We start from the raw sequence: 113,410 nt of genomic DNA on the forward strand, positions 1-113,410 counted from the left end.
CGGAAGCTAAGCCTTTCAGCGCCGATGGTACTGCCCGGGGGACCGGGTGGGAGAGTAGGACGCCGCCGGACATAACTCCCAGAACGGGGTCACAGCTACGGCTGTGACCCCGTTCTGCATTTACGGACCAGTACGGGATCGACAGCATGCCGTCGCCGGGGACATGTCCCTGGGGCGGCTGGCGTCAGGCAGGCTCGCCGTCCCACGGGACTCGCGGGCGGTGTGCGGAGTCGCGCTGAATGGCCCCGATCTGGGTGTCGGCGCGACAGGCGGGCAGTTGCGTCACCTGCGGAAGTGGGCCAGACGGCCGGCGCGCGGGTGCGGCCGGCCGTCGGGCCCTACGGGGTGCCCCGCCGTCACGGGACAGCGCGGCGGAGCCCCAGGTAGGTGAGTGCGGCGAGCGCGATCGCGAGCACGGCCGGCAGGCCGAGGGTCGCCGTCTCCACCGACCAGCCGGTGAGCCAACTCCACAGATCCCCCCAGGCTCGCTGCCAGGTCATCAGGACGACGCCGGCGCCGATGACCACGAGCGTCGCGAGCACCAGCACGTAGATGCCCATGGCGCCCCAACGCTTGAACACGACACCGATGCCGATGCCCAGGAAGCACGCGGCGAGCATGGGCAGGGCGAAGACGGCGACCTGCAGGGCGGGGTTGCCCACATCGATCGCTCCGGGGGCCCAGAAGTCCAGACCGACCCCCCAACCGTTGGTGGCGTTCTCGACGGCGGTGAGCACCGTGAGGGCGAAGGCGAAGGCCAGCGACTGCAGCAGCGCCGCCACGGCAGTCCCCAGGTAGTAAGCGCGCCTGCTCAGGCTCAAGCCCATGGCGAAGGGGAAGACCTGCGTGACCAGTTGGGCGAAGACGACCAGGACGGTGATGTACAGCGAGGCGATCCCGCCGGTGTTCGAGGAGTTGCCGGGATGGGCGTCGAGGTCCGCCAGCCCCCAGATGGCCAGGTTGATCGCGAAGGAGATCCCGACGACCATCCACGGCACGCCGAGCGAGACGAGCGGGTGTGCCGCCTGGAGGCGCGCGGCGCTGACGATGCGGTTCATCGTGGAGCTCCCTGGAGGACGTTCCGGTCGGTGGGGACGTGGGTGTTCCGGCCGGCGGACAGGCTCATGCCGACGACGAGCTGTTGCAGCGAGCTGGACTCCACACTGAGCCCCAGGGCGATGGCCTCCTGGTGTCCCGTCGCCGTCCTGACGCGGACCAGTGCGCGGGACTGGCCGGCGAGTGACTCGGTGGTCAGCAGGTCGTGGGCCGACCCGAAGGTGGCGACCTGGCGAGCCGGACCGGTCACCGTCACGGCGGAGCCGCGGAGCGTCTCCGCATCGGCGTCGAGCAGGATCCGGCCGCGGTCGATGAGAAGCACGTGCTCGAGGAGGTCGCTGATCTCCTCGATCAGGTGCGTGGAGAGCACGATCGTGCGGGGATGCTCGGCGTAGTCGGCGAGCAGGCGGTCGTAGAAGAGCTGGCGCGCGACGGCGTCCAGTCCCAGGTACGGCTCGTCGAGCAGCGTGACCGGCGCTCGCGAGGCCAGGCCCAGGACGATGCCGACGGCCGAGTTCATCCCGCGGGACAGCTTCTTGATCGGCCGCTTCCGGGGCAGGTCGAAGTCGGCGAGCAACTGGTCGGCGAGCGGCTGGTCCCACTGCGGGTAGAGCCGTGCGGCTGCCGAGACGGCGTCGCAGACCCGGAAGTGGTCGGGGTACCGCTGGCCCTCCTTGATGAAGCAGAGCCGGCTCAGCACGGCGTCGTTCTCGTACGGTGCGGCACCGAGCACCTGGACCCGACCTGCCGTGGGCACCCGGTGGCCCGTGAGCAGCTGCATCAGGGTGGTCTTGCCGGCGCCGTTCCGGCCGAGCAGGCCGGTGATCGTGTCCGCCTCCACGGAGGTGGTGACATCGGTCAACGCCGTGTGACCACGGAAGCGCATCGTGACCCCTTCCAGCGTGGCGGCGGCGGTCACGACCGGCCTCCCCGCTCGCGCAGCATCTGGGCGATCTCGGCGATGCTGATGCCGACCTTGTCGGCCTCGGCCAGCAGGGGCGTGAGGTACTGCTCGGCGAACTCGCTGCGGCGCCGCTTGAGCAGCTGCTCGCGGGCGCCGGTGGCGACGAACATCCCGACTCCTCGTCTCTTGTAGAGGACCCCGTCGGCCACCAGCTGGTTCAGGCCCTTGGCTGCGGTGGCGGGGTTGATGCGGTGGAATGCGGCCAGCTCGTTGGACGAGGGGGCCTGGCTCTCCTCGGGGAGGGAGCCGTCGACGATCGCGTCCTCCAGCTGCGTCGCGATCTGCCGGAAGATCGGGCCGGCGTCCTCGTTCACCCGGGCCCACGCCCCGACGAGCTCGTGGGTTCACTACTCATGTAATGGACCATAGGACCGTCCGCACGAGCCGCACAAGTCCCCGCAACGTGGCCGACACACGGGCCGGTTAGGTTCCTGACTCCGCCGGCCCGCCGACGTCAGGAGGACGACGCCCGTGTTGCTGTCCCCGCACGAGCAGGAGCGGTTGATGCTCAGCTACGCCGCCGAGCTCGCCCGCCGCCGTCAGGCCCGGGGCCTGAAGCTCAACCTCCCTGAGGCGACCGCGATCGTCACCGACCACGTGCTCGAGGGCGCCCGGGACGGCGAGCTCGTCACCGACCTCATGCAGTCCGGGCGCACCGTGCTCACCCGGGACGACGTGATGGACGGCGTCCCCGAACTGCTGGAGGAGGTGCAGGTGGAGGCGACCTTCCCGGACGGGACGAAGCTGGTCACGGTCCACCACCCGATCTCGTGATCCCCGGCGAGGTCATCACCGCCGAGGGCGTCATCGAGACCCTGCCCGGCGTGCCGCGGGTCGAGCTGGCGGTGCACAACACCGGCGACCGGCCGGTCCAGGTCGGCTCGCACTTCCACTTCGCCCAGGCCAACCACGCGCTGGCGTTCGACCGCGAGGCGGCGCACGGTCACCGGCTGGACATCGCCGCCGGCACGGCCGTCCGGTTCGAGCCCGGCATCCAGCGCACCGTCGCCCTCGTCCCGCTGGCCGGCGCCCGCGTCGTCCCCGGGCTCACTGCGGAAGGTGGGCTGGCCTGATGGTGCAGCTGTCCCGGGAGCGCTACGCCCAGCTCTACGGCCCGACCGTCGGCGACCGGATCCGGCTGGCCGACACCGACCTGCTCATCGAGGTCACCGAGGACCGCTGCGGTGGCCCGGGGCTGGCCGGTGAGGAGGCGGTGTTCGGCGGCGGCAAGGTGATCCGCGAGTCGATGGGGCAGGGCCGGGCCACCCGCGCCGAGGGTGCCCCCGACCTGGTGATCACCGGCGCGGTCGTGCTGGACCACTGGGGGGTCGTCAAGGCCGACGTCGGCGTCCGCGACGGCCGGATCGTCGCGCTGGGCAAGGCCGGCAACCCGGACACGATGGACGGCGTCCACCCCGACCTGGTCATCGGTCCCGGCACGGAGGTGCTGGCCGGCAACGGCAAGATCCTCACCGCGGGCGGCATCGACTGCCACGTGCACTTCATCTGTCCCCAGATCGTGCCGACGGCGATCGGCTCGGGCATCACCACGATGATCGGCGGCGGCACCGGGCCGGCTGAGGGCTCCAAGGCCACCACCATCACCCCGGGCGACTGGTACCTGGCCCGGATGCTCGAGGCGATGGACGGGATGCCCGTCAACGTCGCCCTGCTCGGCAAGGGCAACACCGTCTCCGTCGACTCGCTGGAGGAACAGCTGCGGGCCGGGGCCAGCGGGTTCAAGCTGCACGAGGACTGGGGCTCCACGCCGGCCGCGATCGACGCCGCGCTCACCGTGGCCGGGCGCAACGGCGTCCCGGTCGCCCTGCACTCGGACACCCTGAACGAGGCCGGCTTCGTCGAGGACACCCTGGCCGCGATCGCCGGCCGGAGCATCCACGCGTACCACACCGAGGGCGCCGGGGGCGGGCACGCACCGGACATCATCACCGTCGCCGGGCACTCGAACGTGCTGCCCAGCAGCACGAACCCGACCCGGCCGCACACGGTGAACACCCTCGACGAGCACCTCGACATGCTCATGGTCTGCCACCACCTGGACAGCTCGGTGCCCGAGGACCTGGCCTTCGCCGAGAGCCGGATCCGACCCACGACGATCGCCGCCGAGGACCTGCTGCACGACCTGGGTGCGATCTCGATGATCGGTTCCGACGCCCAGGCGATGGGCCGGGTCGGTGAGGTCGTGATGCGGACCTGGCAGACCGCGCACGTGATGAAGCGCCGCCGCGGGTCGCTGGCCGGCGACGGGGCCGCGGACAACCTGCGGGCCCGCCGGTACGTCGCCAAGTACACGATCTGCCCTGCGGTCGCGCACGGCATCGACGGCGAGGTGGGGTCGGTGGAGCCGGGCAAGCTCGCCGACCTGGTGCTCTGGGACCCGGGGACCTTCGGCGTCCGGCCGCACGTCGTCCTCAAGGGCGGGATGATCGCCTGGGGTCAGATGGGCGACGCCAACGCCTCGATCCCGACCCCGCAGCCGGTGCTGCCGCGGCCGATGTTCGGGGCGTACGGCCGGGTGCCGGCGCAGACCTCGGTGCACTTCGTCGCCCCGGCCGCGATCGAGGGTGGGCTGGCCGACCGGCTGGCCGTCGACCGGCGGCTGGTCGCGGTCACCGACACCACCCTGCTGGGGAAGGCGGACATGCCGGAGAACACCGCGCTGCCGGAGATCCTCGTCGATCCGGACACCTTCACGGTCTCGGTCGACGGCGAGGTCTGGGAACCCGACCCGGTGCGGGAGCTCCCGATGGCCCAGCGGTACTTCCTCTTCTGATGGCCGGCTCCCGATGACCGCCGCGCTGCTCACCCTCGCCGACTCCCGGCTGCCCGCCGGAGGTCACATCCATTCCGGGGGCGTGGAGCAGGCCATCGCGGCCGGGGTGCTCACCGACCCGGGCTCGCTGGCGGTCTTCCTGCGCCGGCGGCTGGCCACCTCGGGCGCGGTCGCCGCCGGGCTGGCCGCGGCGGCCTGCCGGGCGGTGGACGCCACCGACCCGGTGGCGCCCCTGGCCGCGCTGGACGCCGAGGCCGACGCCCGCACCCCCTCCCCGGCGCTGCGGGCCGCCTCCCGGCAGCAGGGCCGGGGGCTGGTCCGGGTCGGCAGCCGCGCCTGGCCGCACCCGGCCTGGGCGGCGCTACCGGCGCAGCCGCACCACCCGCTGGCGCTCGGGGTCGCCGCGGCGACCGGCGGGCTGACCCCGCGGGACGCCGCGCACGCCGCCGCGTACCTGTCGATCAGCGGGCCGGCCACCGCCGCGCAGCGCTTGCTGGCGATGGACCCGATCACCGTGGCCGCGGTGACCGCCCGGCTGGCCCCCGAGGTGGACGAGGTCGCCGAGGCCTCCGTCGAGGACCTGCCGGCCGCCACCGACCCGCTCCTCGACCTGCTGGCCGAACTGCACGCCGCACGCACGGACCGCTTCTTCGCCTCATGACCGGGAGTGCACATGCCGCCTGACCACCGGATCGACGACTACGTCGACCCCTACGCACCCGAGCACCGGCACGGCGGGCCCCTGCGGGTCGGCCTCGGCGGCCCGGTCGGCTCGGGCAAGACCGCCCTGGCCGCCGCGCTCTGCCGCACGCTGGGCGCCGAGTACGACCTCGCCGTCGTCACCAACGACATCTACACGACCGAGGACGCCGACTTCCTCCGCCGCAACGCCGTGCTGCCCGACGACCGCATCGAGGCGGTGCAGACCGGGTGCTGCCCGCACACCGCGATCCGCGACGACATCACCGCCAATCTCGACGCCGTCGAGCTGCTGGAGTCCCGGCACCCGGGGCTGGAGCTGGTGTTCGTCGAGTCGGGCGGGGACAACCTGACCGCCTCGTTCAGCTACGGGCTGGTCGACGTCCAGGTGTTCGTGGTCGACGTCGCCGGCGGGGACAAGGTGCCGCGCAAGGGCGGTCCCGGGGTGACCGCCTCGGACCTGCTGGTGGTCAACAAGACCGACCTCGCGCCGCTGGTCGGCGCCGACCTCGGGGTGATGCGCCGCGACTCCGACGCGGTGCGGGGCGACAAGCCCACGCTGCTCATCTCGCTGCGCGAGGACCCGGCGGCGACCGAGGTGGCCGAGTGGGTGCGGGAGCAGGTGCGCGCGAAGGCGTTGCAGACGGCGTCGTGAGGACACTGGTCGAGGTGGTCGCCCGCTGCGATGCGCGCGGGCGCACGGTCCTGCCGGTCGTGCGCGCCAGCGGCCAGCTGGCCGTGCGGCGCACCGGGCCGGAGGCGGTGCACCTGGTCGCGACGGCGTTCGGCCCGCTGGGCGGGGACGACGTGGAGATCAGGCTCGTGGTGGAGGCCGGCGCCCGGCTCGCCGTGCACTCGGTCGCCGCGGCCGTCGTGCTGGCCGCCCGGGGGGAGTCCCCGCCGTCGCGGCAGGTCGTGCACGCCGAGGTCGCCGGCGTGCTGCACCTGGCGCCGGAGCCGACGGTGGTCACCGCGCGGGCCGACCACCGGGCCGAGCTGCACGTCCAGCTGTCCGACGACGCCGAGCTGACCGCCACCGAGCAGGTGCTGCTCGGCCGGGTGGGCGAGGAGCCGGGGCGCTGGACCGGCACCACCCGCGTCGAGCGGGACGGCCGCCCGCTGGTGCACACCACGATCGGGCTCGGCCCCGGCGCGCCCGCCTGGCTGCCGCCGGTCGCGCCGCGGGCCTACGTCTCCACGGTCTGGATCGGTGGCCCGCAGTCCGAGGTGGCGACCGGGGTCGACGCCGTCCGGCTCCCGCTGCCCGGCGGTTGGGTGGGGACGGCGTGGGGCGACGAGCTGCACGAGGCGGTGAGCCGGTTGGCGTCGGTGACGCCGCGGCCGGTCGACGAGCTGGTGGAGGTGGCGCGGTGAGCGGGGCGTTCGTCGTCCGGGCCCGGCGGATGGTGCTGCCCGACGGGGAGCGGCCGGCCGCGGTGCACGTGCAGGACGGCGTCGTCACCGCCGTCACCGGGTTCGACGAGGTCGGCGACCAGGTGGTCACCCTCGCCGACGACGAGGTGCTGCTGCCCGGGCTGGTCGACAGCCACGTGCACGTCAACGAGCCCGGCCGCACGGAGTGGGAGGGGTTCGCCTCGGCGACCCGGGCGGCGGCGGCCGGCGGGATCACCACGATCGTCGACATGCCGCTGAACTCGATCCCGCCCACGGTCGACGTCCCGGCGTTGCACGTGAAACGCGCGGTCGCCGAGGGCCAGGTCAGCGTGGACGTCGCCTTCTGGGGTGGTGCCGTGCCCGGCAACGCCGACCAGCTCCGGCAGCTGCTCGCCGCCGGTGCCGTCGGCGTGAAGTGCTTCCTGCTGGACTCCGGTGTCCCGGAGTTCCCCCCGCTGGACGACGCCGGCCTCCGGGCCGCGCTCACCGAGCTGGCCGCGGTCGACGGGCTGCTCATCGCGCACTGCGAGGACGACGACGTGATCACCGCCGCCCCGCAGCCCGGCGGGCGGAGCTACGCCGACTTCCTCGCCTCGCGGCCGGGTGCGGCGGAGGAGACCGCGATCGGCCGGCTCATCGCCGCCGCCCGGGACACCGGCGCCCGGGTGCACGTCGTCCACCTGGCCGACGCCGGGGCGCTGCCGATGCTGCGGGCCGCCCGGGCGGAGGGGGTGCAGATCACGGTCGAGACCTGCCCGCACTACCTGACGTTCAGCGCCGAGGAGGTGCCCGACGGCGACACGTCCTTCAAGTGCTGCCCGCCCATCCGGGAGGCCGGGCACCGGGAGGCGCTGTGGCAGGCGCTGGCCGACGGGGACGTCGACCTGGTGGTCAGCGACCACTCGCCGTGCACGCCGGAGCTCAAGCGGCTGGACGTCGGCGACTTCGCGCTCGCCTGGGGCGGGATCGCCGGGCTGCAGGTGACCCTGCCGGTGGTGTGGAGCGGCGCCCGGGCCCGCGGGTTCGGGCTGGCCGACGTCGTCCGGTGGATGTCGGCCGCGCCGGCACAGCTCACCGGGCTGACCGGCAAGGGCGCGATCGCCGTGGGCAAGGACGCCGACCTGGTGGCCTTCGCGCCGGACGAGCCGTGGCGGGTGGCGCAGCTGCACCACCGGAACCCGGTGACGCCCTACGCGGGGCGGGAGCTCACCGGGGTGGTCCGCCGCACGTGGCTGCGCGGGCAGCCGCTGGTCGACGGGGCAGCTCCCCTCGGCCGCCTGCTGAGCCGGACGCAGGCGTGAGGGGCCGGCGCCCCACCCGTGCCACAGTGACCTGCGTCCACCCCGATCCGTCTGGAGCCCGATGACCGGCCCTGCCCAGCCCGGCCCTGCCCAGCCCGGCCCTGCCTTCCTCGCCTTCCCCGACCTGGCGCGCCGTGACCTCGGTGGCGCCGTCGTCGCCGCGAACGACGAGTTCTTCGCCGCCCGGGAGAACCTCGTGCTGCCGCACCCGGCCGTGCCGCGTGCCGAGTTCGGGCACAAGGGCAAGGAGTACGACGGCTGGGAGACCCGGCGGCGCCGCAGCCCGGGGCACGACTGGGCGATCGTGCGGCTCGGGGCGCCGGGGATCGTGGCCGGGGTCGTCGTCGACACCGCGTTCTTCACCGGCAACTACCCGCCGCAGGCCTCGCTGGAGGGCGCTGCGGTCGAGGGGCACCCGTCGGTCGAGGAGCTGACCCGAGCCGACTGGCAGCCGCTGCTGCCGCTGTCGGACCTGGCCGGCGACACGACCAACGCCTTCGCCGTGGAGTCCGACCGGCGGTACACGCACGTGCGGCTGTCCATCCACCCCGACGGCGGGGTGGCCCGGCTGCGGGTGCACGGCACGGTCGTCGCGGACCCGCGGCTGGTGGACGCCGGGCCGTTCGACCTGGCCGCCCTGGAGAACGGCGGGCGGGTCACCGGCGTGAGCAACGCCCACTACGGCAGCCCGCACCAGCTGATCGGCCGGGGGACGGCCCGGTCGATGGGGGAGGGCTGGGAGAACGCCCGCCGTCGCGGCACGGGCAACGACTGGGTCGATCTCGACCTGGCCTGCGAGGGCGTGGTCACCCTCGCCGAGCTGGACACCTCGTGGTTCCTGGGCAACGCCCCCGGCACCGCGTCGCTCACCGGCCGCACCACCGACGGTGGGGAGGTCGAACTGCTGCCGCGCACCCGGCTCCAGCCGGACACCCGGCACCGGTTCGTCCTGGACGGCGCCACGGGCGTCAGCAGCGTCCGGCTCGACGTCTTCCCGGACGGCGGGATGGCCCGGCTGCGGCTGTGGGGTCGCCCCACCGCCGCCGGCCGTGCTGCGCTGGGGCGCCGCTGGTTCGACGCGCTGCCCGACGTCCAGGCCCTGGAGGTGCTGGGCTCCCTCGGCGTCGACCCGGCCGAGGCGGGCCGGCTGGTCGGCGGCCGCCCGCTGTCCGGCGACGTCCCACCCACCCTCCGCAGGCTGGTCGACGGTCCCGCCTGAGGCCGGCGGCTCCGGCCGCGCTCGGGCCTGACCGGTAGGCCCGCGAACGCGTGGACGGCCCGCCGGCGCAGCGGCTCCGGCGGGCCGTCCACGTGTCGCGGCGGCGGGTCAGCCGGGTCGCCCGGCGGAGCCCCGCACCTCCGAGACCGTCGGTCAGGACCGGTTGGTCGCCACGCGACGACTCGCCGCGGCGGCCGCCGCGAGCCCGGCCAGCGAGACCGCGATCAGCGGCAGCGGCAGCTCGTCGTCGGCCAGTCCGGCCTCGCCGCCCGGCACCCCGGTGGGCGCCGATGCGGTGTCCGTGCTGGTCTGGCTGGCGAACTGGTAGCCCGCGTCCTCGGAGCCGTAGGCGTAGACGGTCGTCACCGCCCCCTCGGCCAGGTCCAGGTCGACCGGGTCGACGGCGACCGTGTCGGTCCCGGCGAGCACCGCGTCCGCGCTGACCACGCCCGGGTCGACGACGAGGACCTCCTCGTCGGGGTTCTCCAGCCCGGTCACGATCGGCACCCCGTCGGCCCGGACGTCGACCGCCGGTGCCGCAGCGACGTGCCGCACCACCAGACGGGACTGCCCCGCGGGGACGACGGAGACGTCGTTGACGAACGGCATCAGCGTCGGGGTGCCGTCCTCGGCGAGGAACGCGGTCACGGTGGCGTCCAGCCCCGGGGTGAGCGCCACGTCGGCCAGCTCGGCCGTCGGCTCGTCCTCCAGCGGGTCGGCGTCCACCGGGAAGATCTCCAGGTCGTAGTCGCCGGCCGGCAGGAGGAGCGGGTCGGTCAGCGTCCCCGGCTCGAAGTCGGCGATCAGCTCCTCCCCGTTGGCGTAGACGTCCACCGGCACGTCCGGGATCGCGTGCAGGACGGTCACGGTGGCCACGTCGGTCGCGGGATCGGCCTCCGCAGCGAGAGCGGGGGCGGCGCCGGTGCCGAGGACCAGGGCGCCCGCCGTGCCGGTGACCAGGGTGAGCGATCGGGTCGTGCGCATGGTGGGTCCTTCCTCCGGGGACAGGTCTGCACTGGTTGCGGTGCCCAGCGATCCCGGTCGGACCCATCACGATTGTGTTGCGAGCCCGTGGGGCGCAGGACGGGGGTCGGTCCGGTCAGGTGCCCGTGATGTGCTCCGGCCGCACCGGCACCCGGGTCAGCGGGAGGCCGGTCGCGGCGCGGATGGCGGCGAGCACCGCGGGGCCGGAGGAGATGTTGGGCGCCTCGCCGACCCCGCGCAGGCCGTAGGGGGCGTGCGGATCGGCGTACTCGAGGACCTCGATGCGCATCGGCGGCATGTCCAGGATGGTCGGGATCAGGTAGTCGGTGAACGACGGGTTCCGCACCTTGCCGTCCTGGATCAGGATCTCCTCCATCACCGCCAGCCCCAGCCCCTGCGCGGTGCCGCCCTGGATCTGGCCGACCACCGCCTGCGGGTTGATCGCCTTGCCGACGTCCTGGGTGCAGGCCATCTCGACCACCTTGACCAGCCCGAGCTCGGTGTCGACGTCGACCACGGCCCGGTGTGCGGAGAAGGCGTACTGCACGTGCGCGAACCCCTGGCCGGTCTCCGGGTCGATCGCCTCGGTGGGGCGGTGCCGCCACTCGAGGGTCTCCTCCAGCACGTCGTCACCCAGCAGGTCGGCCAGCGGGACGGTGATGTCCTCGCTGTCGGACACCACGGCACCACCGGCCAGCCGGAGGTCGGGAACGGTCCGTCCCACCAGTCGTTCGGCCCGGGCGACCAGCTGCTCGCGCACCTTCTCGCACGCGGCCTTGACCGCCCCGCCGGTGACGTAGGTCTGCCGGGAGGCCGAGGTCGAGCCGGCCGATCCCACGCTGGTGTCCTTGGGGTGCACGACGACGCGCTCCACCCCGAGCTCGGTGCGGGCGATCTGCTGCTCGACGGTGACCAGCCCCTGGCCGACCTCCGCGGCCGCGGTGTGCACGGTCGCGGTCGGTTCGCCGCCGACGACCTCCAGGCGCACCCGGGCGGTGGAGTGGTCGTCGTACCCCTCGGAGAAGGCGACGTTCTTGTACGCCACGGCGTAGCCGACCCCGCGCCGGACGCCCTCCCCGTGGGTGGTGTTGGAGACCCCGCCGGGCATGTCGCGCAGGTCGACCTCGCCGTCGCCGGACCGAGCCGGCAGCGGCATGGCCTCCAGCCGGCGCAGCAGCTCCACCACCGGGGCCGGGCTGTCGATCACCTGGCCGGTGGGGGTGGCCGACCCCTCCTCCATCGCGTTGCGGCAGCGCAGCTCCACCGGGTCCATGTCCAGCTCGGCGGCGAGGGCGTCCATCTGCGACTCGTAGGCGAAGGCGGTCTGCACCGACCCGAACCCGCGCATGGCCCCGCACGGCGGGTTGTTCGTGTACGCGCCGTAGCAGTCGACGTGCACGTTGGGGACGACGTAGGGGCCGATCCCCATCGTCCCGCCGTTGCCCACCACGGCCGGGGTGCTGGAGGCGTAGGCGCCACCGTCGAAGTAGATCGCCGCCTTCACGTAGACCAGCTCGCCGTCCCGGGTGGCGCCGTGCTCGTAGCGCATGGTCGCCGGGTGCCGGTGCACGTGGCCGAAGAAGGACTCCTCCCGGTTGTAGGACATCTTCACCGGGCGCCCGGTGCGCAGGGCCAGCAGGCAGGCGTGCACGTGCATCGACAGGTCCTCGCGGCCGCCGAAGGCGCCGCCCACGCCGGCCAGCGTGAGCCGGACCTGCTCGGGCGGCAGGGCGAGGGCGGAGCAGATCTGCTTCTGGTCCACGTGCAGCCACTGGGTGGCGACGTGCAGCTCCACGCCGCCGTCCTCGGCCGGCACGGCGAGGCCGGCCTCCGGGCCGAGGAACGCCTGGTCCTGCATGCCCACCTCGTACTCGCCCACCACGACGACGTCCGCGGTCGGGGCCGGGTCACCGGTGCGGACCTTCAGGTGCCGCACCAGGTTCCCCTCCGGGTGCAGGTGGGCGCTCTCCCGGCTGAGCTCGGTGACCTCGGCGGTGGAGTCGTGCACCTGGTTCCAGGTCGGGTGCCCCAGCGCGGTGCGCGCGTCGGTGACCGGCTCCAGCACGTCGTAGTCGACGTGGATGCGGGCGGCGGCCAGCCGGGCGGTCTCCGGGTGGTCGGCGGCGACCAGCGCCACCGGTTCGCCCTGGTAGCGGACGACGTCGAGGGCCAGCACCGGCTGGTCGGCCAGCTCGAGCCCGTAGACCTTCTCGCCGGGCACGTCGTCGGAGGTCAGCACGGCGGAGACGCCGGGGGTGGCCAGCGCCGCGCTGGTGTCGACCGAGCGGATCCGGGCGTAGGGATGGGGGCTGCGCAGGGTGACCCCCCAGAGCATGTCCTCCATCCACAGGTCGCTGCCGTAGGCGAACTCGCCGCGGACCTTGAGGACGCCGTCGGGCCGCTGTGCGTCGTCGCCGACCCCGCCGCTGCCCGGCCCGGTCAGGTGCTCCGGTGCCCCGGTCGGCGTGCGGGTCGGCGTGCTCATCGGTCTCCCCCTGCCGCGGGCTCGGCCATCCGGTCCGCGGCGAGCCGGACGGCGTCCAGGATCTTCTCGTAGCCGGTGCACCGGCAGAGGTTGCCGGCCAGCGCCTCGCGGGTCTCGGCGTCACTGGGCCGCCCGTGCCGGGCGATCAGGTCGTGCGTGGCCACCAGCAGCCCGGGCGTGCAGAAGCCGCACTGGACGGCGCCGGCGTCGAGGAAGGCCTGCTGCACCGGGTGCAGCGCCTCGGGGCCGGCCAGCCCCTCGACGGTGCCGATCTGCCGGCCCTCGGCCTGGCCCGCGGCGACCAGACAGGCGCAGACCGGCAGGCCGTCGAGGTAGACGGTGCAGGAGCCGCACTCGCCCTGCTCGCAGGCGTTCTTCGACCCGGGGAGGCCCATCCGCTCCCGGAGGACGTAGAGCAGGCTCTCGCCCTCCCAGACGTCGTCCACGTGCTGCTCGGTGCCGTTCACGGTGCAGGTCAGACGCATGTCAGGCCTCCTGGTTCGCGGAGCGGTAGTCGGCCCAGGCCCAGCTCAGGGCGCGGCGGGCCATCACGGACAGCGCGTGCACGCGATAGGGGGCACTGCCGCGGACGTCGTCGATGGGGGCGGCCGCGGCGGCGACCAGCTCCCCGAAGCGGGCGATCGTCGCCTCCGGCAGCTCGGCACGGGACTCCCACAGGCCGCTGCTGTCGAGCTCGCCGGCCAGGAACTCCTCGGCGGCCGGCGCGCGGCGCGGAGTCGGCGCGGCCGAGCCGATGCCGGTGCCGACCGCACGGCGGTCGGGGTGCAGGGCCAGGCCGAACGCGGCCACGGCGATGACCATCGCGTTGCGGGTGCCGATCTTGCTGTACTGCTGCGGGCCGCTCGGCGGGGCGACGTGGACGGCGGCGATCAGCTCATCGTCGTCCATCGCGGTGCGCTTGACCCCGGTGTAGAAGTCGTCGATCGGGATCCGGCGGGTCCCCCGGGCCGACGCCACCTCGACCTCGGACCCGGCGGCCAGCAGCGCCGGGTGGGCGTCGCCGGCCGGTGAGGCGGTGGCGAGGTTGCCGGCGACCGTGCCGCGGTTGCGGATCTGCGGGGAGCCGATGGTGCGGGAGGCCATGGCCAGGCCGGGCAGCCGGTCACCGAGCTCGCTGATCACCCGGGCGTAGCTCACCCCCGCCCCCAGCCGGACCGCGCCGTCGGCGACCTGCCAGTCGCGCAGGTCGGCGATCCGGGTGAGGTCGAGGAGCAGCGCCGGGCGGAGGTGGCCGAAGTTGAGGCCCACCATCACGTCGGTGCCCCCGGCGATCGGCACGGCGTCGGGATGGGCGGCCTTCGCCTCCAGCGCCTCCGCCCAGGTGACCGGTTGCAGGAAGTCCATGGGGCTCCTCGTCGGTGGGGGGACGGCCACGGTAGCCCGGCCGTGTCACGGGGTGGTGACGAGCGATGCGACGTGGGTCACGTCCGGCGGTCCCGTGGTGGTGGGCTCGGACACGCGCCGGACACGTCCGGGCGGCAGGATGCGCGGGGTGCAGACCGCTGACCTGCTCGTGCACGATGCCGAGCTGATCGCCACCGTCGACGACGCCCGCCGCGAGCTCGCCGGGGGGTGGGTCGCGATCACCGACGGCGTGGTCAGCGGACTCGGCGGCCCGGGGGACCCGCAGCCGGCCGCCGTCCGGCGGGTCGACGCCCGCGGCTGCCTGGTCACACCGGGGCTGGTGAACACCCACCACCACCTGTACCAGAACCTGACCCGTGCCTACGCCCCTGCGCTCACCGGCGGGCTGTTCGAGTGGCTGGTCACGCTGTACCCGCTGTGGGCCCGGCTGGACGAGGAGGCGGCGCACGTCAGCGCGTTCGTCGGGCTCGCGGAGCTGGCGCTCTCCGGCGGCACGACGTCGACCGACCACCTGTACGTGCACCCGCGCGGCGCGGGCGACCTGATCTCCGCCGAGGTGGCCGCGGCCCGCGAGCTCGGCGTCCGGTTCTCGCCCACCCGCGGGTCGATGTCGCTCTCCGTCAAGGACGGCGGCTTGCCGCCGGACTCGGTGGTCCAGGACGACGACGAGGTCCTGGCCGACTCGCTGCGGCTGGTCCAGGCCCACCACGATCCCTCACCCACCGCCATGACCCAGATCGCGCTCGCGCCCTGCTCGCCGTTCAGCGTCTCCCCCGACCTGATGCGCCGCACCGCGGAGCTGGCCGAGTCCCTCGACGTCCGGCTGCACACCCACCTCGCCGAGACCCTGGACGAGGACGCCTTCTGCCTGGCGACCTTCGGCCGGCGTCCGGTCGACCACCTGGCCGACGTCGGCTGGATGACCGACCGGACGTGGCTCGCGCACGTGGTCTGGCCGGACGCCGCCGAGGTCGGCCGGCTCGGTGCGGCCCGGGTCGGGGCGGCGCACTGTCCCTCGTCGAACATGATCCTGGGCAGCGGTCTGGCGCCGGTGACCGAGCTGCGGGCGGCCGGCGCACCGGTCGGGCTGGGCGTCGACGGCTCGGCGTCGGCGGACTCCGCGTCACTGTGGCTGGAGGCCCGCACCGCGATGCTGCAGGGCAAGCTGCGGCACGGCGCCGCGGCGATGTCGGCCCGGGATGCGCTGGAGATCGCCACCCGCGGCGGCGCCGCCTGCCTGGGCCGGGCCGGGGAGATCGGCGAGCTGTCCATCGGCGCCTGCGGTGACCTCGCGATCTGGTCACTGGAGGGCGTGCAGTTCGCCGGCGCGCTGTCCGACCCGGTGGAGGCCTGGCTGCGCTGTGGCCCGGTGTCCGCGCGGCACACGGTCGTGGCAGGGCGGTTCGTGGTCTCCGACGGCGCCGTCGTGCACCCCGGGCTCGAGGAGCAGCTCGCCGTCCACCGGCGGGTGTCGCAGCGGATGCAGGCCCCGCTCGGCTGAGCGGGCGCCAGGGTCAGGTGGCGAGCTCGCCGCGGACCACCGAGACGCCGGAGTGCGTCGGGTCGCCGTCGAGCGGCTCGACCGAGACGTCGACCAGGGGGTAGGCGGCGAGGTCGATGCCGTCGGGCAGCCGCAGCACGGTCGCGCCCTGCTGGACGATGCCGACCGGCACCATCCGCTGGGCGTCGGCCTGCAGCAGCCACACCTCGTAGTAGGCGTCGTCCAGCGCCGGCACGTCGAGGTCTACCTGCAGCTCGCGGACTCCGCCACGTTCCCGGACCTCAGCCGTGCCCGACGCGACCTGCTCCGGCAGCGGGTCGAGCCCTGCCTGGGCCACCACGGCGCCGCCGGCACCGTCCTGGGTGACCGCGACCGCCCCGGCGCCGATGAGGCCACCCACGAGCACGGCAGCGGCCAGCGGCAGCCACCGGGCCGCCGGCCCTCGAGCCGACCGCGGGCGGAAGGGCAGGACGGTGGACCCGGCCGGTTCGGGAACGGCTGTTTCGACCTCAGTCGACCGGGGCATGGGGACCTCGCGTGACAGACCGGCCTCGATCTCGGCCGGACGAGGAGAGACCGCGACCCCGGTCGCAGCGGCGATGGCTGCCCACACCTGAGGGGGTGGGGCCACCGCCTGACGGGGCGTGGCCAGCGCGGGGACGGCGAGGACGGCGACGCTTCGCCGGAGGGAGGCGACCTCCCGCTCGCACTCGGCACAGTCGCCCAGGTGTGCGGCGCACTCGGGCGCGGGCTGCTCGCCGAGGGCGGCCAGCGCCAGCTCGTCAGGATCGCAGTGCTGCACCGTCCACCTCCAATCGGTCTCGCAGGCGCTCCAGGGTGCGTCTGATGTGGCTCTTCACGGTGCCCAGCGGGATGCCGGTGCGTGCCGCGATCTGTGCATGGGTCAGGTCCTCGAAGAACGCGAGCTCGATGATGCTTCGTTGTGGCTGGCCGATCCGGTTCAACTCGCCCAGCAGGAGCACGCGGTCGGCCACCTCGGTGGCCAGCTCGCTGCCGGGGCCGGCGGTCGGTGCTGAGCGGGCCTCGCTCGCGGCCGCCTCGGTGGACCGACGCTGCCGTTCCCGTTTGGCCCAGGTGTCGGCGATCTTGTGCCGGCACACCCCCACCAGCCAGGCCGGCAGTGCGCCCTGGTCGGGGCGGTACCGAGCTCGCCCGGTCCAGGCCGAGATGAACGTCTGCTGGGTGACGTCCTCGGCGTCGGGGCCGGGCCCGAAGGCCCGCACCGCCATGCCGTGCACCTGCGCCGCCCATCGCTCGTAGGCCCAGGCCAGAGCCTGCTCATCGCCGTCGACGAAGCGCCGGGCGACCTCGGTGTCGTCCGGCTCGGCGCTCTGCTGCACCGAGCCCTGGGTGGTGGGCACGTCAGCGACCGTACCCAGTGGTGGCCGACGGACGGCCAGGAGGCTCATGGGAGCGGTTCGGCAACGACGACCACGTTGTCGCGATAACTGCGGAGCTCGGGGATGAAGGGGCCACCGCAGGTGACCAGCACCAGCCGTGGCGGGCCGTCCCGGCCGAAGATCGTGTCCAGCGGCAGGACCTGCTTGGTGATCAGCTCGCGGGAGACCACCTGCCAGCGGGTCTCCGCGCCGTTCGCGCCGGTGACCACGACGACGTCACCGACCTCGGTGCTGCGCAGCGGGGCCAGGGCGCCCAGCCCCTGCTCCCGGTCGTCGACGTGCCCGGCGAGCACCGCCGAGCCGTCGTCCCCCGGCACCGGACCGAACCGGTACCAGCCGACCCGGTCCACGTCCTCCGGCAGTTCCATCTGACCGTCCGGGGAGACCCCCACCGGGTCCAGTGGGGCGTCCACGCCCCGGGCCGGCAGGCTCAGCCGGACCGGAGCCGCAACCGGTGCAGCCACGGTGGGCGCCGCGTCCCGGGTGGTCACCGGAGGGAGGTCGAGTGCAGGCGGCGACGGCGGTACCGCCCCGGAGGGGGACGGTGCCGCCGTCGGTGACGGTGCCGGGGCCATCGCCGAGGGCGAGGACGCGTCGATCGCCTGCTCCACCGTGGTGCCCGTCGCCTCGTCGGGCTGGGTCAGTGCCCAGGTGACCGGTGTCCCGATCCCCAGGGCGAGGCCCAGCACCAAGACGACGGCGGGGGTGCGCACGGTGGTGCTCCTGTCCTCGGTCGGGTCAGACCCGGCTGGTGGCGTACTTGCGGCCGGCGAACGCGGCAGCGGCGAGGCCGGCCACGGTCAGGCCGACCAGCGGAGCCGGCATGCCCTCGTCAGCGGCCAGACCGGCCGAGCCACCGGGGACGCCGGACGGGGCCGAGGCCCCGGCCTGGACCGTCTGGGTGGCGAGCTCGTAGCCGGCGTCAGCCGAACCCCACGCATAGACGATCGTGTTGGCGCCCTCGGCCACGGTCAGGTCGGCCGGGCCGATCGCCACGGTGTCGGTCCCGGCGACGACCACGTCGGCGCTCACGTCGCCGGCCGGGACGGTCACCGACTCCTCGTTCGGGTTGACCAGGCCGTCGATGATGACCTCGCCACCGGCCCGGACGTCGACGGCGGGCGCCGCGGCCACGTGGCGCACGGTGAGCCGGCCCTCGCCCGCGGGCACCGCGGAGGTGTCGTTCACGAACGGGGTGAGCTCCGGGGCGCCGGCCTCGGTGAGGTGGGCGACCACGGTGGCGTCGGCGCCGGCCGGGATCTCCACGTCGTCGAGGCTGATCGCGACCTCGGCGGACTCCGGGTCGGCGCCGGCCGGGTAGACCGTCAGGTCGTACTCGCCGCCGGGCAGGGTGAGCGGCCCGGCGAGGGTGCCGGGCATGAAGTCGGAGATGAGCTCTTCACCGTTGGCGTAGACGTCGACCGGGGTCTCCGGGATCGCGTGCAGGACCGAGACGGTCGCGGTGTGCGTGTCGGCCAGCGCGGGGGTGGCCGCGAAGAGCAGGGCGAACGCGCCGGTGGCGCCGGCGGTCAGGGCAATCGGGCGGGTCTTGTTCACGGTGACGTTCCTTCCGTTGGAATGCACTGTTGTCTCGTACTCCCTGCCCACCTCCGGTCGTCGATGCACCTGATCCGGATCTGGAATTCATCGGATCTGCGTGCCAGCGTCGTGACCGGACCGTGGTGCCCGCCGTCGCGTTGGGCTGGGTCAGTGCCCAGGTGACCGGTGTCCCGATCCCCGGGGCGAGGCCCAGCACCAACACGACGGCGGGGCTGCACACGGTGGTGCGGCAGTTCTCGGTCGGGTCAGACCCGGCTGGTGGCGTACTTGCGGCCGGCGAACGCGGCAGCGGCGAGGCCGGCCACGGTCAGGCCGACCAGCGGAGCCGGCATGCCCTCGTCAGCGGCCAGACCGGCCGAGCCACCGGGGACGCCGGACGGGGCCGAGGCCCCGGCCTGGACCGTCTGGGTGGCGAACGCGTAGCCGGCGTCAGCCGAACCCCACGCGTAGACGATGGTGTTGGCGCCCTCGGCCACGGTCAGGTCGGCCGGGCCGATCGCCACGGTGTCGGTCCCGGCGACGACCACGTCGGCGGACACGTCACCCGCCGGCACGGTGACCGACTCCTCGTTCGGGTTGACCAGGCCGTCGATGATGACCTCGCCACCGGCCCGCACGTCGACCGCGGGCGCGTAGGCCACGTGGCGCACGGTGAGCCGGCCCTCGCCCGCGGGCACGGCCGAGGTGTCGTTGACGTACGGCGTGAGGGCGGGCTCGCCGGCCTCGGTCAGGTGGGCGGCCACCGTGGCGTTGGCGCCCGCCGGGACGGCGACGTCCATCGCCTGCAGCAGCGGGTCGCCGGACGCGTCCTCGGCGTCGGCCGGGTAGAGCGCCAGGTCGTACTCGCCGCCGGGCAGCGTGAGCGGGCCGGCCAGGGTGCCGGGCTGGAAGTCGTCGATCAGCAGCTCGCCGTTGGCGTAGACGTCGACCGGGGTCTCCGGGATGGCGTGCAGGACCGACAGGGTCGCGGTGTGCGTGTCGGCCAGCGCGGGCGTGGCCGCGAAGAGCAGGGCGAACGCGCCGGTGGCGCCGGCGGTCAGGGCGATCGGGCGGGTCTTGTTCACGGTGACGTTCCTTCCGTTGGGGTGGACTGTCATCTCGTACTTCCCGCCCACCCCCGGTCCTGGATGCAGCCGGCCCGGATCAGCGGGCCAGGGCAGTGGCCAGCAGGTCCAGCTGCTCGACGGTGGCGTCCAGGTGGGGGGAGACCCGGAGCACCGGGCCGGTGAGCTCACGGGGGGCCCGTTCCCGGCCGGCCGCCGTCGTCAGCACGCCGTGCTCGGTGCGCAGCCGGGCGGCCACCTGCCGGACGTCGACGTCCGGCGGCGGACGCAGCGTGGTGATCGCGGTCGGCTCGTCCAGCGGCTCGGCCACCTGCCACCCACCCCGGCCGTCGAGCCGCTCCCGGGTGGCGCGGCCCAGCGCGGTCAGCCGCTCGCGGGCCCGGTGCGGGCCGGCGGCCAGGTGCTCGCCCAGGGCCACCACCAGACCGACCCGGCCGGCCACGTGCGCGTCGTGCGACTCGTACCAGCGGGCGTGGTCGACCCCGGTGCGGTCCTCGTCGTGCAGCTCCGGGCCCACGAGCGGGGAGAGCAGCGCGCTGACCGCCGGGCGCAGGACGAGGAAGCCGACGCCACGCGGCCCGGCGAGCCACTTGCGCGAGGTGCCGTAGGCCGCGTCGGCACCCAGGTCGCAGTCGACGTGGCCGAGGGCCTGCGCCACGTCCAGCACCAGGGGGACGCCGGCGGCCCGGCACAGTGCGGCGACCTCCCGCCCGGGCTGGACGACGCCGCGGTGGCTGGCCACCAGGGTGACGTGCACGAACGCCGGCGGGTCGTCGCGCAGCGCCCGTTCGACGCCGGCCAGGTCGGCCCGGCCCACGGCGTCGGCGGGCAGCACCACCGGCGTCAGCCCGGCGGCGGTGAACGCGGCGATGTTCTGCCAGTACTCCCCGGGCAGCACGCCGACCCGGGCGCCCGGCGCCAGCCGCCAGCGGGAGACCAGCGTGCGCACCGCCGCCGACGCGCTCTCGGTGAAGGCCACGTCGGCGGCGGCCATCCCGACCAGCCCGGCCAGCACCGAGCGGCCCTGCTGCAGCAACCCCTCGGCCGCCTGCTCGGCGACGTAGCCGCCGAGCTCGGCCTCGTGCCGGGCGTGCCGGGCGACGGCGTCGAGCACCGCGGTGCTCTGCCGGCTGCAGGCGGCGTGGTCCACGTGCACGGCAGCCGCCCGCGGGCGGGCGGCGCGCCAGGCCTCGCCGAGGTCGTCGTGCGGGAGCCGGCTCACCGTCGGGTCACGCCCGCACCGACAGGGACAGCGCGACGTCACCGGCGGCATCGGTCCACCAGTGGGTCATCCGCAGGCCGGCGGCGGCCAGCTCCTGCTCGACCCGGGCGCGGCGGAACTTGCTCGACACCTCGGTGCGCACCTCCTCCCCGGCGGCGAAGGGCACCGTCAGCCCGATCGCGGCCAGCTCCACGACCTGGTCCCGGGTCGACCGCAGCCGCATCTCGATCCGCTCCTCCTCGGGGTCCCACACCGCGACGTGCTCGAAGGCGGCCGGGTCGGCGTCGCCCTTCAGCTCCCGGTTCAGCACCGCGAGGACGTTCTTGTTGAACGCCGCGGTCACCCCGGCGGCGTCGTCGTAGGCGCGCACCAGCCGGGCGGGGTCCTTGACCAGGTCGGTGCCGAGCAGGAACGAGTCCCCGGGCCGCAGGGTCGCCGCGAGGGAGGACAGGAAGGCCGCCCGCGCGTCGGGCTCCAGGTTGCCGATCGTGGAGCCCAGGAAGGCGACCAGCCGGCGACCCTCCTGCGGCAGCTCGCCGAGGTGCACGGTGAAGTCGGCGACCACCGCGTCGACCGCCGTCCCCGGGTAGGCCGCGGTGATCTGGGCGCCGGCGGCCCGCAGCACCGTGGGGTCGACGTCGACGGGCACGAACCGGCGGAGCGTGCCCGCCTCGGTCAGTGCGGTGAGCAGCAGCCGGGTCTTCTCCGAGGTCCCGCTGCCCAGCTCCACCAGCGTGTCCGCACCGGTGGCCGCGGCGACGTCCGCGGCCCGTTCGGCCAGCAGGGCCCGCTCCGCGCGGGTCGGGTAGTACTCCGGCAGCCGGGTGATCTCGTCGAACAGCTCGCTGCCGCGCTCGTCGTAGAACCAGCGGGGCGGCAGGGTCTTCGTCGGTCCCGTCAGGCCGGCGCGCGCGTCGGCGGCGAGCGCGGCGCCGGGGTCGACCGTGCCGAGGTGGTCGGTGAGCGTGAACGTCATGCGGGCTCCGATGCATCGAGGGAGGTCTGGGTCAGGCCGTCGGGGGTGACCTCGACGAGCGTGCGGTCGGGGACGTCGGCCCAGCGCGGGTCGTCGTCCCACGGTTCGCTGGCCAGCGCCGTCCCCTCGTCGGTGACCAGCACCGAGAGGGTGTCCCCCCAGGTGGTGGCCAGCAGCCGGGTGCCGTCGGCGGCCAGCAGGTTCAGCCGTGCGGCCGGGTCGGCGGCGCCCACCTCCCGGACGGTGGCGCCGAGGCGCTCCAGCCCGCGGGAGAAGACCAGCGCGGCCAGCAGTGCGCTGTCGACCACCGACTCGGCGTCCCGGGCCGGGGGCAGCACCGCCCGGTCGACCCGGCCGTTGTGCGAGAGCAGCCAGCGGCCGTCGGTGAACGGGGCGGCTGCCGCCTCCTCGATGGGCATCCCCACGGTCGCCGAGCGGACGGCCGCGAGCACGCAGCGGGCCGAGACCGCGGGGGCGACCGAGGCGAAGGAGCCTGACCCCCACAGCGGCCGCTCCGACCGCCAGCGGGCCGGCTCCGGGCGGCCGTCGGCCCAGAAGCCCACCCCCCAGCCGTCGGCGTTCACCGTGCCGTAGCGCTGCCGGCGGGGCGCGTAGGACTGCACCAGCAGGGACGACGGCGGGTCGAGCACCAGGGCCGCCAACGTCCGCGGTTGGCCGAGCCAGGCGAGGTGCCGGCACATCAGACGGCCGCGGTCACGCGTCGAGGGCGAGTCGGATGCCGCTGAAGACCTGCCGGCGCACCGGGTGGTCCCAGTTGCGGAAGCTCGGCCGCAATACCGAGGCGCCCACCGCCCAGGAGCCGCCGCGCAGCACCTTGTAGTCACCGCCGAAGAAGGGGGCGGAGTAGTCGGCGTAGAGCATCGGGGTGAAGCCCGGCCACGGTCGGAGGTCCGAGGAGGTCCACTCCCACACGTCCCCCATCAGCTGCTCCACTCCGAGCGCGGACGCGCCGGCGGGGTAGGCGCCCACGGGGGCGGGCCGCAGCGCCGAGCCACCGAGGTTGGCCAGCTCCGGCGTCGGGTCGGCCTGACCCCACGGGAACCGCCGCCGGCCGCCGGTGTCCGGGTCCCAGGTCGCCGCCTTCTCCCACTCCTCCTCGGTCGGCAGCCGGCCACCGGCCCAGGCGGCGTACGCCTCGGCCTCGAAGAAGGTGACGTGCTGGACCGGTTCGTCACCCGGCAGCTCCTCGACCAGGCCGAACCGGGTCCGGGTGCCCTCCGGCCCCCAGAACTGTGGTGCGGTGAGGCCGGCGTCGCAGCGGTGCTGCCAGCCGCGCGCGGACCACCAGCGCGGGTCGGTGTAGCCGCCGTCGGCGACGAACGCGGCGTACTCGGCGTTGGTGACCGGCACCCGCCCGATCCGGAACGCCGGGACGTCGACGACGTGCGCCGGTCGCTCGTTGTCCAGCGAGAACGGCTCGTCGGTGCCGTCGACACCGAGCCGGAACGGGCCGCCGGGGACCAGCACCGTCGTGCCGGCCACCCCGGACCGGCCGAGCGGCAGCGGGGAACCGGTGCCCAGCAGCGGCGGGCCGGCCCGCAGCTGCAGGGTCTGCAGCATCGTCTCGTCGTGCTGCTGCTCGTGGCTGACCACCATGGCGACCTCGAACGGGTCGTCGTCCGGCCCGGACCGGTCGAGCCGGTCCAGCACCCGGCCCCGCACCTCGGCGCAGAACGCCCGGGCCTCCACCGGCGGCAGCAGCGGCAGCCGGACGCGCGCGGCCCGGGGGTGGGTGAAGGCGTCGTACAGCTGCTCGACGTCCGGTGGCAGCACGCCGGTGCACCGGGCGTCGCCGCCGCGCAGCAGCCACAGGTCCTCCTGTTGGCCGACGTGGGCCAGGTCCCAGACCAGCGGGCTCATCAGCGGCGAGTGCTGGCGCAGCAGCTCGGGCTCGTCGTGTTCGGTGAGCAGCAGGGTGCGGTCGCGGGCGTCGGCGAGATCCCGGGCGAGGGTCTCCCTCAGGTCGGTCATGTCCCCTCCTCGGTGTCGTGGGCGGCGGCCAGCAGCGCGGCTGCCGGGCCGTCGGTCCGGGCGGTGTGCAGCAGTGCGTCGCCGGGGCTTGCCCGGCGCCCGACCAGTTCGACCAGGGCCTCGACCTGCGCCCGCAGGCCCGCCGGCGCCCGGTCGGCAGCGACCTCCAGGCAGGTGACGGCCGCGGTGTGCAGCTCCCGGTCGGCGAGCCCGGCCCGGGCGGCCGGTTCCCAGCGGTCGGCGACCGGCTCGACCGCCGCGGCGGCGGTGTCGGCGGCCACCGGGTCGTCGAGCAGGGTGCCGGCCACGGCCGCGAGCGCCGGCCACCACGGTTCAGGGGCGGCGTCGAGGTAGCGCAGCTCCAGGTAGCCGCGCAGCCGGACCGGGGGGAAGAGCGTGGTCAGGTGGTAGTCGAGGTCGGCCACCGTCGGCCGCCGGTCGGTCGGTCCGGCCCCGCGGACCCACTCGTCGAACGACGTCCGACCGCGCACCGGGACGGCGTCGCCCGCCGGGCCGCGGACCAGCATCACCGGGGCTGCCATCGCGAAGGCGGCCCATTCGTCGGCCGGGTCGGCTCCACCGGGCAGGGGGCCGCAGCGACCGGGGTCGAGCTGGGCCCAGATCCGCTGCCGACCGGAGCGCCACCCGGTCTCCGCGCCGGCCAGGAGCGGGGAGCAGGCGGAGACCGCCACGAGCACCGGGCCCAGCGCGGTGGCCAGCCGGACCCGTGCCGCCCAGTCCGCAGGCGCCCCGGCCTCCAGGTTGACCTGCAGCGCGGCGGTGCAGGTCATCATCGCGACGCCGGCGGCCCGGTGGCCCGCCGCCCGGAAGTGCTCCTCCATGGCCACGTACCGGGGGCCGGGGTTCACCCGGTGCGCGGGCCGGCAGGGGTCCGTGCCGATCGGGGCCAGCCCCAGGCCCCCCGCGCCCAGTCGGCTCCGGACGGCCGCGAGGTCTGCTCGCAGGGCGGTGACCGCGGCGGTGACGTCGGCGGCCGGCGGGCCGGACAGCTCGACCTGGCCGCCGGGCTCCAGGGTGACCCGGCTGCCGCCGTCCAGCGGGGGCAGCGTCGCGACGGCCGCGGTGACCCGGTGCCACGGCACCCGGGTGCCGGGGGAAGCCAGGTCGACCAGGTGGGCCTCGAGCTCCAGCCCGATCGGCCCGGTCGTCGCCGGGCGCAGCGCACGGGCGGCGACGTGCTCCCGGGCGGCGTCCAGGTCGGGCAGGACGTCGTCGGTGGGATGGTCGGCGAGTGCTGTGGACGTGGTCATGTCGCCCCCTCCAGGTCCGGACCGGTCGAGTCGACCGCGGGTCGGTGCGGGGGCGGCGTGCCGTGCGGCGGCCGTCCTCGCTGACCATCTTCCACGGATGTGGCCGCGCGGCAACCCGCTCCTCCGGCGTCCTCGGCAGCTCCCGGCCGGCGGTACGCCTAGGTGGGCCGTGAGCGGGTAGGGACGCCCTGGACACGGCTGCCAGGACGGCGGCTCCGCGACGGGCAGGACGGGGATCAGCACGCATGGACGGGGCAGCCGGGTCCGGCAGACACCGGGCGCTGATCGGCGCCTCGGACGCCGAGTTGGTCGACGGCACCGTCGCCTTCGTCTGCGCCGGGCTGGACGCCGGGCAGCCCGTGGTGGTCGCCTGCAGCGACCGCACCGCCCAGGTCCTGCAGCACGCGCTCAGTGACCGGCCGCAGGTGACCTGGATCCCGTGGTCCGACGTGTACGGCAACGGCCCGGCCGCGGCGATCACCGCCGTCCGCCGTCTCGGGGAGCGCCACCGGGTGGCGGCCAGCCCGGTGGTCCGCGTCGTCCTCGAGCCCGTGCCCGGCTCCGACCACGACACCTGGCGGGAGTGGCAGCGGTACGACGCCGTCCTGGACCACCAGCTCGCCGAGGCGCAACGCACCGGTGACGACCCGCTGATGGTGCTCTGCCTGTGCGACACCCGGCGGATGCCGGGGCCCCTGGTCGACGCCGCCCGGGCCACCCACCCGGTGCTCCAGGTCGACGGACGGGAGCAGGTGAACCCCGACCACGTCGACCCCGGGGAGTACCTGGCCTCGCTGCCGGTCCCGCCCGAGCCGCTGGAGTCGACCGAGCCGCTGGTGCACGCGGACTCGGTGCGCGACCTGCGCGGGCTGCGCCGTGACCTCGCCACCCGGGCTGCCGACGCCCGGTTGCCGACCGGTTCCGAGCCCGCGCTGGAGGACTTCCTCCTCGCCGTCGACGAGATGACCACGAACGCGCTGCGCCACGGCCGGCCACCGGTCGACCTGCGGCTGTGGGCCGGCGAGGACCGGCTGGTCTGCACGGTGACCGACCACGGCGCCGGGCTGCAGGACCCGTTCATCGGCTACGGCCCGGCCCATGGCGATGACCTGTCGCTGGGCGGCATGGGGCTGTGGCTGGCCCGCCAGCTGTGCGACCACGTCGACATCACCGAGGCCGGTGACGGCGTGCAGGTCCGGCTCACCACCGTCCTGCGCTGACGTGCCCGGGGAGCCCCGCGACCGGGACGACGCCGGTCGGGCGCGCAGCGGCCGACCGCGCGACGCGCTGGGCCGGCCGCTGCCCCACGGGTCACCGGGCGAGCCGCGCGCGCCGGAGGGGCTGATCCGCACGCCCGGCCAGACGTTGGCGGAGGCGCAGCAGCTGCTGGACGCCGGCCGCCCGTTCCACGCCCACGAGGTGCTCGAGGACGCGTGGAAGACCGGTCCGGACGACGAGCGGGACCTGTGGCGGGGCCTGGCCCAGCTCGCCGTCGGCCTGACCCACGTGCTGCGCGGCAACCTGCCGGGTGCGGCCACCCTGCTGACCCGGGGCGCCCGCTCGCTGGGCACCGCCGGGCCGGCCGCCGCCCGGCACGGCGTGGACACCGCGGGGCTGGTCGCGTGGGGGGACCGGCTGGGCGAGGTCGCCGCGGCCGGTGCGCCCCCGGACCCGGCGCCGCCGCGGCTGACCCTTCCACCGAGGGGTGACGAAGAGCACACTCGGCCCCGATGAGGAGCTACGAGGCGGCCACCCGCATCGACGCCGGGGCCGAACAGGTGTGGGCGGTGCTGGTCGACGTCGGCAGCTGGCGCGACTGGAACTCGGGGATCGACCGGGTGGAGGGCGCCGTGCGGCTCGGTGCCCCGCTGCTGCTGGTCGCCACCGGCACCCGGCGCCGGCCGTTGCGGGCCACGGTGACCGAGATCCGGCCGGCGGAGTCGATGCGCTGGCACAGCGGCCTGCCGCTGGACCTGTTCGTCGCCGAGCGCACCTTCCGGCTCGACCCGCAGGGCGACGGCAGCACCGCGTTCACCGTGCGCGAGGAGTACCGCGGCCCGCTGGCGCCGTTGATGATCCGCACCGTGCCCGACCTCAACCCGGCCTTCCGCCAGTTCGCGGTCGGGCTCAAGGCCCGGGCTGAGCAGCGGGCCGCCGAACTCCCGTCCTGAGTTCCGCATGGTGGGATGGATCGCCCGACAGGTGGAAAAACGGGGTCCGTGGTGCCACGATGGTCGAGTGACGTCCCTCACTCCTGACTCGGCACCCGCTCCCGTCGTCCACCGCGGGCCGGTGACCTCGGCGTCCTACTCGATCACCGTCCGGCTCACCGCCGACGGTGACCCGGCCAGCGTCGGCCGGATCGCCACCGCGGTGGGCAACGCCGGCGGCGCGGTCACCGCGATCGACGTGGTCGAGTCCCGCCCCGACGGCCTCACCGTGGACGTCACCTGCTCGGCCGCCGACGCCGAGCACTCCGAGGAGGTCGTCGCCGCCCTCGACGCGGTGGAGAACGTGCACGTCCGCAAGGTCAGCGACCGCACCTTCCTGCTGCACCTGGGCGGCAAGCTGGAGGTCGCCTCCCGGGTGCCGCTGAAGACCCGCGACGACCTGTCGATGGCCTACACCCCCGGCGTCGCCCGGGTCTGCCTGGCGCTGGCCGAGCACCCCGAGGACGTCCGCCGGCTCACCATCAAGGGCAACACCGTCGCCGTCGTCACCGACGGCTCGGCGGTGCTGGGGCTGGGCGACATCGGGCCGGGCGCCTCCATGCCGGTCATGGAGGGCAAGGCGGCCCTGTTCAAGCGGTTCGGCGACATCGACGCCTGGCCGATCGCGCTGGACACCCAGGACGTCGACGAGATCGTGCGCACCGTCGAGCTCATCGCCCCCGGCTTCGGCGGCATCAACCTGGAGGACATCTCCGCCCCCCGCTGCTTCGAGATCGAGGCCCGGCTGCGGGAGAAGCTCGACATCCCGGTCTTCCACGACGACCAGCACGGCACCGCGATCTGCGTGCTCGCCGCGCTGCGCAACGCGCTGCGCGTCGTGGACAAGCAGCTCGAGGACGTCGCGGTCGTCGTCGCCGGCGGCGGCGCGGCCGGGACGGCGATCGTCACCCTGCTGCTGGAGGCCGGGGCCACGAACGTGCTGGTCTGGGACCGGGAGGGCGTCCTCGCCCCCGACGACGAGCGGCTCTCCCCGGCGAAGCTGGACCTGGCCCGGCGCACCAACCCCGGCTGCCGGCGGGGCGAGCTGGCCGACGCCCTGGTCGGCGCGGACGTGTTCATCGGGGTCAGCGCGGCCAACGTCATCCAGGCCGAGGTGCTCGCCGGGATGGCCGACCGGGCGGTGGTCTTCCCGATGGCCAACCCCACGCCGGACGTCGACCCGGTGCGGGCCCGGCAGTACGCCGCCGTCGTCGCCTCCGGCCGCTCGGACCTGCCCAACCAGATCAACAACGTGCTGGCGTTCCCCGGGGTCTTCCGCGGGCTGCTCGACGCCCGGGCCAAGGAGATCCGCCCCGGCATGCTGCTGGCTGCCGCCGACGCGCTGGCCGCGGTGGTGGGCGACGACCAGCTCAACGCCAACTACATCATCCCCAGCGTCTTCGACCCCGCCGTCGCCACCGCGGTGGCCAGCGCCGTGGAGGAGTCGGCCCGCGCCGAGCCCGGTGCCACCGTGGACCTGCCCGGCGACGCAGACTGACCCGGGTGGGCACCTCCTTCGACGCACTGACCGAGGACGCGCTGCGCTCGGCCGGCAGCCTCAAGTGGACGAGGTACGGCGACGCGCTGGGTGCCTTCGTCGCCGAGATGGACTTCGGGACGGCGCCGGTGGTGACCCGGGCGCTGCACGACGCGGTCGACGCCGGGGCGCTGGGCTACCTGCCCGGCCCGGTCGCCGATGCGATGGCGCAGGCGTGCGCCAGCTGGCAGCTGCGCCGGTACGGCTGGGAGCTGCCGGCCGAGTGGATCACCCCGCTGGGCGACGTCGTCGCCGGCCTGCAGGCGGCGATCGAGCACTTCACCCCCGCCGGCGCGCCGGTCGTGCTGCCCACCCCGGCGTACATGCCGTTCCTGAAGGTGCCCCGGCTGATGGGCCGCGAGCTGGTCGAGGTGCCGATGGTGCCGGGCGACGACGGCCGACTGACCCATGACCTCGCGGCGCTGGACCGGGCACTGAGCCCGGGGGCCCTGCTGGTGCACGTCAACCCGCACAACCCGGTGGGTCGGGTGTTCACCACGGCCGAGCAGGTCGCCCTGGCCGAGGTCGTGGACCGGAACGGCGCCCGGGTGTTCGCCGACGAGATCCACGCGCCGCTGGTGTACCCGGGGGCGGTGCACCGGCCCTACGCCGCGCTGTCGGAGGCCACGGCCCGGCACACGGTGACCGCGACGTCGGCGTCCAAGGCGTTCAACGTGCCCGGGCTCAAGGCCGCGCAGCTGCTGCTGTCCAACCCGGCCGACGCCGCGCACTGGGCCGAGGTCGGCGAGCTGGCCGGTCACGGCGCCTCCACCCCCGGGGTGCTGGCCAGCACGGCGGCGTACGAGCAGGGGGAGGAGTGGCTGGACGACGTCCTGGCGTACCTGGACGGCAACCGCCGGCTGCTGGCCGAGCTGCTCGCCGAGCACCTGCCGGCGGTGCGGTACACCCCGCCGGAGGGCACCTACCTGGCCTGGCTGGACGGCCGGGAGCTGGGGATCGAGGAGCCGCTGGGCGAGTTCTTCCTGCGCGAGGCCGGCGTGGCGCTGGTGGACGGGCCGGAGTGCGGCGCCCCCGGGGCCGGGCACGTCCGGCTGAACCTGGCCACCCCCCGCCCGGTGCTCCGCACGATCGTCGACCGCATGGCCACCGCCGTCACCCGCTGAGGGGCCGAAGTCGCGATTTTGGCCCCTGGGGAGGACGACGGGGGTGGTGTTCCACGTGGATCATGGGGCCGTGCCCGAGTTGCCCGAGGTGGAGGCGCTGGCGGCGTTCCTGCGGGAGAACGCGGTCGGCCGGATCGTGACGCGCGTCGACCTGGCCGCGGTGCAGGCGATCAAGACGTTCGACCCGCCGCTGTCCTCGTTGGCCGGGCTGGAGCTCACCGGCGCCTCCCGGCACGGCAAGTTCCTCGACCTGGACGTCTCCGGGCTGCACCTGGTCGTCCACCTGGCCCGGGCCGGCTGGCTGCACTGGCGGCAGAACCTGCCCACCGCACCGCCCAAGCCGGGCAAGGGCCCGCTGGCGCTGCGGGTGCACCTGGAGCCGCGCGAGGGAGAGCTGCCCGAGGGCTTCGACCTGACCGAGCAGGGCACCCGCAAGGGGCTGGCGGTGTACGTCGTCCGCTCGCCGGCGGAGGTGCCGGGCATCGCCCGGCTGGGCCCGGACGCGCTGGAGCTGGACGCCGAGACGCTCGGGGCGCTGCTGGCCGGCCGGCGCACCCAGCTCAAGGGCACCCTCACCGACCAGACCGTGCTGTCCGGGATCGGGAACGCCTACTCCGACGAGATCCTGCACGCCGCCCGGCTCTCCCCGTTCAAGATGGCCGACAAGGTCACCGACGACGAGCTGCTCCGGCTGCACATGGCTGTGCACGAGACGTTGACCGGGGCCCTGGACCGTCAGCTGGGGCAGCGGGCGGCGACGCTCAAGGGAGAGAAGCGGGCCGGCCTGCAGGTGCACGCCCGCACCGGGCTGCCCTGCCCGGTCTGCGGGGACACCGTGCGTGAGGTGTCCTTCGCCGACACCTCGCTGCAGTACTGCGCGACCTGCCAGACCGGCGGCAAGCCGCTGGCCGACCGGCGGATGTCCAAGCTGCTGCGCTGACGAAGGACCCCGTTGCCCCCCGCCACTCGCACGCTCGCGGCGGGACCCTGCAACGGGGCCATACTGGCGGCGTGCTGGTGACCTTCGACCTGTTCAGCGCGCTGATCGACTCCCGGACGGGCGGGTCGGCGGTGTTCGCCCGGCTGGCGACCGGCCACGGCTGGGACGTCGCCGGCACCGACCTCTACGACGACTGGGACGCCCGCAACAAGGCCTCGCAGAAGGACGTCGCCGACTGGGTGCCCTTCGCCGAGCACTGCCGGCGCGCCCTCACCGACACCTACGCGGCCCGGGGCCTGGACGCCGACGCCACCGCGGACACCCTCGCGCTGCTGGCGTCGTTGCCGGACTGGCCGCTGTGGCCCGACGTCGGCCGGGCGCTGCCGCTGGTGGCCGAGCAGCACCAGGTCGGGGTGCTGTCCAACGTGGACGACGACCTGTTCGCCCGCACCCGCGTCGCCGGCCTGGTGCACCCGGACGCCGTCCTGACCAGTGAGCGGCTGCACGCCTACAAGCCGCACCCGGAGATCTACCAGCGGGCGGCCGAGGCCGGGGCCGCGGTGCACGTCCCCGCGTCCGCGCGGGACACCCGGGGGGCGCTGGAGGCCGGGCTCACGGTCGTCCGGGTGCGCCGTCCGGGGCACCGCGTCGACCCGGACGGGCCGCAGCCGCAGCACGAGGTCACCGATCTCCTGGAGCTCCCCGGCGTGCTCGCTGCCCTGACCGGGTAGACCGCCCGCGGACGCGGCCGATCCCGGTGGCTCGACGGACCGGGGGAGAGCCGACGAGCAGGAGCGGACGAGGAGGTACCGATGAGGGACACCCCCCGCGTCGTCGCGGTGGTCGCTGCGGCGGTCGCCCAGATCGTCGGGAGCCCGCTGGGCTCCGCCATCGCCGGCCGCAGCGTCGGCGACGTCAGCGACGCCGACCGCTCGTTGGTCACCCCGGCCGGTTGGGCCTTCAGCATCTGGGGGCTGATCTTCGCCGGGTCGCTGGCCTGGGCGGTCTACCAGGCGCTGCCCGCCCAGCGCGAGCGCGAGGTGCACCGGCGCACCGGGTGGCCGCTGGCCGTCGCGTTCGCCGGGAACGCCGTCTGGGAGGTCGTCTTCCCACTGGACGGGGCCTGGCAGTACGTCGCCACGGTGCTGATCTTCGGGATCACCGCAGCGGCCGCCGTCGCCTACGTCCGGCTGCAGACCGTGCCGGCCGACGGGCTGGCCCGGTTCCTGCCGCGGGCCACCGCGGGGTTGCTGTTGGGCTGGCTCACCGTGGCGTCGGTGGCCGCGGTGGGCAGCACCGGGGTGGCGCTCGGGCTGTCCCCGGACACCCTCGCGGCCCAGGCCTGGGCGGTCGCCGCGCTGGTCACGGTCGCCGGGGTCGCCGCCGCGGTGCTCCTCGGCTCCTACGTCGCCGCCGGCCCGTTCGCGGCCGCGGTCATCTGGGGCCTGCTCGGCATCGCTGCCGCCGAGGGGCCGCAGCAGGTCGCCGTGGCCGCGATCAGCGCAGCCGCCGTCGTCCTGGTGGCGCTGGCCGGCCGGGCGTTGACCCGGACCGACCGCAGCGCCCTGCTGGTCGGCTGAGCGCGCCGCCCGGGCCGGAGGGCGCTGCCCTCAGCCCCGGCTGCCGGCCCGCCGGGAGGTCAGCCGCCGGACGCGGGCGGGGGCAGCCACCGGCCGGCCCGGGGGGACGTCGTCGGCCGAGCCGACCGCCGTCCACCAGTCGCGCACCGGGGGCGGGGCCAGCACGTCGACCCGCTCACCGGGCTGCGGGACGACGACCGTGACCCCGCGGGCCTCGGCGGCGGCGAGCAGCCGCTGCACCGGCTCGGCCCAGCGGTGGAAGGCCAGGTTGAACGTCGCCCAGTGGATCGGCACGAGCACCCGGCCGCCCAGGTCGCCGTGCGCGCGCACGGCCTCCTCCGGGTCCATGTGGATGGCGTGCCAGGCGTCGTTGTAGGCGCCGATCGGCTGCAGTGTCAGGTCGAAGGGCCCCAGGCGTGCACCGATCCCGGCGAAGGCCGGGGTGTAGCCGGTGTCGCCGCCGAAGAACACCCGGTGCCGGGGGCCGGCCACCACCCAGGACGACCAGAGCGTGGTGTCCCGGGCGAAGAACCGGCCGGAGAAGTGCCGGGCCTCGGTGCAGGTGAGGGTGAGCCCGGCGACGGTCGTGGCGCCGTCCCAGTCCAGCTCGACGATCCGGTCGTCCGGCACACCCCACCGGCGCAGGTGCGCGCCGATGCCGAGTGGGACGACGAACGGCGCCGACTGCTCGCGCACGAGGGCCCGGACGGTGGGCAGGTCCAGGTGGTCGTAGTGGTCGTGGCTGATCAGCACGGCGTCGACCGGCGGCAGGCTCTCGACCGGCGTCGGGGGCTCGTGCAGCCGGGTGGGGCCGAGCAGCGGGGAGGGGGACACCCGCTCGCCCCACACCGGGTCGACCAGCACCCGCCGGCCGTCGATCTCGAGCAGGGCGCTGGAGTGCCCGAACCAGGTGACCGCCAGCTCGGCGGCCTGCTCGGGCACCTCGGGGACGGTCAGCGGGATCGGCCCGCCGGGCAGCCCCTTGTGCCGGTCCTCGTGCCACTGGCGGAGCAGGCCGTCCCGGGCGTTGGCCGGGGCGAGCGCCGGGGTCGGGAGGTTGTTGTGGAACTTGCCCTCGGCGAACTGGGACGAGCCGGTGACGGTCGGGCGGAGCCGGCGCTGGCTGGCGCCGAGGGCGACGGGCAGGCCCCAGGCGGCGCGGGCGACCCAGCTCGCGCCGCCCAGCAGGGCGGTGGCAGCGGTGGCGGTGGCGACACGACGGAGGAACGGCACGTCCCCAGCATCCCCGACGCAGCTGGGCGATGCCCAGGAAGTGGTGCAGAAGACGCTTGTGCTCTGCTCACCGGGGGTGAGCAGAGCACAAGCGTCCGGAAGACTCACCGCCCCCGGGTCACGGGTGCGGAGCGGAGGCCCTCGTCAGCCGGCGATCGCCGCCACCGGCGGGGTCTTGGCGGCCCGCCGGGCCGGCAGCACCGAGGCCAGCAGCCCGGCCACCGTGGCGACCAGCACGATCGCGCCGATCTGCAGCCACGGGATGCTGATCACCACCTCGCCGATCTCGCCGAGCGCCGAGGCCGCTCCCACCAGGCCGTAGGCGCCGCCGACCAGCACGCCGAGCACCGCGGCCACGCCGGCGACCAGCACCGCCTCCCAGGCCAGCAGCGCGCGCAGCTGGCGCCGGGTCAGCCCCAGTGCCCGCAGCAGGCCGCTCTCCTGGCGCCGCTCGACCACCGACAGGGCCAGCGTGTTGCCGACCCCGATCAGGGCGATCAGCACGGCCACACCGAGCAGCCCGGTGACGACGAGGAGCAGCACGTCCACGATCTGGTCGATCGCGGCGCGCTCGCTGGCCACCCCGGTCACGAACGCGGTGGGCAGCGCCGTGCCGGCCAGTTCGGTGACCTCGTCGATCACCGCGGTCTGGTCGACCCCGTCGGCCATCCGCAGCCACATGGTCTCCACGGCTGCCTCGGGAACCAGCGCCTGCAGGTCGGTGGTGCTCAGCAGCGTCCGGTCGGTCTCGCCGGCCACCACGGTCAGCGTGCGCGAGCGGTCACCAGCGGTCAGCGTCAGCGAGTCGCCGGGCTGCGCGTCCCAGGAGTCGGCCTCCCAGTCGGCGAGGACGACCTGGCCGAGTTCGGGCAGCGTGACGTCGCTCGTCGAGCGCAGCACCGGGAGCGCCGAGGCCGCGTCGACGCCGCTGACCCAGCTCTCCGTGCCGTCCGGCCCGGTGACCGTCGCCGCGGTGAGCCCGGTGGCTCCCACCACGCCCTCCACCGACTCCAGCTGGCCCTGCAACGTGGCCGGGACGGGCTCGTCGTAGCTCTGGAGGATCACGTCGGTCGGGTAGTTGGCCGCCAGTCCCGCCTGGGCGGTGGCCCGGGTGGAGCTGGCCCCGACGACCATCGCCGTGGTCAGCGTGACGCCGATCAGCAGCGCGGTGGCGGTGGCCGCCGTCCGGCGGGGGTTGCGGGTCGCGTTGCCGCTGGCCAGGCGCGCCGGGAGCCCGCCGAACCGGCCGAGCAGCCGGCCGGCCGCCGCGACGACCGGCGGAACCGCCCGCTGGGCGAGCAGCAGGAGCCCCAGCGAACTGAGCACCCCGCCGCCCAGCGAGACCAGGATGTCCGCGCTCACCACGCCCAGGGTCATCAGCGCCACGCCGGGGACGGTGAGCAGCAGGCCGGTGACCAGCCGGGCGACGCCGCTGCGGGAACGCAGCGGGGCCGGGTCCGTCGGGCGCAGCGCGGCCAGCGGGGCGACCCGGGTGGCGGCGCGGGCCGGGGAGAGCGCGGCGATCAGCGTGGTGACCGTGCCGACGACGATGCCGACGCCGACGACGTACGGCGGCACCGCCACCCCGGACAGCGGGATGGGGGAGTCGATGCGAGACACCAGGGCCGAGACGCCGGCGGCCAGCCCGATCCCGGCGAGCACGCCGATCACGGAGGCGACCAGCCCGGTGAGCACGGCCTCGCCGAGCACGCTCCGGCGGATCTGCCGGGAGGTCGCGCCGATGCAGCGCAGCAGGGCCAGGTCGCGGGTCCGCTGGGCCAGCAGCACGGCGAAGGTGTTGGCGATGACCAGCCCGGCGACGAGCACCGCGATGGTGGCGAACACCAGCAGCGAGGTGGTGAGCCAGTCGGCGTCACCGGTCAGCATCGCGACGGACTCCTCGGCCTGCGCGGTGCCGGTGCGGACGGTGACGTCCTCGCCGGACAGCGTGGCGCGCACCTCATCGGCGAGGAGAGCGGGGTCGGTGCGGACGGGCCCGGCGACGCGCAGCTCGGTCGGCTCCGCCGCCCCCCACGCCTGGGCCTGGTCGGCGGTGACGTAGGCCTTGCCGTAGATCCCGGCGGTGGGGTCGCCGCCCAGGTCGACGACGCCGGTCACCATCGCGTCGATGGTGGTGGCCGTGCCCTCGTCGTCGTAGACGGTGACCGGCAGGACGTCGCCGACGGCGGCACCGACGCGCTCGCTGACCGCGATCTCGCCCGGGCGCACCGGCAGCGAGCCGTCGCTCAGCTGCTGCCAGCGCAGCGCCGGGTCACCGGCCACCGACTCGACCTGCAGGTACTGGGCGCCGGTGCGACCGGGGGCCACGGCCTGCACGGAGGTCTCCCAGGTCGGGTCGACGGCCTGCACGGCGGTCAGCGCGGTGAGGGTGTCGACGTGCTCGGCCAGCCCGGCGCCGCTGTCGGAGGTGACCACCACGTCGGCGTCGACGTATTGAGCGCCGGCCGCCGCCAGGACGGTGGCCTTCGTGGTCTCGTTGAGCACCAGGGTGGCGACCACGAACCCCACGGCGATGACGATCGCCAGGGTCGAGGCGACCAGCCGGCCGGCGTGCGCCCGGATGCTCGCTCGCGTCACTCGGGACATGGCGCCTGCACGCATGACGGTCAGCCCCCGAGCCCGCGGAGCGCGTTGATGATCGAGTCGGTGGTCGGCTGGTGGACCTCGCCGGCCAGCCGGCCGTCGGCGAGCAGCACGACCCGGTCGGCGTAGGCGGCGGCCACCGGGTCGTGGGTGACCATGACGACGGTCTGGCCGGTCTCCCGGACGCTGGAGCGCAGCAGGTCCAGCACCTCGGCGCCGGCGTGGCTGTCCAGGTTGCCGGTCGGCTCGTCGGCGAAGACGACGTCGGGGCGGGGGAGCAGGGCCCGGGCAACGGCGACCCGCTGCTGCTGGCCACCGGAGAGCTCGTGCGGGCGGTGCTGGAGCCGGTCGCGCAGGCCGAGGCGGCTGATCACGGAGTCCATCCAGGCGCGGTCGGGGCGCTGCCCGGCCAGCTGCATCGGCAGCAGCATGTTGTCCTGGGCGTTGAGCACCGGCAGCAGGTTGAAGGACTGGAAGACGAAGCCGATCCGCTGGCGTCGCAGCGTGGTCAGCTGCTCGTCGCGCAGGCTGGTCAGCTCGGTGTCGCCGAGCCAGACCTTGCCGCTGGTCGCAGCGTCCAGGCCGGCCAGGCAGTGCATCAGGGTGGACTTGCCGGAGCCCGAGGGGCCCATGATCGCGGTGAAGGCGCCCCGGTCGAACGCGACGTCGACCCCGGCGAGGGCGTGCACCGCGGTCTCACCCGAGCCGTAGGTCTTGCGCAGGTCGGTGGCGTGGACGGCGGCGGACAGGGTCGCGGCGGGCTCACCCGGGACGGTCATGACGGGGACGGACACTTCGGCCTCCTGAGGCGGTGGTCTTCGACGTGATCACGTTCTCCCGCCGTCGTGCCCGCCCGCGTCGCCGCAGGGGCTGGTCTCCACGGAGGCTGTGGTGCACCTGTGGGCTGACCCCGGGTCATCCCCCAGGTGCATGCCCCCGCCCCTGGTCGGCGCTGAGTGCGGTCCCGTCGACGCCTCGCCGGGCCGGCAGACGTCGGCAACTCCGCACTCGGCGGACCGGCCCCCTCCAGGGGCCCGCCGCGAGCCTGCGAGTGGTGGGGAGGAGGGGGTCCTTCAGCAGGCAGGGGCGTCGCGGAGGAGGTCGGCGGGGGCGACCAGGCCGGTGCGGTAGGCCAGGACGACGGCCTGCACCCGGTCCCGGGAGCCGGTCTTGAACAGCACCCGGCCGACGTGGGTCTTCACCGTCGCCTCGCTGACGAACAGCTGCGCGGCGATCTCGGTGTTGGACGCGCCGTAGGCCATCAGCACCAGCACCTCCCGCTCCCGCGGGGTGAGCTCGGCCAGCGCACTCGGGTCGACCTGGCTGGTCCCGCCCCCGTTGCCGGCCCCGCGGAGGATCGGCGCGACGTGCTGCAGCAGCCGGCGGGTGGAGCTGGCTGCGATCACCGAGTCGCCGGCGTGCACCGTGCGCACCGCGGCCAGCATCTCCTCCGGCGGGGCGTCCTTGAGCAGGAAGCCGCTGGCCCCGGCCCCGATCGCGGCCACCACGTACTCGTCGAGGTCGAAGGTGGTGAGGACGACGACCCGGGGCGGCTCGGGGAGCGCCGTCACCAGCTCGGTCGCGGCGATGCCGTCGGTGCCGGGCATCCGGACGTCCATCAGGACGACGTCGGCCGGTGTCCGGCGCAGCAGCTCGACCGCCGCGGCGCCGTCCCCGGCCTCCCCGACCACGGTGAGGTCGGGCTGGGAGTCGATCACCATCCGGAACCCGGCCCGGACCAGCTGCTGGTCGTCGACGAGGACGACGCGGATCTGTCCTGTGCTCATCGGGGAGGACCGTAGGGCAGGGCGGCGTGCACGCCGAACCCGCCGCCGGTCCGCGGTCCGGCGGCCAGCGTCCCGCCGTGCAGCGCCGCCCTCTCGCGCATGCCGAGCAGGCCCTGTCCCTGCCCGTCGGACTCCACGATCGCCGCCGACGCACCCCGGCCGTCGTCCAGCACGGCCAGCTCCAGGGCGTCCGGGCGCCAGTGCAGCCGCACCCACGCCCGGCCGGCCGGGCCGGCGTGCTTGAGCACGTTGGTCAGCGACTCCTGCACGATCCGGTAGGCGGCCAGCTGGGCGCCGGCCGGCATCGGCCGCGGGGTGCCTGCGACGACCAGGTCGACGTCCAGGCCGCTGGCCCGGACGTCGGCCACCAGCTGGTCGATCGCGGCGACGTCGGGCTGGGGGGCGTACTCCTGCCCGTCGCCCTCCCGCAGCACCCCGAGCAGCTTCCGCATGTCGGTCAGCGCCTGCCGGCCGGTGGCCGAGATCGCCTCCAGCGCCCCGGTCGCGGCCGCCGGGTCGGTCTGCCCCGCGTAGCGCCCGCCGTCGGCCTGGGCGATGACGACGGACAGCGAGTGGGCGACGACGTCGTGCATCTCCCGGGCGATCCGGGCCCGCTCGGTCGACGCCGCGAGCCGCATCTCCTGCTCCCGTTCCAGCTCCAGCAGCCGGGCGCGCTCCTCCAGGCCGGCGACCTGCTGCAGCCGGGCCCGGCGCAGGTCGCCCAGCGCCCAGCACGCCACCACCAGCACGCCGATGACACCGGAGGCGAAGACGAAGCCGTACCAGGTGCCCTGGGCGAAGTAGACGGCCGAGGCGAGCACGGCGCCGACCAGCCCGATGGCCAGCCCGGCCCGGCTGGCACGGCGCGGGGCGTAGGCGGCCAGCGCGTAGACCATCACCGGGGCGGCGATGTTCGCGGGCAGGAAGTACCCCGGCACGAGCGCGAGCTCGAGCAGGCTGGCGACGACGACGACCGCGGCCGCACGGACCGGGCTCCGCCGTCGCCAGGCCAACGGGACCACCAGGACCAGCGACAGCACCATCGCGACGCCGGCGGGTCCGTCGGTGTAGCCCGTCGAGGCGACGACCAGGAAGAACGCGACCACGGCGGTGAGGACGGCGTCGACACCGAAGGGGTGCTGGCGCAGCCACGTCGCCGCCCGCTCCAGCAGTGGCTGGCCCGCATCGGCGGGGACCCAGGCCGATGCCGCGTCCCGCACGCGGGTGCGGCGCAGCAGCCCCAGCACCCAGGCCGCGGCGACCAGCGCCCCGAGCAGGGCCGTCGTGGTGAGGACGAGGTCGGGCGACGACCCCGCGAAGAACGTGGCTGCGGCGAGCACCGCGCCCAGCAGCCCGGCGACCAGCCCGGCCCGGCCGGCCCAGCGGGGACCGTGGACCGTCAGCGCGTAGACCATCATCGGGACGGCGACGTCGGCGAGCAGCAGCTCACCGGGCAGCAGGAGCAGCTGGAGCAGGCAGACCAGCACCAGCACGGCAGCGGCGGCGACCGTGCGGCGGCGCCGCCAGGCCAGCGGTGCGCACAGCGCCAGACCCACCAGGACGGTCGCCGCCGGGCTGGATCCGCCGTACCCGGACAGCCCGGGCACCGGGACCGTGACCAGCGCGACCAGGCAGGCGAGGACGACGTCCGCGTCGAAGGGGTGGCGCCTGGCCCACGCCGCCACCCGTTCGAGCAGCGGCTGGTCCATGCTGCCGACCCTAGGCAGCCCGGTGCCGTCCGTCGTCGTCCCGCGGGGTGAACCGCGTGTCCGCCCCCGGGATGAGCCGCCGCCCTCGCCGGGTCGGCGCCCGGGTGTCGGAGGGCACTGGCAGGGTGCCGGTCGTGTCCTCGCCCCTCGGTCCGGCGTTCTGGCGGCTCTGGTCGTCCAGCGCGGCCTCCAACCTCGCCGACGGGGTGAACCGGGTCGCGCTGCCGTTGCTGGCGGCCACCCTGACCCGCGACCCGGTCGCGATCGCCGGGCTGACGGCGCTGGCCTTCCTGCCCTGGCTGCTGTTCGCCCTGCCGGCCGGCGCGTTCGTCGACCGGACCGACCGCAAGCGCGCGATGGCCGTCGCCAACGTCGTCCGGGCCGCCGCCCTGGCCGCGCTGGCCGCCACCGTGCTCACCGGGACGGTGTCGCTCGTCGTCCTCTACGCCGTGGCCTTCGCGGTGGGGGTCGCCGAGACCGTGTACGACAGCGCAGCCCGGGCGATGCTGCCGCAGGTGGTCCGCCGCGACCAGCTGGACCGCGGCAACGGGCTGCTCACCACCGCCGAGGAGGCCAGTCAGGGCTTCATCGGCGCACCACTGGGCTCGGTGCTCTTCGTCCTCGCCGCCGCCGCGCCGCTGCTCACCACCGCCGGCGGCTTCCTGCTCGCCGCCGTCCTCGTGGTCGGCATCGCCGGCAGCCACCGGCCGGCCCGCGGGGCGGGCCCGCGCACGACCATCCGGCGGGACGTCGCCGAGGGCGTGGGCTGGCTGTGGCGGCACCGCTTCCTCCGCGGCCTCACGCTCGTCTCGGCGAGCACCGCCCTCACCTCGGCGATGACCACCGGCGTCTTCGTGCTCTACGCCCTGGAGACGCTGGAGATCGGCGAAGCCGGGTACGGCCTGCTGCTGACCGCCTCCGCGGTGGGCGCGGTGGTGGGCGGGCTGACCGCCGCACCGCTGGCCCGCCGGATCGGTCGCACGGCCACGCTGGTCGCCGGGTGCGTGTTGGCGGCGCTGACCCTGGGCGGCATGGGCTTCACCGAGAACGGTGTCGTGGCCGGGGTGCTGTTCGCGGCCGGGACCGCGGGGGTGCTGTTCTGGAACGTGCTCACCATGTCGCTGCGGCAGGCGCTCATCCCGGAGGCGCTGTTCGGCCGCGTGCAGGGCGGCTACCGCACGCTGGTCTGGGGTGGCATCCCGCTGGGTGCCCTGGCCGGTGGGCTGCTGGCCGACGCCACGAGCGTGCCCACCGTCTTCGCCGTGTCCGGCGCCGTCCAGCTGGCGCTCGCCGGGGCGCTGTGGTGGCTGCTCGCCGCCCATCGGGAGCTGGTGGCGAACGCCTTCGCCGCGGACGAGGAGCCGGCGCCGGCCTGAGCGTCAGGCCGGGCCCGGGACGTCGACGTGCAGGACGTGCGGGCCGCCGCCGTCGGCGTCGTACCCGGTGTCCAGCTTGAGGTCGCCGGAGGGCAGGCCCTGGTCGGCGCACCAGTCGTGCAGCCGGCCGAAGCCCTCCGTGACCTGGGCCAGCGGCCCGTCGTGGACCACCCGGGCCCAGCGGCCCGCGGGCAGGACCACGGCACGCATCCCGGCCGGCACCGCCGTGTCCGCGCCGGTGAGCACCCCGACCGTCTCCCGGTAGCGACCGCCACCGAGGTGCTCGCTGGCCTCCACGTACCCCGTCGCCTCTGGGTCCGGCAGCTCGGTGGCCCGGCTCAGCAGCGCCTTCCAGGCCGTCGGCACCCGGTGTCGCAGCTCCTCGAACGGGGCCTCCAGCTGCACCCCCACCACGCGCAGCTCGGGCAGGTCGGTCAGCTCCGCAGAGATCGTCGTCACGGCGGCGAACCGTAGCGGCTCACGGGACCATCGCACCGGTCCCGCCCCGCGGCCGCTGGCGATGCCCCCCCAGGGTCAGGCGGAGGCTCGGCGCTGCAGCAGGTCGGCCTGGTCCACCGCGGGGCAGTCGGCGGTGAAGTCGGCCAGCACCCGGCGGAGGGCCACCCCCAGGAGGTCGGCCCGCACGTGCAGCTCGTCCCGGGGCAGCAGCGGCAGCCCGGTGCTGCCCACCCGGGCCAGCAGCGCCAGGTCCTCGTCGAGCACCGCGGCCGCGGCCGCCCGGGCCGCGGTGAGGGCCGCGGCGAGGGCGTCGGGGGACGCCGTGCCCCGGGTCTGCTGCACGAGCACGCAGGTGTGCACCCGGGTCGAGTCGGCGTCCTCGGGCTGCAGCAGCCGGACGACCGTGGTGACCAGCCCCGTCCGCAGGTCCTCCTCCCGCCGCACCAGCTGGAACGGGGCCCGGTGGACGGCGGTCACCCGACGACGGTCCGTCCGCTCCTCCTGCACGCCGGAGAAGCCGCCACGCTCGTAGGTCAGCACCGGGGCGGCCGGCTCCGGCACCTCCGGCGTCGGGCGCACCGGGCGGCGGGACGTGTCGAGGAAGGCGTCGGCGAGCGCGCCGGCCGACGCGGGGCTGCGCGCCGGGGGCAGCCAGCCGGACACGGCCCGCGGGTCGGCGGTCTCCGGGACGGCGAGCAGCTCGTCGCGCGGCTCGGCCGGGGCGATCCAGACGACGCCGAGGCGCTCGACGACGGCCCACGCGGGGGGATCGGCGTCCAGCGCGCCGCCGGCCCGGCGGTGCACCGTCCAGGTGCGGCCCAGCAGCCGGGTCTGCAGGTAGCCGCCCTCGCGGAGCTCGGTGGCCAGGGCGACCGGGTGCCAGGCGTGCTCGAGCACGGGGTGCAGGTTGTCCAGGACCGGTCCGTCCGGCGGCGGCAGGTCGGGCACCGGCTCCGGCGAGGGTGCCGTGCCGTTCGTCCGCGGTGGCCGGGTGGTCGGCGTGGGGTCGGGGGCCAGCCACACCCAGCCGTCCCGCTCCTCGACCGCCCAGGGGGCGGAGAGGTCCGCCCGCGGCGGTGGGGTGCCCACCGGCCCCAGCGACGGGATCTCCACGCAGCGGCCCTCCGCGTTGAACTGCCAGCCGTGGTAGCTGCACTGCACCCGCCCGTCGACGACGGTGGCGGTGGTCAGCGGCACCAGCCGGTGCGGGCAGCGCGCCGACAGCGCGGTCACCTCGGCCCCGGGCCGGGTGCGGAGGACGACGTAGGCCTGCCCGCCCGCGCCCACCTGGAGCGGTGTCGTCCCCACCTCACTGGAGCGGGCGACGGGGAACCAGCCGGTGGCGGCCGTGGCCGGCCCGCCGGCCCAGGGCGGACCGGTCCGGGAGTTCGGGGTCCGGGAGCTCGGGGTCCGGGAGGAGGCCATGCACCCATGGCACCAGTCGGCCGTTTCCCCGGCGTTGCCCCTGCGTGGACTTCAGGCGTCCTTCGAGACCGTCCCGATAACTATCGGGACACCTTGGCTGCCATTGTGAACGTCCACACCCTAGGGTGACCGCGATCACCCGACGGGCAACACACAGTGAGGTGCCATGTGACGCCACCGAACGAACGCAAGCTGCTGACCCCGGAGGAGTACCGCCTGGCGCAGGACTCCCCGGAGTTCACCGAGCTGCGTCGCCGGTTCCGCAGCTTCGCCGTCCCCATGACGGTCGCCTTCCTGGTCTGGTACGCGCTCTTCGTCCTGCTCTCCACGTACGCGACCGACTTCATGTCGACGGAGGTGTTCGGCAACGTCAACATCGGGATCCTCCTGGGTCTGGGGCAGTTCGTGAGCACCTTCCTGATCACCCAGCTCTACGTGCGGCACGCGAGCAAGAACACCGACCCCATCTCCGACGAGATGCGCACCCGCCTCGAGGCCCACGAGTTCGCCGCCCCCCGGAACGAGGAGACCCCCCGTGGCTGACGTGTTCGCCGCCGAGAGCGCGACCATCGGCGAGCCGGCGATCAACATCTCGATCTTCGGCGTCTTCGTGCTGATCACCCTGGTGATCACGTTCCGGGCCAGCCGCAACAACAAGAGCGCCGCCGACTACTACGCCGCCGGCCGCAACATCACCGGCACCCAGAACGGCCTGGCCATCGCCGGTGACTACCTCTCGGCGGCCTCGTTCCTGGGCATCGCCGGGGCGATCGCCATCTACGGCTACGACGGCTTCCTGTACTCGATCGGCTTCCTCGTCGCCTGGCTGGTGGCGCTGCTGCTGGTCGCGGAGCTGATGCGCAACACCGCCCGCTTCACCATGGCCGACGTGCTGGCCTTCCGGATGCGGCAGGGGCCGGTGCGCACCGCGGCGGCCATCTCCACGCTGTTCGTCTCGCTCTTCTACCTGCTCGCCCAGATGGCCGGGGCCGGCGGCCTGGTCGCCCTGCTGCTGGGCGTCAGCGGCGCCGCGGCCGAGGCGATCGTCGTGGTCGTCGTCGGCGCGCTGATGATCTTCTACGTGCTGGTCGGCGGCATGCGCGGTACCACCTACGTGCAGATGATCAAGGCGACGCTGCTCATCGCCGGCGCCCTGGTCATGACGATCTGGGTGCTCGCCGAGTACGGCTTCAACCTGTCCTCCCTGCTCGGCGGCGCGGTCGCGTCGGAGGGCCAGCAGGTCCTGGAGCCCGGCGCCCAGTACGGGGTCTCGAACGCCACCCGGCTGGACTTCATCAGCCTCGCGCTGGCCCTGGTGCTCGGCACCGCCGGGCTGCCGCACGTGCTGATGCGCTTCTACACCGTGCCGACCGCCAAGGACGCGCGGAAGTCCGTCGTCTGGGCCATCTGGCTCATCGGCGGCTTCTACCTGTTCAGCCTGGTCATCGGCTACGGCGCCGGTGCCCTGGTGGGCTCCGAGACGATCCTCGCCGCACCCGGTGGGGTCAACGCGGCGGCCCCGCTGCTGGCGTTCGAGCTCGGTGGCACGGTGCTGCTGGGCATCATCGCCGGCGTCGCCTTCGCCACGATCCTCGCGGTCGTGGCCGGCCTGACCATCACCGCGTCGGCGTCCTTCGCCCACGACGTCTACGCCTCGGTGCTCAAGAAGGGCGACGTCGACCCGAACGCGGAGGTCCGGGTCGCCCGGATCACCGCCGTCGTCATCGGTGCGGTCTCCATCGGCCTGGGCATCCTGGCGCTGCAGGCCGGGATCAACATCGCCTTCCTGGTGGCCCTGGCCTTCGCCGTGGCGGCCTCGGCCAACCTGCCGACGATCCTCTACACGCTCTTCTGGAAGAACTTCACCACCCAGGGCGCGCTGTGGTCGATCTACGGCGGGCTGATCGTCTGCATCGGCCTGATCATCTTCTCGCCGGTCGTGTCGGGCTCGGAGACGGCGATGTTCTCCAACTTCGACATCGCGTGGTTCCCGCTGCGGAACCCGGGCCTGGTCTCCATCCCGCTGTCGTTCTTCCTCGGCTGGCTGGGCACGAAGGTCTCCAAGGAGAAGCCGGACGTCGACAAGTACGCCGAGCTCGAGGTCCGGTCGCTGACCGGCATCGGTGCCGAGAAGGCAGTCGCTCACTGAGAAAGGACCCTCCTGCCCCCCCACCGCTCGCACGCTCGCGGCGGGGCCCTGCAGGAGGGCCGTTCCAGCACGTTGCGGTAGCGCGAGGCGCGTCCCCGGTGGGGGCGCGCCTCGCGTCGTCCCCGGGTGTCTCAGGCGGCAGCCGGGGCGGTGGCCGGCTCCTCCCGCGCTGCGGCGGGCAGGGCGGCGGGCTCGGGCAGGACGGCGTCGACGGCGACCGTCGCGGCGCTGACCGCACCGGCGGCGGAGCGGCGCCGACGGACGACGGAGCGGCTGACCAGCCCGGCCAGCACCACGCAACCGGCGAGCACGTGCTGACCGGGGGCGAGGAGGGCGACGACGATCGCCGCGGCGTAGACCAGCGAGAGCAGCACCGTGGCGACGGGGAGCCGGCCGGCCAGGTGCAGGGCCGGCAGGCGGGGCAGGGACAGCCGGGGCAGGGAGAGGTGGGGGGCGGGGACGGGCAGGTGCACGGCGGACCTCCAGCGGGTGCTCGGGCGCCCGCCGGGCCGGCGTCCCGGGTCCGCTGGGGAGCGGAGCCGGGACGCCGGCACGGCGACGGCGCAGCGGGCGTGCCCCCTGTGGCTGATCACAGGAGGCGACGCGTCACTTGAGGGCGTCCTTGGCCTTCTGGAGGATCCCCTGCATCGGCACCGGCGGGGTGCCGTACAGGCGCGGGTCGCCCGGCGGCAGGATCGGGGCGTCGGCGTTCGCCGCGATCGGCCGGGCGGTCAGCTGGTTGTCGGTGCCGTCCAGCGCCGGCCCGTTGGCCCAGCGGCCGTTGGCCGCATCGGGACCGTCGGAGGCGTCGAGGAACGCGTAGGCGAACTCCGGCGGCTCCTCGTCCAGCGGGAAGGCCGCCGGCACCGGGATGTTGTCCAGCCCGTCCGCCTTGAGCTCCTCGGCCGCGGCCAGCCACTGCATCTGGTGGTAGTGGTCCCGCGCGATCAGGAAGCGGAGGGTGTCCTTGACGCCCTTGTCGTCGGTCATGTTGTAGAGCCGGCTCACCTGCAGCCGGCCCATCATCTCGGCGGTGGCGTTGTAGTGGAAGTCGGCCATCAGGTTGCCGCTGGCGGTCACGTACCCGCCGCTCCACGGGAGGCCCATGCTGTCGCGGAAGTAGGCGCCGCCGCCGTTGACGATGGCGTGCTGCGGGTTGGCCTGCCCGTAGGCGGCAGCGCTCTCCTTCGAGTGGTCGGCCGAGTCGGGCTTGAGCGGCTGGTGGTCCAGCAGCCGGTCGATCAGCGTCACCAGGATCTCGACGTGCGCCAGCTCCTCGGTGCCGATGGCCAGCAGCATGTCCTTGTACTTGCCGGGCAGGCGGCAGTTCCAGCCCTGCAGGAGGTACTGGGTCGCGACGGTCATCTCGCCCCACTGACCACCGAGCACCTCCTGGAGGCGGCGGGCGTAGTTGGCGTCGGGGCCGTCGGGCTTGGCCTCGTACTGCAGGGCGTGGGTGTGCGTGAACACGGGCGTTCTCCCTCTGCGTCGGTCGCTGTCGCCGCCCTCGCGGTGACAACAGACAGATGCCCCCTCCCGGTGTCACCCCCGTGCCGTCCGCTGGCCCGCAGGGGCCGACCTGTCCGGCCCTCCGGCAGGAGGGCGTCCCTCACCGGTCCGGCAGGCGCACCACCAGCGTGAACGCGCCGTCGGCGCCCCGGGACCAGGCCAGCCGCCCGCCGAGCTCCCGGGTCTGCCGCTGCACCGACCACAGGCCCAGGCCGCTGAGGTCCACCGGTGGGGTCGTCCGGTTCAGGTGCCCCAGCACCTGGTCGGCCGGCACGCCCTGCTGGGTCACCGCGAGGTCGACCCACCCCTGCCGCCGGTCGACCCGCAGCCGGACCGGCTGGCCGCGGCCGTGCCGGTGGGCGTTCTCCAGCAGGTTGGTCAGGATCCGCTGGACCCGGGCGTCGGCCACGGTGACCGCGGCGGCGTCCGCGTCCAGCTCCACCTCCAGCTGGTGGTCGGGCAGCCCCGAGGCGCCCACCGAGGCGCGGACCACGTCGACCAGCTGCCGGACCCCGCGCCGTTCGGACGCACCCCCGGTCGCGTCCGCCGTGCGGAGCATGGAGGCGAGGTGCTGCGCCTGGCTGCGGGCCAGGTCGAGCAGCTCCGGCCGGCGTTCGTCGTCCTCCAGCCGGGCCAGCGCCGTCTCCAGGGCGGCCAGCGGGCTGCGCATGTCGTGGCACAGCGCCCGCACCAGCGCATCGCCGGTGCTCACCGGCTCAGCGGCGGGCCGGGGGAGGTGGCTGCGCACCACGCGCAGCAGGTCGGTGAGCAGTCCGGGCAGTGTCGCAGGGTGTGTGTCGGCAGCGAGGGTCACGGGCACCTCCGGGAGTGCGGTCGGTCAGCCACGCCGGGCGCAGCCGATCTCTGGGAGTGACGTGGGAGGACTCGACGTCGGTGCCGCTGCTGAGCACCGTCCCCCCGTGGACGTGGTGGTGGTCGACGACCACCCGTTGTTCAGCCGAGGCCTGGAACTGCTGCTGCCGCCGGAGAGCGGCGGCCGGGTGCGGGTCGTGGGGACGACGGACGACGCCTCGGCCGGCGCGGCGCTGGTGCTCCGGCACAACGCCGACGTGGCCGTCGTGGACCTGCACATGCCGCCCCCCGGGGGCACCCGGGCGATCGCGGCGATCCGCCGGGCACGGCCGATGACCCGGATCGTGGCGCTCTCCGGGCTGGCCGAGGCCGATGCGGCCCTGGAGGCGCTGCGGGCCGGGGCCAGCGGGTTCCTGCCGAAGACCGCCAGCCCCGAGGCGCTGGTCCGCCCGCTGCTCGCCGTCCTCGACGGCTGGTCGGTGATCCCCGAGTCGCTCCTGCGCCAACTGCTGGACGACGCGGCGCCCACCGCCGACCAGGGCATCGCCGCCCAGCTGACCGCCGACGACCGCCGGCTCTGGCGGCTGGTGGCCGCCGGCACCAGCACCGTCGACATCGCCACGACGCTGCACGTCTCCGAGCGCACCGTGAAGCGGCTGGTGGCCAACCTGCTCCGCCAGTTGCGGGTCTCCACCCGGGTGGAGGCGGCCGCGCTCGCCGGGCGGGTCGGGCTCGAGGCGACCGGATCCGGCACGGGACGCTGAGTGGTGCATCGGGAGGTGCATCACGCCCCGGCTACCCGGAGCGGCGCGGCGCACCCGCGGACCGTTCAGTTCCGGTTTACCGCGGCGCGTCGTGGCTAGGGTCCGCCCATGCCTGCACGGATCGTCCTGCTCGGTGCCACCGGCCACACCGGCGGCCGGACGGCGGCCGCCCTGGCCGCCCGCGGCGCGCGCCCGGTGCTCGCCGGCCGTGATCCCGCCCGGCTCGCCGCCCTCGCCGACCGGCTCGGCGGCGCGGCCGGGCCGCTGGAGACCGCGGCCGCCGACGTCACCGACCAGGGATCGGTGCGCGCGCTGCTCGGTGCGGGCGACGTGCTGGTCACCACGGTGGGGCCGTTCCAGCGGTTGGGGGAGGCCGCCGTCGCCGCGGCCGCCGACGCCGGGGCGGTCTACCTGGACTCGACGGGGGAACCGCCCTTCCTGCGCCGGGTGTTCGAGGAGTTCGGGCCGCGGGCGCAGGCCTCGGGCGCGGTGCTGCTGACCGCCTTCGGCCACGACTACGTGCCCGGGGTGCTGGCCGGCGCGCTGGCCCTGGCCGAGGCCGGCGACCGGGCGTACCGGCTGGACGTCGGCTACGGCCTGGACGGCGGCGGCGGGGGGCAGGGCTTCTCCCGCGGCACGCTGGTCTCGCTGATCGGGGTGCTGCTGGAGCCGGGGCACGCCTGGCGCGGGGGCCGGCTGGTCGAGGAGCCGGCTGGGGTGCGGGACTGGCGGTTCGACGTCGCCGGCCGCACCCGCCGCGGGCTGTCGGTGGGCGGCTCGGAGCACCTCACGCTGCCCGACCTGTCGCCGTCCCTGCGTGAGGTCGGCGTCTACCTGGCCTGGTTCGGCCCGGCGACGCCGGTCGCGCACCGGCTCGCGCCGTTGGGCCCGTGGCTGGGCCGGGTGCCCGGGGCCACGGCGCGGGTGGAGCAGTTCGCCGACCTGGTCGGGCGCCGGGTCGCCGACGCGCCGACGACCGAGGGGGAGGCCCGCACCCACGTCGTCGCCGAGGTGCGCGACCGGTCGGGGGAGCGGGTGGCCCGGGTGCGGCTCCGCGGCGGCGACCCCTACGGGATGACCGCGGACCTGCTGGCCTGGGGTGCGGTCCGGGCCGCCGACGGCGGGGTCCGGGGCGCCGGCGCCCTCGGCCCGGTGCAGGCCTTCGGGCTCGACGAGCTCACCGCGGGGGCGGCGGCCGCCGGGCTGCGGCCGGCGTGACCCTGCTCGCCTGCGTCGACATCGGCTCCACCTGGACCAAGGCGGCGCTGGTCGAGCCGGCCACCGGGCGGCTGGTCGACACACGCCAGGCGCCGACGACGCCGGGGGACGTGGTGGCCGGCGTCCTGGCCGCGACGGAGGGGTGGGACGCGCCGGTGCGCGCCTGTTCCAGCGCCGGCGGGGGACTGCGGCTGGCGGTCGTCGGCTACGAGGAGCTGATCAGCGCGGAGGCCGGGCACCGGGCCGCCCTCTCCGCCGGCGCCCGCGTGGTGCACGTGGCCGCGGGCCGGCTGGACGCCGCGGCGCTCGGGCAGCTGGCGGCCGCCGCCCCGGACGTCGTCCTGCTGGTCGGCGGCACGGACGGCGGCGACGCCACCGTGCTGCGGCACAACGCCGCCGCCCTGGCGGCCCCGCTGCAGGGTCCCGGCGCGAGCCCGCGAGGGCTGGGGGGCAGTGGGGTCCTTCCTCGGTCCGTCCCGGTGGTCGTGGCCGGGAACGCGGCGGTCCGGGCTGAGGTCTGCGCCGTCCTGGCGGCGGCCGGGACCCCGGTCACCCCGGCCGACAACGTGCTCCCCGACATCGGGCGGCTGGCCCCGGAGTCGGCCCGCGCGGCGATCCGCGACGTCTTCCTGACCCACGTGATCGGCGGGGCCCGGCTGTCGGCGGACCCGCGGCTGAGCCGGTGGGTTCGGGCGGTCACGCCGGACGCGGTGCTCGACGGCGTGGCGGCGCTGGCGGAGCTGCGGGCCGGCGTGGAGGCCCCGGGCGTGCTGGTGCTCGACGTCGGTGGGGCGACGACCGACGTGTACTGCGTGCCGGCCGTCGACGCCGAGCAGGCGTCGCTGCACCGGGCGGCGGTCGGGGTGCCGGCCCGGCGGCGCACCGTGGAGGGCGACCTGGGGGTGCACGCCAGCGCCGACGCGCTGCGGCAGGCGGCCGGGGGTGAAGGGCTGTCCGCACCCGGGGACGATCCGCTGGCCCTCGGCGAGGCCGCGGCGGTGGTGGCGCTGCGCCGGCACCTGCGGGCCGAGGCGGCCTACGGCCCGGGCGGTGCGAGTGCGCGCGGGGTCGGGCTGGTGGTGCTCTCCGGCGGGGTCTTCCGGCACGCGCCGACGGCGGCGACGGCCGCGGTGGTGCAGCGGGTGGCGGCCGACCGTGGCGGGGCCGGTGGGGTGCTGGCCGGCGCGCGGGTGGTCGTGGACGGCCGGTACGTGCTGGCCGCGGCCGGCCTGCTCGCCCCGGACGCCCCGGCGGCGGCGTCCGGACTGCTCACCGGCCTCCTCGACGGTTGAGCGCGGCCGCGGTCAGCCGACCCGGATGCCCAGCTCGGCCGCCATCCCGGCGGACCAGCCGGCCAGCTGGGCGGTGTTGATCGTGCAGCCGCGCAGGTCGGCCACGCCGTCGAGCCGGGTCACCTCGGCGCCGCGCAGGTCGACCGAACGGCTGCGGGCGCCGCTGAGCACGAGCGACTCCACCGTGCAGTCGAGGAGCCGCAGGTCGCGCAGGTCTGCGCCGGTGAGGTCCAGCTCGCCCACGGTGCACCCGGTGAGGGTGACGTCGACCAGGGTGGCGCCCCGCAGGTCGAGGAAGTCCACCTTCACCTCCTGCAGGGCCACCCGGCTGAGCTCGGCGCCGTGTGCGGTGACCGCGCCGAACCGTCCGCCGTCGACCACGACGTCCAGCAGTGTCGCGTCGACGAGCGACCAGCCGGCCGCCCGCAGGTCGGCGAGCAGGCACGTGGCGAACCGGGCCCGGTCGAAGGGCACGCCGTCGAGGTCGCACCCGGCCAGCGCGCACTCCAGGAAGGAGGCGCCGGTCGCGTCCCCGGTGAGCTCCAGACCGGTGAACCGCAGGCCGTCGGCGCTGCCGGCGCCGGTGAGCTGTGGCCCCGGCGCCTCCTCCAGGGGCGGGAGGAGGGTCTCGAGGTCGCTTCCGTCGATCGGCACGGGGCCATCCTGGCCCGGCCGACCGTCCGCCGGGGAGGGTCAGCCGTACGGCGTGAGGGTGGCCGCCCAGCTCCCGGACGCGGCCTGGGCGAACTCGGGGACCTCGTCGGCGGCCATGTCCCGAGCGGTGTAGCCGCCGCTGCCGGCGCCGACGCACGCCAGCACGGTCACCAGCCCGGCCCGGCGCTGGGCCAGGGACTGCCGTACCTGCCACCCCACCACGGCGCGGTCCTGCAGCACGGTGTGGCTGCGCACCAGCCACCCCGAGCGCATCGCGAACGACCGGGGGCCCGCCACGTGGCCCAGGGCGTCGTAGCGGGCCAGGCCGAGCGGGATGCCGAGCAGCACGAGGGCGCCCCCGGCGGCCAGCAGCGACCACCAGCCCGTCGTCGCCATCAGCACCCCGCCCGCGGCCGTCACCAGCAGCCCGGGCACGGTGCCCCGCGCGATGCTCCGCCGACGGGCGGCCGGGGGGTGCCGGTGCAGCGGGCCGGGGTGGTCGACGAGCTCGACGGAGAGCGCGCGGGCCAGCTCCACCGGTCCCAGCGGCAGCACCTGCCCCCGCCGCGTGGCGTCCCCGAGCCCGGTGACCAGGGCGCTGACCCGGGCTGCGCCGACCAGCCGCATGCCCAGCCCCTCGCTGACCGTGCAGCCGCGGATCCGGTCGATGTCCAGCTCGGTGTGCCGCCGGGTGACCAGGCCGCGGACGGCGACGAGCGCGCCACCGCGCCGGAGCAGCCGGAACCGCCAGTTCACCAGGGCGCTGCCGATGATCGAGCCGAGGATCAGCAGCAGCAGCGCACCGACCACCAGCCGGACCACGATCCGGGTGTCGGAGACGTCCGGTGACCAGAACTCCGGCTGGAACTGGTCGGGCAGCTCCTCGGCGGCCCGGAGCAGCGCGCCGCCGGCGGCCAGCGGCACCGCCAGGTAGCTGCCCACCAGCGGGGCGTAGACCAGCCAGCGGTAGTCGAAGCGGAGCAGCTCCTCCTCCGGGTCGTCGGCGGCGTGCCGGCCGGCCTCGGAGTCCTGCGCGGAGGCGGCGTGGGTGAGCAGCCGGTGGCGCAGCCGGTCGCCCTCGGCGCGGGTGACGCCGTCGATGACCAGCTCCTCCTCGCTGGTCACCGAGCCGGCCGCCGCGTCGATCCGCACCCGGACGAGCCCCAGCAGCCGGTGCAGCACCGGCGCCTCGACCTCCACCCCGCGGATCCGGTCGTTGGGCACCGTGCGCGCCGACCGGGAGAGCAGCCCGCGGGTGACGACGACGGCGGAGTCCCCGTCGGTGTAGCTGAACCGCCACCAGCTGATCGCCGCGCCCAGCAGCGAGAGCACGGTGATCCCGACGACCAGCGCGACCACCGTGCCCAGGCCGTCGCCGAGGCCGCGGGTGACCCCGAGGGCCAGCACCGCCGGCACCAGGGCCCGCGCCTGGCGGAAGGTCACGGTGTGCAGCAGCAGCACCCACGGCGACGTCCGCCGCCCGAGCGCCTCGGGTGCGCCGGTCACGTGGCCTCGTCGCGCACGAGCTCCGCCCGCCGCGCGAGGTCCTCGGCCACCCGCCGGGCCACGTCCACCTCCAGGTGCGGCACCCGGACGGTGCCCTGCGAGGACGCCGTCAGCACCGCGACGGTCGCCAGGCCGAACAGCTGCTGGAACACCCCGCGGTTGACGTCGACGGTCTGGATCCGGGAGATCGGCACCAGGGTCCAGGTGCGGGTCAGCCAGCCGGTGAGCGTGTAGACCGCCTCGGCGGTGACCTCCCAGCGGTGCACCCGGTAGCGCAGCCGCGGGCGGATCGCGATCGCGACCACGGCGTAGCCCAGCACGAAGGCCGGACCCAGCCAGCGCAGCAGGGGGACGGCCCAGCCGGCGTCGGCGGGCACGAAGACGATCGCGGCCGCCACGATCGCCCCGTACACGACCGTGCCGAGGACCGCCTGCGTCACCCAGAGCCCGATCGCGGCGCGGGACAGCGACCAGGCGGGTTCCCGGACGGGGGCCGGCGGGGGAGCGGACATCGGGTCCATCCTCGCAGTGCCGGGCCGGCCGAGGGACCGCACCGCCGGTGGCGCGCCCCCCTGCGTGCCACGATGGATCGCGTGATGATGCCGCAGCAGGTCCCGACCGTGCCCGCCGCCGAGGTGCCCGACGACGCCGTCGTGCTGGACGTGCGCGAGGACGACGAGTGGTCCGCCGGGCACGTCCAGGGCGCGACGCACATCCCGATGGGCGACGTCCCCGCCCGGCTCGGCGAGGTGCCCGAGGGCGACCCGCTCTACGTCACCTGCCGCAGCGGGGGGCGCTCGGCGCGGGTGACCGCCTGGCTCAACCAGAACGGCTACGACGCGGTGAACGTCGGCGGCGGGATGGGCGAGTGGGACGCCGCCGGCCGGCCGATGGTGAGCGAGACCGGCCGGCCGCCCTACGTCGTCTAGCTCGTCGGGTAGTCGGCGAAGCGGGAGCGCAGGTCCTTCTTGGAGAACTTGCCGACGCTGGTCTTGGGCACCTCGTCGATGAACTCGACCGCTTCGGGCAGCCACCACTTGGCCACCAGCGGGGTGATGTGGTCGAGGATCTCCTGCTCGGTGGCCTGCTCCCCGGGCTTGAGGACGACGCAGGCCAGCGGCCGCTCGTCCCACTTGGGGTGCGGGATCGCGATGACCGCGGCCTCGGCGACCGCCGGGTGGCTCATGATCGCGTTCTCCAGGTCGACCGAGGAGATCCACTCGCCACCGGACTTGATCAGGTCCTTGGTGCGGTCGGCGATCCGGATGTTGCCGAACTCGTCCAGCGCGGCGACGTCCCCGGTCTTCATCCAGCCGTCGGGGGTGGTCAGCTCCACGCCGGCGTCGGGCTCGTAGTACTCCTTCGCGCACCACGGGCCGCGGACCTGGAGCTCACCGGTGGCCTTGTCGTCCCAGGGCTGCTCCTCGAGGGTGTCCGCGTCGACGATCCGGGCCTGCACGCCGAACAGCGGCAGGCCGGCCCGGGCCCGCCGCTCGGCCTTGGTGGCCTCGTCGGCGTCCGCCCAGCGGGTCGACAGCGTGCCACCGGAGGCGACCGGGTGGGTCTCGGTCATGCCCCACGCCTGGTAGATCGGCAGGCCCACCTGCTCGCGGTAGGCCTCCGACAGCCCCTTGGGGACGGCGGAACCGCCGCAGCCGATCTTGCGCAGCCGGTGCGGGCGCCCGGCCAGGTGCGGCAGCATGCCCTGCCAGATGGTGGGCACGCCGGCGGTGAAGGTGACCCCCTCGTCGACGATCAGGTCGGCCAGCGCCTGCGGCTGCATCATCGCCCCGGGGAACACCATCGCCGCGCCGGCGGCCGGGGCGGCCTGGGCGATGCCCCAGGCGTTGGCGTGGAACATCGGGACGACGGGCATCGCGACGTCCTCGACCCCGATGCCGAAGCCGTTGGGGGAGATCACGGCCATGGTGTGCAGCACCGTGGACCGGTGGGTGTAGACGACGCCCTTCGGGTTGCCCGTGGTGCCGCTGGTGTAGCACATGGAGGCGGCCGCGTTCTCGTCCGTGGTGGAGAACTCGACCGGTTCGGCGTCGGCCAGCAGCGCCTCGTAGTCGAGCACCCGCGGGTCGTCGGGGATCTCGTTGTCACCGCCGTCGTCCATCACCACCACGTGGCGGACGGTCGTCATCGTGTCGATCAGCGGCCACAGCAGGGGCAGCACGGTGCGGTCGACGAAGACGACCTCGTCCTCGGCGTGGTTGGCGATGTAGGTCAGCTGCTCGGGGAAGAGGCGCACGTTGAGGGTGTGCAGCACCCGCCCGGTGCAGGGCGCGGCGAAGTAGAGCTCCAGGTGGCGGGCGGAGTTCCAGGCGAAGGTGCCCACCCGGCCGTCGGCGCTGATGCCCAGGGTGTCCAGCACCCCGCCCAGCCGCCGGGTGCGGGCTGCCCACTCGGCGTAGGTGGTGCGCACCTTGCCGCTGGGGTTGTTGGTGACGATCGGGACGTCGCCGTGGTGCTGCTCGGCGTGCCGGAAGATCGTGTCGATGGTCAGGGGGACGTCCTGCATCAGCCCGCGCATGCGGGCATCGTGCCAGTGACGGAGGTCACCTGCCAGCCTGCGGCGGGGCCGTCCACCGTCCGCTGCAGACCCGAGGGGGAGACATGGACGTCGCCGACGCCGGCACGGTCGAGGACGCGGTCGCGGCCGCCCGGCGCGCCTTCCCGGGGTGGTCGGCCACACCGGCGGCCGACCGCCAGGCGCGGCTGCGGGCACTGCGCCAGGTCGTCCTGGACCGGGCCGAGGAGATCGTGGCCACCGTGCGGGCGGAGACCGGCCGGCACCCGGCCGACATCGCGGTGGCGGAGGTGCTGCACGCCGCGGCACACCTGGACTGGCTGGCCCGGCACACCGCCGGTGCGCTCGCCGGCCGGCGGACCACCGTCTGGCCGCTGGTGCACAAGCGGACGGAGGTGCACGCCCGGCCGCGCGGGGTCGCCGCCGTGCTGGCGCCGTGGAACTACCCCTTCCTGCTGGCGCTGCTGCCCGCGACGACCGCGCTGGCCGCCGGGTGCACCGTCGTCCTCAAGCCCTCCGAGCACACCCCGGACGCGGCCCGGCTGGTCGAGCACCTGGTGGCCGAGGCCGGCTTCCCCCCGGACGTGCTGCGGGTCGTGCCGGGCGGGGCCGAGGTGGGCGAGCTGCTGGTCACCGCCGACGTCGACGTCATCTCGGTGACCGGGTCGGCGGCGACCGGCCGCCGGGTCGCCGCGCTCGCCGCCGACCGGCTGACGCCGGTCGTGGCCGAGCTGGGGGGCACCGACGCCATGATCGTCCTGGCGGACGCCGACCTCCGGCGGGCGGCCCGGGCGGCGGCCTGGGGTGCGTGCTTCAACGCCGGCCAGTCCTGCGTGTCGATCGAGCGGCTGTACGTCGTCGCCGCCGTGCACGACCGGTTCCTCGCCGAGCTGGAACGGGCCTTCGACGACCTCACGGTGGGCGGCGGGGGCCGCCGGGACATCGGGCCGATGGTCCTGCCGGCCACGCTGGCGACCGTCCAGCGGCAGGTCCGGGAGGCGGTGGTCGCGGGTGCGCGGCTGCACCGCGGTGGCCGGCGGGTCCGGATCGGGTCCCGGGACCACCTGGAGCCGACGCTGCTCTCCGCCGTCCAGCAGGGCTCCGACCTGGTGCAGCAGGAGACCTTCGGGCCGGTCCTGCCGGTGGTGTCGGTGCCCGACGAGGAGACGGCGGTCCGGCTGGCCAACGACTCGGCCTACGGGCTGCAGGCCTCGGTCTGGACGGCCGACCGGGCCCGCGGGCGGTCGCTGGCCGGGCGGCTGCGGGTCGGCGCGGTGGCGGTCAACGACTGCCTGGTCAACTACGCCGCCCCCGGCCTGCCCTTCGGTGGTCGGGGGGCGTCCGGGACCGGCCGGCAGGGCGGGGCGGAGGGTCTGCGCGCGTACTGCTACACCCAGACCCTGACCGACAGCCGGCTGCAGCCGCGCCGGGAGCTGCAGTGGTTCCCCCGGATCGGCGGTGCCGGGACGTGGATCAGAGTGGCTCGGCTGCTGTACGGCCGGCCACGTCGGGCTCCCCGAGCTCCTTCCGGACCCGCTCCTCAGCGGTCGTGAGCGGGTTGTCGCTGTCGGTGACCGCGTTGATCAGCTCGACGATCGGGTAGCCCTTGGCCTCCTCCTCCTGGAGCTTCTGCGCGAACCCGCCGGACCGGATCTGCGCCAGGACGTCGCGGAAGTGCCGTTCCATGCCCTCGGCGTCCTGGCCCATCGTGCCCAGGAAGCCGCCGTACATCGCCACCAGACCGTGCGAGCGGACCGACTCGAAGAACCCCGCGCTGGCCATCGTGCTGATCACCCGCGACATCTCCCCGGACAGGTAGAGCTCGCTGACCAGGGCCTCGGCCGGGAGCCCGGCCTCCAGGCCCAGCCGGAACGCCAGCTGGAAGGTGGTGCCCAGGTAGGAGCCGACGCTCTGCTCGATGAACAGGTCGAGGGTGGCCTCCTGCTCGGCGCTCAGCTGGATCGCGCCCCGCCGCAGCGAGCCGACCGCCGAGGCCAGCGCGAGCAGCCGCTCCTGGGCCCGGCCGGTGGCGTCCTGCTCCACGTTGACGTAGCTGAGGAAGCCGCTGCCCTCCACGAACGTCGTCCGGACCTCCTCGCCGAGCATTCGGGGTGCCAGCAGCAGGACGTCGACCCCCGCCGGTGGCTGCACCAGGCCGAAGGCGAGCACGTAGCCGGACGCGAAGCAGATCGCCGACCCGGGGGTGAGCCGCGGCGCGACCTGCTCGCGGAAGACCTGGGGGATCGCCTCGTCGGGCAGCAGCAGGTAGACGACGTCCGCGCCGACCACGGCCTCGCCGAGGTCGAGGACCTCGAACCCCTCGGCCACCGCGCGCAGGCGGTGGTCGTCGTCGATGTTGCCGACGGTCACCGCCAGACCGCGGTCGCGCAGGTTCAGCGCCACCGACCGGCCCAGGTTGCCGTACCCGAGCACCGTCACGGCGGCGCCGGCGAGCGCCGCGGGGTCGGCGTCGGTCTCGCGGTAGAACACCGTCTCCTGCTGAGTCATGCGGTCGGCTCCGTCTCTGGTCGTGTCGTCCCGGTCGGGCGTCGCCCGGCGGTCACCGCTTGCGGGCCAGGGTGAGGCCGTCGGCCATCGGCAGCACGACCACCTCCACCCGGTCGTCGGCCACCAGCCGGCTGTTGAAGGCCCGGAGCGCCGCGGCGTCCCCGGACGCGGCCGGGTCCAGCACCCGGCCGCCCAGCAGCGTGTTGTCGTACACCAGCAGCCCACCCGGCCGGACCCGGGGGAGCAGCTCGTCGTGGTAGGTGGCGTAGCCGGCCTTGTCCGCGTCGACGAAGGCCAGCTCGAAGCGCTCCTCCCGGGGGAGCGCGCGGAGGGTCTCCGCTGCCGGGCCGAGCCGGAGCTCGACCCGGTCGGTGAGCCCCGCCTCGGCCCAGGCGTGGGCGGCCGTCGTGGTCGCCGCCGCGCTGATGTCGCAGCACAGCAGCCGCCCGCCCGGTGGCAGGGCCCGGGCGATCGAGATCGACGAGTACCCGGTGAACGTGCCGATCTCCACCGCCTGCCGGGCGCCCACCAGGTGGGTCAGCAGGGTGAGCAGCGGGCCCTGCTCGGGGGCGATCTGCATGGTCGCGTGCCGCGGGTACTGCTGACGGGTCCGGGCGACCAGCAGCTCCTGAACCGGATGGGCCGGGGTGCTGTGCGCGAGGACGTAGTCGACGACGTCCGGGGTCGGGGCCACCCGGCGCGGCTCCCCGGGGGTCCGGGTCACCGCACCGGCCGTGGCCGGTCCGGACGGCGTCGGGGGCCGGTCGTGGTCCCCGACGCCCTCCGGTGTGCTCACCCGGCAGGTCAGCGGCGGAAGCGGGACTTGTGCGACGTCTCCCGCATGTCCTGCTTGAGGTGGGAGAACATCAGGGCCCCGACCGCCGCCGGCACGATGACGTGCCAGGCGTGCCCGATCCGCTCGAGCCGTTCGGCCCGCCCCTTCTCCTCGGGGCTGAGCGTCACCACCGTGCCGGTCGCGGTGCCGGCGGGGGTGCCGACCGCGGTCACGGTCGAGGCGCGCTTCGCGTAGATCTCGTTGCCCTTGTTGCGGGCCTTCATGGCGGCCACGGATGCGCCGAGCGCCACCCCGGTCAGGGTGGCCCGCATCGCGTCCTCGGGGCCGTCCTTGATCCACTTCGGCACGCCGTTGTCGAACGGGGCGCCGTCGTAGCGCGCCATGCTGGTGCCCCACACGTAGGCGGTCACCGCCCCGGCGGTCAGGCCGCGGGACGCCTTCCACCCTGAGTCGAGCACCCGGGCGCGCTCGGCCGGGTCGTCGATCGCCCCGCCGACGCCCCGGAGCAGGGAGCCCAGCGCGGCGAGCGAACTGCCCCACCAGGCTGCCAGACCCATGTCCCGGATCGCCCGGTAGTTCCTGTCGGACCTCTCGCTCACGTTTCCTCCTGGGATGGCTGTCGCGTCGGCCGTGGCCTCGTCGGCCGGTGACCCTGGACAGGACGCCGGGCCTGCGCTCTCTCCGAGTGCGACCGCTACCGGGGCTGGGTACGGTGGGGCCTACGGATGTGAGGATCGTCTCAATACCGGGTGGAGGCCGCATCTTGAGCTCGTCCCGGGACGGGGCCGTGCGCACACCCGGGGACGAGCCGGCCGCCGCCCTCCGCGGGCTCTACGAGGACGTCCTGGGCGTCGTCGGGGTCGGTGCCGACGACGGGTTCTTCGTGGTCGGCGGGTCGTCCCTGCTCGTCGAGGTGCTGCTGGAGCGGGTGGTGGGCGAGTTCGGCGTGACGGTGCCCGTGGAGGACTTCTACGCCGAGCCGACGCTGGCCGGCCTCCAGACGCTGGTGTTCCCCGTCGCCGACGGGGGGCCGTGGGGCGACCAGGTGACCGGGGAGACGGACCTGCTGGCACTGCTGACCGACGCGGCCGGCGACGACCCGGCGCGCGCGGCGGTCACCGGACCGGACGGCACCCTGACCTACGCCGACGTGCTGGCCGTGGTGGCCGAGGCGCGTGCTGCTGCCGCGGACCGACCGGCGGACCCGCGGGTGGTCCGGCTGCCGACGACGGCGTCGGGTGCCCGGGTCGCCCTCGCCGCGCTGGCCGGGCAGGAGCCGGTGCTGCTGCTGGACCCCGCCGCGACCGGGGCCGAGGAGCAGCAGGCCTGGACGGCGTTGACCGGCGAGCTCGCCGAGGGCCGGCTCCCGGTGGCGGTCCACGCCGTCACGACGTCCGGGTCCACCGGGCGGGCGAAGGTCGTGCTCACCCCGAACGACGGCACCGTGCGGCTCCGGCTGAGCCAGGCCCGGGACCTGGGCGTACGCCCGGGGGACCGCTACCTGGTGACCGCACCGCTGCACTACGGCTACGGGCTCGGCGCCGGCCTGCTGGCCGGCCTGCTCGGTGGGGCCACCGTGCTGCTCCCGCCGCAGCCGCTGACGCCGGAGTCCGTGCGGACCTGGGCCGAGCAGCACGCGATCACCCTGCTGATGGGCGTCGGGCTGCCCTACCGCTTCCTGCTGGCCGCCGGGGCGTCCCTGCCGTCTCTCCGGCTGGCGATGGTCGGCGGCGAGCCGCTGGCACCGGCGCTGGCCGACGCCTGGCGGGAGCGCATCGGCGTGCCGCTGGCCGATGCCTACGGCACCAGCGAGACCGGGCACGTCAGCACGAACGTCGCGGGGGTCCCCGGCTCGGTGGGCCGGGCGCTGCCGGGCGTGGAGCTCCGGGTGCTGCCCGAGGGCGGGGTGCCGCAGCCGACGGGCACGGGCGAGCTGCTGGTCCGGTCCCCGGCGCTGGCCCTGGGCTACGCCGGTGACCCGGAGCTGACCGCCGACCGGTTCCGGGACGGCTGGTACCACACCGGCGACCTCGCCGAGGTGCGCCCCGACGGGCAGTTGTACCTGCGCGGCCGCCTGGACGACCAGCTCAACGTGGGCGGCGCGAAGGTCGACCCGCGCGAGGTGGAGGCGGTGTGCCGGGAGGCGCTGGAGCTGCGGGACTGCGCCGTCGTCGGGCAGCCGCTCCCGTCGGGCCGCACGGAGATCTGCGCCTACGTCGTCGCCGACCGGCCGGTGAGCCGGGCCGACCTGGTGCAGGCGCTCGGCGACCGGCTCAGCAGCTACAAGATCCCCAGCCGGGTGGTGCAGCTGGACGCACTGCCCCGCGGCAGCAACGGCAAGCTCGCCCGCCAGGAGCTGCCCCGATGACCGTCACCGGTGGGCGGCCGGACCCGGCGCCGGCCGGGGACCCCGCAGTGGCGGCCCGGCTGGCCGAGGGGTCCCTGGGCGACGTGCCGCTGGCGGTGCTGCAGGCGGGGCTGCGACTGCCGCTGCACGACCACCTCGGGCTCGAGCTGACCGGGCTGCGGCCGGTGGTGGTCGAGCTGCCGCTCACCGACCACTGCCGCACCCAGGCCGGCCCGCTCCACGGCGGTGCGCTCGCCACGCTCGTCGACGTGGCCGGCAACGTCGCCGTCGCCACCAGCGGCGCGGTCGACGTCTCCCGCTACGGCCTGGTCACCGTCCGGGCCGAGATCGACTTCCGGGCCCAGCCGACCGGGGAGCGGGTCCGGGCCGAGGCCGAGGTCGTCGAGGTCGGCCGGCGGTCGGCGCGGACCGAGTGCGTCGTTCGGGACGACGCCGGGCGGGTCGTCGGCCGGGCCACGCTGACCACCCGGATGCTGCCGCGCGCCGGGCTGCCCGGGACCGGCCTGGCGGGCGCCGGGTGCTGACCGCGGCGGGGCCTGCGACGGGGCCGGGGAGTGGGCCCGCGGCCGGGGGTCCGCCGCTGTCCTGGCCGCAGGAGGTGTTGTGGCTCGCCGAGCGGATGCGCCCGGGCACGGTGCTGGACCCGCGCTGCGCGGTGCACCGGGCCTTCCACTTCCCCGAACCGCCGGACCTGGCGCTGCTCGGCCGGGCGCTCACCGCGGTGGTGGCGCGGCACGACGGCGTCCGCACCGTGCCGGTCCCGGAGGACGACGGGGTGCGCCTGGTGGTGTGCCGTCCTTCGGCGGTGACGGTCGAGATCGCGCCGCTGCCCCTGGGCGCCGGGGACGACGAGGTCCGCCGCGGCGTCCTCGCCGCCGCCACCGCCCCCTACGACCTGGCGGCCGGCCCGCTGCTGCGGGCGGCCTGGCTGCCCCGCGACCGCGGCGGGACCCTGGTCCTGGCCCTGCACCACTGGGCCGGCGACGTCGCCGCCCTCGACGCGCTGCAGCAGGAGGCCGCCGAGCTGTACGCGTGCCTCCGCGACGGCCGCCCGGCGCCGCCGGAGCCACCGGGCTACGCCGCCCTCGCCGCGGCCCGGCGGGCGGCGGACCCGGCCGGGCACGAGGAGCTCTCGGCCTGGTGGCGGACGGAGCTGGCCGGTGCCCGCCGGGGCGCCCTGCCGGGCAGCGGGGCGGGCCGGACCGGCGGGGCGACCGGGCTGCTGGCCCGGCCGCTCGGCGGCCCGGCGTCGACCGCGTTGCTGGAGCTCACCGCCGTCCACCGCGCCTCGCCGTACATGGTGCTGCTGGCCGCGATCGGTGCCCTGCTGGACGACGGCCGGGACGACCCGGACCACCTGGACGCCACCGTCTTCACCGTGGACGGCGGCCGGTCGGGGTCGGACCGCCGGGTGATCGGCTTCCTGTCCGAACCGCTGCCGCTGCGGCTGCGGCTGGACCGGACCCAGCCGTTCGGTGCCGCGGTCGCCGCCGCACGGACCACGGTGCTGGCCGCGATGGGGCACCGCGACGTCCCGTTCGTCCGGCTGCTGCAGACCGCGCCCCGCCTGGCGGTCGCCCTGCTCCGCGGGCGGCGGCCGGCCACGCTCGTGCAGTACTTCGCACCGGCCGACCTCGACCTCGGCGGCCGGCGGGGACACGTGCTGCCGACGTTCCCGGCCACCGGGGCGGTGGAGGCCCACCCGTGGGCGGTCCCGGTGGACCTGGACGTCACCGTGGAGCGGCAGGGCGCCGAGCACAGCGTGGCGGTGCTCTTCGACCCCGGGCTCTGGGACCGGGCCGACCTCGAGTCCGCCCTGGACCGGCTGGAGGCCGTGCTCACCGGCGGCCTGGCCGACCCGGTGCGGCCACTGGCCCGGCTCGCCGCCGGCGGGCCGCGATGACCACCGGCGGGGCCGCGATGGCCACCGGTGCCACGGCGCCGGGCCCGGTGGACTGGTTCCCCCTCCAGCTGCCCGGTGTGCCGGCCGGCCCGCCGGCCGCCCGGGCGGCCGCCCTCGCGGGCAAGCGCGCCCGGACCCCCGTCGAGCCGATGGCCGCCTTCGGCGCGGACGGGGCGGTGTGGACGGTCTACCGGTACGACGACGCCGCCGCGGTCCTGGCCGACGACGCCCGGTTCTCCGTCGGGGTGGTCGAGGAGCGGTACGGCGCCGTCCTCGGCCGGTCGATGCTCACCGGGGCGCCGCGGGTCCGGCGGGCGCTGCGCCGGGTGCTCGCCACCCACCTGCACCCGGACGACCCGGCGGTGGCCGCCCTGGTCGAGTCGGTCGTCACCGAGCGGGTCGCGGCGCTGGCGCCGGCCCCGGACGGCCCGGTCGACCTTGCTCCGCTGCTGGGCGCCCAGGTGCCGGCGCGGGTGCTCGTCCGGCTGCTGGGGCTCCCGGCGGAGGAGTGGGCGGCGGTCGCCGGGCTGGCGTCGGCCGCGGCCGGCTTCCTGTCCGACCCGCGGGGTGCGCTGCGGGCGGCCCGGGCGCTGCGCCGGTCGTTCGCCGGGCAGCTGCACGCCACCGGACCGGGAGACGACGTGGTCACCGCCCTGGCGCAGCTGGAGGTCGACGGGGAACGGCTGGCCGAGGCCGAAGTGGTGGCGTCCCTGCTCCTGCTGGCCTGGGCCGGCACCGAGACCGCGCACCCGGCGATCCTGACCTGCCTGTACGCCGTCCTGGCCCACCCCGGGCTGGCGTCGGCGGTCCGCGCCGACCCGGCACTGGCCCTGGCGGCGGTCGACGAGGCGCTGCGCTGGGAGGCGCCGGTCCAGGTGACCTCCCGCCGGGCCGAGTGCGCGACCCGGGTCGGGGACACCGTGGTCCCGGCGGGCGCCACGGTCCTGGTGCACCTGGGCTCGGCGAACCGGGACGAGCGCCGCTTCCCCGACCCGGACCGCTTCGATCCCACCCGCACCGGCGGCCCGGGCCACCTGGCCTTCGGCACCGGCGTGCACCGCTGTCTCGGCTGGCAACTGGCCCGCACCGAGGTCGCGACGTGCGTCCGGGTCCTGCTCGACCGCTGGCCGGACCTGCGGCTGGCCGAGGACTCCCCGCCACCCGAGGGCGCGGTGCTGCGCAGCCCCCGCCGACTGCTCGCGCACCTGCGCTGAGACCGCCCCGACCGCCCACCGAGCCCGATCCCCAGCCACCGGAGGACACGTGCGACAGGTCCCGCTCCGTCCCAGCATGACCCTCGGCGAGGTCCTCGCCGCGGCCACCGCAGCGGCCGGGGACGCCCGGCTGGTCGCCGACGGCACGCAGGTGACCCTGCGGGAGCTCGCCGCCCGGGCGGCGGACCGGGCGGCGGAGCTGCGCGGCGCCGGCCTCGGGCCCGGGGACGCGGTGGGTCTGCTGCTGCCCAACGGGATCAGCTACGCCGAGGCCTTCTTCGCCACGGTCCTGCTCGGGGGCGTGGTCGTCCCGCTGGACGGCCAGTCGACCGACCGGGAGCTGGCCGAGGTCGGCCAGGCGGTCGACCTGCGCGCGACGGTCGGCGAGCGCGAGCGCCCGCCGGCGGCCGGCCGGGTCGACGTCCTCGCCACCGGTGAGGGCTGGCAGGTCCCCGGCGCCCCGCCGCCGGTGCCCGGGCCGCCGGCGGTGCGCCGGCGGGACGACACGGCCGCCGTCTTCTTCACCTCCGGGACCACCGGGGCCCCCAAGCCGGTGCCGCTCACCCACCACGCCGTCGTGCGTCCGCTGATCGCCCTGCAGCGGCTGCACGCCGCCTTCTTCGGCGGCTCCCCGGTCACCCGGGTGCGGAAGGTGGCCACGGTGACCGCGCGGCACGGCACCAAGCTGCTGAAGGCCAGCGGCCGGCAGACCTGGCTGACCGCCAGCCCGTTCCGCGCGATGGCGGGACACCAGGTGCTGACCGGGTCGCTGCTGCTGGGGCACGACCTGGTGACCACCCCCAGCTTCGTCCCCCGCCGCGTCCTGGAGCTGGTCGACGCCCACGGGGTGAACGTGCTGGCCGGGACGCCGGCGATGCTGGAACTGCTGCTCCGCGTCGAGGACGTCTCGCGCTACGACCTGTCCTCGCTGCTGGTGATCGGGTTGGGCGGCGGGCCGGCGGCCCCCGACCTCGTGGAGCGGGCGCGCACCCGGTTCGGTTGCGCGGTCACGGTGGGCTACGGGTCCACCGAACTGGGCGGTGGGGTGCTGGCGACCCGCCTGGAGGACCCCCTCCGGGCCCAGGCGGAGACCGTCGGCCGGCCGTTCCCCGGCACGGAGGTGCGGATCGTCGACGAGTCGGGTGCCGAGGTGCCCGCCGGCACCCCGGGGGAGCTGCTGTGCCGGCCGCCGGGCACGGCCGGGGACCAGCCCTGGCTGCACACCCGCGACCTCGGGGTCCAGGACGACGCCGGCAACATCCGGATCCTGGGGCGAGTCGACGACCTGATCGTCCGGGGCGGGCAGAACGTCCACCCCTCGGAGGTGGAACGGGTGGTCGCCGAGCTGCCGGGCGTGGAGCGGTGCGCGGCGGTCGGCGTGCCGGTGCACGGCGACCAGCAGGTGTGGCTGTTCGTCGTCCCCGGCGGGGAGCAGGAACCAGCTGCCCAGGACGTCCGCCGGCACTGCCGGGCGCAGCTCGCCCCGGCCAAGCAGCCGGACCGGGTCCGTTTCGTGCCGGAGATCCCGGTGAACGAGTACGGCGAGGTGCGCCGGAACCGGCTGCGCGAACAGGCAGTCGCCGAACTGACGGGCGAGCGGGAAGGGGCCACGCAGTGACCGACGGACGACTGTCCCTGGAGGCGTTCCGGGACCGGCTGGCCGAGGAGCTGGAGGTGGACCTCGCCGACGCCGGACCCGGCAGCCGGCTGGGTGACGACCTGGAGCTCGACTCGGTCCAGCGGCTGGAGGCCCTCGTGGCCGTGGAGGACCTGGGGGTCCACCTCCCCGACGACAGCGTCGGGCCCGAGCAGACCCTCGGGGGCCTGCACGAGCTCTACCTCCGGGAACAGCCGCCCCAGCCCTGAGCTGCCGGTGCACCGGTGCACCCCCGGCGGGTGACCTCCGCCACGGTCCGGCGCGCCGGCTCGCCTGGCGGGGCGGCTGGTGAACGGACCGTTACGCGACCGTGACGATCAACTTGGGGTGACGGGCTTGACGGACCGGGGTTGTTAACGCTCACACTGTCTCAGCCCGCAGCGGCGGGCCTGCGCCATCAGGGGGCAGATGTCTCGAAGGAGAGATGTGGCAGTGAACAAGAAGCTCGGACTGACCGCCCTCGGCGCCTCGCTGGCGCTCACCCTCAGCGCATGTGGCGGCGAGGGTGCCGGCAGCAACACGAACACCGCGGACGCCGACCCGTCGGACCTCACCATCGGCGTCTCGATGCCGACCGAGACCTCCGAGCGCTGGATCGCCGACGGCGCCAACGTCGAGGACCAGCTCGAGTCGGCCGGGTACGACGTCGAGCTGCTGTACGCCGGTGACGACATCCCGACCCAGTCGCAGCAGATCGACCAGATGATCGCCCAGGGTGTCGACGCACTGATCGTCGCGGCGATCGACGGCACCGCGCTCAGCGCGCAGCTGCAGAACGCGGCCGACCAGGACATCCCGGTGATCAGCTACGACCGGCTGATCCGGGAGACCGAGAACGTCGACTTCTACGTCAGCTTCGACAACTTCAAGGTCGGCGTCGCACAGGGCACTGCCCTGCTGAACGGCCTGGGCATCACCGACGAAGAGGGCAACCCGACCGGGGCCACCGGGCCGTTCAACATCGAGCTGTTCGCCGGCTCGCTGGACGACAACAACGCCGGCTTCTTCTTCGACGGCGCCATGTCGGTCCTGCAGCCCTACATCGACAACGGCACGCTCGTCGTCAAGTCCGGCCAGACCGGCATCGAGCAGGCCGCCACGCTGCGCTGGTCGCAGGAGACCGCCCAGCGGCGCATGGAGGACCTGCTCACCTCCAGCTACAACGACGGCTCGGCCGTCAACGGCGTCCTGTCGCCCTACGACGGCATCTCCCGCGGCATCATCACCGCGCTGCAGAACGCCGGCTACGGCCCGACGCAGGACGCCCAGCCCAAGCCGATGCCGGTGATCACCGGGCAGGACGCCGAGATCGCGTCGGTCAAGCTGATCGCCGACAACGTCCAGGACTCCACGGTGTTCAAGGACACCCGGCTGCTGGCCGAGCAGGCCGTCGCCGCCGCCACCGCCTACCTCGAGGGCGAGGTGCCGGAGGCCAACGACACCGAGACCTACGACAACGGTGTCAAGGTCGTCCCGTCCTACCTGCTCCCGATCGAGACGGTCTACCAGGACGACATCGAGTCGGTCCTGATCGACTCCGGCTACTACACGGCCGAAGAGGTCGCCGCCGGTCAGACGGACTGACGTCCGTCCCCCAGTCCCGGCCGGGTCCGGCAGCATGCTGCCGGACCCGGCCGGTTCCACCCCACCTGCCGGTGGGGCGACCGCAGCTCCACACCCCGAGTGACCCGCACTCGGTCCATCCATCCCTTGTGAATGACGAGGACGACGGAGTCCATGGACGACAACATCCTGGAGATGCGCTCCATCACCAAGACCTTCCCCGGGGTCAAGGCCCTGGAGGACGTGTCGCTGACCGTGCGACGCGGCGAGGTCCACGCGATCTGTGGTGAGAACGGCGCGGGCAAGTCCACGCTGATGAAGGTGCTCTCCGGCGTCTACCCGGCCGGCAGCTACGACGGTGAGATCGTCTTCGACGGCGACGTGTGCCGGTTCTCCGGCATCCGCGACAGCGAGCACGTGGGGATCGCGATCATCCACCAGGAGCTCGCGCTGGTGCCCTACCTCTCCATCGCGGAGAACATCTTCCTGGGCAACGAGCGCCGTGGCCGTGGCGGCCTGATCAACTGGAACAAGGTCAACGCCGAGGCGGGTGAGCTGCTGGACTCCGTGGGCCTGGACGAGAACCCGCTCATCCCCGTCGGCCAGCTCGGCGTCGGCAAGCAGCAGCTGGTGGAGATCGCCAAGGCGCTGTCCAAGGACGTGAAGCTGCTCATCCTGGACGAGCCCACCGCGGCGCTCAACGACACCGACTCCGCGCACCTGCTCGGCCTGCTCCGCACGCTGCAGGAGCGCGGGATCACCTCGATCATCATCTCGCACAAGCTGAACGAGATCACCGCGATCGCCGACAACGTGACGATCATCCGGGACGGGCAGACCGTCGAGACGCTGAGCCTGCACGCCGGCGAGGTCACCCAGGACCGGATCATCCGCGGCATGGTCGGCCGCGACCTGGAGTCCTACTACCCCGAGCGCGAGTCGCACCCGGGCGCGGAGGTCCTCCGCGTCGAGGACTGGACGGTCAAGCACCCCACCCAGGACCGCCTGGTGGTCGACCACGCCAACCTCTCCGTGCGCGCCGGTGAGGTCGTCGGCATCGCCGGGCTGATGGGCGCCGGGCGCACCGAGCTCGCGATGAGCATCTTCGGCCGCTCCTACGGCCGGGACATCTCCGGGCGGGTCTTCATGCACGGCAAGGAGGTGCGGACCCGCACCGTCACCGAGGCGATCGACAACGGCATCGCCTACGCGACCGAGGACCGCAAGAAGTACGGCCTCAACCTGATCGAGGACATCCGGCGGAACATCTCCGCAGCCGGGCTCGGCAAGCTGTCCCGCCGTGGCTGGGTGAACAGCAACGAGGAGACCAAGGTCGCCGAGTCCAGCCGGAAGAGCATGAACATCAAGGCGCCCAGCGTCTCGTCGATCGTGGGCAAGCTCTCCGGCGGCAACCAGCAGAAGGTCGTCCTGTCCAAGTGGCTCTACACGGACCCGGACGTGCTCATCCTCGACGAGCCCACCCGCGGCATCGACGTGGGCGCCAAGTACGAGATCTACACGATCATCAACGACCTCGTGGCGGCCGGGAAGGCCGTCGTCGTCATCTCGTCCGAGCTGCCCGAGCTGCTCGGCACCTGCGACCGCGTCTACACGCTGTCCGCCGGCCGGATCACCGGTGAGGTGCCGGTGCGTGAGGCCACCCAGGAGAGCCTGATGGCGCTCATGACCAAGGAGAGGGAGCTCGCAGCATGACCAGGACCGTTCCCCCAGAAGCGGGCCAGACCCCGCCGAACGCCGAGTTCACGCCCAAGCCCGCCGGGCAGAGCGGTTCGGGCAACATGCGCGAGTTCCTCCGCAGCAACCTGCGCCAGAGCGGCATCTACATCGCCTTCATCGCGATCGTCGCCCTCTTCACGTTCCTGACCGACGGCACGCTGCTCAGCGCCGGGAACGTCACCAACCTGGTCCTGCAGTACTCCTACATCCTGGTGCTCGCCATCGGCATGGTCATCGTGATCATCGCCGGGCACATCGACCTCTCCGTGGGGTCGGTGGTCGCGCTCACCGGGGCGGTCTCCGCCGTGCTGGTCATCGACCGGGGCCTGCCCTGGTGGGCCGGCGTCCTGGCCGCCATCGCGGTGGGCCTGCTCGTCGGCGCCTGGCACGGCTTCTGGGTCGCCTACGTCGGCATCCCGGCGTTCATCGTGACCCTCGCCGGCATGCTGCTGTTCCGCGGGCTGACGCTGCAGGTGCTGGACAACGTCTCGCTGTCGCCGTTCCCGGCGGAGTACCGCGACGTGGCCAGCGGGTTCCTCAACGGCCTGCTCGGCGGCTACGGCTACGACACCTTCACCCTGGTCATCGGCGCCGTCGCGGTGGCCGGTTACGCGGTCAGCGGGTGGCGCTCACGTGCCGCCCGGACGCGCTACGGGCAGCCGGTCGAGTCCCTGGCGCTGTTCATCGTCAAGGTCCTCGCCGTCGGCGCGGTCGTGATGGCCTTCGCCTGGCAGCTGGCCAACGCCCGCGGCCTCCCCATCGTGCTGATCATCCTGGGTGTGCTGGCGATCGCCTACGGCCTGATCACCAAGAACACGGTGTTCGGGCGGCAGGTGTACGCGATCGGCGGCAACCTCTCGGCGGCGACGCTGTCCGGCGTCAAGGTCAAGGCCGTCAACTTCTGGATCTTCGTCAACATGGGCTTCCTGTCCGCGGTGGCCGGGGTCATCTACTCCAGCCGCTCCAACGGTGCCCAGCCGGCCGCCGGTGAGATGTTCGAGCTGGACGCCATCGCCGCTGCCTTCATCGGTGGCGCGGCGGTCACCGGCGGTGTCGGCACCGTGGTCGGGGCCATGGTCGGTGGTCTGATCATGGCGGTCATGAGCAACGGCATGTCGCTCCTGGGCGTCGACCAGTCGATCCAGTCCGTGGTCAAGGGCCTCGTGCTGCTGCTGGCCGTCGCCTTCGACGTCTACAACAAGCGGCGCGCCGGAGCCTCCCGCTGACGTAGGTCGCGGAGCCACCAAGTCGAGGGCGGCACCGGCGCCGTCCTCACCTCGAGGACGGCATCGGCGCCGCCCTCTGCTGAAGGGGGAACCGTGCTGCCCGATGGAGCGCCGCGCGCGTTGGCACTGTCCGACGTCGCCGTGCACGCCGGCGTCTCGCACCAGACGGTGTCCCGGGTCGTCAACGGGCACCCGAACGTGGCGCCGGCGACCAGGGAACGCGTCCAGCGGGCCATCACCGAGCTCGGCTACCGGCCGAACGCGGCGGCCCGTGCCCTGGTCACCGGGTCCACCCGCTCGTTCGGGCTGGTGATCTCGCACATCAACCAGTACGGGCCGGCGCAGACGCTGCTCGGGCTGGAGAAGGCCGCCCGCGCGGCCGGCTACTCCCTCGGCGTCGCCATCCTGGACGACGACAGCGAAGCGGCGATGCGCGAGGCGGTCGACCGCTTCGTGGCCCAGTCCGTCGACGCGGTGGTCGCCCTCTCCACCTACGGCCAGGCGGTGGAGGCGCTGCGGCGGTTCGAGGCGCCGGTGCCGCTGATCGCTGTGCAGGTGGGCCGGGACGAGTCCCGGCCCACGGTGTGGGTCGCGCAGGAGGTGGGGGCCGAGCTGGCCACCCGCCACCTGCTCGAGCTCGGGCACCGCACGGTGCACCACGTCACCGGGCCACCGGACTCGCTGGAGGCCCGGGGTCGCGTGGTCGGCTGGCGTCGCGCCCTGGAGCAGGCCGGGGCCCCCGTGCCCGAACCACTGTGCGGGGACTGGTGGGCCTCCGCGGGGCACGCGGCCGGCCGGGCGCTCGCCGCACGGGTGCGGGCCGGGCAGGAGGACGTCACCGCCGTCTTCGTGGCCAACGACCAGATGGCGCTGGGACTGCTCAGCGCCCTGGCCGACGAGGGGCTGTCGGTCCCCGGGGACATCAGCGTCGTGGGCTTCGACGACGTGCCCGAGTGCGAGTACTTCAGCCCGCCGCTCACCACGGTGCGGCAGGACTTCGCCGAGCTGGGCCGCCGGGGCGTCGAGCTGGTGCTCGCCCGGCTGCGCGGAGAACCGCTGGAGTCCCAGCCGGTGCTGCCGCAGCTGATCGTGCGGCGGTCCACCGGACCGGCCCGCCGGGTTTGACTGTGCTGTTGTTAACGCTAACAATCGACCACCGTGCCGCGATCCGCAGCCGTCCGGCTCGCTGCGACCAGGCCCGGCACGGTGGGCGGAAAGGGCTCCTGACATGACGATGGACGCAGGCACCGCGATCACCTCCGGTCGCACGGCCCTGGGGATCGAGTTCGGCTCGACCCGGATCAAGGCGGTGCTGATCGGCCCGGACCACGCGCCGCTCGCCGTCGGCAGCCACGACTGGGAGAACCAGTTGGTCGACCGGCTCTGGACGTACTCCCTGGAGGACGTGTGGTCCGGGGTGCAGCAGAGCGTCGCGGCTCTGGTCGAGGACGTGCGGCGACGCCACGGGGTCGAGCTGGCCGGCGTCGGTGCGCTCGGTGTCTCCGCGATGATGCACGGCTACCTGGCGTTCGACGCCGACGGCGAGCTGCTCGCGCCGTTCCGCACCTGGCGCAACACGAACACCGGTCGCGCAGCCGAGCGGCTCAGCGCGGAGTTCGGGTGCAACATCCCGCACCGCTGGAGCGTCGCGCACCTCTACCAGGCCGTCCTGGACCGCGAGGAGCACGTGGGCCGGGTCGACCACCTGACCACGCTGGCCGGGTACGTGCACTGGCGGCTCACCGGCGAGAAGGTCCTCGGCGTCGGGGACGCCAGCGGCATGTTCCCGATCGGCGCCGACGGCGGGTACGACGCCGCGATGCTGGCCCGGTTCGATCAGCTGGCCGCCGAGGCCGGGGTCGAGCTGGGTCTCGCCGAGCTGCTGCCGGCCATCGCCGTCGCCGGCCAGCCGGCCGGCACGCTCACCGAGGCAGGCGCACGGCTGCTCGACCCCACCGGGGCGCTGCGCCCCGGCGTGCCGCTCTGTCCCCCGGAGGGTGACGCGGGCACCGGGATGGTCGCCACCAACTCCGTCGCCCCGCGCACCGGCAACGTCTCCGCCGGCACGTCGGTCTTCGCCATGGTCGTGCTCGAGCGCGAGCTCGCCCAGGTGCACCGCGAGCTGGACCTGGTGACCACGCCGGCCGGTGACCCGGTGGCGATGGTGCACTGCAACAACGGGGCCAGCGAGCTCAACGCCTGGGCCGGGCTGTTCGCCGAGTTCGCCCGCGCGCTGGGCGCCGAGGCCGACGCGTCCCAGGTCTTCGAGACCCTCTTCGCCGCCGCGCTGGGCGGGGCGAGCGACTGCGGCGGGATGCTCGCCTACAACTACCTCTCCGGTGAGCCGATCACCGAGTTCGAGGAGGGCCGGCCGCTCTTCCTGCGCTCGCCGGACAGCCCGCTGCACCTCGGCACCTTCATGCGGACGCACCTGTTCTCGTCCCTGGCCACGCTCCGGATCGGCATGGACGTCCTGCAGAAGGCCGAGGGCGTGCGGCTGGACCGGATGTTCGCCCACGGCGGCATGTTCAAGACCGAGGGCGTGGCGCAGCGCTTCCTGGCTGCCGCGATCGACACCCCGGTCTCCGTCGGGGACGTCGCCGCGGAGGGGGGTGCGTGGGGCATCGCCGTCCTGGCTGCCTTCGCCACCCGGCGCGAGCCGGGCCAGAGCCTGGCGGACTACCTGGACGGCACCGTCTTCACCGACGCCGGCCTGACGACCGCCGAGCCCGACCCCGCCGACGTCGCCGGCTTCGACGCGTTCATGGCGCGGTACGTCGCCGCCCTCCCGGTCGAGCGGGCCGCCGTGGCGCACGTGGCCGTCGGCGACCGGCAGACCGACCCGACCCCGTCCGCCGCCACCACCGAGGAGCAGCCGGCATGACCGCCACCCCCACCCGCACCGAGCAGGGGACGTTGCGCGCGCAGCGCGAGCACGTCGCCCACCTGCACTCCTACCTCACCCGCTACGAGCTGGTCACCTGGACCTCGGGCAACGTCTCCGAGCGGGTCCCCGGCGAGGACCTGTTCGTCATCAAGGGCAGCGGCGTCGAGTACGACCAGCTGACCTGGGAGGGCATCACCGTCTGCGACCTGGACGGCAACGCCGTCGACGGGGTCCGGGCGCCGTCGTCCGACACGGCCGCGCACGCCTACGTCTACCGGAACATGCCCGAGGTCAACGGCCAGGTGCACACGCACAGCACCTACGCCGCGGCCTGGGCGGCCCGGCAGGAGGAGATCCCCTGCGTGCTCACGGCGATGGCCGACGAGTTCGGCGGGCCGATCCCGGTGGGCCCGTTCGCGCTGATCGGTGACGACTCGATCGGCCAGGGCATCGTCGCGACGCTGCAGGGGCACCGCTCGCCGGCGGTGCTGATGAAGAACCACGGCGTCTTCACCATCGGCCCCTCGGCGAAGGCCGCGGTCAAGGCCGCCGTCATGACCGAGGACGTCGCCCGCACGGTGCACCTCTCCCGGCAGCTCGGTGAGCCGGTCCCGATCGCGCAGGCGGACATCGACTCCCTGTACGCGCGCTACCAGAACGTCTACGGACAACGATGAGCACGAAGGAGCAGCAGGTGGCATTCGAGGGTCAGGAGATCTGGTTCCTCACCGGCAGCCAGGGGCTGTACGGCGAGGAGACGCTCCAGCAGGTCGCCGAGCAGTCGCAGCGGGTCGCCGCGACGCTGGACGGCGCCGACGCGGTGCCGGTCCGGGTGGTCTGGAAGCCGGTGCTCACCGACGCCGGGGCCATCCGCCGGATGATGGGGGAGGCGAACGAGGACCCGAACTGCCTCGGCGTCATCACCTGGATGCACACCTTCTCCCCGGCGAAGATGTGGATCTCCGGGCTGGACGCGCTGCGCAAGCCGTTGCTCCACCTGCACACCCAGGCCGACGCCGCCCTGCCGTGGGCGACGATCGACATGGACTTCATGAACCTCAACCAGGCCGCCCACGGCGACCGGGAGTACGGGTTCATGCTCACCCGGTTGCGCACGCCGCGCACGACCGTCTCCGGCCACGCGGGCAACCCGCGGGTGCAGGCCCGGGTCGGCTCCTGGGTCCGCGCCGCCGCCGGTGTGGCCGCCGCCCGCGGTCTCAAGCTGGCCCGCTTCGGCGACAACATGCGGAACGTCGCGGTCACCGAGGGCGACAAGGTCGAGGCGGAGATCCGCTTCGGCATGTCGGTCAACACCTGGGGCGTCAACGACCTGGTCGCCGTCGTCGAGCGGGTCGCCGACTCCGCCGTCGACGCGGTGGTGTCGGAGTACGGCGACCTGTACGAGATGGACGCCGACCTGCGCCCGGGCGGCGACCGGCACTCTCATGTGCGCTACCAGGCCCGGATCGAGGTGGCCCTGCGCCAGTTCCTCACCGAGGGCGGCTTCGGCGCCTTCACCACCAACTTCGAGGACCTCGGCGGCCTGCGTCAGCTCCCCGGCCTGGCCGTGCAGCGGCTGATGGCCGACGGCTACGGCTTCGGCGGCGAGGGCGACTGGAAGACCTCGGCGCTGCTGCGGGTGCTCAAGGTCGCGGCCCAGGGCCTGCCCGGTGGCACCTCCTTCATGGAGGACTACACCTACGACCTGGCCTCCGAGACCCCGAAGATCCTCGGTGCCCACATGCTCGAGGTGTGCCCGACGATCGCCGGGGAGCGCCCGCGGCTGGAGGTGCACCCGCTCGGCATCGGTGGCCGTGAGGACCCGGCCCGGCTGGTGTTCAACGCCGCCCCCGGCACGGGCATCACGCTGGGCTGGTGCGACCTGGGCGACCGGTTCCGCTGGGTGGCCAACGAGATCGACGTCGTGGACCCGTCCGAGCCGCTGCCGAACCTGCCGGTGGCGCGGGCGGTGTGGGAGCCCCGGCCGGACTTCGAGACGGCGACCGAGGGCTGGCTGACCGCCGGCGGGCCGCACCACACGGTGCTGTCGACCCAGCTGGGGGCCGAGGAGCTCACCGACCTGGCCGAGGTCTTCGACACCGAGCTGGTGCTCATCGACGCCGACACCACCCGGCGCAGCCTGGCCAAGGAGCTGCGCTGGAGCGCTGCCTACCACCGGCTCAACCAGCGCCTCTGAGCGCCTGACGCACGACGCCCCGCCCGGTGCTGCGGGCGGGGCGTCGTCGTCTCACCCGTAGTTCCGGGCGACGCCGTCGAGCAGTGCGGTGAACGCCTCGGCGGCGGTGACCTCGCCGCCCTGGTCGGCTGTGGCGTCGAGCACCCAGGTGCCCTTGCCGCGGGCGTCGGGGACGGCCAGCTGGAACGACGCCTGGTCGACCGAGCTGCACCGGATCAGCACGCCACCGTCGGCGACGTCGGCCCGGGGGCAGGGGGTCGGATCGCCCTGGGGCACCCAGTCGAACGCATCGCGGGCGACGTCGGCGGGCGTCGTCCCGTCGCCCAGGAAGCCCACGCCCACCGTGAACGGGTAGTCGATGGTGTCGTACAGCAGCGGTACTGGCGCCCAGGTGCACGCGCCGGGCAGCGTGCCGGTCCAGTAGCTCATCCGGGACCCGAGAGCAGCGGAGAGGCCGTCGGACAGCACCGGACAGGTGGAGAGGTCGTCCGCGGTGTCCCGGCCCGGGTACGGCTTGGGCTCCGGCAGCCACCGGTCCCACTCGGTGGGCGAGGGGAACGCCAGGGACGGCGGCAGGGTGTCGACCACCCGGTCCAGGTCGGCCTGGGCCTCGGCGGTCAGCCGCGCCTTCTCCGCCGCGGACACCACCGGGACCGGTTCCTTGCCGTAGGCCTCGGTCGCACCGCCGGTGCGGGTGGCGTCCCCCGCGTCGGCGGTGGCCGGGCTGTCGTCGGGCACCGGTGTCCCGGACGGCGTGTCACCCCCGGGCGGCGTCGGTGCCGTGGCCGGCGCCGACGAGGTGACCGTCGGGCGCACGGTGTCCCCGGGGAGCGGTGCGGAGGACTGTGGGCCGACGGCGACCGCGCCTCCGACGGCCACCGCGGCCACGCCGACGGCGACCGCCGTCACCGTCCGCCGGGTCCGGCGCCGGTGGCGCCAGCGGGCCACCGCGCCCGCGGCGTCGCCGCCTCCGCCGGCGGTCAACTCGTCGGCCAGACCGTGCAGCCGGCCGGCGAGGTCGCGCTCGTGGGGGTTCACGTGTGTCTCCGGGTGGTCCGTGCCGGCTCGGGGGAACGGTCCAGGACGGTGCGCAGCACGGCGAGGCCGCGGGAGACGTGCTTGCCGACCGTGCTCACCGAACAGCCCATCAGGCGTGCGGTGTCGGCCTCGCTGAGGTCGTCGAGGTAGCGCAGCACCACCGCGGTGCGCACCCGCGGGCTCAGCTCGCGCAGCGCGGTGCGCAACTCGTCGGCCTCGGCGTGCAGCGCCTGCAGGTCCACGCGGTCCGGCGAGTCGGGGAACCACTCGACCACCTGCTCGGTGTTGCTGAGCCGGCGCAGCCAGCTGAGGTGGCCGTTGACCAGCATCTTGCGCAGGTAGGCGACGGGGTCGTCGGCGCGGCGGACCGTGCCCCACCGGCCGTAGGCGCGGGCCAGTGCGGTCTGCAGCAGGTCCTCGCCGCGGCCGCGGTCACCGGTCAGCAGCACCGCGGTGCGCAGCAGTCGTGGGCCGTGCGCACCGACGAAGTCGGTGAACTCCTCGTCCTGCTCCTTCGCCACCGCGTCCCTTCCGCTGGTCCCACTGAGGAGACGCATCGGCAGTCCGGCTGGCCCCCAGGCCCCCCGGTCACGATCCGGTAACGGCTCTGCGGGCGCGGCGTGTGGGCACCTGACAGGGGTCGGAGGACCTCGTCCGGGACGGACGACGCCCCGGCCGGTTGCCCGGCCGGGGCGTCGTCGTGCCGGTGGTCCGGTCGCCCGGACCACCGGTCCGGGTCGGTCAGCGCCTGATCGCGCCGACCGACCCGTCGTTCTCGTCGATCAGTACCAGTTGTTGGCCTGGGAGTGCGCCCACGCGGCGCACGGGGTGCCGTAGCGGTCGCTGATGTAGCCCAGACCCCAGGTGATCTGGGTCGCCGGGTTGGTGCGCCAGTCCGGGCCGGCCGAGGCCATCTTCGAGCCGGGCAGCGCCTGCGGGATGCCGTAGGCGCTGGAGTTGGGGTTGTCGGCCGTGGGGTTCCAGTTGCTCTCCTTCTCCCACAGGGCGTCCAGGCAGGCGAACTCGCCGGGGCCCCAGCCGCGCTCGGCGACCATGGTCCGGGCGATGGACCGGGGGTCACCGCTGGCGCTCCGGTCGGCGCTGCGGCTGGCGGCCTGCTGGACCGGCCGGCTGGGGGCCGGGGCCGCCGGGGCCGCCCCGCCGCCGAGGGTGAGCCGCTGCCCGACGCGGAGCACGTTCGGGTTGCCGCCGATGGTGCCCTGGTTGGCGGCGTAGATGCTCTGCCAGGTGGTGCCGTGCGCCGCGGCGATCTTGCTCAGCGTGTCGCCGGGTCGGACGACGTAGCTGCCGGACGCCGCCGCGGGTGCGGCCGCCGGTGCAGCCGCGGGGGCCGAGCCGCCGCCGATGGTCAGCACCTGGCCGACGCGCAGCACGTTCGGGTTGCCGCCGATGGTGCCCTGGTTGGCCGCGTAGACGGTCTGCCAGGTGGTGCCGTGGCTGCCGGCGAGCTTGCTGAGGGTGTCCCCGGGGCTGACGGTGTGGCTGCCGGTGTGGGCCTGGGCCGGTGCGATGACCCCGAAGGACATCGCTGCAGCTGCCGCGACCACCATGGCCGGGCGCGCCGCGGAAGCGAGGGCGGAACGCCCGGTGGAGCGGTCGCGCCGTGCCGTGAAGCGATTGAGCATGGGTGTGTGTGCCTCTCGCCGCCTGCGGAGTTAGCTGTCGGGTTCGGGCGAGAGCTGCCCGGCCGCGTACTGCGGCTTCACCCCAAGGCCCGGAGGCCTGGTCCTGCGAGGTGGGTCCCCCGCGCCTGCCCGTGGTCTCGTGACGTCCGGGCCGACGGTGGGCAGGTTCGGCGGTGTCGTCGTCCGGAGCCCGCCGTGTGGCGGACGCCTCAACGGTAGGCAGGCCATCGGCCGGAGGAACCGGTCGGCGACGAGCTTTCCCCGGCTTCCCGACGCGGTCAGCACCAGCTGTGACGGATCATGGACGCGGCGTCGACCGGTGCCCTGAGGTCGTCCCCCGGCGCAACGGCTCAGTGGCCGGTGAGCACGACCGGCAGGTCCTGGAGCCCGCGGATGACGAACTCCGGGCGGCGTCGGGCCGGGCGGGCCAGTTCCAGCCGGGAGGTGCGGCTCAGCAGTGCACCGAAGGAGGCCTGCAGCTCCACTCGCGCCAGCGGGGCACCGATGCAGAAGTGCACCCCCGCGCCGAAGGAGATGTGCGGGTTCTCGGTGCGCCCCACGTCGAGGGTGTCGGGGTCGGCGAAGACGGCCGGGTCCCGGTTCGCGCTGCCCAGCAGGGCGGCGATCTTCTGCCCGTGGGCGACGGTGACCCCGCCGATCTCGACGTCGGAGGTGGCGGTGCGCTCGAACAGCTGCAGCGGCGAGTCGTAGCGCATCAGCTCCTCGATTGCGGTCGGGAGCAGGGTCGGGTCCGCACGCAGCCGGTCCAGCTGGTCGGGGTGCTCCAGCAGCGCCAGCAGGCCGTTGCCGCTCACGTTGACCGTCGCCTCGTGGCCGGCGTTGAGCAGCAGGATGCAGGTGGTGACCAGCTCGTCCTCGGTGAGCCGGTCGCCCTCGGCGTCGCGCACCGTGACCAGGTGGGTGAGCAGGTCCTCTCCCGGGGCGGTCCGCCGCTCGGCGGCCAGCTCCCGGAGGTAGGCGACGAACTCGGCGGCGGCCCGCTCGGCGTCGGCCTCGACCTCCGTGGTCCGGCCGTACTCGTACATCTTCACGATCGCGTTCGACCACGGGCGCAGCAGTGGCCGGTCGGCCGCCGGCACCCCCAGCAGCTCGGCGATGACCGCCACCGGCAGCTCCTCGGCCATGCCGGAGAGCACGTCGACGCCGGTCTCCCCGGCGGAGCGCTCGACGAGGGAGTCGACGAGGGAGTCGGCCAGCTCCTGCACCCAGGGCCGCAGCCGCTCGACGTGGCCGCGGGCGAACGCCGCGCTGATCAGCCGGCGCAGCCGGGTGTGGGTGGGCGGCTCCATCTCCAGGATGGCGTTGCGGTGGATCAGGTTGAAGCTCTCGAACCGCTCGGCGGGGGTCCGGTCCGACCAGATCCGGCCCAGCCGCCGGTCCCGCAGGACGGCGTTGGCCTCGGCGTGGCCGAAGGCCAGCCACATGCCCTGCTGGTCGTTCCACTGCACCGGCGCAACGGTGCGGGCTGCGGCGAAGGCCGGGTAGGGGTCGGCGACCACGGCGGCGTCGGTCAGGTCGAACGGAGCAGGGGCCGGCGTCACCGGCAGCAGCGTAGTGAACGGCCTCGGCGGGACCGGACGTCCCGCCGCTGGGCCCGCCGTGACCCGGTGAGCGGCGGAGGCCGACCGGACCGCTGGCTACCCTCGCATGCATGGCCCGCACCACGACCCGCCGTCCCGCTGCCCCTGCGACAGCCGGCGAGACCAACCCGAAGGCGCCCTGCCCCTGCGGCTCCGGCCGCCGCTACAAGCACTGCCACGGCTCCGGCTACGGCCAGCCGGTGCTCCGCCCGTTCGAGGGCCTGCCCGGCGAGGTCGACTGGGTGGCGCTGCGCGAGCTCGTGCCGGCCGCCACGGCGCAGCTCACCACCACCGACGGCCGATCGGTCACGCTGGCCAGCGTCCTGCCCGGCGGCACGCCCGCCCTGGTGCGCGCCAACGGTGAGATCCTGCTCGGCGTCCAGCTCCAGACGTCCTCCGACGACGTCAGCCGCGACCTCGGCACCGCGCTCGCCGCCGCGCTCGAGGCGCCGGCCGGCGCCCCCGTCGACCCGGGGCCGATCGGCGCCGCCGGCTCGGCCGGGCCGCGGCTGCAGGAGCTGCTGGACCTCTCGGCGCCGTTCGAGGTCACCGTGCACGACGACTTCAGCTTCTGGCTGGAGGGTGCTGACGTCGACGCGGCCGCCCGGGCGAGCCTGCAGCAGGCCAACGAGATGGTGATGCCCACGGTGCGACTGGCCGGCCTGGAGGCCGCGTACTGGTGCCGGCCGACCACCGAGCGCGGGCACGTGCGCTGGGTGCGCCCCGAGCCGGAGGAGGCGCTGCTGGACGCCCTCGCCCGGCTCGGCGCGGCCGAGCAGCTCAGCCTGGGGGAGGGCACCCGCTACGCCGGTGCCTTCCGTGCGCTGGGCCTCGCCGTCCCGGTGTGGGACGTGCCGGGCGAGGTGCCCGGCGCCGAGTGGGCCGGTCCCTCGGCGGAGCTGCACACCCGGCTGGAGGCCGCGCTGGCGGTCACCGAGCCGCTGAACGCGGACGAGCGACGGGCCCGCGCCGGCCTGCTGTCCCGGCAGGTCACGCTGCGCTGAGCCGACGGGCCCGGCCCTCTCGCCGACTGCGGCGAGAGGGCCGGGCCAGGCCTACCGTGGGAGCCACACAGCGGGGCTGAGAGAGGACTGACGTGGGGCACGAGCACGGCGGCATGGGTTCGATGCACGTCCCGGAGCTGCCGCCGACCGCCGGCCGGGTGCTGGGACTGGACCTGGCCGCCGCCTCGCCGGTGGCCTGGGTCGCCGTGCTGCTGGCCGTCGGCTACCTGGTCGGGCTGTGGCGGCTGCACCGCCGGGGGGTGGCCTGGGCGCCGTCCCGCACGGTCGCCTGGCTGATCGGCTGCGCCGCCCTGTTCCACGTCACCGCCAGCGGCCTGCAGAGCTACGGGATGGTGCTGTTCAGCCTGCACATGGTGCAGCACATGGTGCTGAGCATGATCATCCCGCTGCTGTTGCTGCTCGGCGCCCCGGTCACCCTGATGTTGCGTGCCCTCCCCGCAGCGCAGGGGCCCGCGGGGGTGCCGCGGCGGGCGCTGCTCGGTGCGCTGCACAGCCGGCTGGGCCAGCTGGTCTCCTCGCCGTTCTTCACCATCCCGCTGTTCATCGCCAGCCTCTACGGCGTCTACTTCACCCCGCTGTTCGACGACCTCATGTCGACGACGGTCGGGCACACGTTCATGCTGCTGCACTTCCTAATCACCGGGCTGCTGTTCTTCGGCCCGATCATGGCCATCGACCCGTGGCCCCGGCGTTCCGGGCACGGTGCGCGGATGCTGGAGCTGCTGCTGCCCGCTCCGTTCCACGCCTTCTTCGGCGTGATCGTGATGATGAGCAGCTCGGTGCTGCTGACCAGCTACGCCACCCCGCCGGAGTCCTGGGGCATCGACCCGCTCTACGACCAGGGGGCGGCCGGCGGCATCGCCTGGTCGTTCGGTGAGTTCCCCACTGTGCTGGTGCTGGCGGTGGTCTTCTTCCAGTGGACCCGGTCCGAGGAGCGGGCCAACCGGGCCGCCGACCGGACGCGCGACCGGGCGATCGCCCGGGGCGAGAGCGGCGAGGACCCGGAGCTGGTCGCCTACAACGAGCGGCTGCGCCGCCTGGCCGCCCAGCACCCCTGACCGGCCGGGCCGAGAGCCTCAGGAGGGACGGCGGGTGCGGGGGTGGTCGGCCGCGACCAGCGCCTCGACCAGGTCCTCCCGGGCCCGGGCCACGCGCGAGCGGATCGTGCCGATCGGGCAGCCCACCACCTCCGCGGCCTCGGCGTAGGGCAACCCGATCAGCTGGGTGAGCACGAAGGCCTCCCGGCGCTCGGGCTCCAGCCGGTCCAGCACGTCCTGCGCGGCGACCGACCCGCCCACCTCGTCCTCCGGCACGTCGCGGACCAGGTCGGCCAGGTCGGTGTCGTCGGAGACCAGCACCAGGCCGCGGCGCTTCCGGGCCCGCAGGTGGTCGGCGCAGACCCGGCGGGCGATCGACAGCAGCCAGGTGCGCAGCGACGACCGCCCCTCGAAGCCCGGCAGCGCCGGGAGCGCCCGCAGGAACGTCTCCTGGGTGAGGTCCTCGGCGACCTGGCGGTCGGCCAGGTGCGCGCACAGCCGCCACACGTCGGTCTGCGTCTCCCGGATCAGCGCGGCCTGAGCCAGGCTGTCGCCCTCGGCTGCGCGGGCAGCGAGACGTTCCAGCTGCCCCACGTGGACCCTCCGGGAACTCTGCGGTCGTCGGCGGCGACTATGCCACCGTGAGCTGTGCAGCATGTCGTGAGGCGGTCTCCGCCGACCTGGACGGCGAGTCCCCCGGCCTGCCGCAGACCTGGGTCGACGAGCACCTGGGCAGGTGCCCGGCCTGCCGCGGATGGGCCGAGGCCGCGGCGGAGGTGACCCGGCGGGCCCGGCTGACCCCGGTCGCGGCGGTGCCCGACGTGACCGCCGCGGTGCTGGGCCGGCTGCCCGCGGTGCAGCCGGCGGTCCGCTCCCGGGCGTGGCTGGACGCCGCCCTCCGGCTCACCCTGCTGGCCGTCGGCGCCGGTCAGCTGGCGGTCAGCCTGCCGGCGCTGCTGGGCGCCGGTGGTGCGGCAGCCGCCCCGGTGCACCTGGCGCACGAGACGGGGGCCTGGAACCTGGGGCTGGCCGCCTGCTTCCTCGGCGTCGCCGTGCTGCCGCGGCTGGCGGCCGGGGCCCTGCCCTTCCTGCTGCCCTTCACCGCGGTGCTCGCCTGGGTCACCGTCGGGGACCTCGGGGCCGGTCACGTGCACACCGGCCGGGCGGTCGGCCACCTGCTGCTGCTCGGCGGGGCCGTGCTGGTCAGCTGGCTCGCGCTGCGCAACCGCGGCGCCCGCACCGGGCCGACCGGGGAGCGGGTCGCCCGACCGGTGACGCGGTGGGCCACGGCTCGCGACGAGGACCTCGGCCGGTGGGCCGGGCGTCGGGCCGCCGGGCCGGCCGCTCGGGCCGCCGGGCCGGCCGCCCGGGTCGCGGTCCGGGTCGACCACGGCGGTCGGCGCGAGGCTGCCTGACCGGGGCGCGGCTGGTTGACTGCCCGCGGTGACCAGTTGACCGGCGCCGTCGGCGCGACCGGCAGCGAACACGGAGGAAGCTCATGGACCGTCGCCTGGCCCTGGTGCCGCTCGCTGTCCTGGTCCTGGCCGGCTGTACCGGTGACGGCGAGGACGACAGCGCGGACGCGGCGGGGACACCGTCGACCGCGGCGTCCCGCGAGGTCGAGTGGGGCGCCTGCGGGTTCGACGTCCCGGCCGGGATCGACATCGAGTGCGGCACCCTCGAGGTGCCGGCCGACCGCGACGACCCGGGCGCCGGCACGGTCAGCCTGGCCTTCGGCGTCGTCGCCGCAGCGGCCGAGGAGCCGGCCGAGGAGCCGCTCGTCTACCTCTCCGGCGGGCCGGGCCAGGGTGCGCTGGAGATCGTGCCGCTCGCGTTCGGCGAGCTGTACGAGCCGCTCGCCCAGGAGCGGGACCTGATCCTCCTCGACCAGCGGGGGACGGGGCTGACCGAGCCCTCGCTGGCCTGCACGGAGTACAGCTCGTGGGTGCGGGAGTCGCTGGGCTCGGACGAGCCGGTGGAAGAGCTGGCGGCCCAGGCCACCGCCGCGCTCGAGGAGTGCCGGCAGCCGCTGGTCGACGAGGGCGTCGACTTCGACGATTACGACAGCGCGGCCTCCGCCGCCGACCTCGAGGACCTGCGCCGGGCGCTGGGCCACGAGGAGTGGGACCTCTACGGGATCTCCTACGGCACGCGGCTGGCGCAGACCGCCATGCGCGACCACCCCGAGGGCATCCGGGCGGTGGTGCTCGACGCCTCCTACCCGATCGACGCCGACCTCTACGAGGAGACGCCGGGCAACGCCGCCCGGGCGCTGGAGGGGCTGTTCGCCGCCTGCGCCGCCGATGCCGGGTGCGCCGAGCAGCACCCCGACCTGGAGCAGACCGTCACCGACCTCGTCGCGGAGCTGGACGCCGAGCCCGCGACGGTCACGGTGCTCGACCCGACCACCGGCGAGCGGGTGCAGGGCCCGCTGGACGGCGCCGGCCTCGTCGGGTTCCTGTTCCAGAGCATGTACTCGACCGAGCTGATCCCCTTCCTCCCGGAGGTCGTCGAGGCGGCGGCGAACGACGACTTCGGCATGATCGGCCTGCTGCTCGGCGCCTTCTCCCAGCAGCTGGACCTGGTCAGCGTCGGCCAGCAGCTGGCCGTGCAGTGCGAGGAGGAGGTCAGCTTCAGCGACCAGGAGGTGGTGGCGGCGGCCGCCGCCGAGCACCCCCTGGTCGAGAGCTTCTTCGACAACGCGCCCACGATGGGGCCGGCCGTCTTCGACGTCTGCGCCGACTGGAACGCCGGCGAGCCCGACCCGGTGGAGAACGAGGCGCTGACCAGCGACATCCCCACCCTGGTGCTGGCCGGAGAGCTCGACCCGATCACCCCGCCGCGGTGGGGCGCGCAGCTGGCCGAGGACCTGGGCGACAGCGTCTTCGTCGAGTTCCCGTCGACCGGGCACGGCTCGGTGGGGACCCACGAGTGCGCGGTGCAGCTGACCCGCGACTTCCTCGCCGACCCGGACAGCGAGCCGGACGCCTCCTGCGTCGACGACGTCGAGCTCCCCGCCTTCACCCCGGAGGGCGTGGAGGTGGAGATGACGGCCTGGGAGAGCGAGGAGCTAGGGGTCGCCGGTCTCCGGCCGGAGGGGTGGTCCGAGGTGCTCCCCGGGGCGTTCCAGCAGTCGCCGCTGGTCTCGCTGGTGCAGCAGGTGGTGCCCGGGGCGACGGCCGACCAGGTGCTCCAGCAGGTGGCCGCGCAGCTGGGCACCGGTGAGCCCCTGGAGCCGGTGGACCAGCGTGAGACCGGGGCGGCCACCTGGGACCTGTACCGGCTCGACGACCTCGGCCAGCGGGTCGACCTCGCCCTGGCCGACACCCCGGCCGGGCTCGCCGTGGTGCAGCTGACCGCGAGCCCGGCGCGCAGCGACGTCTACCGGGAGCAGGTCTTCGACCCGGCCGTGGCAGCGTTCGCCCCCGGCGCCTGACCGACCCGGCGCCTGACCGACCGGACTACGCGGGGACGGCGTCGCGCAGCACCGGGCAGCTCATGCACCGCGGGCCGCCCCGGCCGCTGCCCAGCTCCGACCCGGCGATCGGGAGCACCTCGATGCCGGCCTTCTCCAGGGCGGCGTTGGTGACCGTGTTCCGCTCGTAGGCGACGGTGAGCCGCGGGGCCAGCGCGAGGGTGTTGTTGCCGTCGTCCCACTGCTCGCGCTCGGCGGTCACCGGGTCGAGGCCGGTGTCGATCACCCGCAGCCGGTCGATCCCCATCGCCTGCGCGGCGGCGATCAGGAACGGTTGCGGGCCCCGCACCGACAGCTCGCTGGTGTCGCCGGCCTCGGGCGACTGGTCGCCGGCCGTCACGGTCCAGGCCTGCAGGTGGTCGGCGATCGCCGGGTACATGACCATCGCGTCGACGTCGACCATGGTGGCGACGGTGTCCAGGTGCATGGTCGCCCGCTGCTGGGCGATCGGCACGACGAGCACCGTGTGCGCCAGCCCGCGGGCGAACACCCGCCGGGCCAGCCGCTCGGCACCGCCGGGCGTGGTCCGCTCGCCCACCCCGACGGCGACGACCCCCGCGGCCAGCAGCAGCACGTCGCCGCCCTCCAGGTGCTCCAGGTGCGGGCCGTAGAGCTGGCCGACCCCGGTGAACCGGGGGTGGTGGGTGTACAGCGCCGCGGTCAGCGCGCTCTCCCGGTCGCGGGCCGGCATGGCCAGCGAGGTGACGGCGACCTGCCCGCCGACCCACACCGAGGAGTCGCGGGTGAACATCAGGTTGGGCAGCGGCGGGACGACGAAGTCCCCGCGTCCCATCAGCTCGTAGGCCAACCCCCTGCCGCCGCGCAGCTCGTCGTGCGCGACCCCGGTGATCAGCGCCGTGGCGAGGTCCTGGGGCGCCAGGCCGTCCAGGTGGGCGGTGGTGGCGTGCTGCAGGGTGGCGCCCAGCCGCGGCTCGTCGACGGCGGCGGCGATGACCTCCGCGCGGGCGGCCGGCAGCGCCATCACCTCGGCCAGCAAGCGGTCCAGGTACAGCACCTCGACCCCGCGCTCGGTGAGCGCCGCGGCGAACGCGTCGTGCTCCTCCTGCGCGCGGGCCACCCAGGGGACGCCGTCGAAGAGCAGCTCGTCGTTGTTGCGCGGGGTGAGCCGGCGCAGCTCGGCGCCGGGGCGGTGCAGGAGGACGGTGCGGAGCCGGCCGACCTCGCTGGTCACGCCGGGGGTCGCAGGGATCGGGGCAGACATGCCCCGAGCCTGCTGGATCTTGCTCGGGTCGGCCAGCCCGGATCGGGTGAGTCCGCCGGTGCGGTCCCGCCGGGGAACCGGCGGTCGTGGTGGACTGCGGCGGTGACGCCTGCCGACCGCCTCGCTCCGCCGGCCGCCCGGGGCGGGCAGCCGCGCTGGCTCGTCGTGCTGCTGGCCGCGGGACTGTCGCTGCTCGTGGCCGCGCTGCTGCTCTTCCTGCTGGGGCTCCTCCAGGTGGTGCGGATCGGGTCGGCCGGGCTGCTGCTGGTGCTCGTCGTGGCCGCCGTCGCCGGTGGCTACGCCGCCCGTGCACTGGCGGCCAGGCTCCCGCCGCCGGGCTGGCGCCCGCCCGGCTGACCGGCGTGTCGGGCCGCTGGCGCAGAGTGGCTGGTCAGGGCGGAGCGCCCCGATCAGGGCAGCCTCTCCTGGCTGGCGGGCGTCCCGCGGAGCTGTCAGCCTCGGGTCATGACCCAGATGCTGGACATGCCCCAGGTGCAGGACTGCTCGGTCGACAGCTGTTCGTACAACGCCGACCACGCCTGCCACGCCGGCGCCATCACCGTCGGCGGCGACCACGCCCACTGCGGCACCTTCGTCGAGATCTCGTTCCGTGCCGGGCTCGAGCGGACCGGCGTCGTCGGCGCCTGCCACCGCTCGGACTGCGTGCACAACGAGGCCCTCGAGTGCCGTGCGTCCGCGGTGCAGGTCGGTTCGGGCGCTGACGCGGCCGACTGCCTCACCTACAGCACCCGCTGACCCCCGCCGGCGTCCCTGCGGGGATGCCGGCTCATGCGACCAGCTGCTCCAGCTCGTCGGCGCCGGCCACCGGCTCCAGGGCCAACGTCGGCGTGCGCAGCACGCTGTCGGAGACCGAGAGCGCCGCGATCGGGTCGCCGTCGTCGACCAGGACGGCGCGGCCCGCGGCCGCGACCGGTCGCAGTGCGGCGAGCACGGTGCGCCGGTCGTCCGCGGCCAGGCCGTCGGTCAGGTGGTCGACCAGGACGACGGACGCCGGCCCGGTGCGCGCTCCTTCGACGGCGTCCAGCCGCTGCTGCACGCCGTCGCCGGGTGCGGCGGTCAGTCGCATCACGGCGAGGGAGGCGTGTCCTCCGGCGCACCGGGCGCTGCCCGGGTCCAGGGCGGCCATGGTCTCCGCCCGCGCCCCCGTCGGACCCAGCAGCACCGTGACACCGCCGACCGGCAGTCGCAGACCCATCACACCCACCCTCGCGTCGAGTGAGGCGAGGCTAACCTGACCGGACCGCCCTGCGCCAGTCGCCGGGGCGAGAGTGGTCAGGAGGGTGCCGGCCGGTCCGGGTCTCCGGCGGCGGACGACGCTGCGCCGTCCCGGGGCAGCAGTCGGGACAGCCCGGCTCGCGCCAGCGCCGGCTGCAGTTCGGCGGGCACGGCCAGCAGCCGCAGTCGTCCCCCGTGGCGCTCGGGCTTGCGGCTGAGGTGCACCAGCAGCTGCAGCCCCGCCGCGTCGATCGCGGTGACCGCGGAGAGGTCCGCCCGGTCCGGCCAGGCCGACGGTGGGACCAGCAACCGGAAACGGCGCACGACCTCCCGGTCGATCCGGCCGGAGAGCCGCAGCAGCGGACCGGTCTCGTCCTCGCCCGGAACGACCTCGCCGGCGGCAGGATCGAGGCCGCTGGACACAGTGCACCCGTACCCCGGTCGAGCTGCCGAAACGTGTCCGGGTGACGCCGACCACCTGCTGGGGGGTGTTCGTGCAACCGATCCCGTCCACCCAGCGGGAAGGGTGGTCCACTCTCTGGTCCGACGGTGCAGGGTGACGGGGTGGACACGTACACGCACGGGCACGCCGAGCCGGTCCTGCAGGCCCACCGGTGGCGCACGGCGGAGAACTCGGCGGGGTACCTGCTGCCCTGGCTGCGCCCGGGGCTCGACGTCCTCGACGTGGGCTGCGGCCCAGGCACGATCACCGTCGACCTCGCGGCCCGGGTGGCGCCGGGGCGGGTGGTCGGGCTCGACGTGTCGCCCGCGCCGCTCGCGGAGGCCCGGGCGCTGGCCGAGCGGGCCGGCGTGGCGGTGGAGTTCGGGGTCGGCGACGGCTACGCGCTGGCCGCCACCAACGACTCCTTCGACGTCGTGCACGCCCACCAGGTGCTCCAGCACCTCACCGACCCGGTCGCCGCGCTGCGCGAGATGGGCCGGGTCTGCCGGCCCGGTGGGCTGATCGCCGTCCGCGACGTCAACTACGCCGCCACCACCTGGTTCCCGGCGTCCGCGGGGCTGGACCGCTGGCTGGACCTCTACCAGAGCGTGGCCCGGGCCAACGGGGCCGAGCCGGACGCCGGCCGGCGGCTGCGGTCCTGGGCGCACGCCGCCGGGCTGCGGGACACGGTGGCGACGACGTCGGCCTGGTGCTTCGCGACCCCCGACGAGCGGGCCTGGTGGGGACGCTCCTGGGCCGGGCGGGCGACCGCCTCGGCCTTCGCCGAGCAGGCCGTGGGCGACGGGCTCGCCACCCCGGGTGAGCTGGAGACGATCGCCGCGGCCTGGTCGGACTGGGCCGAGGCCGACGACGGCTGGCTGGGCATGCTGCACGGCGAGCTGCTCATCCGGGTGTGACGTCCGGCCGGGTCAGACCGGCGCGGGCACCGGCTGTTCGTCGGCGTGGGCGATGTGCCGCAGCGAGCGCCAGATGAGCACGACGAACACGGCCGACCCGGCGAAGGCGAACCAGAACGGGGCGGTCACGCCCCAGTGCTGGGCGAGCACCCCGCCGATGCCCGAGCCGACCACCAGCCCGCCGTAGACGCCCACCACGTTGACGCTGCCCACCCGGCCCTGCAGCGCCGCCGGCACCGCCCGCTGCCGGACGGCGACCGACGTCGTCCCCCAGATGAAGGCGTGCGCCCCGAACACGAAGAAGACCGGCAGGGCGACCCACGGGCTGGAGGTCAGGGCCAGTGCCAGGTGGGTCAGCGTCTCCACGACCAGGCCGATCCGCATCAGGTCGCCCAGGCTGACCCGGCGGGTGATCCAGCCGTAGGTCAAGCCGCCGACGATGCCCCCGACCGCGCCCACGGTGGTCACCAGCCCGAAGCCGATCTCGCCCAGCCCGATCCGTTCGGTGGCGTAGAGCACCAGCACCGACCAGGCGGCGCCGAAGGTGACGTTGAAGATGGTGATGGTCAGCACCAGGGTGCGGACGGCGGCGTGGTGCCGCGCCCAGCGCAGCCCCTCGGCGATGTCGTGCCGCATCGCCGTCCGCCGGCCCGCGACGCGTTCCCGGGCGGGCAGCAGGACCCGGGTGACCAACACCGCCCCGAGGGCCACCAGCACCGCCTGCGCGCCCAGCGCCCACGCCGCACCGACGGTGAACAGGGCGGCGCCCAGCGGCGGGCCGGCGAGCTGGTTCACCGTGATGAACCCGGTCTGCAGCCGCCCGTTGGCGACCGCCAGGTCCTCCCGGGCCACCAGCACCGGCACCAGCGTCTGCGAGCTGTTGTCGGCGAACACCTCGGCGGTGGCCAGCAGGAACAGCGCCGCCAGCACCGCGGCGATGGACACCCGGTCGGTGGCCACCGCCAGGGTCAGCACGGTGAGGACGACGGCGCGGGCGAGGTCGACGGTCAGCACGATCAGCCGCCGGTCCAGCCGGTCGGTCAACGCACCGGCGATCAGGCCGAACAGCAGCGGCGGCAGCCACTGCACGGTCGCGGCGAGGGCGACCAGGAACGCGTCCCGGGTGAGCGAGGCGACCAGCAGGGGACCGGCGGCCAGCGCGACACCGTCCCCGAGGTTCGTCGTCCAGGACGAGGCCAGCAGCCAGCGGAAGCTGGTGCCGAGCCGCGCCGGGACCAGGACCTCACCGATGCGGCTCACGAGGGTCAGACCTTAGCCGGGCTCAAGGACGGACGAGTCCGCCTTCGCCGAGGGCGGACGTGACAGGGATGGCCATCTCTGCCGGAAGGGTCAGGCGGGGGCGGGGAAGCGGACGTGCGCATCGAGCGTCTGCAGCGACCGGTGCATCCCGACGGTGACCGCGCCGAGGGCGAAGAACCCCTCGTCGTCGGCGATCTCGGAGCTGCGCAGCAGCGCGGTCAGCCGGTTCGACGCCGACACCGCGGTGGCGATGGCGGCGTCCCGGTCGTCGGGCTGGTCCTCGGCGTCGTGGAACGGGAGCCGCACCACGCCGGCCAGGCCGTCCAGCGCGTCGGCGAGGACCCAGCCGGTGCCGTCGTCCACCCGGTCCAGCCCGCGCCGGTGCGGCTGGAACTCCACGACGAGCGTGGTGAGGTCGTCGACCAGGACGGCGACGCGGTCGAGCGCGCGGGACTGCGCCCGGATGCTGCCGGCGGTGCCCTGCCACCGGTTCGCCCGCGGGTTCGCCCGCCTGGCCCGCTCGACCTGCGTCTCGGCCCGGCGCATCTGGTCCAGGGCGGTGTCCAGCGCCTCGCCCTGCTCCTCCCACTCGTGCGGGGCCGGGAGCTGCCCGTCGCGCAGCGCCACGGCGATCGTCTCCAGGTGGGCGGCCAGCGTCTCCCGGGTCCGGGCGATCCGTTCGACGGCGGTGGTCAGCTGCAGCGGCGGGAACAGCGCCGTCGTCACCAGGACGCCGATCGCGGCGCCCAGCAGGGTGAGACCGGCGTAGCGGAGGGCGTACTCGGCCGGGTCCGACGTCCCGACCGTCAGCATCAGGACGGCGGCGAAGCTGACCCAGCTGGCCTGTTCGCGGAACAGCGACCGCCACTGCTCGACCACGACGGCCAGGGCGACGATCAGCGCGATGGTCAGCGCGTTCGGCACCGCCCGGGTGACCTCGTAGACGACGACGGCGAGGGCGAAGCCCACCAGGATGGCGGCGAGGCTGCGCCACGCCGCCGAGGCGGAGTCGGCGATCGTCGGGCTGACCGCGATGACCGCACCCAGCGGCGCGTAGTAGGCGTAGTCCGACAGCATCGGTGGCAGCAGCAACGCCACCTGCCAGGACAGCCCGGCCGCCAGCGCCGCCCGGACCATCCGCTGCACCCAGGGCTGCTGTAGTCGCCCGATCACCCAACCCACCCGACCAGGATGCGGCCCACCGTCCGGCCGACGGCGCTGGGGGGACGTGACGTCCCTCGCCCGAGGGGCTGCCCCTCACCCGAGGGGCCAAGATCGCGATTTTGGCCCCTCGGGGGAGGTCAGCTCTGGCGGGCGGCGTTGGCCTGGACGGCGGTGCTCACGTACTGCGCCAGACCGGGCGCGACCCGCTCGTAGTGGGCGGTGAACCGCTCGTCCTCGACGTACATCCGGCCGAGCCCGGCATGCACCTCCGGCGAGCAGTCGTAGAAGTGCCGGCTGATCTGCTGCCGGTGCTCCTCGGCCAGGTCCTGCGCTGCGGTCGAGTCGGCCGGCACGCCGGCGGCCAGCGCCGCGGCGAACCGGCGCTCGACGTCGTCGGACTCGGCCTTGACCCGCTGCCAGTCCTCCTTGCTCATCGCCGCGGTGCGCCGTTGCGATTGCGCCCACGCCTCGGTGTCGCCCCACCTCTCCTCGGCCTCGGCGGCGTACTCCTCCGGGAGCCAGTCGCCGAACACCTCGAACCGTTCCTCCGGGGTCAGGGAGATCCCCATCTGCCGTGCCTCCATCTCCTTCTCCACGGCCGCGACCATCGCCTGGGTGCGCTCGAGCCGATCCCGCAGCAGCCGGTGCTGCCGGCGCAGGTGCACCGCGGGGTCGGCCTCGGGGTCGTCCAGCAGGGTCGCGACCTCGTCGAGGGGGAACCCGAGCTCGCGGTACAGCAGCACCTGCTGCAGCCGGTCCAGGTCGCGCGCGTCGTAGCTGCGGTGGCCCGCCGACGTCCGCTCGCTCGGCCGGACCAGCCCGATCCGGTCGTAGTGGTGCAGCGTGCGCACCGTGACCCCGGCCAGCCGGGCCAGCTCACCCACCGTCCAGCTCATCGCCCCTCCTCTCTCGTTGACAGAGACGACGCAACAGCCTGACGTCGCGTCAGGTGCAACCCCCCCCCAACCACCGAAATGGCCATTGTGGTGGCGCACGCGGTTCAGTCGGCGGAGTGACGGGGACACCCCAGGGCATGGCCGACGACGTCCGCACGCCCGTGTCCGCCGACGACCCGTTCCCCCGCTCCCGGGTGCAGGTCGCTGACCAGGAGATGGCCTACGTCGACGTGGGGGAGGGCGACCCGATCGTCTTCCTGCACGGCAACCCGACGTCGTCCTACCTGTGGCGCAACGTCATCCCGCACGTGCGGCACCTGGGCCGCTGCCTGGCTCCCGACCTGGTCGGCATGGGGGAGTCGAGCAAGCTGGCCGACCCCGGGCCGGGCAGCTACTCCTTCGACCGGCACGCACAGTTCCTGGCCGAGTTCCTGAGCACCGTCGGCGCCACCGAGCGGGTCACCCTGGTGCTGCACGACTGGGGCTCCGGGCTGGGCTTCGACTGGGCCGCGCAGCACCCCGACGCCGTGCGCGGCATCGCCTTCATGGAGGCGATCGTCACCCCGATGCTCTGGGCGGACTGGCCGCGGGCGGCGAAGCCGGTGTTCCAGGCGATGCGTGGGCCGGACGGCGAGCGGAAGGTGCTCGACCAGAACGTGTTCGTGGAGAAGATCCTCGCCGCCGAGGTGCACCGCGGGCTGTCCGCGGAGGCGCACGACCGGTACCGGGCGCCGTTCCGGGAGCGCGCCGACCGCTGGCCGACGCTGGAGTGGCCGCGGCAGCTCCCGATCGAGCACGCGCCGCCGGGCGTGCACGACGTCGTCGACCGCTACGGCCAGTGGCTGGCGCACAGCGACGTGCCCAAGCTGTTCGTCAACGTCGAGCCGGGGTCGATCCTGGTCGGCCGCCAGCGCGAGAAGGTCCGGCGGTGGCCGGCGCTGACCGAGGTCACCGTGCCGGGTGGACACTTCGTGCCCGAGGACTCACCGGAGGAGATCGGCCGCGCGCTGGCGGAGTGGATCCCGACCCTGCGCTGACCGGGCCGTTCAGTCGTCCTGGCCGGTGCCCTGGTGGCCGTGCTGGATCGAGGTCATCGCCTCGTTGGCCGAGGCCACCAGCGACTCCGGCGTCGAGGCCCGGCCGGAGAGCGCCACGCCGACGCTGAGCCGCACGTGGTGCTCGACACCGGGTCGTGGCCGCAGCGGCGTGTCGAACGCGGCCGCGATGCGCAGCGCGATGCCCTGCGCGTCGTCGGCGGTCTGGAGGCCGGGGCACAGCAGCACGAAGGTCTGGGCGCTGATCCGGGCGACGACGTCCCCCTGCCGCACGGCGCCGACCAGCCGGCCGGCCGCCTCGGCGCGGGCGGCGTCGGCGACGGCGGAGCCGTGGGCGTCCTCCAGGACGGCCATGCCGTCGAGGTCGCAGGAGAGGACGGCGAGCCGGCCGGTGGTCGGGCCGGCGGCGGCCAGGGCGAGCTCCAGCCGGTCGATCAGCAGGCTGCGCACCGGCAGGCCGGTGAGCGGGTCGGCCACGGTCCGCTGCCGCAGCCGCTGCGCGAACTGACGCTGGGCGGCGACGACCGCCGCCGTCTGCACCAGCACGTCCTGCGACTCCTCGAGCCTGATCGCCTGCATGACCTCTCCCTTTTTCGCTCCGGCCGAGCGCCGGCCGTGCAGGGGGAGTCGACGGGTTCCCGCCCGTGCTTGACCGTCCCGGCCGGGGTCTGCCCCCTCCGAGTACCGCCGGGAGGTGCGCCCGACCCTCCTACGCTGCAGGGATGGGTGAGGTCGTGCTGCTCGTGGTCATCGGGATGCTGCTGCTCGCGCTCGTCGGACTGGGGGTCCGAGCCGGGCGTGCCTCCCGCGGTGGGGACGCGGCCGGGCGGAACGGCAACGACCCGGCGCGCCCCGACGACCCCGCTGCCCCGGACGCCCGCGGCGCCGTCAACCGCAGCAGCTGGATGCTCGGCGGCGGTGGGGGAGGAGGCGGCGGCTGACCGGCGGGGCTCAGCCGGTCAGGGTGCGGACGGTCTCCACCACCGCGATGACGGCGAAGAGCAGGAACAGGCCGGCGGCGACCCGGTGCAGCAACGCCACCGGGAGACGGTCGGCGAGCTTGCGGCCCAGGAACGCGGCCAGCCCGGAGATCACCAGCAGCGCCGCCCACGCCCCGACGAAGACCGACAGCGGCTCCTCGTAGCGGGCCGCCAGCCCGGCGGTGGCCAGCTGGGAGAGGTCCCCCCACTCGGCGGCGAACAGCACGCCGAAGGAGATCGCTGCCGCCCGCACGAACGAGGTCTGCTCCCGTGCCTGGACGGTGGCCTCGTCCTCGTCGCCGCCCTTGCGGGACTCCCGCCACAGCAGCACCGCGCCGGTCAGGAACAGCACGGCGACCACGGCGCTGACCACCGCCTCGGGCAGCAGCGAGAGCAGGCTGCCGGCGGTCACCGCGATCGCGACCTGCAGGCCGAAGGCCAGGCCGACGCCGACGAAGACCGGCAGCGGCGGGAAGCGGGTGGCCAGCACCAGCGTGGCGAACAGCGTCTTGTCGGGGAGCTCGACGGGGAGGATCAGCACGAAGGCAGCCAGGACGACGGACAGGACCACGAGTTCTCTCTCTGCTCGCGCCGACCGGCGGGGCTGAGGGGCGCCTCCGTCCGGCAGCGCACCGATGGGTGGACTGCGGGCGGAAGGTCTCGCCCACCCGCGGCGACGCGGGCCCGCTGACCGGGCGCGCGAACGCGCCAGCATGTCGACCAGCGGTCGGGGGGCTACTCCCCTTCTCGGTCCAGGAGCGTAGCCGACGTCCCCGGGTGGGCCCGGTGCGCGGCTGCGGTCGCCGCTCGCAGCACCTCCTTGGCCGGCAGCCCGAGCGAGCGGGCCAGGGCGGCCACGTCCTCGAACTCCACGCTCACGTTCACCACCCGGCCGTCGAGGCGCGCGACCTTCACGCCCACCGAGCCGCCGAGGACCGCGACGCGGTGCTCGGTCCGCTGCAGCGCGACCTTCTGCACCGGCTGCGCCCGCAGCCCGATGGTCGAGGTCGAGGCCACGACGACGTCCTGCACCGCCGCGCGCGCCGCGGGCGGGCACAGCACCGACAACGTGTGCGCCGGGCGGCCCTTCTTCATCAGGATCGGGGTGAGCCAGGCGTCCGAGGCGCCGGCGGCCAGCAGGTCGGCGAGCACCCCGGGCCACAGCCGGGGGTCCAGGTCGTCGACGTTGGTCTCCAGCAGCAGGCCGGTGGCCGGCTCGTCCACCGGCTCGCCGAGCACCAGGCGCACCAGGTTGGGCAGCTGCTCCGGGTCCCGGCCGCCGGCGCCCGAGCCGACCCGGGCCACCCGCATCGGCGGCAGCGTCGTCCACTCCTGGACGTGCGCCGCCACCAGCGCCGCGCCCGTCGGGGTGCACGTCTCGGCCGGCACCGGCCCGGCGACCACCGGCACCCCGCGCAGCAGCTCCAGGACGGCGGGACCGGGCACCGGCACCACGCCGTGCGCGCCGCGGGCCGAGCCGCTGCCGAGTGCGACCGGGGAGGCGCTGAGCCGGTCGAGCCCGAGGTGGGCGAACCCGGCCACCACACCGACGACGTCGGCCAGCGCGTCCAGCGCGCCGACCTCGTGGAAGTGCACCTCGTCGGCGGGCACCCGGTGCACCCGGCCCTCGGCGACCGCCAGCCGCTCGAAGACGGCTCGGGCACCGTCGCGGACCGCGGGGGGCAGGGCGGCGTCGGCCAGGATCGACCGGACGTCGGTCCAGGTGCGGTGGACGTCGCTGGGCGGGGCGTGCACGTGCACCCGGGTGGCGCCCAGCCCGTGCCGGGTCGTCGGCTCGGCGGTCAGCGTGACCGGCTCGACCGGCAGCGCGGCGACGGCCCCCGCCAGCACCTCCAGCGGCACCCCGACGTCGACGAGCGCGCCGAGCAGCATGTCCCCACTCGCCCCCGCGGAGAGGTCCAGCCACCCGATGGTCACGCGCCGATCATGACGTGACGGAGTCGATCATCGGCAGGTGGTCGCCCGACACGCCGCGCAGGGCAGCCGGACGCCGATGATCAACTCGGGGGCAGTGCGGCAGTGCGGCGGGCGATGCGGGCGGCGAAGACGCCGGCGGACCAGCCGTTGTCGATGTTGCTGACCACGACGCCGGGCGCCGCGGAGTTGAGCATGGTGAGCAGCGCGCTGAACCCGCCGAAGGAGCTGGCGCCCTGGCCGGCCGACGTCGGGACGGCGACCACCGGCACCTCGGTCAGACGGCTGACCACGCTGGCCAGCGCCGCGTCCAGGCCCGCCACGACGACGAGGCAGTCGACGTCGGTTAGCAGCGACCGGTCGGTCAGCAGCGGGTGGATCCGGCTGCCGCCGACGTCGTCGACCCGCACCACCTCGGTGCCGGTGACCCGGGCGACGAAGGCCGCCTCGGCGGCGATGGGGGTGTCGCCGCTGCTGGCGCACAGCACGCCCACCCGGCCGACCGGCTCGGGCACCGGGCCGATCGCGGCGGACATCGCCGCCGCGTCCATCGTCGTGTAGGCGTCGTGCTCGGTGGCCAGCGCGACCAGGGTGTCGGCGCTGGCCCGCACCACCACCGCGGGGTGGCCGGGGTGTTCCCGGCGGGCCTCGCGCACCAGGGCGAGCACCTGCTCGGTGCTGCGCCCGGTGCCCCAGATGACGTCCGGACCGGTGGCCAGGACCGGCGCGGCGGCGACCGGCGGCGGCACGGCGGCCGCGGCGGGGGCGGGGCTCGCCACCGGCTCGGCGACCCGCTGCGCTGCCGGGCGGGTCGAGGGGCCGCCGAACAGCTCGTCCAGCGGGCTGCGCAGCCGGACCGGCGGCTCGACGTCGGCCGGGGCGTCGCCACTGGCCGGCTCGACCAGCAGCGGGGCGAAGCCGCCGGTGGCGTCCTCGGGCTGCTCGTCGCGGTCCTCGGGGAGCGGGGAGGTCACCTCGCCGACGGCGGACGACGTCGGGACGGCCACCGGCGCCGTCTCCTCCGCGACCGGGCCGGTCTCGGCCACGTGGTCGTCGACGGCGACCGGGGCGGCGTCGGCGGCCCGCGTCTGGGTGACGCCGGACAGCCGGACGACCCGGTCCCGCCCGGCCCGCTTGGCGTCGTAGAGGACCCCGTCGGCGGCGGCGAACAGGGTGCGCCGGTCGTCGCCACGGGCCGCCTGGGCGATGCCGACGCTGATCCGCACCGGCACCTCGACGCCCAGGGCGGACCAGTCGTGCGTGGCGATCGAACGGCGGATGCGCTCCATCGCCCGCTCGGCCTGCTCGGAGGTGGTGTCCGGCAGCAGGATGACGAACTCGTCACCGGCCCAGCGGCACACCTCGTCGGTGTCCCGGCAACCGTCGACCAGCAGCTGACCGACCGCCCGGAGCACCGCGTCGCCGGTCGGGTGCCCGGCGGCGTCGTTGATCGCCTTGAACCGGTCGATGTCGACCACGGCCAGCGCCGGCAGCGCCCCCGCCGACAGCAGCCCGTCGAGTCGGGCCTCCGCGTAGCGGCGGTTGGGCAGGTGGGTGAGCGGGTCCTCGTAGGCCTGGCGGCGCAGCTGGCCGGCGGCCCGCTCGGTCTCCAGCAGGCTCTTGCGCCGGCCGAACAGCTCGACCCAGCGGGTGCGCCGCTCGTCGACCCGGTCCAGCTCGTCGGCGAGGTAGGCCTGCAGGTACGGCAGCGCCCGGGCCGCGTCGTCCAGCTCGGCGTGCAGCGTGCAGAGCTCGCGCAGCGCGGCCCGGCGCAACCGCGGGAGCCCGTGCTCGGTGGCGGTGGCCAGCGCGGTGGCCAGGTGGTCGTCGGCGGCCCGCGGGTCACCCGAGCGGCGCAGCGCGCGGCCCAGGCCCAGCTCCGCGGAGGCCAGGAGCGCGCGGTCATCGGCGCGGTCGGCGGCGGAGACAACGCTGGTCAGCAGCGACCGGGCGGCGGCGTGCTCACCGAGGCCGACCAGCGCCCAGCCGTGCACGACCTGGGCGTCCAGCAGCCCGGGGACGCCGGGGTGCAGCTGCCCCAGTGCCCGGACGGCGAGGTCGCGGGCCTCGGCGAAGTGCGGGGCCGCGGCGTCGGCGCCGCCGTCGTCGAGCAGCCCCTCGCCGACCTCGGCGCAGAGCGCGGCCAACCGGGTCGCGGCCTCGGCGGCGAGCGTGTCGACGGAGTCGGCCGCGGAGTCGGTGCCGGCCGCGCTGATCGCCTCGGCGGTCAGGTCGGCGGCCCGGCGCTGGTAGTCCAGGGCCAGCGGCATGAGCTCCAGGTCGGCCAGCACGGCGGCCAGCGAGCTCAGCGTGTGCACCAGCAGCGGGCTCGGCGGCAGGGCCGGGTCCAGCAGGCTGGCCGCCTCGACCGCCTCGTCCATCGCCGCGTCGACCCGGCGGGACAGCAGCTCGATCCGGGCGTGCCGGACCAGCCCGGCGGCCCGCTGCAGGTCGTCGTCCTGGGCGTCGAAGGCCGCGCGGGCCGAGCGGACCAGGGAGATGGCCAGCGCCGCCTGCGTGGCCGACTCCGAGCGGCTGTCGCGGTCCACGGCCTCGTCCGGGGCGTGCAGGTCCAGCGGGCCCTCCTGCTCGGGGCCGCCCTCGACCAGGGGGTCGCCCAGCAGGGAGTAGCCGGCCCGCCGCAGGCGCCGGACCAGCAGCTCGGCGCGGAGGGTGTCGGCCCAGGCGCGGGCGAGCGAGGTGAGCGGTGCCCCCGAGTGCTCGTCGACCGGGGCGGCCGGCAGCTCGCCGTCGATCTCGCGCAGCAGCGTCTCGGCCGTCTCCAGCTGCCAGTTCGTGAGGGCTGAGCTCACTTGCTGGTGCAGCAGACCGGGTGGCACCAGGGCACTGTGCCCCGGAGCCGACGGCGTGTCACGCACCGGCGCGTCGGCCGGTCCCTCCTGCCCCACGGACCTCTCCCGGACCCGCCACGGCCTCACGAGGCGACCTCCGCGCCGTCGTCGAACGCCCAGCCCGGCCGCCGCGGGGTCGTGCCGAGCACCTCCGCCACCAGGTCGTCGACCGAGGCGTCGGGTGGCAGCACACCGGACCGTGCGGTGGACGCGCCCCCCTGCTGCGCTCCACCCGATGCCCGGACCCGGTTGCGGCCGCCGCGCTTGGCACCGAACAGGTTCAGGTCGGCCCGGTCGAACAGCTCCCGCCAGGACCTCGGCCCCGGAGAGCCGGCCGGCCCGGTCGTGGCCACGCCGATGCTGACGGTCACCGGTGCGGGTATCTGCAGGTCGCCCCACTCGGCGCAGGCGACGGCGCTGCGCAGCCGTTCCGTGGCGACCAGGGCCTGGGCCTCGGTGGTGTTCGGCAGCACGACCACGAACTCGTCGCCGGCCCAGCGGAAGGCCTCGTCGCCGGTGCGGCTGTGCTGGCGGAGCAGCTCGGCGACCCGGCGCAGCACCGCGTCGCCGTGCAGGTGCGAGTTCTGGTCGTTGACGGACTTGAAGCCGTCGACGTCCACGACGGCCAGCGACATCGGCTCGCCGTCCAGCGGCAGCTCGGCCAGCCGCCGCTCGGCGCTGCGCCGGTTGCCCAGGCCGGTCAGGGTGTCCTCGAGGGCGTGCCGGCGCAGCACGGCGGTCTGCCGCTCCGCCTCGCGCAACCGGCTGCGGCGCACGAACATCTCCGCCCAGAGCTCGCGCCCGCGCCGGTGCGCCCGGGTGGTCTCGGCCCGGTAGGCCTCCAGCCAGTGCAGCGCCTCGGTCGTCGACCCCATCGCCGCGGTGGTCTGCCCCAGCTCCAGCAGGCACTGCCGGTACCGGCGGCGGTCGTTGACGGCGGCGAAGGCGCCGGACGCGTCCACCAGCAGGCCGACGGCCTCCTCGCCCGCACCGCGGTCGGTGCCGGGCTGGGCGGCGCACGACCGGCTCAGCAGCCTGGCCAGGACCAGGTCGGTGTACCCGACCAGCCACACCCCGCCGTCGCCGGCGGCCAGGTGCCGGCGCACCCGGCGCAGCGGCGGCAGCGCGTCGTCGAGCTGACCGGCCAGGGTCAGGGCCCAGGCCTGGACGACGTCCAGCAGGTCGGCGTCGGCGTCGCTCGGGTCCCACGGCAGCGCGCGGGCGCTGGTCGCACACTCCAGCGCGGCCTGGGCCAGCTCGTGGGACCGCTCGGACTGGCCGCGCCGGTGCACCGTCTGGGCGAGCTCGGCGTGCTGCTGGGCGCACAGCCGGAGCAGCTGCCACTGGTCGCCGAGGTCGGGGAGGGCGGCGGCGACCCGGGCGCCGCGGAGCGACTGGGCCACGGCGAGCTCCTCGAGGTCCAGCCGGGTCAGTGCGAGGGACAGCCAGTGGTGGGCCTGGTGCAGCGGACGGCTGGGCGGCTCGTCGGACAGCTGGTCGGCGAGCAGGCTGGCGTCCACGGCCAGGTGCATCGCCGCGTCGAACCGGTCGGCGGCCACCTCCAGGTGCGCCAGGTAGGCCAGCGTCAGGGCGTGCTCGGCGGACGGGAGGCACTCTGCGAGCGCGGCCCGGGCGGCCCCCACGGCGTCCGCGGCGCCGTCCAGGTCGGCGTCGAAGAGGGCGGCGCGCGCGGTGAAGGCGGCCGACCACGCGTCCCAGCAGGGGTCGCCGGTGGCGCTCAGGTCGTCCGCGGCCCGGGCGAACTCGTCGGTGAACACCCGGGCGTCCTCGGCGGCGCTGGCGGTCAGCAGCCGCCAGCGGGCGGTCTGCAGCCGCTCGTCGGCGGGGAGCCCTGGGTTCACGCGTCCCTCCACTCAGCTGTCGGGGCACGCGAGGTGCGCGTGTCCGGCCGGTGACGAGGCAGCTCCCCCCGTACCGGGGACCCGACGGGAGTCGGTGTCCGATACGGCCGCACTACCCTCGCCGGATGCCGACTGCACCACGCAGCACAGCCCCGACGGAGTTCGCCTATCTGGGCCCCGAGGGTACCTTCGCCGAGGCCGCGCTCGGCACGGTCACCGGGGCGCTGGGCACGGTCGGCACCCGACCGGAGGCGAGCATCGCGGCCGCGCTGACGGCCGTCCGGACCGGGGAGTGCGCCGCCGCCCTGGTGCCGCTGGAGAACTCCGTCGAGGGCTCCGTGCCGGCCACGATGGACGGGCTGGTCGCCGGCGACCCGCTGGTGATCACCCGCGAGGTCTTCCTCGAGGTGGCCTTCGTGCTCGCCGTCCGCCCGGGGAGCGCCGCCGCCGACGTGCGCACCGTGGCCAGCCACCCGCATGCGCTGGCCCAGTGCCGCAGCCGGCTCGCCGAGTCCCTGCCCGGGGCCGACGTCGTCCCGGCCGCCTCCACGGCCGATGCCGCCCGCCGGGTCGCCGAGGGGGAGTTCGACGCCGCGGTCTGCGCGGCGATCGCCGCCGACCGCTACGGCCTCGACACGCTCGTCCCCGACCTGGCCGACCACCCGGGCGCCGTGACCCGCTTCGTGCTGGTGGAACCGCCCGGTGAGCTGCCGGCCCCGACGGGGGCGGACAAGACCACGATCACGGCCGTGGTGCACGACCGCACCGGTGCGCTGCTGGACCTGCTGGCCGAGTTCGCGGTGCGGGGCATCAGCCTGGCCCGCATCGAGTCCCGGCCCACCCGCGAGCGGCTCGGCGTCTACTCGTTCTCCATCGACGTCGAGGGCCACGTGACCGACCGGCGGGTGGGCGACGCACTGGCCGCGCTGCACCGGATCTGCGCCGAGGTGCGCTTCCTCGGCTCCTACCCCCGGGCCGACGACCAGCCGGGCAAACCGGTGGAGGAGCGGGTGGGCGACGAGGCCTTCGCCGCAGCCGAGGGGTGGGTGGCCCGGGTGCGCGCCGGGACGGCGGTCTGACCCACGTCCGGAACCCGCGCTCATGATCACAGAGTGTGCCCCCTCGGGCACCGACTGCACATCCTCTGGGCGGGACCGTCTCGTCACAGCCGCTGGGTGCGCACGGCCGCTGGGTGCGAGGCCTCAGAGGTAGAGGCCGGTCGACTCCTCGATCCGCTCGGCGGCGACGGCGTGCACGTCCCGCTCGCGCAGGATGATCAGGTCCTCGCCGTGCACCTCGACCTCGTGCTGGTCCTCGGGGGAGAACAGCACCTGGTCGCCGACCTTGACCTGCCGCACGCTCGGGCCGATGCCCTTCGCCTCGCCCCAGACCAGCCGCTTGGCGACCTGGGCGGTCGCCGGGATCAGGATGCCGCCGCTGGACCGGCGGTCGCCGTCCTCCTTGCGGAGGGAGACCAGCAGCCGGTCGTGCAGCATCTTGATCGGTAGCCCGCCGGTGTCAGCGTCGTCCTCAGGCACGTCATCGAACGCTACCCCTCGGTGTTGCCCTTGACCGGCCCCCTTGCAGGGGCCCGCCCCGAGCTCGCGAGGGGTGGGGGGCAAGGGGGTCCTCACGCCCAGCCGAGGGCGTGCAGCTTCTCCTCGTCGATGCCGAAGTGGTGGGCGATCTCGTGGACGACGGTGATCGTGACCTCCTCGGCCACCTGCTCCTCGTCCGCGCAGATGTCGCAGATCGCCTCGCGGTAGATCATGATCCGGTCCGGCAGCGCCCCGGAGTGGTCCCAGCCGCGCTCGGTCAGCGCGTAGCCCTCGTAGACGCCCAGCAGGTCCGGTTCCTCGGGGTTCCGGTCCTCGACCAGCACGACGACGTTGTCCAGCAGCGCCATCAGCTCCTCGGGCACCTCGTCCAGGGCGTCGGCGACGAGCTCCTCGAAGCGGCGGAGCGGGATCGCGTCCATCAGCGCCGGGTCACCAGCTGGTCGGCAGCGGGCGGCCCTCCTCGTAGCCCGCTGCGCTCTGCACACCCAGCACCGCACGCTCGTGCAGCTCGTCGACCGTGCGGGCGCCGGCGTACGTGCACGACGAGCGGACGCCGGCCACGACCTGGTCGATCAGGTCCTCCACGCCGGGCCGGGCCGGGTCCAGGTACATCCGCGAGGAGCTGATGCCCTCCTCGAACAGCCCGGCGCGGGCCCGGTCGAAACCGCTCTGCGTCGACGTCCGGGCCTTCACCGCGCGGGCCGAGGCCATCCCGAAGCTCTCCTTGTACCGGCGGCCGGCGCCGTCGTCGTACAGGTCCCCGGCGCTCTCGTAGGTGCCGGCGAACCAGGAGCCGACCATCACGTTCGCCGCGCCGGCGGCCAGCGCCAGGGCGACGTCGCGCGGGTGTCGCACGCCGCCGTCGGCCCAGACCTGCTTGCCGAGCTCGCGGGCGGCGGCGGCGCACTCCTCGACCGCGGAGAACTGCGGGCGGCCGACGCCGGTCATCATCCGGGTGGTGCACATGGCGCCCGGGCCGACGCCGACCTTGACGACGTCCGCCCCGGCCTGGATCAGGTCGCGGGTGCCCTGCGCGGTCACCACGTTGCCGGCGACGACCGGGGTCGAGCCCGCCACGGCGCGCACCGCGGCCACCGCCTCCAGCGCCTTCTCCTGGTGCCCGTGCGCGGTGTCGACGACCAGCACGTCGACCCCGGCGGCCAGCAGGGCGCCCGCCTTGCCGGCGACGTCGCCGTTGATGCCCACCGCCGCGGAGGTGAGCAGGTGTCCGTCGGGCCCGGTGGCGGGGGTGTAGATCGCCGAGCGCAGGGCGCCCTTGCGGGTGACGACGCCGACCAGCCGGTCGCCCTCGACCACCGGTGCCGCGCTCACCCGTTCCCCGGAGAGGACCTCGAAGACCTTGGGCAGGTCGGTGCCGGCCGGGATGGTCAGCGGGTCGCGGGTCATCACCTCGGCCAGCTGGGTGAACCGGTCCACCCCCTGGCACTGGCCGTCGGTGACCACGCCGACCGGGGCGCCGCCCTCGATGACCACGACGATGCCGTGCGCCCGCTTGGTCAGCAGCGACAGCGCCTCGCCCACGGTGGAGGTGGGGGAGAGCATGATCGGGGTGTCGTAGACCGGGTGCCGGTGCTTGACCCAGGAGACGACCTCGGTGACGACGTCGACCGGGATGTCCTGCGGGAGCACGGCGAGCCCACCGCGCCGGGCGACCGTCTCGGCCATCCGCCGTCCGGAGATCGCCGTCATGTTGGCGACGACGATCGGGATCGTCGTCCCCACCCGGTCCGGCGTGGTCAGGTCGACCTCCAGCCGGGAGCCGACCGTCGAGTGCGCCGGCACCATGAAGACGTCGGCGTAGGTCAGGTCGTGGGCCGGGCGGGCGTCACCGAGGAACCGCATGTGCCCAGTGTCCCGCACGTCGACGGGCCGAGGGCGTCCTGCGCCTGGACCGCGGGGCCGTGGCGGCCGGGCACCTACGATCAGGGCGTGATCGACCTGCGCCTCGTCCGCGAGAACCCCGACCTCGTCCGCGCCAGTCAGCGTGCCCGGGGTGCCGATGAGTCCCTGGTCGACGCGCTGCTGGCCGCCGACGCCGAGCGCCGGGCTGCGGTCAAGGCCGCCGACGACCTGCGCAGGGAGCAGAAGGCGGCCTCCCAGGCGGTCAAGAAGGCGAGTTCGGAGGAGCGTCCCGCCGTCCTGGAGCGGGCGAAGGCGCTGGCCGCCCAGGTGAAGGAGGCCGAGGAGGCCGAGCGCACCGCCGACGCGGCGCTGCACGCCCTGCACCTGCGGATCGCCAACGTCGTCCACCCCGACGTGCCGCCGGGCGGGGAGGACGACGCCGTGGAGATCCGGACCGTCGGGGAGCTGCCCACCTACGACTTCGAGGTGCGCGACCACCTGCAGATCGGCGAGGCCCTCGGCGCCATCGACATGGAGCGGGGCGCGAAGGTCTCCGGCGCCCGCTTCTACTTCCTCACCGGCCCCGGCGCGCTGCTGGAGTTCGCCCTCGCCCAGCTGGCGATCACCCGGGCCGTGGCCGCCGGGTTCATCCCGGTGATCGCCCCGGCCCTGGTCAAGCCCGAGGCCATGGAGGGCACCGGCTTCACCGGCGAGCACGACGAGGAGATCTACCGGGTCGAGCGCGACGACCTGTACCTGGTCGGCACCTCGGAGGTCGCACTGGCCGGCATGCACGCGCGTGAGGTGCTCGACCTCTCCGCTGGGCCACGCCGCTACGCCGGCTGGTCCTCCTGCTTCCGCCGCGAGGCCGGCTCCTACGGCAAGGACACCCGCGGCATCATCCGGGTGCACTGGTTCGACAAGGTCGAGATGTTCAGCTTCTGCGCCCCCGAGGAGGCCGAGGCCGAGCACCGCCGGCTGCTGCAGTGGGAGGAGGAGTTCCTCCAGCTCCTCGAGCTGCCCTACCGGGTGGTCGACATCGCCGCCGGCGACCTGGGCACCAGCGCCGCCCGCAAGTTCGACATCGAGGCGTGGTTCCCCAGCCAGAGCGCCTACCGCGAGCTGACCAGCACCTCGGACTGCACCACCTTCCAGTCCCGGCGGCTGGCCATCCGTAGCCGGGACGCCGACGGGAAGCCGCAGCCGGTGGCCACGCTGAACGGCACGCTCTGCGCGATCGCCCGCACCATCGCCTGCCTGCTCGAGGTGCACCAGCGGGCCGACGGCTCGGTGCACGTGCCGGCGGCGCTGCGTCCCTGGCTGGGCGGCCACGAGGTGCTCACCCCGGGCATGTCCCTGACCGCCGTCGCCGCGCCCGGCCTCCCCGCATGACCGTCCAGCAGCCGGCCGGGGGCGGCCTGACCGCCCCGGCCGCGGCCGCCCACGCGGCCGAGGTCGTCGACCTGGGCGACCTGGGCGCCCGGCTGGGCGGCTGGCGGCCGAAGCTGGTGGTCAGCGACCTGGACGGCACGCTGCTCGGCTCGGCCGGGGAGGTCAGCGTCCGCACCGCCGCGGCGATCGCCGCCTGCCGGGGCGCGGGCATCCCGGTCGTCGGCGCCACCGGCCGGGGCCCGCGCCTGCTGGAGAGCGTCCGCGCCGCGCTCGGCGGTCAGGGCATCGCCGTCCTGGCGCAGGGCGGGTACGTGGTCCGGTTCGGCCGGGACGGGGCCGCAGACGAGGTGCTGCGCACCGTCGGCATGCCCCGCGACGTCGCCACCGAGGTCATCGCCGCGATCGAGGAGGTCGCCGGCGAGCTGATCGTGGCGGTGGAGGACGCCGCCGAGCAGGCCGAGGCGCTGCGCCCGCTGCGCGTCCAGCACGGCTTCGACTGGCCCTACCCGGAACCGGCGCACCTGCTGCCCCGGCACCAGGTGCTGCCGGTCGGTGCGGTGCTCAAGGTCTTCCTGCGCTCCTCCCGGCTGGGCGAGGACGAGCTCGTGGCGCTGGCCCGCTCGGTCGTCGACCCGGCGGTCGCCGAGCTCACCCACGCCGGTCTCGGGTTCATCGAGGTGCTGCCGCCGGGGGTCACCAAGGCCACCGGGCTGGCCGTCGTCCTGGACCAGCTGGACGGCGGGTTCGGCGACGTGCTGGTCTTCGGCGACATGCCCAACGACCTGCCGATGATCGAGGCGGTCAGCACGGCCGGGGGCCGGGCGGTCGCCGTCGCGAACGCCCACCCCGCCGTCCGGGCCGCCGCCGGGGACCGCACGAGCGGGCACGACGCCGACGGCGTCGCCCGCTACCTCGAGGCCGTGCTCGCACTGGGGGACACCGATGTCTGACTGGCGCCCGAAGCTCATCGTCAGCGACCTCGACGGCACGCTGCTTCGCAGCGACGAGACGATCAGCGACGCGACCCTGGCCGAGCTGCGGCGCTGGGCCGACGAGGGTGTGCCGCTGGTGCTGGCCACCGGCCGCCCACCCCGCTGGATGCTCGGGGTGCGGGACCGCCTCGGCGGCGGCACCGCGATCTGCTGCAACGGCGCGGTGCTGCTGGACCTGGGCGAGTTCCAGGTGCTCGAGGAGCACCCCGTGCAGCCGGAGGTGCTCCGGCAGATCACCGGCCGGCTCCGCGAGCACCAGCCTGACACCTGGTTCGCGGTCGAGTACGGCGACCAGTTCCGGCACGAGCCCGTCTACCGGCCGCGCTGGGACCGGGACGCCCCCGGGGTCGCGGTGGCCACCCTGGCCGAGATGGTCGCCCAGCCGGTGGCCAAGCTGCTGGCCCGGCACGAGCGGATGGGCCGCGACGAGTTCGTCGCCCTGGTCGCCGAGGTCGTGGGGGACACCGCCACGGTCACGTACTCCTCGTCCGACGCGATGGCCGAGGTCTCCGCCGTCGGGATCACGAAGGCCACCGGTCTGGCCCGGCTCGCCGCCGAACGCGGGCTGACGGCGGCCGACGTCGTCTACTTCGGCGACATGCCCAACGACCTGGCCGCCTTCGACTGGGTGCGGGAGGGCGGCGGTCGTGCCGTGGCGATGGCGCACGCCCACCCGGACGTGCTGGCGGCGGCCACCGACGTGACCGACTCGAACGACGCCGAGGGCGTGGCGATGCTGCTGGCCTCCCTGCGCGCCTGACCGGTCTCTCGGCGGACCGATCCGTTCCGTTACCGGATCTCAGGTGGAGTCGTCCGTCCGTGGTGCCGATCCCATGGGCGAGGGGCGCGTCGGTGCGCCCGAGCGATGAGAGGCACGCCATGGACGCGATGAACGACCACGACCCCGCCACGCATGCTCCTGACCCGGCGGACGAGCCCGGGCGCAACCCGCTGGCCCGGCTCGGACTGCGCGGCAGGCTGCTCGCGGCCTTCCTCACCGTCACCCTGATGACCCTCGTCGTCGGCGGCCTCGGCATCTCGCGGATGGCTCAGCTCAGCCACCAGGCCGAGGTGGTCTACGAGGAGGGCGCCGTCCCGCTCCGCGACATCCTGCTGCTCCGTTCCACCTACTGGCAGTACCAGGCGACCATCTCCCGGTCCACGGGTGCGGGCCTCTCGCCGGAGATCGTGCAGACCCTGCAGGAGCAGATGGCGGCCATCCGGGAGACGCTGGACGGGCTGCGCGCCGACCTGGACGACGTGGCCCTCCGTCCGGACACCGAGGCCGCGTTCCAGGACTTCCAGACCGCGATCCAGCTCTACGACGACACGAGCGCCCAGATGGCCGAGGTCGGTGCCGCCGGCGGCGACCCGATGTCCCTGCTGCCCACGCTGATCCAGGCCGAGACCAACGCCATCGATGCGCTCACGGCGGCCAGCGACGCGCAGATCACCGCCACCGAGGCCACCGTGCAGGAGGCTCGCGACGCGTACTCCTCGGCTCGAACGCTGACGCTGATGGGCGTGGCGATCGGCTTCGCGATCTCCGTCGCGCTGGCCGTGCTGATGGCCCGCAGCGTCACCCGCCCGGTGCAGCGGATCCGGGAGACCCTGGAGCAGGTCGCCGCCGGCGACCTGCGGGTGCGCGCCGGCCGCACCGGTGGTGCCGAGCTGGGTCAGGTCGCCGAGTCGCTGGACGAGACGCTCGACGCGCTCGGCGGCGTGCTCGCCCTGGTCAACAACTCGGCCGGGCGGCTGGCCACGGCCTCGCTGCAACTGAACGCGGGTGCGGAGGCGATGGCCAGCAACGCGCGCAACGCCGCAGGTCAGGCCGACGTGGTGGTGGCCTCGGCCGGTGAGGTGGCCGCCAGCGTGGACACGGTGTCCACCGGGTCGCAGCAGATGGAGGCGGCGATCCGGGAGATCTCGCAGAACGCCAGCGAGGCCAGCCGGGTGGCCGGCCAGGCGGTGAACGTCGCGGAGAACACCACCCGCACGGTCGGCAAGCTGGGTGACTCCTCGCAGGAGATCGCCACGGTGGTGAAGCTGATCAACGGGATCGCCGAGCAGACGAACCTGCTGGCGCTGAACGCCACGATCGAGGCGGCGCGCGCGGGTGAGGCGGGCAAGGGCTTCGCGGTGGTGGCCAGCGAGGTGAAGGAGCTGGCGCAGGAGACCGCCCGGGCGACCGAGGACATCTCCCGTCGGGTGGAGGCGATCCAGGGTGACACCGCCGGTGCGGTGGAGGCGATCGGTGAGATCAGCAACGTGATCGGTCAGATCAACGACTACCAGGCCACCATCGCTGCGGCGGTCGAGGAGCAGACCGCGACCACCAACGAGATGAACCGCAACGTCGCCGAGGCGGCGGGCAGCTCGCGCAGCATCGCCACCGCGATCACCGGGCTGGCGGCCGGCACGGCGGAGACCAACCAGCGGGTCGCGGAGGCCCAGCAGTCGGCGGCCGAGCTGTCCCGGATGAGCGACGAACTGCAGGACGCCGTCAGTCGGTTCACCGTCTGAGGCAGTGCTGACCCGGCGGCGCCGGTCACCGCGATCCTGCGGTGGCCGGCGCCGCCGTCGTCTGACCCCATGACGACAGTCGCGCGGTACACGGGGTCAAGAACCCCCCGCCGCTGCCGATCACATGGGTGGTGGGCCGCACGGGCGCGCCGTGGGCAGAAGAGGGACAGATGGACGTCAGCGCGCAGGGAACGGCAACCGCCACCGAGTCGAGGAGAGGCGTGACCTCCGGGCTCGCCGGCCGGGTGGGGCTGCGCGGACGCCTCCTCCTGGCGATCCTGCTGGTGGCACTGACCACCCTGACCGTCGGTCTGGTGGGCATCCAGCGGATGTCGGTGCTCAGCGAGACCGCCGCCGAGGTCCACGAGGAGGGCGCCGTGCCGCTGGACGGGCTGCGTCAGCTGCAGGCCCAGTGGTGGGAGCTGCAGGCCTACTCCGCTCGGACGAGCATCCCCACGCTGCCGCCCCAGACGCTCGCCGCGTCCGCCGAGGGCTTCGCCGCCGGGCTGGAGACCCTGGCCGCGCAGACCGCAGCCGTCGCGGACATGCCGCTGACCCCGGAGACCCGGGCGGCCTTCGAGACCTTCTCCGCAGGGACCGAGGAGTACCTGTCCCTGCTCACCCAGCTCAGGCAGGCCCCCCCGGGGGACATCGCGGCGGCGGGCCCGGTCATCCAGGCGATGGGCGCCGCCCAGGCCACCATCTCCGAGGCACTGGTCACCGCCACCAGCGCTGCCCGGGAGGCGGCTGTGGGCAAGGCGCAGGAGGCGGAGGACGCCTACACCAGTGCCCGCACCCTCACGGTGGCGATCATCGTCATCGGGCTGTTCGTCTCCGTGGTGCTGGCCCTGCTCGTCGTCCGGTCGGTGATGGGCCCCGTGCAGCGCCTGCGAGAGGTGCTCGACCGGGTCGCCGAGGGTGACCTCAGCGTCCGGGCCGGCGCCACCGGTGGCGCCGAGATCGGTGAGGTCGCCCGCTCGCTGGACTCGACCCTGGAGTCGCTGAGCGGCGTGCTGCGGTTGGTCAACGACTCCGCCGGCCGGCTGGCGGTGGCGTCGCAGGCGCTGAACACCGGCGCCGCCGGCATGGCCCGGAGTGCCCAGGCGGCGACCGGCCAGGCCGACGTCGTCGTCAGCTCCGCCGGGGAGGTCGCCGCCAGCGTCGACACCGTGGCCACCGGCTCGCAGCAGATGGAGGCCGCGATCCGGGAGATCAGCCGGAACGCCAGCGAGGCCTCCCGGGTGGCCGGGCAGGCCGTCGCGGTCGCGGAGAACACCACCCGCACGGTCGGCAAGCTGGGTGACTCCTCGCAGGAGATCGCCACGGTGGTGAAGCTGATCAACGGGATCGCGGAGCAGACGAACCTGCTGGCGCTGAACGCCACGATCGAGGCCGCCCGCGCGGGTGAGGCGGGCAAGGGCTTCGCGGTGGTGGCCAGCGAGGTGAAGGAGCTGGCGCAGGAGACGGCCCGGGCGACCGAGGACATCTCGCAGCGCGTGGAGGCGATCCAGGCCGACACCGCCGGGGCGGTCTCGGCGATCGGGGAGATCAGCTCGGTGATCGGCGAGATCAACGACTACCAGGCGACCATCGCCGCGGCGGTGGAGGAGCAGACCGCGACCACCAACGAGATGAACCGCAACGTCGCCGAGGCAGCGGGCAGCTCGCGGAGCATCGCCACCGCGATCTCCGGGCTCGCCGCGGGCACCCAGCAGACCAACGAGGGCGTGGCGGAGGCGCAGCGCTCGGCGGCGGACCTGGCCCGGATGAGCGACGAGCTCCAGGACGCCGTCCGGCGGTTCACCGTCTAGCGGCGGTCGCTGCGGACCACACCGCGTGCCCGGCGCCGTCCCCTGCGGCGCCGGGCCGCTCCTTCAGTCGGCGAGCAGTCGAGCGCGGCGGACCGCCACCGCGGCCGACCGCGGGTCGGCGGGGGAGAGGAGCTCGGCCAGCCGGTCGTGGACGGCGCCGTCGTCCTCGCCCAGGGGATGGGTGCTGAAGGTGTGGAGCAGCTCGGGGTCGTCGGTGGCCAGCACGGCGCGGCGCAGACCCGCCGTGAGCTCGTCGCTCAGCTGCCGGATCTCCGGCGCCTCCGACCGGGGCAGCACCGGCCCGCGGCAGGCGCTGAGGGCCGCGCGCACGTGCCGGGCCGCCAGCGCCCGGCCCGCGGTGTCGACGTCGGTGCCGACCTCGGCCACCAGCCGGTAGGGCCGGGTCTGCAGCAGCTCCGCCCCGACCAGCGTGCGGAGCCGGCGGATCTCACCGCGCACCGTCGTCTGGTTGCCGCGGTCGCCGTAGAGCAGCTGGGCCAGCTGCTCCCCGGTGAGCCCGTCGGGGTGCCGGGTGAGCATGAGGAGGACCTCCGCCAGGCGCAGCGGCAACGGGATCGCGCGGTCGTCGACGGTCACCGTGGGCGTCCCGGTCCCGGTGCACCGCAGCGACAGCACGTGCTCGACCGGACGGGGTGCCGACCGGGTGCGGCGGGCGGCGGTCCGGAGCAGGCAGCCGTCGGCGAACCGGTCGACGTGGGCCTCCCGGCCGTCGGGCAGGGCGACCCGGTCGCCGTCGCCGAGCTCGACGTGCGCCGGCCACCGGTCGGTGGGCTCGGCGGCCAGCACCCGGCCGCTGAGGGTGACGAAGGCGGTTGCGTCGCCGGACCGGCCCGGCGGCAGCAGGTGCCGGAGCCGCCGGCGTTCGTCGGCGATCGCCAGCCGCACCCGCAGCTGGTCCTCCGCCAGCCGAGCGGTGGCCGCGACCAGTTGGGCCAGGGCGGGGTTCACCGCGTGCAGCGGACCGCTCACGTCGAGGACGCCGATGATCGCCCCGGTGTCCGGGTCGTGGACCGGAGCCGCGACACAGGTCCAGGAGTGGTACGTGCGGACCAGGTGCTCCGCCGAGTGGATCTGCACCGGCGCCCCGACGGCGAGGGCGGTGCCCATCGCGTTCGTCCCGATGGCGGCCTCGCTCCAGTCGGTGCCGGGGAAGAGGCCGACCCGGTCCGCCTGCCCGAGGAGCTGCCGGTCGCCGTCGCGCCACAGGACGTGGCCCGCGGCGTCGGTCACCAGCACCAGGTGCATCGCGTCGTCGGCGACGTCCACCAACGCGCTGCGCAGCAGCGGCATGACGGCGTTCATCGGGTGGGCGGCGCGGAGGTCGTCCAGCTCGTCGGCCGCGTGGACCACCGGCGGTGTCCGGCGCTCGGGGTCGACGTGCGCGGCGAGGCTCCGCGCCCAGGACGCCGAGACCACCGGCCGGGGGGCCCGGCGGACGGTGCCCTGGGCGAGCACCGCGTCGAACGTCTCAGCCAGCGCCCGCGCGCGCTCGCGGGGGTCGAGGTGCTCGCCCTCGCCGGCCAGGTGCTCTGCATCGCACGACATCGCACCCCCGGGCGGGCTCATGGCGCAGACGCCGGCACTGGCGCCGGTGCGGATCATCGCTCACACCCCGACCCCCGGCAACCACCGGCGGGGCGGCGGGAGCTCAGCCCAGGGCTGTCACGGCAGCTCAGCCCAGGGCTGCCGCGGCAGCTCAGTCCAGGGCTGCCGCGGCAGCGGTGGCCACGTCGACGTCCTGGGCCACCGACCCCGCGCTGACCCCGACGGCGCCCACCACCACGCCGTCCCGGCGCAGCGGGATCCCGCCGCCGAAGGTGACCAGCCCGCCGGAG

General features: G+C 74.9%; 108 protein-coding genes, 1 rRNA gene and 1 riboswitch (1 of these 110 cut by a window edge). Of the genes, 54 read left to right on the forward strand and 55 right to left on the reverse strand.

Annotation, left to right across the window (positions count from 1 at the left end; translation table 11 throughout):
- Positions 1-71: ribosomal RNA gene (rrf, locus tag O2W16_RS21690) — 5S ribosomal RNA — on the forward strand; the annotation flags it as partial.
- 285 nt (positions 72-356) lie between these two features.
- Here the strand turns inward: rrf and O2W16_RS13335 are convergent.
- Genes O2W16_RS13335 through O2W16_RS13345 form a run of 3 tightly spaced genes read right to left on the reverse strand, consistent with a single transcriptional unit; the run spans position 357 to position 2,334 of the window.
- Positions 357-1,058, reverse strand: coding sequence for a hypothetical protein (locus tag O2W16_RS13335; protein ID WP_269159294.1), 702 nt, complete (start codon positions 1,056-1,058; stop codon positions 357-359).
- Entirely contained in the window at positions 1,055-1,975 is a 921-nt protein-coding gene (locus O2W16_RS13340; RefSeq protein WP_269159295.1) for an ABC transporter ATP-binding protein, read from the reverse strand. The genes O2W16_RS13335 and O2W16_RS13340 overlap by 4 nt, the downstream gene beginning before the upstream one ends.
- On the reverse strand, positions 1,972-2,334 hold the full coding sequence (locus O2W16_RS13345) for a GntR family transcriptional regulator (RefSeq protein WP_269159296.1): 363 nt from the start codon (positions 2,332-2,334) through the stop codon (positions 1,972-1,974). Before O2W16_RS13345 ends, O2W16_RS13340 begins: the two co-directional genes overlap by 4 nt.
- Positions 2,335-2,491: 157 nt before the next feature.
- Here O2W16_RS13345 and O2W16_RS13350 point away from each other — a divergent pair, with 157 nt between their 5' ends.
- The 8 genes from O2W16_RS13350 to alc all read left to right on the forward strand — a co-directional run bounded on the left by O2W16_RS13350 (position 2,492) and on the right by alc (position 9,428).
- A complete protein-coding gene (locus O2W16_RS13350; RefSeq protein ID WP_269159297.1) occupies positions 2,492-2,794 on the forward strand; it encodes an urease subunit gamma in 303 nt (100 codons plus the stop codon).
- Positions 2,791-3,093, forward strand: coding sequence for an urease subunit beta (locus tag O2W16_RS13355; RefSeq protein WP_269159298.1), 303 nt, complete (start codon positions 2,791-2,793; stop codon positions 3,091-3,093). Before O2W16_RS13350 ends, O2W16_RS13355 begins: the two co-directional genes overlap by 4 nt.
- Positions 3,093-4,814, forward strand: coding sequence for an urease subunit alpha (locus O2W16_RS13360; RefSeq protein WP_269159299.1), 1,722 nt, complete (start codon positions 3,093-3,095; stop codon positions 4,812-4,814). The genes O2W16_RS13355 and O2W16_RS13360 overlap by 1 nt, the downstream gene beginning before the upstream one ends.
- 13 nt (positions 4,815-4,827) lie before the next feature.
- Positions 4,828-5,475, forward strand: coding sequence for an urease accessory protein UreF (locus O2W16_RS13365; RefSeq protein ID WP_269159300.1), 648 nt, complete (start codon positions 4,828-4,830; stop codon positions 5,473-5,475).
- A gap of 12 nt (positions 5,476-5,487) precedes the next feature.
- Complete coding sequence (gene ureG, locus O2W16_RS13370; RefSeq protein ID WP_269159301.1) at positions 5,488-6,168, forward strand: urease accessory protein UreG; 681 nt, start codon at positions 5,488-5,490, stop codon at positions 6,166-6,168.
- Positions 6,165-6,887 (forward strand): urease accessory protein UreD, encoded by a 723-nt coding sequence (locus tag O2W16_RS13375; protein ID WP_269159302.1) that lies wholly within the window; start codon positions 6,165-6,167, stop codon positions 6,885-6,887. Before ureG ends, O2W16_RS13375 begins: the two co-directional genes overlap by 4 nt.
- The gene (gene allB / locus O2W16_RS13380) at positions 6,884-8,209 is read left to right on the forward strand and encodes an allantoinase AllB (RefSeq protein ID WP_269159303.1); all 1,326 of its coding nucleotides are present in this window, start codon (positions 6,884-6,886) and stop codon (positions 8,207-8,209) included. Before O2W16_RS13375 ends, allB begins: the two co-directional genes overlap by 4 nt.
- Positions 8,210-8,270: 61 nt before the next feature.
- On the forward strand, positions 8,271-9,428 hold the full coding sequence (alc, locus tag O2W16_RS13385; protein WP_269159304.1) for an allantoicase: 1,158 nt from the start codon (positions 8,271-8,273) through the stop codon (positions 9,426-9,428).
- A 153-nt stretch (positions 9,429-9,581) separates the two neighbouring features.
- Here the strand turns inward: alc and O2W16_RS13390 are convergent, their stop codons facing one another.
- The 4 genes from O2W16_RS13390 to O2W16_RS13405 form a co-directional block, all read right to left on the reverse strand.
- Positions 9,582-10,412: a DUF4397 domain-containing protein gene (locus O2W16_RS13390; RefSeq protein ID WP_269159305.1), complete on the reverse strand. Its 831-nt coding sequence runs from the start codon at positions 10,410-10,412 to the stop codon at positions 9,582-9,584.
- 115 nt (positions 10,413-10,527) lie between these two features.
- Complete coding sequence (gene pucD, locus O2W16_RS13395; RefSeq protein WP_269159306.1) at positions 10,528-12,897, reverse strand: xanthine dehydrogenase subunit D; 2,370 nt, start codon at positions 12,895-12,897, stop codon at positions 10,528-10,530.
- A complete protein-coding gene (locus O2W16_RS13400) occupies positions 12,894-13,382 on the reverse strand; it encodes a (2Fe-2S)-binding protein (protein WP_269159307.1) in 489 nt (162 codons plus the stop codon). Before O2W16_RS13400 ends, pucD begins: the two co-directional genes overlap by 4 nt.
- A 1-nt stretch (position 13,383) precedes the next feature.
- Entirely contained in the window at positions 13,384-14,262 is an 879-nt protein-coding gene (locus O2W16_RS13405; RefSeq protein ID WP_269159308.1) for an FAD binding domain-containing protein, read from the reverse strand.
- A gap of 148 nt (positions 14,263-14,410) precedes the next feature.
- Between O2W16_RS13405 and O2W16_RS13410 the strand changes: the two genes are divergently transcribed.
- Positions 14,411-15,784 carry an 8-oxoguanine deaminase gene (locus O2W16_RS13410; protein ID WP_269159309.1) on the forward strand — a complete coding sequence of 458 codons (1,374 nt, stop codon included), beginning with the start codon at positions 14,411-14,413 and terminating at the stop codon, positions 15,782-15,784.
- 13 nt (positions 15,785-15,797) lie between these two features.
- On the opposite strand, the gene O2W16_RS13415 is transcribed toward O2W16_RS13410, so the two are convergent.
- From O2W16_RS13415 to egtA, 10 genes are all read right to left on the reverse strand, one after another.
- A complete protein-coding gene (locus O2W16_RS13415; RefSeq protein WP_269159310.1) occupies positions 15,798-16,586 on the reverse strand; it encodes an anti-sigma factor in 789 nt (262 codons plus the stop codon).
- Positions 16,567-17,166, reverse strand: coding sequence for an RNA polymerase sigma factor (locus tag O2W16_RS13420; protein WP_269159311.1), 600 nt, complete (start codon positions 17,164-17,166; stop codon positions 16,567-16,569). Before O2W16_RS13420 ends, O2W16_RS13415 begins: the two co-directional genes overlap by 20 nt.
- A gap of 44 nt (positions 17,167-17,210) precedes the next feature.
- Entirely contained in the window at positions 17,211-17,918 is a 708-nt protein-coding gene (locus tag O2W16_RS13425) for a class F sortase (protein ID WP_269159312.1), read from the reverse strand.
- Between the two features lie 25 nt (positions 17,919-17,943).
- Positions 17,944-18,762 (reverse strand): DUF4397 domain-containing protein, encoded by an 819-nt coding sequence (locus O2W16_RS13430; protein WP_269159313.1) that lies wholly within the window; start codon positions 18,760-18,762, stop codon positions 17,944-17,946.
- 248 nt (positions 18,763-19,010) lie between these two features.
- Positions 19,011-19,829, reverse strand: a complete 819-nt coding sequence (locus tag O2W16_RS13435; protein ID WP_269159314.1) for a DUF4397 domain-containing protein — start codon at positions 19,827-19,829, stop codon at positions 19,011-19,013.
- Positions 19,830-19,908: 79 nt separating this feature from the next.
- Positions 19,909-21,051 (reverse strand): ergothioneine biosynthesis PLP-dependent enzyme EgtE, encoded by a 1,143-nt coding sequence (gene egtE, locus O2W16_RS13440; protein WP_269159315.1) that lies wholly within the window; start codon positions 21,049-21,051, stop codon positions 19,909-19,911.
- Between the two features lie 7 nt (positions 21,052-21,058).
- A complete protein-coding gene (gene egtD / locus O2W16_RS13445) occupies positions 21,059-22,027 on the reverse strand; it encodes an L-histidine N(alpha)-methyltransferase (protein WP_269159316.1) in 969 nt (322 codons plus the stop codon).
- Positions 22,024-22,728 carry an ergothioneine biosynthesis protein EgtC gene (egtC, locus tag O2W16_RS13450; RefSeq protein ID WP_269159317.1) on the reverse strand — a complete coding sequence of 235 codons (705 nt, stop codon included), beginning with the start codon at positions 22,726-22,728 and terminating at the stop codon, positions 22,024-22,026. The genes egtD and egtC overlap by 4 nt, the downstream gene beginning before the upstream one ends.
- A gap of 13 nt (positions 22,729-22,741) precedes the next feature.
- Positions 22,742-24,019, reverse strand: a complete 1,278-nt coding sequence (gene egtB, locus O2W16_RS13455; protein WP_269159318.1) for an ergothioneine biosynthesis protein EgtB — start codon at positions 24,017-24,019, stop codon at positions 22,742-22,744.
- Positions 24,016-25,290: an ergothioneine biosynthesis glutamate--cysteine ligase EgtA gene (egtA, locus tag O2W16_RS13460; RefSeq protein ID WP_269159319.1), complete on the reverse strand. Its 1,275-nt coding sequence runs from the start codon at positions 25,288-25,290 to the stop codon at positions 24,016-24,018. The genes egtB and egtA overlap by 4 nt, the downstream gene beginning before the upstream one ends.
- 245 nt (positions 25,291-25,535) lie before the next feature.
- On the opposite strand from egtA, the gene O2W16_RS13465 reads away from it, so the two are divergent.
- From O2W16_RS13465 to O2W16_RS13500, 8 genes are all read left to right on the forward strand, one after another.
- A complete protein-coding gene (locus tag O2W16_RS13465; protein WP_269159320.1) occupies positions 25,536-26,510 on the forward strand; it encodes a sensor histidine kinase in 975 nt (324 codons plus the stop codon).
- Position 26,511: 1 nt separating this feature from the next.
- Positions 26,512-27,024: a DUF309 domain-containing protein gene (locus O2W16_RS13470; protein ID WP_269159321.1), complete on the forward strand. Its 513-nt coding sequence runs from the start codon at positions 26,512-26,514 to the stop codon at positions 27,022-27,024.
- Positions 27,021-27,461: an SRPBCC domain-containing protein gene (locus O2W16_RS13475; RefSeq protein WP_269159322.1), complete on the forward strand. Its 441-nt coding sequence runs from the start codon at positions 27,021-27,023 to the stop codon at positions 27,459-27,461. The genes O2W16_RS13470 and O2W16_RS13475 overlap by 4 nt, the downstream gene beginning before the upstream one ends.
- A gap of 121 nt (positions 27,462-27,582) precedes the next feature.
- Positions 27,583-28,998: an NAD-dependent malic enzyme gene (locus tag O2W16_RS13480; RefSeq protein ID WP_269159323.1), complete on the forward strand. Its 1,416-nt coding sequence runs from the start codon at positions 27,583-27,585 to the stop codon at positions 28,996-28,998.
- Between the two features lie 5 nt (positions 28,999-29,003).
- On the forward strand, positions 29,004-30,161 hold the full coding sequence (locus tag O2W16_RS13485) for a MalY/PatB family protein (protein ID WP_269159324.1): 1,158 nt from the start codon (positions 29,004-29,006) through the stop codon (positions 30,159-30,161).
- Positions 30,162-30,231: 70 nt separating this feature from the next.
- On the forward strand, positions 30,232-31,101 hold the full coding sequence (locus tag O2W16_RS13490) for an Fpg/Nei family DNA glycosylase (RefSeq protein ID WP_269159325.1): 870 nt from the start codon (positions 30,232-30,234) through the stop codon (positions 31,099-31,101).
- Between the two features lie 71 nt (positions 31,102-31,172).
- Positions 31,173-31,832 carry an HAD family hydrolase gene (locus O2W16_RS13495; protein ID WP_269159326.1) on the forward strand — a complete coding sequence of 220 codons (660 nt, stop codon included), beginning with the start codon at positions 31,173-31,175 and terminating at the stop codon, positions 31,830-31,832.
- Between the two features lie 81 nt (positions 31,833-31,913).
- Positions 31,914-32,681: a hypothetical protein gene (locus O2W16_RS13500; protein WP_269159327.1), complete on the forward strand. Its 768-nt coding sequence runs from the start codon at positions 31,914-31,916 to the stop codon at positions 32,679-32,681.
- 30 nt (positions 32,682-32,711) lie between these two features.
- Here O2W16_RS13500 and O2W16_RS13505 read toward each other — a convergent pair whose 3' ends face one another.
- From O2W16_RS13505 to O2W16_RS13525, 5 genes are all read right to left on the reverse strand, one after another.
- Positions 32,712-33,914, reverse strand: coding sequence for an MBL fold metallo-hydrolase (locus O2W16_RS13505; protein ID WP_269159328.1), 1,203 nt, complete (start codon positions 33,912-33,914; stop codon positions 32,712-32,714).
- A 144-nt stretch (positions 33,915-34,058) separates the two neighbouring features.
- The gene (locus tag O2W16_RS13510; RefSeq protein WP_269159329.1) at positions 34,059-36,521 is read right to left on the reverse strand and encodes an ABC transporter permease; all 2,463 of its coding nucleotides are present in this window, start codon (positions 36,519-36,521) and stop codon (positions 34,059-34,061) included.
- Positions 36,522-36,541: 20 nt separating this feature from the next.
- Positions 36,542-37,312, reverse strand: a complete 771-nt coding sequence (locus O2W16_RS13515) for an ABC transporter ATP-binding protein (protein WP_269159330.1) — start codon at positions 37,310-37,312, stop codon at positions 36,542-36,544.
- Between the two features lie 279 nt (positions 37,313-37,591).
- Positions 37,592-38,305 (reverse strand): response regulator, encoded by a 714-nt coding sequence (locus O2W16_RS13520; protein WP_269159331.1) that lies wholly within the window; start codon positions 38,303-38,305, stop codon positions 37,592-37,594.
- Positions 38,302-40,014, reverse strand: a complete 1,713-nt coding sequence (locus tag O2W16_RS13525) for a sensor histidine kinase (RefSeq protein WP_269159332.1) — start codon at positions 40,012-40,014, stop codon at positions 38,302-38,304. Before O2W16_RS13525 ends, O2W16_RS13520 begins: the two co-directional genes overlap by 4 nt.
- A 134-nt stretch (positions 40,015-40,148) precedes the next feature.
- Here O2W16_RS13525 and O2W16_RS13530 point away from each other — a divergent pair, with 134 nt between their 5' ends.
- On the forward strand, positions 40,149-41,390 hold the full coding sequence (locus tag O2W16_RS13530; RefSeq protein WP_269159333.1) for an MFS transporter: 1,242 nt from the start codon (positions 40,149-40,151) through the stop codon (positions 41,388-41,390).
- A gap of 3 nt (positions 41,391-41,393) precedes the next feature.
- On the opposite strand, the gene O2W16_RS13535 is transcribed toward O2W16_RS13530, so the two are convergent.
- Positions 41,394-41,849: a GyrI-like domain-containing protein gene (locus O2W16_RS13535; protein ID WP_269159334.1), complete on the reverse strand. Its 456-nt coding sequence runs from the start codon at positions 41,847-41,849 to the stop codon at positions 41,394-41,396.
- Between the two features lie 75 nt (positions 41,850-41,924).
- Entirely contained in the window at positions 41,925-43,274 is a 1,350-nt protein-coding gene (locus O2W16_RS13540; protein ID WP_269159335.1) for a Rieske 2Fe-2S domain-containing protein, read from the reverse strand.
- Positions 43,275-43,442: 168 nt separating this feature from the next.
- On the opposite strand from O2W16_RS13540, the gene O2W16_RS13545 reads away from it, so the two are divergent.
- Positions 43,443-43,817: a DUF485 domain-containing protein gene (locus tag O2W16_RS13545; RefSeq protein WP_269159336.1), complete on the forward strand. Its 375-nt coding sequence runs from the start codon at positions 43,443-43,445 to the stop codon at positions 43,815-43,817.
- On the forward strand, positions 43,810-45,423 hold the full coding sequence (locus O2W16_RS13550; RefSeq protein WP_269159337.1) for a solute symporter family protein: 1,614 nt from the start codon (positions 43,810-43,812) through the stop codon (positions 45,421-45,423). Before O2W16_RS13545 ends, O2W16_RS13550 begins: the two co-directional genes overlap by 8 nt.
- A 131-nt stretch (positions 45,424-45,554) precedes the next feature.
- Here the strand turns inward: O2W16_RS13550 and O2W16_RS13555 are convergent, their stop codons facing one another.
- The 3 genes from O2W16_RS13555 to O2W16_RS13565 form a co-directional block, all read right to left on the reverse strand.
- Positions 45,555-45,896: a hypothetical protein gene (locus O2W16_RS13555; protein WP_269159338.1), complete on the reverse strand. Its 342-nt coding sequence runs from the start codon at positions 45,894-45,896 to the stop codon at positions 45,555-45,557.
- Positions 45,897-46,029: 133 nt separating this feature from the next.
- Positions 46,030-46,893, reverse strand: a complete 864-nt coding sequence (locus tag O2W16_RS13560; RefSeq protein WP_269159339.1) for a manganese catalase family protein — start codon at positions 46,891-46,893, stop codon at positions 46,030-46,032.
- Positions 46,894-47,032: 139 nt separating this feature from the next.
- Positions 47,033-47,746 carry a sensor histidine kinase gene (locus O2W16_RS13565; RefSeq protein ID WP_269159340.1) on the reverse strand — a complete coding sequence of 238 codons (714 nt, stop codon included), beginning with the start codon at positions 47,744-47,746 and terminating at the stop codon, positions 47,033-47,035.
- A gap of 106 nt (positions 47,747-47,852) precedes the next feature.
- On the opposite strand from O2W16_RS13565, the gene O2W16_RS13570 reads away from it, so the two are divergent.
- The 3 genes from O2W16_RS13570 (at position 47,853) to O2W16_RS13580 (ending at position 51,019) form a co-directional block, all read left to right on the forward strand.
- A complete protein-coding gene (locus O2W16_RS13570) occupies positions 47,853-48,509 on the forward strand; it encodes a response regulator (RefSeq protein ID WP_269159341.1) in 657 nt (218 codons plus the stop codon).
- Positions 48,510-48,617: 108 nt separating this feature from the next.
- Positions 48,618-49,727: a hypothetical protein gene (locus tag O2W16_RS13575; RefSeq protein ID WP_269159342.1), complete on the forward strand. Its 1,110-nt coding sequence runs from the start codon at positions 48,618-48,620 to the stop codon at positions 49,725-49,727.
- Positions 49,724-51,019, forward strand: a complete 1,296-nt coding sequence (locus O2W16_RS13580) for a glutamate mutase L (RefSeq protein ID WP_269159343.1) — start codon at positions 49,724-49,726, stop codon at positions 51,017-51,019. The genes O2W16_RS13575 and O2W16_RS13580 overlap by 4 nt, the downstream gene beginning before the upstream one ends.
- 12 nt (positions 51,020-51,031) lie before the next feature.
- Here the strand turns inward: O2W16_RS13580 and O2W16_RS13585 are convergent, their stop codons facing one another.
- The 3 genes from O2W16_RS13585 to O2W16_RS13595 are packed head-to-tail and all read right to left on the reverse strand — an operon-like array spanning position 51,032 to position 53,691.
- Positions 51,032-51,673, reverse strand: a complete 642-nt coding sequence (locus O2W16_RS13585; RefSeq protein WP_269159344.1) for a pentapeptide repeat-containing protein — start codon at positions 51,671-51,673, stop codon at positions 51,032-51,034.
- A 39-nt stretch (positions 51,674-51,712) separates the two neighbouring features.
- The gene (locus O2W16_RS13590) at positions 51,713-53,179 is read right to left on the reverse strand and encodes a PH domain-containing protein (protein WP_269159345.1); all 1,467 of its coding nucleotides are present in this window, start codon (positions 53,177-53,179) and stop codon (positions 51,713-51,715) included.
- Entirely contained in the window at positions 53,176-53,691 is a 516-nt protein-coding gene (locus O2W16_RS13595; RefSeq protein WP_269159346.1) for a PH domain-containing protein, read from the reverse strand. The genes O2W16_RS13590 and O2W16_RS13595 overlap by 4 nt, the downstream gene beginning before the upstream one ends.
- Positions 53,692-53,775: 84 nt before the next feature.
- Between O2W16_RS13595 and O2W16_RS13600 the strand changes: the two genes are divergently transcribed.
- Positions 53,776-54,108, forward strand: a complete 333-nt coding sequence (locus O2W16_RS13600) for a rhodanese-like domain-containing protein (protein WP_166756047.1) — start codon at positions 53,776-53,778, stop codon at positions 54,106-54,108.
- Here the strand turns inward: O2W16_RS13600 and O2W16_RS13605 are convergent.
- The gene (locus O2W16_RS13605; protein ID WP_269159347.1) at positions 54,105-55,718 is read right to left on the reverse strand and encodes a long-chain fatty acid--CoA ligase; all 1,614 of its coding nucleotides are present in this window, start codon (positions 55,716-55,718) and stop codon (positions 54,105-54,107) included. The two genes, O2W16_RS13600 and O2W16_RS13605, sit on opposite strands and share 4 nt — an antisense overlap.
- A gap of 83 nt (positions 55,719-55,801) precedes the next feature.
- Between O2W16_RS13605 and O2W16_RS13610 the strand changes: the two genes are divergently transcribed.
- On the forward strand, positions 55,802-57,268 hold the full coding sequence (locus O2W16_RS13610) for an aldehyde dehydrogenase family protein (protein ID WP_269159348.1): 1,467 nt from the start codon (positions 55,802-55,804) through the stop codon (positions 57,266-57,268).
- Here O2W16_RS13610 and O2W16_RS13615 read toward each other — a convergent pair.
- The 3 genes from O2W16_RS13615 to O2W16_RS13625 all read right to left on the reverse strand — a co-directional run bounded on the left by O2W16_RS13615 (position 57,189) and on the right by O2W16_RS13625 (position 59,618).
- A complete protein-coding gene (locus tag O2W16_RS13615; protein ID WP_269159349.1) occupies positions 57,189-58,223 on the reverse strand; it encodes an NAD(P)-binding domain-containing protein in 1,035 nt (344 codons plus the stop codon). The genes O2W16_RS13610 and O2W16_RS13615 overlap by 80 nt on opposite strands.
- 52 nt (positions 58,224-58,275) lie before the next feature.
- Positions 58,276-58,947, reverse strand: coding sequence for an O-methyltransferase (locus tag O2W16_RS13620; protein WP_269159350.1), 672 nt, complete (start codon positions 58,945-58,947; stop codon positions 58,276-58,278).
- 80 nt (positions 58,948-59,027) lie between these two features.
- A complete protein-coding gene (locus tag O2W16_RS13625) occupies positions 59,028-59,618 on the reverse strand; it encodes a hypothetical protein (RefSeq protein ID WP_269159351.1) in 591 nt (196 codons plus the stop codon).
- A gap of 188 nt (positions 59,619-59,806) precedes the next feature.
- Between O2W16_RS13625 and O2W16_RS13630 the strand changes: the two genes are divergently transcribed.
- From O2W16_RS13630 to araA, 13 genes are all read left to right on the forward strand, one after another.
- Positions 59,807-61,387, forward strand: a complete 1,581-nt coding sequence (locus O2W16_RS13630) for an AMP-binding protein (RefSeq protein WP_269159352.1) — start codon at positions 59,807-59,809, stop codon at positions 61,385-61,387.
- Positions 61,384-61,911, forward strand: a complete 528-nt coding sequence (locus tag O2W16_RS13635; protein ID WP_269159353.1) for a PaaI family thioesterase — start codon at positions 61,384-61,386, stop codon at positions 61,909-61,911. The genes O2W16_RS13630 and O2W16_RS13635 overlap by 4 nt, the downstream gene beginning before the upstream one ends.
- Positions 61,905-63,290 (forward strand): condensation domain-containing protein, encoded by a 1,386-nt coding sequence (locus tag O2W16_RS13640; RefSeq protein ID WP_269159354.1) that lies wholly within the window; start codon positions 61,905-61,907, stop codon positions 63,288-63,290. Before O2W16_RS13635 ends, O2W16_RS13640 begins: the two co-directional genes overlap by 7 nt.
- A complete protein-coding gene (locus O2W16_RS13645; RefSeq protein ID WP_269159355.1) occupies positions 63,287-64,504 on the forward strand; it encodes a cytochrome P450 in 1,218 nt (405 codons plus the stop codon). Before O2W16_RS13640 ends, O2W16_RS13645 begins: the two co-directional genes overlap by 4 nt.
- Before the next feature lie 76 nt (positions 64,505-64,580).
- A complete protein-coding gene (locus tag O2W16_RS13650) occupies positions 64,581-66,122 on the forward strand; it encodes a class I adenylate-forming enzyme family protein (protein ID WP_269159356.1) in 1,542 nt (513 codons plus the stop codon).
- Positions 66,119-66,370 (forward strand): acyl carrier protein, encoded by a 252-nt coding sequence (locus O2W16_RS13655; protein WP_269159357.1) that lies wholly within the window; start codon positions 66,119-66,121, stop codon positions 66,368-66,370. The genes O2W16_RS13650 and O2W16_RS13655 overlap by 4 nt, the downstream gene beginning before the upstream one ends.
- 223 nt (positions 66,371-66,593) lie before the next feature.
- Positions 66,594-67,745: a multiple monosaccharide ABC transporter substrate-binding protein gene (chvE, locus tag O2W16_RS13660; RefSeq protein ID WP_269159358.1), complete on the forward strand. Its 1,152-nt coding sequence runs from the start codon at positions 66,594-66,596 to the stop codon at positions 67,743-67,745.
- Between the two features lie 153 nt (positions 67,746-67,898).
- The gene (gene mmsA, locus O2W16_RS13665; protein WP_269159359.1) at positions 67,899-69,437 is read left to right on the forward strand and encodes a multiple monosaccharide ABC transporter ATP-binding protein; all 1,539 of its coding nucleotides are present in this window, start codon (positions 67,899-67,901) and stop codon (positions 69,435-69,437) included.
- A complete protein-coding gene (gene mmsB / locus O2W16_RS13670; protein WP_269159360.1) occupies positions 69,434-70,687 on the forward strand; it encodes a multiple monosaccharide ABC transporter permease in 1,254 nt (417 codons plus the stop codon). The genes mmsA and mmsB overlap by 4 nt, the downstream gene beginning before the upstream one ends.
- 120 nt (positions 70,688-70,807) lie before the next feature.
- On the forward strand, positions 70,808-71,812 hold the full coding sequence (locus O2W16_RS13675; protein ID WP_269159361.1) for a LacI family DNA-binding transcriptional regulator: 1,005 nt from the start codon (positions 70,808-70,810) through the stop codon (positions 71,810-71,812).
- A 103-nt stretch (positions 71,813-71,915) separates the two neighbouring features.
- Positions 71,916-73,571: a xylulokinase gene (locus tag O2W16_RS13680; protein ID WP_269159362.1), complete on the forward strand. Its 1,656-nt coding sequence runs from the start codon at positions 71,916-71,918 to the stop codon at positions 73,569-73,571.
- Positions 73,568-74,251 (forward strand): L-ribulose-5-phosphate 4-epimerase, encoded by a 684-nt coding sequence (locus O2W16_RS13685; RefSeq protein ID WP_269159363.1) that lies wholly within the window; start codon positions 73,568-73,570, stop codon positions 74,249-74,251. Before O2W16_RS13680 ends, O2W16_RS13685 begins: the two co-directional genes overlap by 4 nt.
- Positions 74,248-75,771: an L-arabinose isomerase gene (araA, locus tag O2W16_RS13690; protein WP_269159364.1), complete on the forward strand. Its 1,524-nt coding sequence runs from the start codon at positions 74,248-74,250 to the stop codon at positions 75,769-75,771. Before O2W16_RS13685 ends, araA begins: the two co-directional genes overlap by 4 nt.
- A 51-nt stretch (positions 75,772-75,822) precedes the next feature.
- On the opposite strand, the gene O2W16_RS13695 is transcribed toward araA, so the two are convergent.
- The 4 genes from O2W16_RS13695 to O2W16_RS13710 form a co-directional block, all read right to left on the reverse strand.
- Positions 75,823-76,809, reverse strand: coding sequence for a hypothetical protein (locus tag O2W16_RS13695; protein WP_269159365.1), 987 nt, complete (start codon positions 76,807-76,809; stop codon positions 75,823-75,825).
- A complete protein-coding gene (locus O2W16_RS13700) occupies positions 76,806-77,330 on the reverse strand; it encodes a SigE family RNA polymerase sigma factor (protein ID WP_269159366.1) in 525 nt (174 codons plus the stop codon). Before O2W16_RS13700 ends, O2W16_RS13695 begins: the two co-directional genes overlap by 4 nt.
- Positions 77,331-77,591: 261 nt before the next feature.
- On the reverse strand, positions 77,592-78,356 hold the full coding sequence (locus O2W16_RS13705; protein WP_269159367.1) for a LysM peptidoglycan-binding domain-containing protein: 765 nt from the start codon (positions 78,354-78,356) through the stop codon (positions 77,592-77,594).
- A gap of 123 nt (positions 78,357-78,479) precedes the next feature.
- Positions 78,480-78,578, reverse strand: a riboswitch (cyclic di-AMP (ydaO/yuaA leader).
- Between the two features lie 227 nt (positions 78,579-78,805).
- A complete protein-coding gene (locus O2W16_RS13710) occupies positions 78,806-80,017 on the reverse strand; it encodes a cytochrome P450 (RefSeq protein ID WP_269159368.1) in 1,212 nt (403 codons plus the stop codon).
- Between the two features lie 110 nt (positions 80,018-80,127).
- Here O2W16_RS13710 and O2W16_RS13715 point away from each other — a divergent pair, with 110 nt between their 5' ends.
- Both O2W16_RS13715 and O2W16_RS13720 read left to right on the forward strand, forming a co-directional pair.
- Positions 80,128-81,060: a DUF5926 family protein gene (locus O2W16_RS13715; RefSeq protein WP_269159369.1), complete on the forward strand. Its 933-nt coding sequence runs from the start codon at positions 80,128-80,130 to the stop codon at positions 81,058-81,060.
- Between the two features lie 113 nt (positions 81,061-81,173).
- Positions 81,174-82,139, forward strand: coding sequence for a cytochrome c oxidase assembly protein (locus O2W16_RS13720; RefSeq protein ID WP_269159370.1), 966 nt, complete (start codon positions 81,174-81,176; stop codon positions 82,137-82,139).
- A gap of 18 nt (positions 82,140-82,157) precedes the next feature.
- Here the strand turns inward: O2W16_RS13720 and O2W16_RS13725 are convergent, their stop codons facing one another.
- Positions 82,158-82,712 carry a sigma-70 family RNA polymerase sigma factor gene (locus tag O2W16_RS13725; protein WP_269159371.1) on the reverse strand — a complete coding sequence of 185 codons (555 nt, stop codon included), beginning with the start codon at positions 82,710-82,712 and terminating at the stop codon, positions 82,158-82,160.
- A 47-nt stretch (positions 82,713-82,759) separates the two neighbouring features.
- On the opposite strand from O2W16_RS13725, the gene O2W16_RS13730 reads away from it, so the two are divergent.
- Both O2W16_RS13730 and O2W16_RS13735 read left to right on the forward strand, forming a co-directional pair.
- A complete protein-coding gene (locus O2W16_RS13730) occupies positions 82,760-83,533 on the forward strand; it encodes a zf-HC2 domain-containing protein (RefSeq protein ID WP_269159372.1) in 774 nt (257 codons plus the stop codon).
- Between the two features lie 83 nt (positions 83,534-83,616).
- Positions 83,617-85,554 carry an alpha/beta hydrolase gene (locus O2W16_RS13735; protein ID WP_269159373.1) on the forward strand — a complete coding sequence of 646 codons (1,938 nt, stop codon included), beginning with the start codon at positions 83,617-83,619 and terminating at the stop codon, positions 85,552-85,554.
- Between the two features lie 25 nt (positions 85,555-85,579).
- Here O2W16_RS13735 and O2W16_RS13740 read toward each other — a convergent pair whose 3' ends face one another.
- Positions 85,580-86,815 (reverse strand): arginine deiminase, encoded by a 1,236-nt coding sequence (locus tag O2W16_RS13740; protein WP_269159374.1) that lies wholly within the window; start codon positions 86,813-86,815, stop codon positions 85,580-85,582.
- Positions 86,816-86,917: 102 nt separating this feature from the next.
- Here O2W16_RS13740 and O2W16_RS13745 point away from each other — a divergent pair, with 102 nt between their 5' ends.
- Positions 86,918-87,172: a hypothetical protein gene (locus O2W16_RS13745; RefSeq protein WP_269159375.1), complete on the forward strand. Its 255-nt coding sequence runs from the start codon at positions 86,918-86,920 to the stop codon at positions 87,170-87,172.
- Positions 87,173-87,280: 108 nt separating this feature from the next.
- A complete protein-coding gene (locus O2W16_RS13750; protein ID WP_269159376.1) occupies positions 87,281-87,571 on the forward strand; it encodes a DUF1540 domain-containing protein in 291 nt (96 codons plus the stop codon).
- A 31-nt stretch (positions 87,572-87,602) separates the two neighbouring features.
- Here O2W16_RS13750 and O2W16_RS13755 read toward each other — a convergent pair whose 3' ends face one another.
- Together O2W16_RS13755 and O2W16_RS13760 are read right to left on the reverse strand one after the other, a co-directional pair.
- The gene (locus O2W16_RS13755) at positions 87,603-88,031 is read right to left on the reverse strand and encodes a hypothetical protein (protein WP_269159377.1); all 429 of its coding nucleotides are present in this window, start codon (positions 88,029-88,031) and stop codon (positions 87,603-87,605) included.
- Positions 88,032-88,108: 77 nt separating this feature from the next.
- On the reverse strand, positions 88,109-88,474 hold the full coding sequence (locus tag O2W16_RS13760) for an STAS domain-containing protein (protein WP_269159378.1): 366 nt from the start codon (positions 88,472-88,474) through the stop codon (positions 88,109-88,111).
- Positions 88,475-88,615: 141 nt separating this feature from the next.
- Between O2W16_RS13760 and O2W16_RS13765 the strand changes: the two genes are divergently transcribed.
- Positions 88,616-89,410: a methyltransferase domain-containing protein gene (locus O2W16_RS13765; protein ID WP_269159379.1), complete on the forward strand. Its 795-nt coding sequence runs from the start codon at positions 88,616-88,618 to the stop codon at positions 89,408-89,410.
- Between the two features lie 12 nt (positions 89,411-89,422).
- Here the strand turns inward: O2W16_RS13765 and O2W16_RS13770 are convergent, their stop codons facing one another.
- The 3 genes from O2W16_RS13770 to O2W16_RS13780 all read right to left on the reverse strand — a co-directional run bounded on the left by O2W16_RS13770 (position 89,423) and on the right by O2W16_RS13780 (position 92,730).
- Positions 89,423-90,670, reverse strand: coding sequence for an MFS transporter (locus O2W16_RS13770; RefSeq protein WP_269159380.1), 1,248 nt, complete (start codon positions 90,668-90,670; stop codon positions 89,423-89,425).
- A gap of 90 nt (positions 90,671-90,760) precedes the next feature.
- Entirely contained in the window at positions 90,761-91,852 is a 1,092-nt protein-coding gene (locus tag O2W16_RS13775; RefSeq protein WP_269159381.1) for an FUSC family protein, read from the reverse strand.
- Positions 91,853-91,971: 119 nt separating this feature from the next.
- Entirely contained in the window at positions 91,972-92,730 is a 759-nt protein-coding gene (locus tag O2W16_RS13780) for a MerR family transcriptional regulator (protein ID WP_269159382.1), read from the reverse strand.
- Positions 92,731-92,867: 137 nt separating this feature from the next.
- Here O2W16_RS13780 and O2W16_RS13785 point away from each other — a divergent pair, with 137 nt between their 5' ends.
- A complete protein-coding gene (locus O2W16_RS13785; RefSeq protein WP_269159383.1) occupies positions 92,868-93,767 on the forward strand; it encodes a haloalkane dehalogenase in 900 nt (299 codons plus the stop codon).
- 9 nt (positions 93,768-93,776) lie between these two features.
- Here O2W16_RS13785 and O2W16_RS13790 read toward each other — a convergent pair whose 3' ends face one another.
- On the reverse strand, positions 93,777-94,364 hold the full coding sequence (locus O2W16_RS13790) for a GGDEF domain-containing protein (protein ID WP_269159384.1): 588 nt from the start codon (positions 94,362-94,364) through the stop codon (positions 93,777-93,779).
- 143 nt (positions 94,365-94,507) lie between these two features.
- Here O2W16_RS13790 and O2W16_RS13795 point away from each other — a divergent pair, with 143 nt between their 5' ends.
- Positions 94,508-94,726 (forward strand): hypothetical protein, encoded by a 219-nt coding sequence (locus O2W16_RS13795; RefSeq protein WP_269159385.1) that lies wholly within the window; start codon positions 94,508-94,510, stop codon positions 94,724-94,726.
- A 10-nt stretch (positions 94,727-94,736) separates the two neighbouring features.
- Here the strand turns inward: O2W16_RS13795 and O2W16_RS13800 are convergent, their stop codons facing one another.
- The 4 genes from O2W16_RS13800 to O2W16_RS13815 all read right to left on the reverse strand — a co-directional run bounded on the left by O2W16_RS13800 (position 94,737) and on the right by O2W16_RS13815 (position 101,414).
- Positions 94,737-95,336, reverse strand: a complete 600-nt coding sequence (locus tag O2W16_RS13800; RefSeq protein ID WP_269159386.1) for a TMEM165/GDT1 family protein — start codon at positions 95,334-95,336, stop codon at positions 94,737-94,739.
- Positions 95,337-95,500: 164 nt separating this feature from the next.
- Positions 95,501-96,703 (reverse strand): nickel pincer cofactor biosynthesis protein LarC, encoded by a 1,203-nt coding sequence (gene larC, locus O2W16_RS13805; protein WP_269159387.1) that lies wholly within the window; start codon positions 96,701-96,703, stop codon positions 95,501-95,503.
- 80 nt (positions 96,704-96,783) lie between these two features.
- Positions 96,784-99,513 carry a diguanylate cyclase domain-containing protein gene (locus O2W16_RS13810; protein ID WP_269159388.1) on the reverse strand — a complete coding sequence of 910 codons (2,730 nt, stop codon included), beginning with the start codon at positions 99,511-99,513 and terminating at the stop codon, positions 96,784-96,786.
- Positions 99,514-99,635: 122 nt separating this feature from the next.
- Positions 99,636-101,414 carry a GGDEF domain-containing protein gene (locus tag O2W16_RS13815; protein ID WP_269159389.1) on the reverse strand — a complete coding sequence of 593 codons (1,779 nt, stop codon included), beginning with the start codon at positions 101,412-101,414 and terminating at the stop codon, positions 99,636-99,638.
- Between the two features lie 125 nt (positions 101,415-101,539).
- Here O2W16_RS13815 and pheA point away from each other — a divergent pair, with 125 nt between their 5' ends.
- Complete coding sequence (gene pheA, locus O2W16_RS13820; protein ID WP_269159390.1) at positions 101,540-102,493, forward strand: prephenate dehydratase; 954 nt, start codon at positions 101,540-101,542, stop codon at positions 102,491-102,493.
- A gap of 123 nt (positions 102,494-102,616) precedes the next feature.
- Here the strand turns inward: pheA and O2W16_RS13825 are convergent, their stop codons facing one another.
- From O2W16_RS13825 to O2W16_RS13835, 3 genes are all read right to left on the reverse strand, one after another.
- Positions 102,617-102,952 (reverse strand): GroES family chaperonin, encoded by a 336-nt coding sequence (locus O2W16_RS13825; RefSeq protein WP_269159391.1) that lies wholly within the window; start codon positions 102,950-102,952, stop codon positions 102,617-102,619.
- A 92-nt stretch (positions 102,953-103,044) separates the two neighbouring features.
- The gene (locus tag O2W16_RS13830; protein ID WP_269159392.1) at positions 103,045-103,392 is read right to left on the reverse strand and encodes a metallopeptidase family protein; all 348 of its coding nucleotides are present in this window, start codon (positions 103,390-103,392) and stop codon (positions 103,045-103,047) included.
- 10 nt (positions 103,393-103,402) lie between these two features.
- Entirely contained in the window at positions 103,403-104,836 is a 1,434-nt protein-coding gene (locus O2W16_RS13835) for a GuaB1 family IMP dehydrogenase-related protein (protein ID WP_269159393.1), read from the reverse strand.
- An 87-nt stretch (positions 104,837-104,923) separates the two neighbouring features.
- Here O2W16_RS13835 and serS point away from each other — a divergent pair, with 87 nt between their 5' ends.
- The 5 genes from serS to O2W16_RS13860 all read left to right on the forward strand — a co-directional run bounded on the left by serS (position 104,924) and on the right by O2W16_RS13860 (position 111,554).
- Entirely contained in the window at positions 104,924-106,228 is a 1,305-nt protein-coding gene (gene serS, locus O2W16_RS13840) for a serine--tRNA ligase (RefSeq protein WP_269159394.1), read from the forward strand.
- Entirely contained in the window at positions 106,225-107,178 is a 954-nt protein-coding gene (locus O2W16_RS13845; RefSeq protein WP_269159395.1) for an HAD family hydrolase, read from the forward strand. Before serS ends, O2W16_RS13845 begins: the two co-directional genes overlap by 4 nt.
- The gene (locus O2W16_RS13850) at positions 107,171-107,980 is read left to right on the forward strand and encodes an HAD family hydrolase (protein ID WP_269159396.1); all 810 of its coding nucleotides are present in this window, start codon (positions 107,171-107,173) and stop codon (positions 107,978-107,980) included. Before O2W16_RS13845 ends, O2W16_RS13850 begins: the two co-directional genes overlap by 8 nt.
- Before the next feature lie 119 nt (positions 107,981-108,099).
- Positions 108,100-109,743 (forward strand): methyl-accepting chemotaxis protein, encoded by a 1,644-nt coding sequence (locus O2W16_RS13855; RefSeq protein WP_269159397.1) that lies wholly within the window; start codon positions 108,100-108,102, stop codon positions 109,741-109,743.
- A 221-nt stretch (positions 109,744-109,964) separates the two neighbouring features.
- Complete coding sequence (locus O2W16_RS13860) at positions 109,965-111,554, forward strand: methyl-accepting chemotaxis protein (RefSeq protein WP_269159398.1); 1,590 nt, start codon at positions 109,965-109,967, stop codon at positions 111,552-111,554.
- Between the two features lie 63 nt (positions 111,555-111,617).
- Here the strand turns inward: O2W16_RS13860 and O2W16_RS13865 are convergent, their stop codons facing one another.
- Together O2W16_RS13865 and O2W16_RS13870 are read right to left on the reverse strand one after the other, a co-directional pair.
- Positions 111,618-113,177, reverse strand: coding sequence for a helix-turn-helix domain-containing protein (locus tag O2W16_RS13865; RefSeq protein WP_269159399.1), 1,560 nt, complete (start codon positions 113,175-113,177; stop codon positions 111,618-111,620).
- 94 nt (positions 113,178-113,271) lie between these two features.
- Positions 113,272-113,410: the 3' end of a GlcG/HbpS family heme-binding protein gene (locus tag O2W16_RS13870; protein WP_269159400.1), read on the reverse strand. It continues 266 nt past the right edge of the window; only the last 139 of its 405 coding nucleotides appear in the window; the start codon falls outside the window, past its right edge — the gene reads right to left on this strand; the stop codon is at positions 113,272-113,274.

The sequence above is a fragment of the Modestobacter sp. VKM Ac-2984 genome (assembly GCF_026967985.1).
Taxonomy (GTDB): Bacteria; Actinomycetota; Actinomycetes; order Mycobacteriales; family Geodermatophilaceae; genus Modestobacter.

What these genes read in the sequence shown, in the direction of transcription:
- O2W16_RS13790 (WP_269159384.1), bottom strand. Translation starts at nt 94,364, where the DNA reads ATGCAGGCGATCAGGCTCGAGGAGTCGCAGGACGTGCTGGTGCAGACG.
- egtD (WP_269159316.1), bottom strand. Translation starts at nt 22,027, where the DNA reads ATGACGTTCACGCTCACCGACCACCTCGGCACGGTCGACCCCGGCGCC.
- O2W16_RS13780 (WP_269159382.1), bottom strand. Translation starts at nt 92,730, where the DNA reads ATGAGCTGGACGGTGGGTGAGCTGGCCCGGCTGGCCGGGGTCACGGTG.
- O2W16_RS13845 (WP_269159395.1), top strand. Translation starts at nt 106,225, where the DNA reads ATGACCGTCCAGCAGCCGGCCGGGGGCGGCCTGACCGCCCCGGCCGCG.
- araA (WP_269159364.1), top strand. Translation starts at nt 74,248, where the DNA reads ATGAGCACGAAGGAGCAGCAGGTGGCATTCGAGGGTCAGGAGATCTGG.
- O2W16_RS13615 (WP_269159349.1), bottom strand. Translation starts at nt 58,223, where the DNA reads ATGACTCAGCAGGAGACGGTGTTCTACCGCGAGACCGACGCCGACCCC.
- O2W16_RS13390 (WP_269159305.1), bottom strand. Translation starts at nt 10,412, where the DNA reads ATGCGCACGACCCGATCGCTCACCCTGGTCACCGGCACGGCGGGCGCC.
- O2W16_RS13600 (WP_166756047.1), top strand. Translation starts at nt 53,776, where the DNA reads ATGATGCCGCAGCAGGTCCCGACCGTGCCCGCCGCCGAGGTGCCCGAC.
- O2W16_RS13365 (WP_269159300.1), top strand. Translation starts at nt 4,828, where the DNA reads ATGACCGCCGCGCTGCTCACCCTCGCCGACTCCCGGCTGCCCGCCGGA.
- O2W16_RS13865 (WP_269159399.1), bottom strand. Translation starts at nt 113,177, where the DNA reads ATGATCCGCACCGGCGCCAGTGCCGGCGTCTGCGCCATGAGCCCGCCC.
- O2W16_RS13785 (WP_269159383.1), top strand. Translation starts at nt 92,868, where the DNA reads ATGGCCGACGACGTCCGCACGCCCGTGTCCGCCGACGACCCGTTCCCC.
- O2W16_RS13520 (WP_269159331.1), bottom strand. Translation starts at nt 38,305, where the DNA reads ATGAGCACAGGACAGATCCGCGTCGTCCTCGTCGACGACCAGCAGCTG.
- O2W16_RS13830 (WP_269159392.1), bottom strand. Translation starts at nt 103,392, where the DNA reads ATGGACGCGATCCCGCTCCGCCGCTTCGAGGAGCTCGTCGCCGACGCC.
- egtA (WP_269159319.1), bottom strand. Translation starts at nt 25,290, where the DNA reads ATGACCACGTCCACAGCACTCGCCGACCATCCCACCGACGACGTCCTG.
- O2W16_RS13400 (WP_269159307.1), bottom strand. Translation starts at nt 13,382, where the DNA reads ATGCGTCTGACCTGCACCGTGAACGGCACCGAGCAGCACGTGGACGAC.
- O2W16_RS13595 (WP_269159346.1), bottom strand. Translation starts at nt 53,691, where the DNA reads ATGTCCGCTCCCCCGCCGGCCCCCGTCCGGGAACCCGCCTGGTCGCTG.
- pheA (WP_269159390.1), top strand. Translation starts at nt 101,540, where the DNA reads ATGCCGACTGCACCACGCAGCACAGCCCCGACGGAGTTCGCCTATCTG.
- O2W16_RS13720 (WP_269159370.1), top strand. Translation starts at nt 81,174, where the DNA reads ATGGGTTCGATGCACGTCCCGGAGCTGCCGCCGACCGCCGGCCGGGTG.
- O2W16_RS13405 (WP_269159308.1), bottom strand. Translation starts at nt 14,262, where the DNA reads ATGGACTTCCTGCAACCGGTCACCTGGGCGGAGGCGCTGGAGGCGAAG.
- O2W16_RS13850 (WP_269159396.1), top strand. Translation starts at nt 107,171, where the DNA reads ATGTCTGACTGGCGCCCGAAGCTCATCGTCAGCGACCTCGACGGCACG.
- O2W16_RS13605 (WP_269159347.1), bottom strand. Translation starts at nt 55,718, where the DNA reads ATGCGCGGGCTGATGCAGGACGTCCCCCTGACCATCGACACGATCTTC.
- O2W16_RS13635 (WP_269159353.1), top strand. Translation starts at nt 61,384, where the DNA reads ATGACCGTCACCGGTGGGCGGCCGGACCCGGCGCCGGCCGGGGACCCC.
- egtC (WP_269159317.1), bottom strand. Translation starts at nt 22,728, where the DNA reads ATGTGCCGGCACCTCGCCTGGCTCGGCCAACCGCGGACGTTGGCGGCC.
- O2W16_RS13510 (WP_269159329.1), bottom strand. Translation starts at nt 36,521, where the DNA reads ATGTCCCGAGTGACGCGAGCGAGCATCCGGGCGCACGCCGGCCGGCTG.
- O2W16_RS13835 (WP_269159393.1), bottom strand. Translation starts at nt 104,836, where the DNA reads ATGCGGTTCCTCGGTGACGCCCGCCCGGCCCACGACCTGACCTACGCC.
- O2W16_RS13475 (WP_269159322.1), top strand. Translation starts at nt 27,021, where the DNA reads ATGAGGAGCTACGAGGCGGCCACCCGCATCGACGCCGGGGCCGAACAG.
- O2W16_RS13500 (WP_269159327.1), top strand. Translation starts at nt 31,914, where the DNA reads ATGAGGGACACCCCCCGCGTCGTCGCGGTGGTCGCTGCGGCGGTCGCC.
- O2W16_RS13645 (WP_269159355.1), top strand. Translation starts at nt 63,287, where the DNA reads ATGACCACCGGCGGGGCCGCGATGGCCACCGGTGCCACGGCGCCGGGC.
- O2W16_RS13735 (WP_269159373.1), top strand. Translation starts at nt 83,617, where the DNA reads ATGGACCGTCGCCTGGCCCTGGTGCCGCTCGCTGTCCTGGTCCTGGCC.
- O2W16_RS13750 (WP_269159376.1), top strand. Translation starts at nt 87,281, where the DNA reads ATGACCCAGATGCTGGACATGCCCCAGGTGCAGGACTGCTCGGTCGAC.
- O2W16_RS13715 (WP_269159369.1), top strand. Translation starts at nt 80,128, where the DNA reads ATGGCCCGCACCACGACCCGCCGTCCCGCTGCCCCTGCGACAGCCGGC.
- O2W16_RS13335 (WP_269159294.1), bottom strand. Translation starts at nt 1,058, where the DNA reads ATGAACCGCATCGTCAGCGCCGCGCGCCTCCAGGCGGCACACCCGCTC.
- O2W16_RS13755 (WP_269159377.1), bottom strand. Translation starts at nt 88,031, where the DNA reads ATGGGTCTGCGACTGCCGGTCGGCGGTGTCACGGTGCTGCTGGGTCCG.
- O2W16_RS13540 (WP_269159335.1), bottom strand. Translation starts at nt 43,274, where the DNA reads ATGGCCTCCTCCCGGACCCCGAGCTCCCGGACCCCGAACTCCCGGACC.
- O2W16_RS13795 (WP_269159385.1), top strand. Translation starts at nt 94,508, where the DNA reads ATGGGTGAGGTCGTGCTGCTCGTGGTCATCGGGATGCTGCTGCTCGCG.
- ureG (WP_269159301.1), top strand. Translation starts at nt 5,488, where the DNA reads ATGCCGCCTGACCACCGGATCGACGACTACGTCGACCCCTACGCACCC.
- O2W16_RS13740 (WP_269159374.1), bottom strand. Translation starts at nt 86,815, where the DNA reads ATGTCTGCCCCGATCCCTGCGACCCCCGGCGTGACCAGCGAGGTCGGC.
- O2W16_RS13610 (WP_269159348.1), top strand. Translation starts at nt 55,802, where the DNA reads ATGGACGTCGCCGACGCCGGCACGGTCGAGGACGCGGTCGCGGCCGCC.
- O2W16_RS13465 (WP_269159320.1), top strand. Translation starts at nt 25,536, where the DNA reads ATGGACGGGGCAGCCGGGTCCGGCAGACACCGGGCGCTGATCGGCGCC.
- O2W16_RS13855 (WP_269159397.1), top strand. Translation starts at nt 108,100, where the DNA reads ATGGACGCGATGAACGACCACGACCCCGCCACGCATGCTCCTGACCCG.
- O2W16_RS13575 (WP_269159342.1), top strand. Translation starts at nt 48,618, where the DNA reads ATGCCTGCACGGATCGTCCTGCTCGGTGCCACCGGCCACACCGGCGGC.
- pucD (WP_269159306.1), bottom strand. Translation starts at nt 12,897, where the DNA reads ATGAGCACGCCGACCCGCACGCCGACCGGGGCACCGGAGCACCTGACC.
- O2W16_RS13525 (WP_269159332.1), bottom strand. Translation starts at nt 40,014, where the DNA reads ATGGACCAGCCGCTGCTCGAACGGGTGGCGGCGTGGGCCAGGCGCCAC.
- O2W16_RS13705 (WP_269159367.1), bottom strand. Translation starts at nt 78,356, where the DNA reads ATGTCCTTCGGGGTCATCGCACCGGCCCAGGCCCACACCGGCAGCCAC.
- mmsB (WP_269159360.1), top strand. Translation starts at nt 69,434, where the DNA reads ATGACCAGGACCGTTCCCCCAGAAGCGGGCCAGACCCCGCCGAACGCC.
- O2W16_RS13650 (WP_269159356.1), top strand. Translation starts at nt 64,581, where the DNA reads ATGACCCTCGGCGAGGTCCTCGCCGCGGCCACCGCAGCGGCCGGGGAC.
- egtB (WP_269159318.1), bottom strand. Translation starts at nt 24,019, where the DNA reads ATGACCGACCTGAGGGAGACCCTCGCCCGGGATCTCGCCGACGCCCGC.
- O2W16_RS13680 (WP_269159362.1), top strand. Translation starts at nt 71,916, where the DNA reads ATGACGATGGACGCAGGCACCGCGATCACCTCCGGTCGCACGGCCCTG.
- mmsA (WP_269159359.1), top strand. Translation starts at nt 67,899, where the DNA reads ATGGACGACAACATCCTGGAGATGCGCTCCATCACCAAGACCTTCCCC.
- O2W16_RS13685 (WP_269159363.1), top strand. Translation starts at nt 73,568, where the DNA reads ATGACCGCCACCCCCACCCGCACCGAGCAGGGGACGTTGCGCGCGCAG.
- O2W16_RS13360 (WP_269159299.1), top strand. Translation starts at nt 3,093, where the DNA reads ATGGTGCAGCTGTCCCGGGAGCGCTACGCCCAGCTCTACGGCCCGACC.
- alc (WP_269159304.1), top strand. Translation starts at nt 8,271, where the DNA reads ATGACCGGCCCTGCCCAGCCCGGCCCTGCCCAGCCCGGCCCTGCCTTC.